Consider the following 115,343-nt stretch of genomic DNA (forward strand, 5'->3'; position numbering starts at 1 on the left):
CGCGCCTTCATCTGGAATTGCTCGAACGGCAAGGACGGATCAGGCAGGTAGGAAGGAAACTGCAGCAGCAGGTCCTGCGCGTCGATCTCGATCTGGCCACCCTGCTCGCTGGCGTCGATGCTGCCGCTGAGGTTATCGAAGCCGGGAATCGCTGGCGCGGCCGCCTGCGCCGGGCTACTGGCGGTTTTTTCCACGGCCAGGCGCGCCGGCTGGGCGTTCAGTCCCAGGCCCAGCAGGCGCCCGCGCAGCCGATAGCTGCTGGCGCTGGCGACGTCGCCCTGCCACTCGGCCGAAAAATCCTGCAGGCGCCCGCGTGGCGCCAGGGCCGCCAGCTGGGCCCGCTGCGCTGCGCTCAAGGGCAATTTTTCGGCCAGCGCGGCCAGGGTCTGCAAGTCCAGGGACTTGGCCGTGATCTGTGTCTGCGCCGGCTCGCGTCTGGTGGCGGCCACATGGCGTTCGGACAAGGTGGTCGGTGGCAAGCTCAGGCCATCGCGCGTTTCCAGCGCAAAATTGGCCAGCTCCACCTGGTGGCCATGGGCACCAAAAGTGGGCTTGCCGTCCGGCGCCGAGGCCGACAGGGTTTCCCTGGCCGACACGCGCCCGCTGACGCTCAGCAAGTCGAGCGCGGGAAGTTCCTTGCCCAGCCGGGCTTGTACATCGCTCAAACTGGCGTCAGCCGTAAAGCCGGCTAGGCGCGCATGATCGAGGCTCAGCCAGGCACGCAGGGCACCCTTGCCCTGGCTCAGTTCGAACGGATAATCAAGATAGGCGCGCCAGGCGGCCAGGTCGGCATTTTTCAGGTCGACGTACAGCTCGCCCTTCCACATCGACACATCGGAAATGCGCGTGCTGAAGGCCGGATGGGTAAAGTGGGCGCGCACATCGATGGGCGCGGCCAGGCTGGCCGGCGGCGTGGCCTGCAATCCCAGGCGGTGGCTGCGCCAGCGGTTGCGCAGCAACAGGTTGACCTGCTCCAGCGCCAGTTCAGGCGTGCCGCGCAGCTCGTCCGTCCAGCGCACGCGGCCGTCACGGATGATGATGTCGTGCTGCGACAGCAGCCAGTCGGCGCCCTTGCCATCGCCTTGCTCTTTATTATCGACCAGCACGCCCGCCACATACAGGGCGCCATCCTTGCTGCGCCGCACGGCAAGGTCCGGGCGCGTGATTTCCAGCCGTTCGAAACGCACCGAACCGAACACGCTCCACCACGACACGGTGGCCGAAATGCTGGGCACGCTCAAGGCTGGCCGGCCGGCCTGGTCGCGCAGGGTGACGTCGCCAAGGAACAGGTTGGGCCGCAAGCCATGCCAGGAGGCATACACGCGCGCGATGCTGACGGGGTTGCCCAGCGCGCGGCTGGCGGCCTTTTCGATGTCGCCCTTGTAATAATCGATATTTGGCAGGATGGCGTAGCGCAGGAACAGGAACAGCACGGCAAACGCGAAATACCCCAGCACCAACGCCTTGACGGCAAAACCGAGCACATGGTGAGTCGCCAGGTTGGCCATGCGCCAGGCGGCACGCAGCCGCCGCCAGCGCAGGGCCAGCGGCATATGTTCTGTCGGGCTTGCTTCTGGCGGTTTTTGCATCAATAAGCTAATAACTGGCCTGGCGTCAAATAATGGCAAAATCGCCTGGTTTCCTGTGGCTTGCCGTGGTTCTGGCGTCATCCTTGCACTTGCATCCGGACTGAGCCTCCCTTACCATCGTCCGGGAGCTGCCGGGCAAACTGTGCAGGCGGCCCAATTTTACCGCATCCCCTGCCCTGCGCAGGCAAGCCCGGCGACAAAGTGCGCAGTTTAGACACGATAACCGATCAACACCATAGAAACCGCCCCATGAGCCAACCGTCCCTGACCTCCGCCTCGCGTTTTTACCAGCGCTGGAAAAATGCCTCCCCGGAACGCGCGGGGCAGGCCGCGCAGTTGGTGCGCATGCCGCTTGACGGTCTCGATTTTGCCGCTGAACTGACCCGCCTGGCCAATGCCGCCACGCCGCCCTTGCCGCTCGAACGGGCCATGCGCCAGTTGCGCAACCTGCTGGTGTGCAGCCTGATCGCGCGCGACCTGGACGGCCAGGCCGATCTGCACGAGGTCGTCACCGCCATGACGGCTTTTGCCGACTTCGCCATTGCCCGCCACGTTGAAGCCATCATGGCCGAGATGGTGGCCACGCACGGCATGCCGGTGGGCGAGGAGTCGGGCCAGCAGCAGGAACTGATGGTGCTGGCAATGGGCAAGCAGGGCGGCGGCGAACTGAATGTCTCGTCCGACATCGACCTGATCTTTGTCTACCCCGAAGATGGCGATACGCAAGCGACACAGCCGGGCCAGCGCAGCCTGTCGAACCACGAGTTTTTCATTCGCATGGGCAAGAAACTGATCGCCGCCCTGGCCGAAATCACGCAAGACGGCTTTACCTTCCGCGTCGACATGGCGCTGCGCCCGAACGGCAACTCGGGCCCGCTGGCCGCCAGCCTGGGCATGGTGGAACAATACCTGATCGTGCAGGGCCGCGAATGGGAGCGCTATGCCTGGGTCAAGGCGCGCGCCGTCACCGGCAAGCCCGAGGACATCGCCGCGCTCGACGCCATCGTGCGCCCGTTCGTGTTCCGCCGCTACCTGGACTTCGGCGTGATCGATGCGATCCGCAACATGCATGGCCAGATCCGTGCCGAGGTCAACCGCCAGGAGCGGCTGCACCCGGACCGCAGCAACAACGTCAAGCTGGGCCGTGGCGGCATCCGCGAAATCGAATTCCTGGCGCAGGTGTTTCAGTTGATACGCGGCGGGCGCGACGCCGAACTGCGCGAACGCTCCACGCGCGCCACCTTGCGCACGGTGGCCGACAAGGGCTACCTGGAGCCGGCCATCGTCGAACAACTGCTGGCCTCGTACACTTTTTTGCGCAACCTGGAGCACCGGCTGCAATACCTCGATGATGCGCAAACCCACACCCTGCCCGCCAGCGAGGCCGACCGCTTGACGGTGGCGCAGATGATGGGCTTGCCCGATACCGCCACCCTGCTGGCCCGGCTCGAGGCGCACCGCGTGTTCGTCGCCGGCCAGTTCGATGAAATGTTCAGCGACAAGACCAGCGGCGCGCCGCCAGCCGACACCGGCCTCGACCCGCAGACATCGAACGACTGCGCCGCCTCGGACCAGCAGGAAGCCATCGAGGCGCGCTTTGCTGCCCTGGGCTTTCACGAGCCGACCGCCTGCGCGCGCCGGTTGCTGGCAACCTGGCAGGCGCCACGGCTGCAATCGTTGCCCGAAGCGAGCCGCACGCGCCTGGTTGCGCTGGTCAATGCCGCCCTGCCGTTGATCACCGACTGCTCGATGTCGAACGGCAACGCCAGCCAGCTGGCCACCCTGGGCCGGCTGCTCGATTTTTTAGAGGCGATTGCGCGCCGCTCGGCCTATCTGTCGTTGCTGACCGAATACCCGCATACCCTGGAGCGGGTGGTACGCATGGTGTGCGCCAGCGGCTGGGCCGCCACCTTTCTCACGCAACACCCGATTTTGCTCGACGAACTGCTGGACGAGCGCATCCGCCACAGCGTGCCCGATCCCGCCGCACTGGCGCTGGACCTGCAGCGCCAGCTCGACGACGCTCCCGGTGATACCGAGCGGCAGATGGATATTTTGCGCGAAGCCCACCATGCGCAGCTGTTCCAGTGCCTGGCGCAGGACCTGGCAGGCGACCTGAGCGTGGAAAAGCTGGCCGATTATCTGTCGCAGCTGGCCGACATCATCGTCGCCGCCACAGTGCAGGCGGTCTGGCAAACCCTGCCCACGCGCCACCGCGAGGTGCCGAAGTTCGCCGTCATCGCGTATGGCAAGCTGGGCGGCAAGGAGCTTGGCTATGTATCCGACCTCGACGTGATCTTTCTGTTTGACGACGACGACCAGGAAGCGCCCGGCATGTACGCCAAGCTGGCGCAGCGCTTCATTACCTGGATGACCTCGCATACCTCGGCCGGCATCCTGTTCGATATCGATATCGCGCTGCGTCCGGACGGCGCTTCGGGCATGCTGGTCTCCAGCGTACAGGCGTTCGAGCGCTACCAGGGCAGCGCGGCCTGGGTGTGGGAGCACCAGGCGCTGACGCGGGCACGCTTTTGCGCCGGGGATGTGACCATCGGCAAGCATTTCGAGCGCATCCGCGACGCCATCCTGCGCAAGGAGCGTCCGGAAAACGGCCCGCTGAAAGGCGAGGTGGTGGCGATGCGCAAGCGCATGATCGACGCCCATCCGCCACGCCCCGGCAGTTTCGACCTGAAGCAGGACCCGGGCGGCATGATCGATATCGAGTTCATGGTGCAATACCTGGTGTTGCAGCATGCGGCGCAGTATCCGCAACTGACGGCCAATACAGGCAATATCGCCCTGCTGCGCCTGTGCGGCGAGCTTGGCCTGATCGAGCCGCAGCTGGCAGCCGGCGTGGCCGACGCCTACCGCGCGCTGCGCAAGCTGCAGCACCAGTTGCGCCTGCAAGGGCAGGACCTGGCGCGCGTGGCGCCCGAGCGGGTGCAAGTGCACGCCGACCATGTGATGCGTTTATGGCACACCATCTTCGCCAGCGTGATTGCGTAAATGATACAGCGGCGTATGATACATACAGGCAACTCCTCTTCCCAGTAGTGCCGTACAGGCCGCGCCGGAGTTGCCCTTCATCCCAGGAGACTGCAATGAACACATGTGTAAAAGCGGGCGTGCACGCCCTTCTCGCCGGCCTCATGGTGTGCGCCAGCGCGGCGACATGGGCGGCGCCCAAGGGCACGGCCGATGAAGCCATCGCCATGACCAAGCGCGCCGTGGCCATGATCAAGGCCGACGGCAAGGACAAGGCTTTTGCGGCGATAAGCGACCCGGCCAACACCAGCTTCCATGACCGCGACTTGTATATTTATGTGTATGACATGAATGGCTTGACCCTGGCGCACGGCAACAATCCCAAGATGGTCGGCAAGAACCTGATCGACATGAAGGACAACGAAGGCAAGGCCGTGATCCGCGCGCTGATCGCCACCGCCGGCAGCAAGGAAGGACGCGGCTGGGTCGACTTCAAGTGGCCCAACCCCACCACCAAGGTGGTCGAGCAAAAATCGGGCTATATCGAACGGGTCGACAATATGATCGTCGGCTCCGGCATCTACAAATAATAACAAGCATAACGACACCGCGCCGCATGGCCCTCGCTTACCTGACACGGCTGAGTGGCGCCACGCGCGATGCGCAAGCGAACCTGCAACTGGGCTGCGTGCTGGCGCTGGTGGCTGGCGCCGTCAACGCCGGCGGTTTCCTGGCCATCGGCGGCTATACCTCGCACATGACGGGCATCGTCTCGGGCATGGCCGACGACCTGGCGCTGGGCAATGTGACGGTGGCGCTGGCGGCCTTGGGTGCCTGGCTGGCATTCGTCAGCGGCGCGGCCGTGACGGCCATCATGGTGAACTGGGGCCGGCGGCGCCGGCTGCACAGCCAGTTCGCCTTGAGCTTGCTGCTCGAAGCCGTGCTGTTGCTGGTATTCGGCCTGACCGGCAACTACCTGGCGGCCATGCCGAACGTGCTCGGTCCCGTCACCATCTTGCTGCTGTGCTTTGTGATGGGGCTGCAAAACGCCATCATCACGAAAATCTCGGGCGCCGCCATCCGTACCACCCATGTGACAGGCATCTCGACCGATATCGGCATCGAGGTGGGAAAGATGCTGTATTACAACCGACGCCAGTTGCCTGGCGAAATGGTGCGCGTCAACCGCACCAGGCTGGTCACGCACGGCGCCCTGATCGCCTGCTTTTTTATCGGCGGCGTGAGTGGCGCGCTGGCCTTCAAGCATATCGGCTTTCCCGCCGCCACCATTATCCTCGCTGGCGTGCTGGCCACCCTGGCCGGCATGCCGGTCTGGCATGACTTGCGCATATTGTGGCGCCAATACCGCGGCACGGCTGGCGCCGGGAAATGAACCCCGGCGCCAGCGATGTCGCTACTTCTGCGCCGTCGCCGTAACAGCCGCCGGGCCGATATAACGGTTGATGAAGCGGTACACGGTTTCGCCCCACAGGATATTGTTGCTTTCCTTGGACCAGCCATGTCCCTCGCCGGTCATCACCATCCATTCGACGGTATTGCCCTGCTTGCGCAACTGGTCGCGCATTTTTTCACCGTGGATCAGCGGCACGCGGCGGTCTTCGCTGCCGTAGGCCATCAGCACCGGCGCCTTGATCCTGTCGGCATGGTCGATCGCCGAGACCTGGCGAAAGTAGGCTTCATCAGTTTTCGGATCGCCGTGCATTTTAGTGCCGATATTGTCCATCACCGGACCCGATACGTCGGACCAATTGACGGTAAATAGCATCTTGACGTCCGTCACGCCGACCCAGTTGATGCCGCACTTGTACAGATCGGGATTCTTGATCAGGCCATACATGGTGGCATAGCCGCCATAGCTGGCGCCGATGATGCACACGCGGTTGCGGTCGACCACGCCCTGCTTGACCAGGTCCTCGATGCCGTCGGTGATATCGTCCTGCATCGCCAGGCCCCATTGTTTCCATCCGGCCGTGTGGTGTTTCCAGCCGAAGCCGGTCGACATGCGGAACTGCGGTTGCAACACTGCAAAGCCGCGCGAGGCGAGCATCTGGGTGATCGGATCGAAGCTGTAGGCGTCGCGCGCATGCGGGCCGCCGTGGATATACGCCACCAGCGGCAGCGCCTTCGGCGTGCGTCCCTCCGGCAAGGTCAGGTAGGCAGGAATAGTGAGGCCGTCGCGCGCCTTGTAATGGATCACGCTCTGTTCGGACAGTTTCTTGCCGTCGAGTTCGGGCTTGACGCTGTACAGGGATTCGAGTGTCTTTTTCACCGTATCGAAGTAATACAGCTTGCCGACATTGTTGACGCCGGTGGTGGTGACCACGGCACGGTTGCCGCGCCACTGAAAGTTGACTCTTTCATTCGGCAAGCTGGCGTCGAGCGAGGCCTGCAGGCGCGCATAGTCCTCATCGAAATAATACATTTCCGGCTTCATGCCGTTGACGGCCACGCCCACCACTTTCTTGCGCGCCTCGTCGAACACCAGGCCATCGCTGATATCGGCTTCGGCATGCTCGGCGATCAGTTCGCCGGCCGTATTGTTGGCGCTGTTCCAGATATGCACGCCAGCCTTGTCGCGCCCGTTGAAGCGGCCGGCGACAAACAGGGTCTGGTTGTCGAAATCAAAGCCCAGCGGTGTCATTTCCTTGCCTTCATCGAGATAGGCCTGGTAAATGGTTTTCCACGGCGCCTTTTCATCGTCGCGCAGATACACTTTTTGAATGATGCGTTTGCTGCCCGCTTCCACCGTCATCGAGGAGGCCACGCGGATCACATTATTATGGTCCAGCACCCAGCCGCTGACGGCGCCGGGATTGTTAAACGTCAGCAAGGCCATGCGGCCATTGGTGGTATCGAGGCGAAACACATCGCTGGCGCCCAGGTCGGCATCGCGGCCGCGCTCGTTATTCACCACGATCAGGTCGTTGCTGTCGCCGCCCACCCGTTGCAGCACCGACACCGGCTTGTACGGCATGTTCGTGCTCATCGCCTCCTTGACGCTGATGACCAGCTTGCGAAACGCGCTGCCGTCGCTATTGACGGCAAACAGGCCGCCACCGGTCTGTTTCTCCATCACTTCTTCGCTGCCCTTGCTGATGCTGAACACCAGGCGGCGGTTGTTGACCCACATCGGATTGGCCACGTTCCAGTCCGGATCGGAGGCCACCACGGTCGAGGCGCGCGTGTCGAGATTGATGACGGCCAGCACGAAGCGGCCATTGCGCGGCGTCAGCACCGCCATGCTCTGGCCGTCGGGTGACAAAATCGGGCGGCCGCTGAATTCCGCTTTCTTGAAGAAATCGGCAATCGGAATGGATTCGTCGGCGCGGGCGCTGGCGCCCCACAGGCCGGTACTGAGCAAGATGGTGCTGAGCACGAGAGGAATAATGCGTCGATTCAAGACAGTCTCCTTCGGTATGAACATCGATGAAAAAAGGCGCCGTCACCTCGATGGTCACGGCGCCTTTTCGTCATGCACGATTACTTGAAGCTGTATTCGGCGGTGACCTGGAAGTAGCGGCCCATTGCGCTATGCAGCGGCGCGTAGTAGTTGGCCGTGCCGTTCGGATGGAAAGGCGGTTTGCGGTCGAAGGCATTCTGGATCGCAAAGCTCAGCTTGGTGTTCTTGATGCCGCTGTAGCTGCCGCCCAGGTTGACCACGGTGAACGAAGGAATGCCCGTGCACAGCTCGGGGAAGCCTTCGGTGGCCAGCACGCATTCCTGCGTACGGTCGCCAACAGACGCCATCTTGCTGACAAATACAGTGTCTGCCGACAGGGTGTACGCCGCTTTTTTCCATGCCAGGCCCAGGTTGGCCTGTACCGACGGCGTGCCGCGGGTGCCGGCGTACTCAATCAGGTCGTCGGTCGGCGACGGCGCATTCTTGTACGACTGCATGTGGCTGACGTTCAGGGTCGGCGTCAGGGTGCCATATTCGCCCAGGTTGATGCGGCCCGTCAGTTTCAGGTCGACGCCGCGGATCTTGGTGACGGCCACGTTGGTCAGCAACATCTTGATGTTGGTGATCTCGCCCGCCGTCGCACCGGCGGCCTGGTCGGCAGCGGTCAGCGCGGCGCGGGTGATGGCCACGGCAGGATCGCCGGCATAGCGCGACGGGTCCTGCAATACCTTGTCCAGGTCGTAGGTGCTGATCTCGTTGACGCGCTTGATCTGCCAAAAGTCGAGCGTTGCCAGGAACGACGAGCTAGGCTCCCAGGCCAGGCCCAGGGTGTAGCTTTTCGCCGTTTCCGGTTTCAGTTCCGGATTGGCGCCACTTTCATATGGCGACGACGTCGAGCAGCCGAGCGTGTAGCGCGCGTTGCAACGGAACGGATCGCGGATCGACACGAAGGCGTTGCGCACGTCGGTCGAGTTCTCGACCAGGGTTGGTGCACGGAAACCTTCAGCATAGGTACCACGCACCATGAATGCCGGCGTGGCGCTCCACTTCAGGCCCACTTTCGGGGTGGTCGAATTGCCGTAGTCCGAATAGTGATCATGACGCACGGCAACGTTCGCTTCCAGCGATTTCAACAGCGGAATCGTCGATTCGGCGTAGATCGAGGAAATATTGCGGTCGTTCGAAAAGCCTGGCGGCAATTGCGCCTGGTGATAGAACTCGCCTTCCACCGCGATCGGGTCCGGCATGGTGCTGAGGCTCTCGCGGCGGAACTCGGTACCGACCGCCAGACCGACTGCGCCCGCTGGCAGGTTGAACAATTCACCCGAAACCTTGCCATCGATTTGCGTCAGTGCCGACTTGAACACGTTTTTCGAGTTGGCCGTGATCGAATCGTACAGCGCCTGGTTGGCGGCACCGCCACCGAAGATGAAGGTGCCGTTGGTGTAGGCGTTGACGAACGGTGTCAGCAGGATCGCGCTGGTATTGCGTGACGTCACTTTACTATCGGTGCGCAACAGGGCGGTTTCCCAGTCCCAGTTCTTGTAGTCACCCTTGACACCGACCAGATAACGGCCGAAGTCGGTGGTGTTGTCCTGGCCCTGGCCGGGGAAGTCACGCAGCGAGGCACGCACGCGCACGGTACCATTGCCGCCAGCCAAAGTCTTGCCGTCAGGTCCGATCAGGTCTTTCGGATATTGCGGATGAGTGATCGGCAAGGCCGGCGTCGGCTGGCCGGTCTGGCCCGCCACCCAGTGCAGCAGCCCGGTCACGGTGGCCTTGTTGCGGTTGAACATCAGTTCGCTGAACACGGTGGTGTTGGCGGTCGGCTGCCACGTCAGGCGGCTGGTCAGGCCGAAGCGGTCGGTCTTGCCGGCGGAATTGATCGAGCTGTCCTGGAAATCGTCGAACACGCAGGCATTGCCTTGCGCGCCAGCGGCCAATACGCCGGAAGCGGGCACCAGACGGTCCGCCGGACAGTTGTTGTCCAGAGTGCGCGATACCAGCGTGTTGGTGGCCTTGTCGGTCCAGTAGATGTTGCCCGGATAGGTGTACAGCGAACGGCGGTCCTTGTAGCCGTAGGCGCGCAGATCCTGCGTGCTGAGGTAGCCGTCGCGCTTGCGGATGTACATCGGGTCGCGCTGGCGCACGTCCAGGGTGACGTAGGCGTTGAAGTGGTCTTGTACCAGGCTGCCTTTGCCGAAACTGACGGTAGCGCGCTTCTGTTCGCCATCGCTGCGGCTGGACTGGCCCAGCGAGCCGCCCAGTTCCAGGCCTTCGAAGCTGTCGCGCAAGATGATGTTGACTACGCCGGCCATTGCTTCCGAACCGTAGATCGCCGACGCGCCATCTTTCAGGATTTCAATCCGTTCGACCGCGCCAACCGGAATCGAGTTCAGGTCGACAAAGGTGGTCTGGAATTCAGGCTGGGCATACGGCGCCAGGCGGCGGCCGTTGATCAGGGTCAGGGTTGCCTGGCTGCCGAAGCCGCGCAAGTTCAGGCCGGCGGCGCCAGCACTGAAACCGTTGGTACGGTTTTCATCGATGCCGCCCACGTTGGAAGAAATCGTGCGCAACACTTCGTTGAGCGAGGTTGCGCCGCCACGCGTGAGCTCGTCACGAGTGATGATTTGCACTGGCGAGGCCGATTCAAGGGTAATGCGGCGTACGTTCGAACCCGTGACATATACTTTCTGGACTTTGTCCGAGCCGTCGACGCCAGGCGTGGCTTCGGCCTGCGCTTGCGGCGCCAGGCTGGTTTCCTGCGCGTGCGCAAATTGTGCCAGCAAGCCAGTACCAGCGAGGGTACCAATGGCCAGACGAACTAGGATGACACTGGTTTTTTCTTGTAAAAACATCACTCTTCCCTTTGTGCTTTTATACAACCGGTTTTTATATTCAACCCCTTCCAGCGACCGCTTCCATGACACTGGCCTGTCGGACGACACGGGCAGTGCGACACGGCAATGATGGCGCGACAGCAAGAAAGTCGATTATGCATGGAAGATGTTTCAGTTTGTTACAAATGTTATTAAATGTTGCAACTAAACGACTTTACGGAATTAAAATATATTAATTTCTTTTTATTTGAAATTTTATTTATAAAAAACTGTTTTAACCAAATAAAAATTAACGATATAAATAGTTTTTAAAATTGTGTTTACCTGAAAGAAATAATAGGATAGAAAATGTTAAAATTATTTTACTTATAAACCTTTATTGATATAAAAAAACAAATTAAATTGCCAATAATATGCACCTCTACAGTGCATATAAAACATGTCAAGCCTGTCTCCTTGATTGTTGTAACAAGATGCAACAGCGACGGCAGCGCCCATGTGGAACATATGGGCAAAAAAAACCGCCCTGCATGACAGGGCGGCATCACGCCCCGCAGGGCGTGTAAACAGCAGGGAAAGACTTACTTGGCCGACATCAGCGCCACAGTGGTGTCGAGCATGCGGTTCGAGAAACCCCACTCGTTGTCATACCACGACGTCACTTTGACCAAGCGGCCACCCGACACTTTGGTCAGGGTCGAATCGAAGTTCGACGAGGCCGGGTTGTGGTTGAAGTCGATCGATACCAGCGGTTCGGTCTGGTAGGTCAGGATGCCTTTGAGCGGGCCTTCCGAGGCGGCTTTTTCCATCAGGGCATTGACTTCTTCCACGGTAGTGTCGCGCTTGGCGATGAAGGTCAGGTCGACCAGCGATACATTGATGACTGGCACGCGGATCGCGAAGCCGTCCAGCTTGCCGTTCAGTTCAGGAAGCACCAGGCCCACCGCGGCGGCGGCGCCGGTCTTGGTCGGGATCATGCTCATGGTGGCCGAACGGGCGCGGCGCAGGTCTTCATGCATCACGTCGCTCAGTACCTGGTCGTTGGTGTAGGCGTGCACGGTGGTCATCAGGCCGCTTTCGATGCCGATGGCGTCGTTCAGTGGCTTGACCAGCGGGGCCAGGCAGTTGGTGGTGCACGAGGCGTTCGAAATGACGGTATCGGTCGACTTCAGCACGTCCTGGTTCACGCCGAACACGATGGTGGCGTCGACGTCCTTGCCGCCTGGTGCCGAGATGATGACTTTCTTGGCGCCGCCCTTCAGGTGGGCCGAGGCTTTCTCTTTGGTGGTGAAGAAGCCGGTGCACTCAAGCACCACGTCCACGCCCAGCTCGCCCCATGGAATTTCAGCAGGGTTGCGCTGTGCGAACACGCGGATCGGATCGCCGTTGACGATCATGTTGTCGCCTTCAACGGTCACGGTGCCCGGGAACTTGCCGTGCGCGGTGTCGTAGCGGGTCAGGTGGGCGTTCGATTTGGCATCGCCCAGGTCGTTGATGGCAACGATCTGGATGTCCTGTTTCTTGCCGCCTTCGTAGAAAGCGCGCAACACATTACGGCCGATGCGGCCGTAGCCATTGATTGCAACTTTGATCGTCATACTCTGCTCCTGATTGAATTAAAAGGACTTAGCACATTAAAAAAATCTGCTCGCCGCCGCGCCCATCTGCGGGACGCTGGCGGCGTAAAACGATTTAACCGGCGATCACGGCTTTTACTTTCGCCACGACGTTCTCGACGGTAAAACCGAAATGCTTGAACAGCACGCCGGCCGGAGCCGACTCGCCGAAGGTATCGATACCGACCACGTCGCCTTCCAGGCCCACGTATTTGTACCAGAAGCTGGTCACGCCCGCCTCGATGGCCACGCGTGGCACGCCTTTGGTCAGGACGCTGGCTTTGTAAGCTGCGTCCTGGCGGTCATACACGTCGGTCGACGGCATCGACACCACGCGTACCTGGATGCCTTCCGACGCCAGCGCGCTGGCGGCGGCAACTGCCAGTTCCACTTCGGAACCGGTGGCGATCAGGATCGCTTTTGCATCAGCCACGTCGTTCAGCACATAGCCGCCGCGGAAAATATTGGCGATCGTCTCGTTCGACCGTTCCTGGTATGGCAAGTTCTGGCGCGAGAAGATCAGGGTCGACGGGCCATCCTTGCGGCGTACGGCAGCGCCCCATGCCACGGCCGATTCCACCGTGTCGCACGGACGCCAGTTGTCCAGGTTCGGGATCAAACGCATCGACGAGACGTGCTCGACCGACTGGTGGGTCGGGCCGTCTTCGCCGAGGCCGATCGAATCGTGGGTAAACACGAAGATCGAACGCAGTTTCATCAGTGCGGCCATGCGCAGCGCATTGCGGCTGTAGTCGGAGAACGTCAGGAACGTGGCGCCGAACGGGATGTAGCCGCCGTGCAGGGTGATGCCGTTCATGATCGCGCTCATGCCGAATTCGCGCACGCCATAGTTGACGTGGTTGCCAGGTTTGCCCGAACGCACGGGGATCGATTCTTTCCAGTTGGTCAGGTTCGAGCTGGTCAGGTCGGCCGAGCCGCCCAAAAATTCCGGCAGCGACGAGGCCAGCGCCTGGATTGCGTTCTGGCTGGCCTTGCGGGTAGCGATGTTTTCTTTTTTCTCGACGCAGGAAGCGATCGCCGCGGTCAGCGCGGTTTCAAACGCTTCCGGCAGGTCGCCTTTCATGCGGCGGCTCAATTCGGCCGCTTTCTGCGGAAACTCTTTGCTGTAGGCGGCGAAACGCTCATTCCAGTCGGTTTCCAGCAAGGCACCTTGTTCTTTCGCGTCCCAGGCCGTGTATTGCTCGGCAGGAATCTCGAACGGCGCCGAATCCCATTGAATGTATTCGCGCACGGCGGCGATTTCCTTGTCGCCCAGTGCGGCGCCATGGACCTTGTCGCCACCTTGCAGGTTCGGCGAACCCTTGCCGATGATGGTCTTGCAGCAGATCAGAGTCGGCTTCGAGGCGGACTTGGCGGCGGTGATGGCGGCATCGACGGCGGCGACGTCATGGCCGTCAACGGCGCGGATCACGTTCCAGCCGTAGGCTTCGAAGCGGGCCGGGGTGTCGTCGGTGAACCAGCCTTCGACCTTGCCGTCGATCGAGATGCCATTGTCGTCATACAGCGCGATCAGCTTGTTCAGGCCCAGGGTGCCGGCCAGCGCGCATACTTCGTGCGAAATGCCTTCCATCAGGCAGCCGTCGCCCACAAAAGCGTAAGTGTAGTGGTTGACAATGTCGTGGCCGGGCTGGTTGAATTCAGCGGCCAGCAACTGCTCGGACAGCGCCATGCCGACGGCATTGGCCAGGCCCTGGCCCAGCGGGCCGGTGGTCGTTTCAATGCCTGGCGTGATGTCGACTTCCGGGTGGCCCGGGGTTTTCGAATGCATCTGGCGAAACGCCTTGATGTCGTCCATCGACAGATCGTAGCCGGTCAGGTGCAGCAGCGAATAATGCAGCATCGAGCCGTGGCCGTTGGACAGCAGGAAGCGGTCGCGGTTCGGCCATTTCGGATTGCTTGGATTGTGGCGGTAATGCCCACTCCACAGGGCAACTGCGATCTCGGCCATGCCCATCGGCATGCCAGGATGGCCGGAGTTAGCCTTTTGTACAGCGTCCATTGCCAGTGCGCGGATCGCATTGGCCATTTTGGTAGTCGGGAGCGTAGTTGTCATGGTGGTGTGGGTCAGTCGCGAGTTTGGGATTCGTTTGCAGCAGCGCGGAGAGGCGGCCGGCCGCTTTCTGTAGTCAACTATTTTACCAGACTGGGGGGACGCAACTTAGAATTGCAGCGTACTGCCACGCCAACTCGCTATACTTTGCCGTCTTATTTTCAATTATCTTGCCCGTTCAGGAACTGCATGCCACGTTTTTACTGTCCCCAGCCGCTCGTCCCCGGCACCACCATCGCCCTGCCCGAGGCCGTCGCCCACCATATCTCGGTGGTGCGCCTGGCGCCGGGCGAAATGATCACCCTGTTCAATGGCGAGGGCGGCGAAGTGCAGGCCAGCATCGTCTCGGTCGCCAAGCGCAGCGTGACCGCTGCCGTGGAGTCGCATATTGCGCGCGAGGTCGAGCTGCCGTACGCCGTGACCCTGGCGCAAGCCCTGCCGGAAGCATCAAAAATGGACTGGATCATTGAAAAGGCGATCGAACTCGGCGTGGCCGGCATCGTGCCGCTGGCGGCCCAGCGCTGCGTGGTGCGCTTGTCGGCCGAGCGGGCGGAAAAGAAACTGGCGCACTGGCAGGGCATCATCGTCTCGGCCTCCGAACAAAGCGGCCGCAACCGCCTGGCGCAACTGGCGCCGTTGCAGGAATTCAACCACTGGACCCGCCAGCAGGACCTGCACCCGCGCATCATCCTGACGCCACGCGCCGGGCAGTCGCTGGCCGACTGGGCGCGCCAACAGCCACCGCAGGCAGTGACCCTGATGGTCGGGCCGGAAGGCGGGTTTACCGACGCCGAAGAAACAGCGGCCATCGCCGCCGGCGCCATCGGCCTGGCAATGGGGCCACGCATCTTGCGCACGGAAACGGCAGGATTGACGGCGCTGGCGACCCTAGGCGCCTTGTGGGGCGGCATGTAAAAGCACCATCGCCGGCATGAAGACAAACGCCCCGCCAGCTTTGCAGCTGGCGGGGCGTTGTTTTTCAGGCTGCCGCCGGCAGGTGCCGGCGGTTTGACTACATCAGAACTTGTGGCTGTACTGGGCCGACAGACGCACGCTGCGCGGTGTCGAGTAGGCCGTTTCCATCAAGGCGGTCGGGCTGATGGCGGCACCGGCGGCGCTGGTGTTATAGCCTTCGTCGATCGCTTGCGCCACCTGGCGGTTGGTCACGTTGAGCACGTCAACCTTGAACACCAGGCCGTTCAGTTGCTGTGGCTTGTACATGAAGTTCAAGTCCAGCCGCGCTTCGGTCGGCAGGGTACCCAGGGCACCACGGCCATTGGCGCCATCCGGGCACAGGAAGAAGATCGAACCGTACTGGGACAGGCCCAGGCCATCCTGGTCGAGCGCCGACGGAATATTGCAGGTGCGCGATTTCGGACGGCCGCTGGCGACCAACAGGTTGCCGCCGACGCCGAACTGGCTGGTGAACTCGTAATAACCGTAGGCCTTGAACTGGTGAGTACGGTTATTCGGCAGCAGGCCGCTGGCGTTCAGCATGGTCTCGGGGAAGTCCCAGCCGGAGCTGAAGCCCACGTCAGCCTGGCCATTGTCCGACTTGGTCTGGCCTTCCTGGTTGCCTTCGCTGCGCGACCAGGTGTAGTTCGCCTTGCCGTACCAGCCGTCACGCATCGGATGCTCGAGCATGAATTCCAGCGAGGTATAGGTCCGTTTGGCTTTTTCCGGGAAACCGGCATCGGCGGCGGTGATGGTCACCGCACGCTGGGCGCCGTTCGGGCCGACCGGGATCATGAAGGTGTTGTCCTTGCCCGGATTGAACAGCGCGCCGTTCCAGCCATGGTCGTCGAAGTATTCTTTCTCGGCGCCGGTCAGCTTGGCGGAGATGGCGCGTGGGTCCGAATAATCGTCGATGGTGTTTTTCAGCTTGCGGTAGGTCAGTTTGATACCGCCGTTGAACTTGGCCGACAGCACTTTTTCAAAACCCAGGTTGATCTCATCCTGGTAGTGGGCTTTCAGGTTGGTGGACGCCAATTCATTGGCGCGTTTTTCCTGACCAAACTCATTGTTCGCCGACAGGACATTACTGATCGGGTTCAGGCCGATCGGCGCACCGGTGACAGGATCGACGCCGGTATAGGTGTAGAAACGGTCGGTATTGAGCGACGCACCGGCGAAACGCACGGCCATGTTGGCTGGCAGTTGCATGAAGTAGCGGCCGGCCGTACCGAACACTTTCAGCGAACCGTCACCATACACATTCCAGGCCGCGTTCAAGCGTGGCGCCACCATGTTTTTCTGTTCGACAAAGGTCTCGCCGCTACCGTTCAGGTTGTCGAACGATTCATTGCGCACGCCCAGGGTCACGACCAGGTCATCGGTCACCTGATAGCGGTCTTCCAGATATTGCGCCGACTGTTTGACAGTTGGGGTCGAGCCGCCGCGCTGGATGTTTTCACGCACATAGTAACCTTGCGTACCATAGCCACCGCCAGCTGCCGGTGAAATATTATGCCCTGACAAAACGGTGTTCGGCGTCGTTCTCAGATAGGTCCAGGTACCGCCGCCGGCCGATTCGGTGCCGTTCAAGGCCGTGATCTTGTTGTGATCGAGACCGCCACGGATGGTGTGCTGTTTGTTCAGCTTGTACTCGAGATCAAGACGGTAGCCCTTGTTGACGTCGTTGGCGCCGTCGCGCAGCAGAGCCGAGCTGAAACCTTGCACTTGGGAAGGGTTGTAATTCACGCCAGGCACCTGGTTGCCAGGAGAGGCAACGATCGGGCGCTGGCCGGCGATATAACCGAACGGATCTTGCAGGCGCTCGGTCTTGGCCTGGCCAATCAGCGCCTGTACCGTGAAGTCGTCGGTAATGTAGCCGGTGTACTTGAGGATATCGACGTTCGAACCCTGTGCGGCAGCCAGTGCGGCGCCGGTAGCGCTCAGGCCCAGGATGCCGGCCGAGTAGTTCTTGAACTTGGCGCCGCCGTTCTGGACATATTGACGCTGCTTGGTCGCATAGTCGAAACCATAGTAGGCGTCATCGACATTCGATTCGTCCGAAATATGCGTGTATTCCAGGCGGTTGTTGTCGGTGATGTTCCAGTCCAGCTTGCCGATATAGCGTGGCACTTCGGATTTCTGCACCAGCCAGCCGGTCTGAGCATTGACGGTGCTGGACGACGCCAGGCGGGCCGTTTCACGGTCCATCTTGGTAAATTCGCCACCCAGGTAGATGAACAGCTTGTCCTTGATCAGCGGGCCGCTGATAAACGCGTTATAGACGCGCTCGGTTTGCTTGTCGCCTTCCTTGTAGTTGTAGATCTTGCCGTCGGTCGCAGGATTGGCGCCCGTATTCTGGTACATGATGTTCTTGGCCTTGCCGCGCAGGGAGTCGGGGGCATACGTGAAGCCCGCGCCGAATTCCCAGTTGTTGGTGCCGCTCTTGGTGGTGATATTGACCACGCCGCCCGTCGAACGGCCGAATTCCGCGCCATAGCCGCCGGTGATGATCTGCGCTTCGGCGATCGAACCGAATGGCAGCGAGGAGTAACCGACCTGGTACAGGCTGCTGGTAACAGGGAAACCGTTGATGTAGGCCGCGTTTTCGGAGGCGCTCGAGCCGCCGAAGCTGGCGGCGTTGTTGCCGTAGCGCGAGTCGGCACGGGTGGTGCCGCCGGCCAGCTGGACGATGTTGGCAACCGATGGCGCCAGTGGCAGGGTGGCCAGCTCGCGCGAATTGAACGAGGAACCGGAATTGGAACTGGTGACATCGATGGCGCGTCGTCGACTGGTCACGTTCACCGTCTGCACCTGTTGCGCCAAAGGCTGCAGGGACACTTCGCTTTCCTGGCCGATGCGCACTTCCACGTCTTGCGTGCCGACCACGGAAGTGCCTTTCATCAAGGTCACTTTGTAGTTACCAACAGGCAAAGAAGTGATGCGGAAGCTGCCGCTCGCATCGGGTGAAATTGCCCGTTTCAGGCCATTGTCGGTACCGACAATCGAGATGGACGCGCTGGCGTCCGGTGCGACTTTACCGATGATGTTACCGGTGGCATTCGACTGCGCCATAACGACAGGCACGATTGCCGTGCTCAGCACCGAAGCGCTGAATGCGATCGACAAAGCACGTACCAAAACAGTTTTTCTTAACATGTGGTTCCCTATATATATTTATGAGCACGGCATTACTGCTTTGATAAAGCAGTCTTGTTTGCGCCTCGTGCGTTTTTACGCGTTCATGTTACAGCCACTTGTTGCCAATACCATTCCATCCTGTCCTGCTTTGCAAGCAAAACATTCAACGGTTATATCTGCACTTAAATATAACCAAGGTCACATCGGAACATATTGAAACGAACTGGTCAATAACGCACGAACGGCTGTTCCATTTACGCAACATTAAAATAAACAAGGGGAGCGCGCAGAGAGAAACAGATGCGTGCGGCAGGAAAAGCGGCACGTATCAATCGAGGTAATACTGTAATAATGCGGCATTGCACACGCATTGCATCATGTGGCGACATCAAGCAAAGGCCATAAGATCGAACCGGCGATTTAATATCAACAGGCCGTTCGAGAAAATAAATCCCTTATATGGATATGCATTTTTTAAAACGTCATTTCACCAATTCATGAAACCCGCTGGCGATAACAATACCCCATCAAATCACGGAGAGGGATTGCATGTCAACGAAACAAATTGATACAGATGTAAAAACAACAGTTGTTGCAATGCAAAAAATTGGGTGCATTATGGCGGTGCGCTATTTACTATTAAAGCACTGTAATGGATAGTATTTTCACCGACTTGGTGCATTCCCTCTGGGCGAGGCGCAACAGGAATTTGCAACATGTTCCAGTGGTAATGGCAACGGCGCGCTTCTTGGGACCGGGCGTTGCGGTTAAAATAGCGGCTCTGGACCATGTTGCGGCGCGGCAGGCACCGCCCGGCAAGCGCAGGTCCGCAGATTCTCCGCTAACTACGGAGCCCGGCAATTTTTCAGATATCCATCATGTTGCGACTCAACGAAGTAAAACTCCCCCTCGAACACGACGAAGCGGCCTTGAGCGCCGCGATCCTGGCGCGCCTCGGCATTGCCAGCGCCGAGCTGCTCGGCTTTACCGTCTTCAAGCGCAGCTATGACGCGCGCAAGCGCAGCGCCGTGGTGCTGATCTACTCGCTGCACGTCGAGGTGCGCAATGAAGCAGCCGTGCTGGCGCGCCTGCAACACGACATCCACCTGATGCCGGCGCCCGACACCGAGTACAAATTCGTCGCCGGCGGCGAGCAACTGGCCGGCCACAGCAATGAAACACGGCCCATCGTCATCGGTACCGGCCCCTGCGGCCTGTTCGTGGCGCTGATCCTGGCGCAGATGGGCTTGCGCCCGCTGATCCTGGAACGCGGCAAGCAAGTGCGCGAACGCACGGTCGACACCTTCGGTTTCTGGCGCAAGCGCGAACTCAATCCCGAATCGAACGTGCAGTTCGGCGAAGGCGGCGCTGGCACCTTTTCGGACGGCAAGCTGTACAGCCAGATCAAGGACCCGAAACATTATGGCCGCAAGGTGCTGACGGAATTCGTCAAGGCCGGTGCGCCCGAAGAGATCATGTATGTGAGCAAGCCGCATATCGGCACCTTCCGCCTGGTCAAGATGGTGGAAGAGATGCGCGCCGAAATCGAGCGTCTGGGCGGTGAATACCGTTTTGAAAGCAAGGTGGTCGATATCGATATCGTGGCAGGTCCCGACGGCGGCCAGGTACGTGGCGTGGTGCTGGCCAGCGGCGAGACCATCGCCAGCAACCATGTGGCGCTGGCGATCGGCCACAGCGCGCGCGACACGTTTGAAATGTTGCACAAGCGCGGTGTGTATATCGAGGCAAAACCGTTTTCGATCGGTTTCCGCGTCGAACACCCACAATCCTTGATCGACAGCTGCCGCTTCGGCCCCAGCGCAGGCCACCCTATCCTCGGCGCGGCCGATTACAAGCTGGTGCACCACGCCAGCAATGGCCGCTCGGTCTACAGCTTCTGCATGTGCCCTGGCGGCACGGTGGTGGCGGCCGCCTCCGAACCGGGCCGCCTGGTGACGAACGGCATGAGCCAGTATTCGCGCAACGAGCGCAATGCCAACAGCGCCATCGTGGTCGGCATCACGCCCGCCGACTATCCAGGCGATCCGCTGGCCGGCATCGCGCTGCAGCGCGAGCTCGAAGAACGCGCGTTTGCCTTGGGCGGCGGCAACTACGATGCGCCGGGCCAGCTGGTAGGCGACTTCGTCGCTGGCCGCGCCTCGACCGAATTTGGCAGCGTGGTGCCGTCCTACAAGCCGGCCGTGCACCTGACCGATCTGGCTTCCGCCCTGCCCGAATATGCGATCACGGCCTTGCGCGAAGCGTTTCCTGCATTTAACAAGCAGATCAAGGGTTACTACAAGGCCGACGCCGTGCTGACGGGGGTGGAAACACGTACCTCGTCACCGATCCGCATCAAGCGCCGCGACGACGACCTGCAAAGCCTGAACACGCGTGGCCTGTTCCCGGCCGGCGAAGGCGCCGGCTACGCAGGCGGCATCCTGTCGGCAGCGGTCGATGGCATCAAGGTGGCGGAAGCGGTGGCGCTGGCGATCGCCGCTGGCAAGTAAGCACTGTTCAAGCTGAGCTTCAGGCGGCCAGCGGCAGCCTGATGTGAATATGGCAGCCGGGTACGCCTTCGATGGCGTGCACCTGGCCGCCCAGCTGCTGCACGATGGTATGCACGATATGCATGCCCAGGCCCGAGCCGCCCTTGCCGCGCTTGGTGGTAAAAAACGGTTCGAACATATGCTCGCGCACGGCGGGCGCGAGGCCAATGCCGTCGTCGCAAAACTCGAGCAGCAGCCACTGCTTGCCGTCCGCAGGCGGCTCAACGCCAGCGCGGATGGTTATCTGGCCCGGTCCGCCGTGCGGATAGCCGTGGCGGGCGCTGTTCATCAAGAGGTTCGACAGGATCTGCGACAGCTTGCCGGACGCCAGCCGTACCCGGCAGGCCGGGTCGATCTCAAGCCGCACTTGCAAGGCGCACTTGCGCAGCTCGGGGCTGTGCGCCGACACCAGCCCATGCACGTGGTCATGCAGCAGCAGGTCGGCCACGTATTCGCTGGCCTGGTCCACCGCCAGCTGCTTGAAATTGCCGATCAGTTCGGCCGCCCGCGTCAGGTTGCGCTCGACCAGTGCGGCGGCGCCCGTCAGGGCCCGGGCGATGTCGATCAGCTCGGCACGGCTGACTTTTGGTGCCCCCAGCATCTGCACCAACTGGTCGGCATAGCTGCCCATGCTCGACGCCGCCGTCAGCGCCACGCCGATCGGCGTGTTCACTTCATGCGAGACGCCGGCCACCAGCGAGCCGAGTGCCGCCATCTGTTCCTGTTCCACCAAACTGGCCTGGGCCGCCAGCAGGGAGTCCGTGCGCTGGCGTACCATGTCCTCGAGCTGGCGCGTGCGTTCCTGGTGCTGCAGCTCGGCCGCGCCGCGCGCCGAAAAAATCGACAGCAGCAGCAAGGCCAGCAAGCGCTTGTCTTCATCGATGGGGCGCGTGTCGATGGCCGACAGGATGCCCAGGGTGCGGCCTTCCGTATCGATCAGCGGCATGCCGACATAGCTTTCGGCGTGCATGTCGACCAGCAAGGTGTCGAGCGGAAAGCGGCGCTGGATGCCGCTGCCGTGGAAACACATGTCCTGGCAGGTCACGTCCTGGCAAGGCGTGTGCCGCAGGCTGTATTCGATATTGTCCTGGTAGCCGTCGCCGCCCCACAGCGCCAGCGTGCGGATGGCTTCGCCGCCGTCCAGCTGGCGCACCAGGCGCCCGGCGATCACATAGCGCACGTCGAGCGCTTCGGCCAGCTCGCGCACCAGAATGCGCAGAAAATCGTCACCGCGCGCATGCGCCGTCGAGGCGGTGATCGAGCGCAGGGCCGCTTCGGCCAGGGTGCGCCGCTGCGCCTGGTCGAACAGGGGTTCTTGCGAATTGACATCAAACAGCGGAATACTCATGCATGCTCCTGCACAGCCCGGCAAACGCTTCCTCCTCGCGGGCCAGCGAAGGCGGACCCCGCTGATTGTACCCCCGTATATTATTGAATAATACAGACGTGCGGAAATTTTTACAGCCAGCCGGAGCGCTTGAACAGGTAATACATATAGCCGCAGGCGCCGCACATCACGGCCACGGCAGCCGGATAACCGTAGTGCCACTCCAGTTCGGGCATGAATTTGAAATTCATGCCCCAGATGCCGGCAAAGGCAGTAAACACCGCAAAGATGGCGGCCCAGGCCGCCAGTTGCTTGTTCACTTCGCTCTCATCGATGGCCACCATCGACAAATTGACCTGGATCGCCGTGCTGATGGTGTCGCGGATCGAATCGAGCGTGGCGTTGATGCGCGCCAGATGGTCGTGAACGTCGCGGAAATACTCCTGCGTGTCGTGCGCCAGCGGCGGTACCCTGCCACCGTGCAGTTTGCCGACCGCTTCCATCAGCGGCCCCACCACATGGCGCAGCACCATCACCTTGCGCTTCAACTGGTACAGCCGTTCGATATTGACGCGCTCGGTGCCGGAATCGAACATGCGGTCTTCGATCGCCTCCAGTTCCGATTCGAGCGCGTCGAGCACGGGAAAATAGCGGTCGACCACCGCGTCCATCAGCGCATACAGCACGAAGGCCGAGCCCTGGCGCAGCAGATGCGGTTCGCGTTCGGCGCGCGCGCGCACGCCAAGAAAACCTTGCGAGCAGTTGGTGCGCGACGACAGCACATAATTGGCGCCGACAAAAACATCGACTTCCCCCAGCACCAGCTCGTCGCCGACCATTTCCACGGTTTTCACCACCGCAAACAGCGAATCGCCATATTCTTCGATCTTCGGGCGCTGGTGGCCGCGCTGCGCGTCTTCCACCGCCAGTTCATGCAGCGAAAATTCGTGCTGCATCTGCTTCAGTTCATCAGGCGTGGCGTCGAGCAGGGCGACCCACACGAAGCAGTCGGGACGCTCGACGTAATCGCTGATATCGTCGATCGGCAAGTCGGCCAGTTTCTTGCCATCCTGGTAGGCCACACAGTTAATCAGCATACAATTCCACAGTCAGGTTGATGCCGGACGAGACAGTCCGGCAGGCGCCCAGCTTACCCTATTGTTCGCACTGTGTTGTGGCGTGTAAAGAAACACGCAAGCAGGAAAGCGGGCGGAGCAGAACGCCCCGCCCGCAAGGACCAGTTGCCACCGCGATCAATCTTCCTTGGCGCCGTCGATGCCCAGTTCCGAGATCTTGCGCGTGATGGTGTTGCGGCCGATGCCCAGGCGCACGGCGGCGTCATTCTTGCGCCCGTGCGTGTGCTTGAGCGCCGTCTTGATCAGGGCCGACTCGAACTGGCGTCCCAGCACGGCCATCACTTCCTGCTGCCCTGCCCCCAGCATGCCGGCCGCCTGCAGTTCCAGCAAACCGATCCAGCCCGGCGGCGCGCCATTGACCGGCGCGGCGGCGTCGAACACCTGGCCACCATGCGGCGCGCTGGCGGAGGCATCGCCTTGCGCTTGCGGCGGTGCTGGCGGATTGATCATGCCGGTCGACTCGCCCTGCCCTTGGCCCTGGGTCAGTTCCAGCGGCAAGTCCTTGATTTCCACCGTCTGCCCCGGCGCCATGACGGTAATCCAGTTGCACAGGTTTTCCAGCTGGCGCACATTGCCGGGCAAGTCGAGGCTGCTGAGGAACTGCATCGTCGGCTCGCTCATGCGCTTGGCCTCCACGCCGAGCTGGCGCGCGCTCTGCACCAGGAAGTGGCGCACCAGAATGGGGATATCCTCGCGCCGTTCCCTCAAACTGGGCAGGCGCAGGCGAATCACGTTCAGGCGGTGATACAAGTCTTCGCGGAACAGACCGTCGCGCACGCGCTGCTCGAGGTTCTGGTGCGTGGCGGTAATCACGCGCACATTGGCCTTCATCGGCTGGTGCCCGCCGACGCGGTAGAAATGGCCGTCCGACAACACCCGCAGCAGGCGCGTCTGCAGGTCGAACGGCATGTCGCCGATCTCATCGAGAAAGAGCGTGCCATTCTCGGCCTGCTCGAAGCGCCCGCGGCGGGTGGTCTGCGCACCGGTAAATGCGCCGCGTTCGTGGCCGAACAGTTCCGACTCCAGCAAGTCTTTCGGGATCGCCGCCGTATTGAGGGCAATGAAAGGCTGGGCCGCGCGCGGGCTGTGCTTGTGCAGCGCGCGCGCCACCAGTTCCTTGCCGGAACCGGACTCGCCGGTAATCAGCACCGTGACGTTCGACTGCGACAGGCGGCCGATGGCGCGGAAGACTTCCTGCATGGCAGGCGCCTGGCCCAGGATTTCCGGCGTTTCCGACGGTCCCGACTCGACGCTGGTTTCACGCAGGCTTTCTTCGAGCGCGCGGCGTATCAGTTCGACTGCCTTGTCGATGTCGAACGGCTTGGCCAGGTATTCGAAGGCGCCGCCCTGGAAGGCCGCGACGGCCGAATCGAGGTCGGAAAAGGCGGTAATGATTATGACGGGCAAGCCGGGAAAGCGCGTCTTGACCATTTGCAGCAGGTCGAGTCCCGATGCGCCCGGCATGCGGATGTCGGACACCAGCACCTGCGGCGTGTCGAACTCAAGCGCGGCAATGGCGTCGCGCGCATTGGCAAAGCTCTTGGTGGCCAGGTTTTCACGGGCCAGGGCTTTTTCCAGCACCCAGCGGATTGATTCGTCGTCGTCAACTATCCAGATTGGCTTCATTAGTGTGTGCGTCCCGCAATGGATTTCATGAGTGGGATACGACGGCAGGCGCTTCCCACGCTTATGGCAAAGGTAAAACGATCCTGAAATCGGTATATCCAGGCCGGCTTTCGCATTCGATCACGCCCAGGTGCTGTTGCACGAAGGTCTGTGCCAAGGTCAGCCCCAGGCCGCTGCCGCCTTCCCGTCCCGACACCAGCGGGTAGAAAATACGGTCACGGATCTGGGGCGCGATGCCCGGTCCATTGTCAATGATATGCAAGTCTAATGCCAGGCCATAGCGGACCTTGGCCAAGGTCACCTGGCGCGCCACGCGGGTCTTGAAAATGAGCTCCGCATCGCCCGCTTCGATACGCTCGGACAACGCTTGCGCGGCATTGTGGGCAATGTTCAGCACGGTCTGTATCAGCTGCTCCTTGTCGCCGCGAAACTCGGGGATCGAGGCGTCGTAGTCGCGCGAGATGGTCAGGCCGCTGGGAAACTCCGCCAGGATCAGGCTGCGCACGCGCTCGCACACTTCGTGGATATTCACGTCGCCGACGATATGCGGCCGGCGGTGCGGCGCCAGCAGCCGGTCGACCAGGGTCTGCAGCCGATCGGCCTCCTTGATGATGACCTGCGTGTATTCGCGCAATTCACTGAGGTGCAGCGCCGGCAATTCCAGTTCCAGCAGCTGCGCCGCGCCGCGGATGCCGCCCAGCGGGTTCTTGATTTCATGCGCCAGGTTGCGGATCAGTTCCTTGTTGACCTGGCTCTGGTCGAGGATGCGCTCTTCGCGGTCCAGTTTGAGCTGCTGCACGTTTTCACGCAACTCGATCAGGATGCTGTCTTCGGGGCCATCGAGCGCGCTGATGATGCTGTGCACGCGCAAGGGGTCGCGCCCGATGCGCTCCAGGCTCAGGTCCTGGCGCAGGTCGGAAAATTTGTGCTCGCGCGCCTGGGCGCAGATGCCGGCCAGCTCCTCGGGATTGACGAACAGCGCCGTCAGCTTTTGCCGCGACAGCGCTTTCAATGAACTTTCGAGCAGGTTTTCCGCTGCCGCATTGGCGTAGCTGATGCGCCCGTCCATGTCGAGCACGATCACGGCCGAGGCCAGCAGGTCGAGGCCGGCCAGGTGCGGCGGGCGGCGCGTGGGGAGTTGGGGTTCTGTCATCGGATATTCGCAATCTCGCGTTTGAGGGCCTCGACGTTTTGCTGCGTCCTGCCGAGGTTGTCTTTCAATTGGGCCACCCGCTCCTGGTACTTGGCATAGTTGCGCTCGTTGCCCTGGCGTTCAGGCTGGCCCTGGTTGAATTCCTGGCGCTGCGCGGCCAGCTTCTGCTCTTCGCTGCGCAGTTCGTCCTGCAATATCTGGCGCCGGTCCAGGTCGCGCGCGCGTTGTTCGGCACCATCGACGCGGGGGAAGTTGCCCGTGCCACTGGCCGGTGGCAACGCTGCCCTGGCGGCGGGCGCGGCCACCGGTGCGTTCCTGCGCGGCGGCTCAGTCATGGCGCCGGGCAAATCGAGCAGCTTGCAGGCCGCGTTTTCACGCTTGTCGGTATAGGTCTTATGACCCTGGGCGTCGCTGCATACATATAACTGGGCATGCGCCTGGCTGGCGGCGCCCAGCAGGGCCGCCGCCAGCGCCATCGTGTAATGCTTGTTCACTTTCCACTCCTGTCAGCTCTCACGGTACCGGGCCGACTATACAACATCGCAGTGGCGCGATTCATGAAAAAACGCGGGGAAGACCAAAAGCCTCACCCGCGTTTTTATTGATGCCGGCAGTGGCGCCGGCATGGCGCCAACTTACAGCGAGTAGTACATGTCGAACTCGGCAGGATGCGTGGTCATGCGCATGCGCTGCACGTCCTGCATTTTCAGTTCCAGGTAAGCATCGATCATCGAATCGCTGAACACGCCGCCACGGGTCAGGAACTCGCGGTCCTTGTCCAGTGCGTCCAGGGCTTCTTCCAGCGAAGCGCAGACGGTAGGGATCAGTGCATCTTCCTCGGGCGGCAGATGGTACAGATCTTTCGAGGCGGCTTCACCCGGGTGGATCTTGTTGGCAACACCGTCCAGGCCGGCCATCAGCAGCGCGGCGAAGCACAGGTATGGGTTGGCCAGTGGATCCGGGAAGCGCGCTTCGACGCGGCGGCCTTTTGGATTGGCGACGTGCGGAATACGGATCGAAGCGGAACGGTTTTTCGCCGAGTACGCCAGTTTCACCGGTGCTTCGTAGCCTGGTACCAGGCGTTTGTACGAGTTGGTGCCCGGGTTGGTGATCGCGTTCAGTGCCTTGGCGTGCTTGATGATGCCGCCGATGTAGTACAGGGCGAAATCGGACAGGCCGGCATAGCCGTCGCCGGCGAACAGGTTCTTGCCATCTTTCCATACGGACTGGTGCACGTGCATGCCCGAACCGTTGTCGCCAACGATCGGTTTTGGCATGAAGGTGGCAGTCTTGCCATAGCTGTGGGCCACGTTCCAGACCACGTATTTCAGGTTTTGCGTCCAGTCGGCGCGCTCGACCAGGGTCGAGAACTTGGTGCCGATTTCGTTCTGGCCAGCGCCAGCGACTTCATGGTGGTGCACTTCGACCGGGATGCCCAAGGACTCCAGAATCAGGCACATTTCCGAACGCATGTCCTGGAAGCTGTCCACTGGTGGCACCGGGAAATAGCCGCCCTTGACGGTAGGACGGTGGCCGCTGTTGCCGCCTTCGATGTCCTTGCCGGTCGACCACGAACCTTCGTCCGAACCGATCTTGACGAAGCAGCCCGACATGTCGATCTTCCAGCGTACGCTGTCGAAAATGAAGAATTCTGGTTCAGGGCCGAAGTAGGCGGTGTCGCCCATGCCCGACGATTTCAGGTAGGCTTCGGCGCGTTTCGCGATCGAGCGCGGGTCGCGGTCATAGCCCTTGCCGTCCGACGGTTCGATCACGTCGCACTGCATGAACAGGGTGGTTTCTTCCATGAACGGGTCGATATTGGCGGTGCTTGGGTCCGGCAGCAAAATCATGTCGGACGCTTCAATGCCCTTCCAGCCAGCGATCGAGGAGCCATCAAAGGCGTGGCCCGATTCGAATTTGTCCATGTCGAAGTGCGACACGGGCACCGTTACGTGCTGCTCTTTACCACGGGTGTCGGCAAAGCGGAAATCAACGAATTTGACTTCGTTCTCTTCTACCATCTTCAAGACTTCTGCGGCTGTCATTGCCATGCGTATCTCCTAAATGAATGTGGGGTGAGCCGACCTGAATGCGTCCGGGCTGATGATGCTAGCAAAGATTGCGTGCCACCAAAACTCACAGGAATCATAGCAGATTCCATGCCAGCTTTTAAGTCCTCAGGGCTGGCACGGGCAAACCGTGACTATCCCTGTGGAAGTGTCGCGGACCTTATTTTTCAAGCATGTGTTGCGCTAAATCAGAAATGCACTATGTAAGTGCGAAAAACAAATAACGCACCATTTTGCAGCGTTTATTCGAAAAACTTCAAAAACGCACGCTCGTGGTGCGCCGCCTGCTCTCGTTTGCGGTGCGTGGCAGGCGCACTATAATTGGTCACATCGTTGTCCCACCGATTCCCCTACAGGAGCACATCATGAGCACTGCCGCCGACATCCTGAACCTTGCCCGCAGCCGCGCCAACGAAGGCACGCCGTATGCTGGCGCCGTCACGCCACAGGAAGCCTACGAACTGTTGCAGCTGGACCCGGCCGTCAAGCTGATCGACGTACGCACCAATGCCGAGCGCGACTGGGTCGGCCGGGTTGATATCGCCGACACCCAGCATGGCGCAGTGCAATGGGCCACCTATCCGGGCGGCGTGCCCAATCCCGACTTCATGCAGCAGTTGGCCGGCCAGGCCGGCCAGGACGAGGTGCTGCTGTTCCTGTGCCGCTCCGGCGTGCGCTCACGCCATGCCGCCAAGCTGGCCACCGAACACGGCTACGCCAACAGCTACGACATCCTGGAAGGCTTTGAAGGCGACAAGGACGCCGACGGCCACCGCAAGGCAATCGGCGGCTGGTGCAAGGCAGGCCTGCCCTGGCTGGGTGCGTAGCGAGCAGAAGGTTTGACATGACAGGCCACGTGCTGGCCGCAGACCGGTTACAACCATCCATGGCCGCAGTTAAACGCGGCGCAGATTCTCCTTGCGAGATAGTACCTTTTATAGTACAACGTAGAGGTGCGTCATGGATGCTTCCGGCTTGCGGCAGATTACCCTGCTGTTCTATGCGAACGGCAATGGCGGCGAACCGGTGCGTGACTGGCTCAAGAGCCTGCCCGCTTTTGATCGCCAGATGATCGGCCAGGACCTGATGCACGCGCAATGGCGCTGGCCGGTCGGCATGCCGCTGTGCCGGCATCTCGGGCAGGGTTTGTGTGAAATTCGCAGCAGCCTGCCCGGCAACCGCATCGCCCGTGTATTGCTCTGCCAGCATGGCGACTGCCTGGTGGCACTGCACGGCTTTATCAAGAAAACCCGCAGCACGCCCGACGACGACCTGGCGCTGGCGCGCAAACGACTGAAGGAACTGTGATGAACCATGCCAACCCTCATCTCGGCAGCAGCCTCGACGATTTCCTCAAAGAGGAAGGCATTTTCGAGCAGACGCAAACCCGGGCCATCAAGGAAGTGATCGCCTGGCAATTGACGCAAGCGATGCAGGAACAGTCGCTGTCGAAAACCCGCATGGCGGCCATGCTGCAAACGAGCCGCTCGCAGCTCGACCGCCTGTTGGATCCCAGCAGCGACGTCACCCTGTCCACCCTGGAACGAGCCGCCGCGCTGGTCGGGCGCAAGCTGTCGGTTACTCTGGTATAGCCTCTGGTGCTTGCTCGCCCATCAGGCTCAGGATGCGCTTGCGCACGAAATTGATATGGCTGCGCAAGCCATATAATCCATCGGCAAACGACAGCGGAATCGAGATCTGGTTGACCATCTCTTCGATTTCGTCCAGGCGCCGCAATTGTTCCGCATACACTTGCGCGCGGCGTGCCAAGGGCACGTCTTCCAGCGCCTGTTCCACCGTGCGCAACTGGCCGTACCAGCGGTACACGCGCGAGCGGATGCGCCATACATACAGCGGCGGCACCACGCGTGACAGCGGCAAGATCAGCGCCCCCAGCGCCACCACCAGCACCCACATGCGGTCGAAGAAATTGGCCAGCCAGAAGCTCATGTAGCGCTGCAGCACCGGTGCGCCATCCTTGTAGAATTTCAGCGCTTCGGGCGCCACCGGGATTTCCGTATAGCGCGCCGACGGGAACTGGCCCTGCTGCTGGAACCAGCCAGTGCCGCCATGGATCGCGGCCGCCGCCTGCACGAACAGGTCGACCAGTGCCGGATGCAGATCGTCGCGCGCCACCAGAGTGGCGGTCGGCGCGATCAGATGATAATCCTGCGCCGGGATATTGCGCCCGAGGTCAACGATGCCGCGCGGCAGCACCACGTGGGTCAGGAACGGCAGGCGCCGCGTGTACGCTTCGGCCTGCGAAAAATCGAACAGCCGGATGCCCGGCGTTTGCAGCAGCATCTGGATCAGCGGCGCTTCCGGCGCCGAGCTGAACACCAAGCCATCGATGCGCCCTTCCAGCAATTCCACCGTGGCCGGCGTGTTTTGCAATGCGCCGACCGTCAGTTCATTCGGCTCGACGCCATTGACGGCCAGCAGTTGCCGGAACAATCCCGGCACGCCCGTGCCTTCGGGCCCCAGGTTGATCTTCAGGCCGCGCAATTGCGTCAGTTCGGTGACCGCCTTGTCTTCGCGCAAAAACAGCCAGACCGGTTCCGTAAACAGGCTGCCCAGGGAAATCAGGCCATGGCGTTCGGCATCGGCATGCTCGGTCGAGCCGCTTTGCACGAAAGCGATATCGGTCGTGCCGGCGTTCAGGCGCTGCAGGTTTTCCTGCGAACCGAGCGAGCTCTGCAAGCTGACCTTGACGCCATGCCTGGCCAGGGTGGCCGCGTACTTCTTGCCAAACTCTTCGTAGGCGCTGTTGTCCTGCCCGGTCGACAGCCGGACCTGGCGCGGCGGCGCCGGGTCGACCAGCCAGTAGGCCAGCGCGCAGACGGCCGCGATCAGCAGCAAGGTGGGGCCGGCGGTGGCGAGAAAGTCGCGTACGGAAAAACGGCTGAACGCGAGGATTTTGGACATATGGTGGCGCATGGGTTTCATGGGGGGCTACCATGCCAAGAAATGGACAACTATGCAAGCGCCGCCTGCGCTAGAGTAGCAGTTCGATCACTCACACGGAGCCATGCATGTTGAAAATCCTGGGGAAAGCTGCATCGATCAATGTCCGCAAGGTGCTGTGGACCTGCGAAGAACTGAACCTGCCGTATGAACGCGAGGACTGGGGCAGCGGCTTCAAGGCGACCAGCGAGCCGGCCTTCCTGGCGCTCAATCCGAACGCCATGGTGCCGGTGCTGCTCGACGGCGACCTGGTGCTGTGGGAATCGAACACCATTTGCCGCTACCTGTGTGCGCGCGAAAGCCGCGACGACCTGCTGCCAGCGTCGCCGCGCGAGCGCGCCGGGGTGGAAAAATGGATGGACTGGCAGATGGGCGAATTGAACAACTCCTGGCGCTACGCCTTCATGTCGCTGGTGCGCCAGAGTCCGGCGCACCAGGATGCGGCGCTGCTGGCGGCCGGCATTGCCGGCTGGAACGCCATGATGGGCGTGCTGGAACAGCAGCTGCAGCGCACTGGCGCTTACGTTTGTGGCGAGCGCTTCACCCTGGCCGACGTGGTGCTGGGCCTGTCCGTCAAGCGCTGGCTGATGGCGCCGATGGCGCGCCCCGATTATCCGGCGATCGCCGCCTATCATGCGCGCCTGGCGCACGGAACGGCGGCGTTCGCAGGCTAATTGAGCGACTGTTTGACCGGCAGTTTGTCCGCCTGTTTGGCTGGCTGTTTCTCCGCTGGTTTGGCTGGCGGCTTGGCCGGCTGTTTCTCCGCCTGTTTGGCTGCCGGCTTGGCCGACTGCTTGTCCGCTGGCTTGGCTGGCTGCTTGACCGGCGGCTTAACTGCTTGCTTGTCCGCCTGCTTGACCGCAGGTTTGACCGGCTGCTTGACTGGCAGTTTGGCAGCCGGCGTGACCGGCGCTGCAACTGGCGGTTTGACGGCAGCACGGATGGGTGCGTCCGGATCAATCAGCGGCATCAGGCTGGGCGCCAGCGAGACCAGCAACTGCACCGGCAAGGCGCTGGTGAAGTCGTAGTTTTTCGACTCCGGCCCGCGCACATAGGCTGTCATGCTGCCATAGAAACGCTCGCCGATATTGAACACGAACGTCGCCGAGCGGTTCACATAGCGCGACTCGATCAGGCGGCCGCCGGCGCCATATACATCGAAGCGCTGGTCACCGGTACCGGTCTTGCCGCCAACCGGGATCGGCTCGCCGTCGGCGCCAATAAAGGCGGTTTTTGCGCGCTTGGCGGTACCGTCCGAGACCACTGCGCGGATCGCCTTGGCCACCGCGCGCGCCACGTCCGGCGACAGCACCTGCTCGGCCTTGGCATCGGCGGCGCGCTTGATCATGGTGTCATACGGCGTGTTGGCGGCAAAATGCATGGAGTCGATGCGCACGCTCGGCTTGCGCACGCCATCATTGATGATAATGCCCATCAATTCGGCCAGCGAAGCGGGACGGTCGGCCGAGGCGCCCAGGGTGGTGGCAAACGACGGCACCAGGGAATCGAACGGATAACCCATCTTTTTCCACTGGCGATGGATTTCCAGGAAGCCTTCGACTTCCAGCAAGTCGGCGATGCGGCGGTCCTGGGCATGCTTGCGGTGCGTGCTGAACAGCCATTTGTACACTTCCTGGCGCTGCTTCTCGCTGGCCGCCACCATCTGCGACAGGGTCGCCCCCGGGTTCTGGCGCAAAAAGGCGACCATCCATAATTCGAGCGGATGCACATTGGCCAGGTAGCCGCGGTCGGCCAGCGACCAGTTTTCCATCGCGTACTGATCGTACATTTTCGCCACGCGCTCGGGCGGCACTTCGTTTTGCGACGTCAGGTTGACGTTCAGGAAGTCGGCGAACTCGGCGCGCGTACCCTTCGGATTGACGGTGCGGTAGATATTGGCCAGGCGCACCGGTGTTGGGCGTATGCTGGCCAGCAAGACTTTTTCCTGCTCGTCGACGCTCTTGCCGCGGTACTTCTGGTAAAAACGATGCAGGAATTCGCGCCCTTCCTTGTCGGCAAAGCGGCTCAGGTACTGGGCCCGGCGCGGATCGTCGGCGTCGGCCAGCAAGGACGCCGAGGAGTCGGGGCGCGAGAACATGTAGTAGCGCGCCACGTCGCGCATCAGGCGCACGAACACCAGGTTGGTCGACTGTTGCAAGGCGTGCTGCACCGTCATGATGCGGCTGTCGTCGAGCCTGGAGAAGTTGCCGAAGTGATGCAGGCCGCCACCGGTGAAAAAGCCTTCGCCCGGGTTGCCCGAATATTTGCGCTCCATCGCCGCTTCCAGCATGGCCGGCAGGTTGCGCGCCTCGCCCACCGGTTTCGAGGCCAGGTAAGCGATACCCCATTGCGTCAGCATGTCCTTCGGATCGACAGCCACCTTGGATAATTGAGCAGCTGGCATGTCCTTGTAGCGCTGCTGCAGCTGGTCGACGATGTCGAGGTAGCTGACCAGGGTGCGCAGCTTGGCCGTGGAACCGAGGTCGAGCTTGGCGCCCTCGTTGATGTCGAGCGGCTGGTCGAAGTTATCGGTCTGCACGCGCAGCAGGTTGGCCTTGTCGCCCTTTTGCAGCAAGGTGAAGCTGTACACCACATTGGCCGGGTCGCCATTGCCCAGCATGCCCTTGCCGGTCAGGCCAGCCGCTTTCGCCACTTCCGGGTCGCGCAATTCGCGCAGCACTTTGGTGACCGCGTTTTGCGCCTGCGCGTCAAGCGTGCTGACCACGCTCAGGTCCAGGCGGTCGAGGTTGTACAGGCGCGGGTCGCCCAGCATGCCGGCCAGGTGGTTGCGCACCGCGTTGGACGCCTTGCGCGTGACGAACGACGTTGCCGCCTCCGACTGCACGCCGGACGCCGTCGACGGCCGCAAAGGCTGGGCCAGCGCGGCGTCGCGCAGCTGCGGCGTGATCACGCCAGCTTGCGCCAGCAGGCGCAAATGGCTGTTGGTCAGCGCTTCGAGGTCGGCGCCGCCGGCCACCAGGTAATGCGAGGGACGGCGCTGCGCGATCAACAGGCTCAGCGCTTGCTTGTAGGCCAGCGCGCTGCCCGGCTGATCCAGCTTCGGTGTCAGCTGGGCCTTGACCTCATCGAAGTTGCGGCCATACCAGACCCACATGCCGTCGCCGATGCCGTTCACTTCTCCAAAGCCGCTTTTCGCCGACAGCGGCACCGTATTGAGGTAACTGACGACAATCTTGCGCCGCATGGCCATGGTATTTTCGCCGTCCTGGTACGAGCGCAGGCTGGCCGACAGCATCTGGAACAGCTTGTCTTTCATGGAGCTGGTGCGGCCATCTTCCGAATGACGGTATTTTTCGATCTGTGTGGCCAGGGTGCTGCCGCCGCCACCGCGGTGGCCGCCGACCATGTTCAGGCCCTTGTCCAGCACGGCCTTGCTCAAACGGTCCCACTCGACGGCAGGATTGCGCTCGGGCGTACCCGGGTCGAGCAGTTCGCGGTTCTCGATGAACAGCAGGCTTTGCACCAGCGCCGGCGGCGCCTCGGCAAAACCGTTGAAGGCGCGTTCAGGGTAGACGGCCGAGAACAAGGGTGCGGCGCGCCAGTCGAGTATGGTCAGGCCGGCGCGGTTTTTCTCCTGGTAGGTGGCGAACACGCCCATGTCGGCCAGCTCCACCATCTTCGGCGACATGCGTGCCTGCGCCGTGACGGTATAGTCGCGTGCGTTGAGCTTGCCGATGAAGTCGGGCAGGCTGGCGTAGCCGAGCCGCTCGTCATACGGGCCGTGCTGTGGGTAACGGATGGCGCCGGCTGGGCTGGCGCCCGGCTCGACCTTGTACGTCAGTTGCCGGCTCAGGCGATTGAAAAATTCCGCCTGCAAGGCCGAGGTGCGCACTTCACGCATGACAAACCAGGCCGCGCCGGCGATCACGGCCAGCAGGATCAGGACAAAAATCGGCCAGACGCGCGAGCGGCGCTGCTTGCGCGGGCCGGCCGGCGGCGGTGCCTCGGGTGCGGCTGCGGGTTCCTCGGGTGGCCGTACTTGCGCATGGGCCAGGTTGTCGCCTGTGTCTTTCATGGGATGCTGGGGGTAGTTTGAACAAGATCGGGGTTGGCGCGAACCAGGCGGCTACGACAAATGCAGCCGGCGTGCTCTGCGCAAGAAAAGACGGTGGCCAGGCGAGGCCGGTAACGATGCAGCTTGCTTGACATGATATCCAGACCGGTGAATCAACAAAACGCCACAAAACGCCGCTTGCTTGGGTACGGTGGCAATGACGCGTAGTCCTGATCACCATTGCACCACATCGGCATGACAAGGACGGACGAGCGCGCACAAAAATCTTTCTACATTGAAGATTTTCGCAAAAAAACAACGACCGGACTGTACGCTCGCATACATAGCTGCAAGGCGGGCCGGGCGCCGGGCGATCAAACGCCGGCGCCGCTCTGGCAGGCTTCAGATGACGTGGTATTCAGCCTGCATGCTGTCGAGCACCGCGCACATCTCGGCAAAGGCGGCCACCGCCTGCGCCGGCTCGCCTTTGACGCCGAGTTCGATATGGCGGCGCGTCTGCGCGTCGCCCACGCTGGGCAGACTGAATACCTTGATCAGAGGGAATTGCGCTTCGAGCCGCACCATCAGCGGCGTCAGCAACGACTCGGCCGTTTCATACACAAGCAGCGCGTGTTCCGCATGCGGCACCTGGTTGAACAGGTGCGCATAATGCGTGTCGAGCACCCATTCGATCATCGGCCATGACATGACGGGAAAACCGGGCACGAAATAATGTTCGCGCACGGCAAAGCCGGCAATCTTGTTGTACGGATTCGGAATCAGCTCGGCGCCTTCGGCAAATTCGGCCATTTTCAGGCGGTGCAGGTTCTCCGGTGAGTCCAGGTCGACCGCCACGCCCGCTTCCTGGCCCATTTCCGTGATGCGCTGCTGGATGTTCTGCTTGCCTTGCGGATGCAATACCAGTGGCAAGCCCAGCGCGTCGGCGGCCGCCTGGCGCGTATGGTCGTCCGGCGTGGCGCCGATGCCGCCAAAGCACAGCACGATGTCGCCGCTGGCAAAGGTGCGCTTGAGCAAGGCGACGATGCGCTCGGGTTCGTCGCCGACATATTCGGCCCAGCTAAGCTGCAAGCCGCGCGCCTTGAGCATTTGCACCACTTTCGGGAAATGCTGGTCCGTGCGCTTGCCCGACAGGATTTCGTCGCCAATGATGATCAGTCCGATAGCCATGTCACTCCCTTGTTCGATTCAATATGATAAAAATGCGCTTTACGTATCGGCCGCCGGCACATCCTTCATGCCGCGCACGCCGCGCAGTGCCGCCAGCGCTTCCAGGCAGTAGTATTGGAACCACAGGCCGGTGAAAATAAAGATCAGCACATACAGCCAGATGGCGAACCCCGCCAGGAAGGGGAAGAACACCACCGACATCACGCCGCCCATCCACAGCATGCCGGGCACGGCGCCGGCCACGCCGGACACCAGGCCGATCACGAACAGCTGCGTGCGGCGCGTGCGCATGATGGCCTGGCGTTCTTCCATGCTGGCGTAGTCGGCCATCGCGTCATACGCCATCACGCGGTAGGTCAGCCAGCCCCACAGCAGGGCCTGCCCGACCAGGGCCGCTGGCGGAAATGCATACAGCGGCAGCATCACCATCCAGGCGATAATGAACAGCAAAAACGTGGCCAGCGAGGTGCCGACGCTGCCCAGCACGCTGCCGCCATGCTTTTGTTCCAGCTGCGGAAAATGCCGTCCGCCCACGTGACGGGCAATCGCCGGCATGGCGAACAGGCCCATGAAGATCAGCGCCGTCAGTATCATCAGCGGCAGCAGCATGAACATGGCGATCAGCGGCACGATCACCGCTTTCAGCATGCCCAGGCCAAAGGTGGTCAGCACGGCGCCGCTGGTGCGGAAGAAATCGTATTCGGTAAACCAGGCGTGCAGGCTGTCGATCAGCGGCTGCAGGCCGAACCACAGCAAGGCTCCCCACAGCAGCAGCGACAGCAAAAAAGGTAGCGCGCTCAGCAGCAGCATCTTGCCGTGCAACTGGGACAGCAGCGCGCGGCCATAGGAATTGATTACATTGCGCATCAGGGCGTCCCTTCATGTACGTCGTCAAACAAAACGGTGCGAGGCGCGATGATAGCAATAATCGACGACACACTGATGACAAAATGGTCGGGGACGGCGCCGACACGCATGCCAGCGCGCGCCGTGGCGCATTCGCGGCCCATGCTCTACAATCTGTAGCTTTCATCGTCTTCATAAGGAATCTCATGTCCATCATCACCACCGCCTCCGGCCTGCAATACACCGACACCGTGATCGGCGACGGCGCCGAAGCCAAGGCAGGCAACAATGTTGTCGTGCATTACACGGGCTGGCTGCAAAACGACGACGGCAGCGCCGGTTCGAAATTTGACTCCAGCAAGGACCGCAACGATCCATTCGAATTCCCGCTGGGCGCAGGCCGCGTCATCCAGGGCTGGGACGAAGGCGTGCAAGGCATGAAGATCGGCGGCAAGCGCCAGCTGATCATTCCTGCGGCACTCGGCTACGGCGCGCGCGGCGCCGGCGGTGCGATTCCACCGAACGCCACCCTGATTTTCGACGTCGAACTGCTGGGCGTGTAATTCGCCCTTCTGCCGCACCATGCGCCGCCTCTTCAGGCGGCGTTTTTTTTGAGGTTACCCTCTAATGCGCCGCGCGGTTTTTTCACTATGATGTCAGCCACTGCGGCATGCACGGTGGCCACTCCGCCAGGCCTGCCGCCTTCCCGTTACGATGATCCATCCAGCATTGAGGAGCCCCAATGAACTTACAAGAGCAATTCGATCAAGCCCAGCTCGATTCCAAGACCCTGTCCGAACGTCCGGACAATATGACCTTGCTGAAAATCTATGCCCTGTTCAAGCAAGCGTCCAGTGGCGACGCTACCGGTGAGCGCCCTGGCATGACCGATTTCGTCGGCCGCGCCAAGTTCGACGCCTGGGCCGCACTGGCCGGCACTTCGAAAGAAGAGGCGCAGCAGCAATATATCGACCTGATCGACGATTTGAAGGACTGATCAGCTCGTTTTGGCACGAAAACGGCCAAAACTGCAGAAAAACTCACGAATAACCACTGAAACTGGCGGTTAACGCAAAAGTGGCTACCAAATCGGTAGCCACTTTTTATTGCTCAAACACTTACTTTTTGGTCGCAGCCGGCGAGGCTGCCGCCAGCGCCTCTGCGATCCAGCCGTCGAATTCCTTCTGGTGGAAGGTGATCCAGCCCGCCGTATGGCGGGCGATATCGGCTTGCGTATTCTGGCCGGTACGCATGCGCTCGTTTTGCGCATTGATATCGGCAATCGGCAGCCGCATGACTTCAAACAATTTGACGGCCGCCGGGTTTTTCTCGGCCCAGGCGCGGTTGACGACGATGCGCGTGGTGTTGACGGCAAAGCCATAATCGCTGCCATCGTCGAGGCGGGTGTTGGTCTTGTCGGGATTGGACGAGAACGGCACTTTCAGCCATACCACATCCTTGCCCGGCACCAATACACCACTGACCCAGTACGGCGTCCAGGTGTAGTACAGGATCGGCTCGCCGCGCTTGTAGCGGCCGATGGTGTCGGCGATCAGCGCCGAATAGCTGCCCTGTACATGCTGCACGGTCTCGCGCAGCTTGTAGGCGTCCATGTGATTTTCAATCATCGCCTCGCAGCCCCAGCCCGGGTTGCAACCGGTCAGGTCGGCCTTGCCGTCGCCATCGTGGTCGAACAGCTTGGCCAGGGTCGGGTCGCGCAATTGATCGATATTGGTGATGTTGTACTTCTCGGCAGTTGCCTTGTCGATCAGATAACCCTGCGCGGCCGGGCCCGCATACTGGCCGGTGCGCAGCAGCTTGGCGTCGCCGCCGGCGTTCTCGTAGTAGTCCTTGTGCAGCGGGTCCCAGTGCACCGCCAGGAAAGTCGCGTCGCCATTGGCAATCGCGATATGCGCGGTCGGGTATTCCACTTCCTTGACCGGCTGCATTTCGTAGCCGAGCTTTTCCAGGGCGCGCTCAACCAGCATGGTCTGGAAGGTTTCTTCGGCGATCGAGCTTTGCAGCGCCTGCACCTTGATGCCCTTGCCGGGCAAGGATGCTACAGGCATTTGCGCCATGGCCAGGCTGGTGCTCAGGGCCAGCGCGGCAATACCGAGGAACGACAACCACTGGAACTTGCGTTGCGATTTTTGTGTCACTTTGAAATGTTCAACTTGATGCATAGAAATCCTTTCTTGTTGTTATTGTGCGGTGGCCAAGGTGGCTGGCGCGGCGTCTTCCTTGCGCGCCGGATTGCCGCGCACCAGGCGCATCACGAAACCGGCCGGGCCGGTCTGGTACCAGTGACGCACGCCGCGGCGGGGCTGGCCCATCGCTTGCGTCAGGCGGTCCAGCGTGATGGCCAGCAGCACGATGCCGAGGCCGCCGACGGTCGCCAGGCCCATGTCCAGGCGGCCAATGCCGCGCAATACCATCTGGCCCAGGCCGCCGACGGCGATCATTGAGGCGATCACCACCATCGACAGCGACAGCATCAACGACTGGTTGATGCCGGCCATGATGTTCGGCATGGCCAGCGGAAACTGCACGCGTGTCAGCAACTGCCATGGCGAAGCGCCATACGCGCGGGCCGCTTCGATCAGATCGGGACGCACCTGGCGGATACCGAGGTTGGTCAGGCGCACCAGCGGCGGCAAGGCGAAGATGATGGTGACGATCACGCCAGGCGCATTGCCGATACCAAACAGCATCACCACCGGCACCAGGTACACAAAGGCCGGCGTGGTCTGCATCGCGTCCAGCAACGGACGCAGGATGTTTTGCGCGCGGTCGCTGCTGGCCAGGAAGATCCCCAGCGGCAAACCGATGATCATGCAGAACACCAGCGAGGTCAGCACCAGCGACAGGGTAATCATCGCTTCCGGCCAGATGCCCAGCATCGATACCACCAGCAAGGCCAGCACGGTGCCGATTGCCAGGGTACGGCTGGTAAATTGCCATGCCAAGAGGCCGATGATGGCGATCACCGTCAGCGAGGGCGCAGCCAGCAGCACGTCGCTGACACCGGTAAGGGTGGCGTCGATCGGCGCGCGCACGGCCTGGAAGAAAGGACGGAAATTGGCCACCACCCAGCCCAGGCCCTGGTTGATCCAGGCTTCCAGCGGCAGCGAGCCGTCAAACATCTGTGTCAGGTGAAAGCCGCTCGCATGTTCGGGCGTGACGGCGGGCGCGGCAGCGTCCAGCCACGAGGTGTCGCCGGGCGCGGACGGCAGCCATGGATTGATCTGGGCCGCCTGTTCGACGACCGGTTCTACTGCGGTAACGGTAGTTGGGTTCATGCTTGTGCTTTCTGTAATTGTGGCTCGGCAATGGCTGGCGTATCGCGGTCGAGGAATTTCAGCAAGGTGGTCTTGCTGATGGCGCCGCGGAAGCTACCGTCGTTGGCCACCACAGGGACGGCGTAAGGCAGTTGCGCCACCTGGCCGAACAGGCCTGCAACGGGCTCATCTGCATCAATGGTCTGCACTTCGGGCAAATAGGCGTGGGCCAGGCCCAGCGGGCCGACATGGCCGTCGAGCGCCGTGCGCAACGAATCGGCCGAGACCACGCCGAGGAATTTGCGCTGCGGGCTGACAACATAGGCGTAGGCGCGATCCTGCTCCTCGAGCATCGACAGCGCGGCGCGCGAACCGCGGGTGGGCGACTCGGACACCACAATCTGGCTCTTGCGGGCGATATCGCTGGCCTTGAACACGGCCGCCGCATCGACGCCGCGCACGAAGTTGCGCACATAGTCATCGGCTGGTTTGCGCAGGATTTCTTCGGGCGTGCCCACTTGCACCACGTGGCCATCCTTCATGATGGCGATGCGGTCGCCGATGCGCATGGCTTCATCGAGGTCGTGCGAAATGAAGACGATGGTGCGGCGCTTGATCTGTTGCAGACGCAGCAGTTCCGATTGCATTTCCGTGCGCATGATCGGATCCAGCGCGGAAAATGCCTCATCCATCAGCAGGATCGACGGATCGCAGGCCAGCGCCCGGGCCAGGCCCACGCGCTGCTGCATGCCGCCCGACAATTCGTCGGGGTAGCTGGCGCCATAGCCATCGAGTCCTACTTGCTCCAGTGCTTGCTGGGCCAGCACATGGCGCTCGGCCTTGGGCATGCCGGCCAGTTCCATGCCGAAGGCGGTATTGTCGAGTACGGTAATTTGCGGCAGCAGCGCGAACGACTGGAACACCATGCTGATGTCCTTGCGGCGCAGCGCGCGCAGCTCCTTGTCTGGCAGGCTATTGATGTCATTGCCGTCGATCATGATGCGGCCGTCGGTCGGTTCGATAAGGCGGTTGAGCATGCGCACCAGGGTGGACTTGCCGGAACCGGACAGGCCCATGATGACGAAAATCTCGCCCGCTTCGATCGTGAAGGTGGCGTCGAACACGCCGATGGTGCAGTCAGTCTGGGCCAGGATCTCCTGCTTGCTGGCGCCTTGACGGACCAGTGCCAGTGCTTCTTTCGGCTGGTCGCCGAACACTTTGAATACATGGTCGATAATGATTTGTTTTGCCACGTTGTGGTTCTCCCTCGATTGGACGAATGGATTGAAACCCGGCAGGCATTCAGGCCTGCGGCAGGAATCAGCAAACCTTTTTCCGTCGACGACGCACAGGCGCTGAAAAGCGCACGGGAGCGACAGGAAAAAGGGGTGACACGCGTGTTGTCGGCAAGACGCTAGCCATGCCGGGGTGTCTGTGTGCGCACTAAAAGAGGCTGGGGTTCAGGACTTTTAGCGACGCGCGGCACCATGCAAATACATGGAACCAAATGTATTTGACCAAAAAAAGCGGGTCAAAATGCTTGCTGGATGCGGGCGCAAGGCCCTGAGATTATTTTCCACTGCATCAGTGAAAAATGCCTGCGGAGCAGAGTGTTGCAAAGGTGTAGCTGTTGTAAATATGCGTCAAGTATAGCGCAAAAAGACGCAAAAGTCCAATAGCTTTCCAAATTGAAATATGCTAGCAATGTTCGCCAGCACACATAAGGCAGCAAAATCCAGGGGAAAACTGGCGGCGAAAACACTAGCCGCCAGGAAACGACGATGCTGTCTTTGTCATCAAAAACAGGTAGTCAAAGCGTCAGGCTGCCTCGGTAAACACCTTGCGCATCTTCTCGGTAATCTTGCTTTCAATCATGGGGGCAAAGGCGCTCAGCATGAAACCGAGCTTCAGGTTGAGCTGGGCCTGGTCTTTCTCCAGGGTCAGCTCGCCATCGACGCCGCTGCGCTCGAAGCGCAATACATCGCCATCCCAGGCGCACGACAAATCATATTCCTGGGCCAGCTTGTCGGCCACCTGCTGCGCCGCCGCGCGGGCTTTTTCCGCTGTCAGCTTATGTTGCTGAACTATATTTATATCCGCCATCAAACCTTCCTTTTCGTCAAAACGGGTGGTGCCAAGGCTGCCATGATACCAGTCGCCCCCTTCTCTCACATCGTTTGCGCAGGGTCAAACTCCGCAGCGCCGCCTGGGCCGACTATTCCACTTCCTGCCGCCCCGTCGTGGAGATCCATCATGGACCAGAAAGTCATCGTGCCGATCGAAGCCGTGCTGACCAAATGCGTCTCGCTGCCGGTCGGCTATGTGCCGACGCCGTCGGCCCCCTACCGCCAGCACCGCAAGCAGGCCCAGCTGACGCTTCAGCCGGGTCCGCCACGCCTGAACCAGGCAACCGTGCGCAAGAGCGCCGCCATGTCCACCGGCGCGCGCGTGCTGGTCTGGAAGCAGGATCCGTCGGTCAGCGAACTGGGCACGCGCAAGGCCTTCCTGCCCGGCCTGATCCTGCAGGGCCCGCGCGACGCACGCATCACGTTTGGCGAACCCGGCATCGCCCAGGTCAGCCCGAACACCTTTGGCGACTTCATCGTCTCGCCCAATACCGACCAGTTCGACGCCGTGCATACCTTTGCCATCGTGCGCATGACCCTGACCATGTTCCAGCGCGCGCTGGCATTTGACGGCAGTGCCGCGCCACTGCCCTGGCAATGGAACAGCGCCAGCAATACCGACCCGCTGCGCGTGTTTCCGCACGGCTTGCCCAATGTCATGAACGCCTATTACAGCCGCCGCGAGCGGGCCCTGAAATTCGGCGACTTCATTCCCAGCGGCGCCACCGAACGCGTGTATACCTGCCGCTCGCTTGACATCGTGTCGCATGAAACCGGCCACGCCGTGCTCGATGGCCTGAAACCGAACTGGCTGCTCAACAGCAACCCGCCGCAAACAGGGGGCCTGCACGAGTCGTTCGGCGACCTGACAGCCATCTTCCTGGCCTTGTCGCAGCTGGATCAGGTCGAAGCGGTGATTGCGCAAACCAAGGCCGACCTGCACGACAAGACCTTCCTGGCCGACCTGGCCGAACAGTTCGGCCTGGCGCTGGGCCGCCCCAATGGCTTGCGCAACGCCGACAACGACATCAAGCTGTCGCAGGCAGGCACCGAGGTGCACGCCATCTCGCAGGTATTTACCGGCGCCATCTACGACATCCTGGCCGACATCTTCGACCATGAGCGCCGGCCACAGCTGAAAGACGACGCCGCGGTGCTGCTGGCGTGCGCCGACTACCTGTGCAGCCTGGTACTGCGCGCCCTGCTGGCCGCTCCCGGCCGCGCAGCCACCTATGCCGACGTGGCCAACCAGATGCTTTCGCTGGCAAAGGCCGATGGCAAGGATGCCTATCTGGACTTTATCCGCAACAGCTTTACGGTGCGCGAAGTATTCGGTGCGCAACTCGCTGACAACGGCGACGATGGCGGCACGCCGGGGTTTGCAGCCGGTGCCGAGGATCACGACGGCGCCGTGCAGGATCGCCGCGCCTGCTGCGGTACCATGAACAACGCCCAGTACAGCGCGGACGACCAGGCCTTCGATGCCGAACGCGAGGCGCTGGCAGCCTGGTGCCGCGACTACGGCCCGCGCCATGATTGAGATAATTGCGATAATCGAGATAAGCCCCACCACCAACGACAGGAAACGCCATGAAAATTTCAGCCACCAGCAGCGGCGGCTTTGCAGGCCTGCGCGAACATTACGAGATCGATACACGCGCCCATCCCGCCGGCCAGGCGCTGGAGGCGGCACTGGCCGGCAGCGGCTTTTTCACGGCCGCGCCCACCAGCGCGATGGCGCAGGACAGCGAACCGCTAGGCGCCGATATTGCCCAATGGCGCATTACCGTCGAGGCGCCAGAGGCGCGTCATACCGTCACCTTTGCCGAGGATGGCAGTGTGGACACGGCGCGCTGGCAAAACCTGGTGGCAAAGATCCGCGCCAGCACTTGAATTCTGGCAAATCGTTGACTTCAATAAACACGCGGCACGATGGCTGTGGTTTTTTTGCCCATCGTTGCCAGCGAAATCCTTGATCATTGCAACACTTCCCCTGCAGAGCGTGGCGCGGCCAAAAAAATGAATTTGCTTATACATATTGTATATAAGCGGGATTTGTGAGAAATAGCGAATTGCCTTAAAATACGGTGCTTTGCTTTAGTATGCGCCGTTGAAGTTCCTGCAGGCGCTACAGCACCTCCCCATTTGATAGGACTGTTATGACCCACGTTGTCACCGAATCCTGCGTCGCCTGTCGTTACACCGATTGCGTCGATGTCTGCCCGGTAGATTGTTTCCGGGAAGGCCCGAATTTCCTGGCGATCGATCCGGACGAATGTATAGACTGCGCAGTATGCGTGGCAGAATGCCCGGTGAACGCGATTTTCGCGGAAGAAGACGTGCCGGGCGACCAGCAGGCTTTCATCAAGATTAACGTCGACCTGGCGCGTAACTGGCCGTCGATCACCAAGACCAAGGCAGCCTTGCCGGAAGCCGAGCAAATGAAGGACGTCAAGGACAAGCTGCACCTGCTGGTCAAGTAAAACACAGCAAGCAACATGATAAAAAGCAGCGGAAACGTTGCTTTTTTTGTTTTAAAAACATGGTTGACCGACTGCCATCCAAGTGTGGCGCGGATGGACACAGAAAGCCGCAAAGTGTGGCCCTGTGCGCGGTAAAGCACATTTTGCCCTCAACAAATGTCATAGAATTGGATTATGATCTTTGAGCCGCATTGGCGCTTGGAATTAAACAAGGACTCTATATGCTTTACCAACTGCACGAACTGCAACGCTCCTTCCTCACTCCGGTGATGCAATGGGCAGACATGTCCTCCAAGTTATTTACCAACCCGGTTTCCCCTCTGGCCCATACCCCGTTTTCGCAACGCATCGCAGCAGGCTACGAGCTGATGTACCGCCTTGGCAAAGACTACGAAAAACCCCAATTTGATATCAAATCCGTGCTCGTCAAAGGCGAGAGCGTCGACATCCGCGAACACGTTGTCGTGACAAAACCATTTTGCCGCCTGATTCACTTCAAAAAAGAAACTCCTGGTTTGCAACAGCCCAAAGTCTTGCTGGTTGCCCCCCTTTCCGGTCACCACTCGACCCTGCTGCGCGACACCGTGCGCGGCTTGCTGGCCGAGCATGATGTCTACATCACCGACTGGACTGACGCGCGCATGGTACCGCTGGCAGAAGGCCCGTTCCACCTGGACGACTACATTTACTATGTGCAGGAATTCATCCGCCTGTTGGCGCCCGACCTGCACGTAATTTCCGTCTGTCAGCCTACCGTGCCGGTGCTGGCCGCCATTTCGCTGATGGCGACGGCAAAAGATCCGCACATGCCGAAAACCATGACCATGATGGGCGGCCCGATCGATCCACGCCGCTCGCCCACGCAAGTGAACAACCTGGCGACGGAAAAGAAATTTTCGTGGTTTGAAAACACCGTCATCTACGCCGTGCCGCCGAACTACCCGGGCTTTGGCCGCAAGGTCTATCCGGGCTTCCTGCAGCACGCCGGCTTTATCGCCATGAACCCGGGCCGCCACGCGCAAAGCCACCGCGAGTTCTACATGCACCTGGTGACGGGCGACGACGAGCCGGCAGAAGGCCACCGCCAGTTCTACAACGAGTACAACGCGGTGCTGGACATGCCGGCCGAGTACTACCTGGAAACGATCAAAACGGTATTCCAGGAATTCAGCCTGCCGACGGGCACATGGGAAGTGGGCGGCCAGCTGGTGCGTCCGCAAGACATCACCAACGTGGCGCTGTTTACCGTCGAAGGCGAACTGGACGACATTTCCGGCGCCGGCCAGACGCAGGCCGCGCATGACCTTTGCAGCAGCATTCCGGCCGACATGCAGCAAGATTTCGTGGCGCCGAAATGCGGCCACTATGGCATCTTCTCGGGCCGCCGCTGGCGCGAGATCATCTGCCCGAAAATCGGCGAATTCATCCAGAAGCACGGCTGACGCAGGTCGGTCCTGCTGCTTCAAAAACGGCACGCCGGCATCCTGCTGGCGTGCCGTTTTTTCATCTTCAAGGCAAAACTGGCACGCCGGCCAGCAACTGGTCCAGGCGTTTCCAGTAATCACGCTCCAGCCGGGCCAGGTCGACCTCGCGCGCCGCTTCGTTGAAGCGCTTTTGCTGCAGCGCGCCGTCAGCGTCGCGCTTGAAGCAGACATGCACGGAGCGTTCCCTGAAAGCAGTATCGACAAAGGCAATGCGCTCGCGCTCGGCCTTGCTGAACTCCGGGCCCATCAGCAAGTGCTGCAGCACATGGCGCTCGATGACGATCACGCGGTAGCGCTTGATCAGCAGTTTCTTCAGATTGGTCGCATCGTTCAGTCCCTCTTCGGTGCTCAGTTCGCCGCGCGCCACCATCGCATCGAACTGCTCGCCATTGGCATAGCCGGCCACCGTGCCGACGCGCAGCTTGCCCAGCTCGTGCAAACTGGCGCCGGGCGAACCGTCTTCCTTGAGATAGGCCAGCACGGCGAGAGTATTTCCAATAGGAACAGAGAAATGACAGAGTTTCTCCCGCTCGGGCGTACGCCACACGGCCATGAAACCGGCGTAGCGGGGATCGCCGAGGCCAAACTGCATGGTGCGCTTCCAGGGGAAATATTCATATTTCACCGCGTAACCGATGCGTTCGAACACCGCGCTGACCATGGTGGCCGACATGCCATCGGCCGGCAGCTTGGGCGACACGAAAGGCGGCCAGTCATCGGCGGCCAAGCGCACGATGCGCGTAGCCGGCGCCACCTGCGCATGGACGGCAGACAGAGCACAACAGGTGAGCAAACAGAAGGGCAAACCAACTGTCCGGAGGAAACGCATGTATTGCTCCTGGCACCCGGCGTATCAGTACAAGCGTGATGGCGCAGAGAAATTCGGTCGGTTTTCAGCGATATGACATTGGCTGTATCGTCCCATACAATAGCAATTTTTTAAAGTTGTTTATTGGAAGTCATTAATTCCTGTTGGAAATAAAATACACGTTCATGGACTGCTATTCCCTACGCCTGGCAGGTTTTTCACTTGTGCGCAGGCGAGATGGCCGATAATAACGTTTTTGAGCATTAAAGATTACCGTGCCGCTCCCAGCTCCCCCATCCCTTGCCGACCAGATAGAAGACCTGCTGCCGCAAACGCAATGCACCAAGTGTGGCTACAACGGCTGCCGTCCATACGCGCAAGCGATTGCCGCAGGCGAGGCCGAGATCAACCAGTGCCCGCCCGGCGGCGCGCAAGGCATCGCGCTGCTGGCCAATTTGCTGGGCAAAAAAGTCATTCCACTCAATCCCGTCAACGGCCTGGAGCGCCCCCGCTCCCTCGCCTATATCGATGAGTCGTTGTGCATCGGCTGTACCCTGTGCATCCAGGCCTGCCCGGTCGACGCCATCACCGGCGCGGCCAAGCAGATGCACACGGTGGTGGCCAGCCTGTGCACCGGCTGCGACCTGTGCGTGGCACCCTGTCCGGTCGACTGCATCGTCATGTATCCGGTCAGCGGCGAGGCCACCGGCTGGGACGCCTGGAGCCAGGGCGAGGCCGATGACGCACGTGCGCGCCACGATTTCCGCACGCAGCGGCTGCGCCGCGAGGCCGAGGAAAACGACGCACGCCTCGCTGCCAAGGCCGTCTCCAAGATGCAGGAACTCAAGCAGGAAGTGCCCGCCACCACCGCCGAAGCGGCCGAAAAAGAACGCAAGCGCGCCATTATCGCCGCTGCCATGGCGCGCGCATCGGCCAAGGCGGCCGCCGCCAGCACCCCGCCTACCCAAGACACGCCGGAAAAAGACGCATGAACACCGCCAAACGCCTGGAAATTTTCAAGCGCTTTCGCGCCGCCAACCCTTCCCCGAAAACCGAACTCGAATACACCACGCCGTTCGAGCTGCTGATCGCCGTGCTGCTGTCGGCGCAGGCGACCGATGTGTCGGTCAACAAGGCCACGCGATTGTTGTATCCGGTCGCCAATACGCCAGCGACGATCCTGGCGCTGGGGGTCGACGAACTGGCCAGTTATATCCGCACCATCGGCCTGTTTCGCACCAAGGCGAAAAACGTTATCGCCACCTGCCAGATGCTGCTCGAGCACCACGGCGGCGAAGTGCCGCGCGACCGCGCCTCGCTCGAAGCCTTGCCCGGCGTGGGCCGCAAGACGGCCAATGTGGTGATGAACACGGCGTTTGGCGAACTGACGATGGCGGTCGACACGCATATCTTCCGCGTCTCGAACCGCACCGGCATTGCGCCGGGCAAGAATGTCGAGATCGTCGAGCAAAAATTGCTCAAATTCGTGCCAAAAGAATTCTTGCTCGATGCTCATCATTGGCTGATACTGCATGGTCGCTACACCTGCATCGCGCGCAAGCCGCGATGCTGGAACTGCATGATTGCCGACCTGTGCGACTACAAGGACAAGTCGCCGATGCCGGCGCTGACCTGAAAAAAGCGGCCCATCGGGGCCGCCTTACGCATTACAGCAACACCATATTGTCGCGATGGATCAGCTCATGGCCTTCCATGAAGCCAAGAATCGCCTCGATCTCGGTCGACGGCTTGCGCATGATGCGGCGCGCTTCGCCGCTGGTGTAGTTCGATAGCCCCCGCGCCACCGCCACGCCGCCGCCATCGAGGCAGGTAATCACGGCGCCGCGGCCAAATTCGCCCTGTACGGCCGTCACGCCGATCGGCAGCAATGATTTGCCTTCCAGTGTCAGCTTTTGCACCGCGCCAGCGTCCAGCACCACCGCGCCGGCCGTTTGCAGATGGTCGGCCATCCATTGCTTGCGCGCCGTTAATTGTCCTGTCTGCGCGCGCAGTTCGGTGCCGATCGCTTCGCCTTGCGCCAGGCGGCTCAGCACGTCGCTGTCGCGGCCCCAGGCGATGATGGTGTGGGCGCCCGACTTGGCGGCGCGCTTGGCAGCGAGGATCTTGGTCAGCATGCCGCCACGACCGAGGCTGCTGCCGGCACCGCCGGCCATCGCTTCCAGGGCCGGGTCGCCCGCCACGCCGTGCGTGATCAGGCGCGCGTTCGGGTCCTTGCGCGGATCGGCCGAGAACAGGCCATGCTGGTCGGTCAGAATCACCAGCGCATCGGCCTCGATCAGGTTGGCCACCAGCGCACCAAGGGTGTCGTTGTCGCCGAACTTGATTTCATCGGTGACGACCGTGTCGTTTTCATTGATGATCGGCACCACGCCCAGACGCAGCAAAGTCGTCAGTGTCGAGCGGGCGTTCAGGTAGCGTTCGCGGTCGGCCAGGTCGGCATGCGTCAGCAGCACTTGCGCCGTGCCCAGGCTGTGCGCTCGGAAACTGCTTTCGTAGATTTGCGCCAGGCCCATCTGGCCGACGGCGGCGCAGGCCTGCAGTTCGTGGATGTCGGTCGGGCGGCGCTCGAAACCGAGGCGCAGCATGCCTTCGGCGATGGCGCCGGAGCTGACCAGCACCACTTGCTTGCCCAGCGCGCGCAAGCCTGCGATCTGCGCGGCCCAGCGCGCGATGGCGGCGTGGTCGAGGCCACGGCCGTCGTTGGTCACCAGCGAGGAGCCGACTTTGATGATGATGCGGGTAGCTTTTTGAATCACGGAATCCATGGAGGCTCTTATCTGTCAGCGCGCAGGTCGCAGCAGCAGCAAAGCCAACCCTGCCGCCAGTTCCGTCGCGCACATGTACAACACCAAACCCTGGGGCAAGCCGAAGCTGATGGCCGCGAACAGGCGGCCGGCGGGCTGCGCCAGGACCAACATTGCAGTGACATCGCTGAAGACGGGCGTTTCGCCCTGCCGTGCCGCGAACAGCGCCAGGAGTGCGGTAGCACCCCACAGGCCGACATGCGTGGCGTAAAACTGGCTGTAGCCGTTCACGCCATTGAGAAAGATGCCCATGCCGGCCGCCATCTCATCGGCGAACAGCAGGCAGGCGAATGCGCCCAGCCCGTAGGCGGCGGTAATCAGCTGCAATACACGACGCTGCCAGCCCAGTTTGCGCAAGGAAGCGGCAGCGCCGGCCTGTACCGGCGTCAAATGCTCAGTCCAGGATCTTGAAACGCGGATCGTCCGGATCGATCGACGAGATGCCGCGTGCTTCTTCGGTCATCTGCGTTTCCTCGGCACGGCTTTCGCTGTGTTTCTTCTCTTCCAGGTGCTGGTAGATGGCATTGACCAGTTCCGGGCAACCCTGGTGGTTCAGCGCGGAGATCTCGAACACGGGACCTTTCCAGCCAAAACGCTTGAGGAAGTCCTTGACCAGCTTTTTACGGTCGTCTTCCGGCACCATGTCGAGCTTGTTCAGCACCAGCCAGCGCGGCTTGTCGACCAGCGACTCGTCGTACTTCTTCAGTTCTTTGACCAGCGCCTTGGCTTCCTTGACCGGATCGACGTTGGTTTCAAACGGCGCCAGGTCGACGATGTGCAGCAGCAGGCCGGTGCGCTGCAGATGGCGCAGGAATTGATGACCCAGGCCCGCGCCTTCGGAAGCGCCTTCGATCAAGCCGGGAATATCGGCGATCACAAAGCTTTTCTCGTGCGACACGCGCACCACGCCCAAGTTCGGGTGCAGGGTGGTAAATGGGTAATCGGCAATTTTCGGGCGCGCGTTCGAGACGGCCGAAATGAACGTCGACTTGCCGGCGTTCGGCATGCCCAACAGGCCCACGTCGGCCAGCACTTTCAGTTCCAGGCGCAGTTCGCGGCGTTCGCCTTCCTTGCCTTCGCCCTTCTGGCGCGGGGCGCGGTTGGTCGAGGACTTGAAGTGGATATTGCCCCAGCCGCCTTCGCCGCCCTTGGCCAGCATTTCGATCTGGCCGTGTTCGGTCAGGTCGGCCAGGATTTCACCGCTGGCATGGTCGACGATCAGGGTGCCGACCGGCATGCGCAGGTGAATATCGTCAGCGCCCTTGCCGTAGCAATCGGCGCCGCGGCCAGGTTCGCCATTCTTGGCCTTGTGCATTTTAGAAAAACGGAAATCGACGAGCGTATTGATATTGCGGTCGGCGACTGCCCAGATGGTGCCGCCCTTTCCGCCATCGCCGCCATCGGGACCGCCAAAAGGTCGGAATTTTTCACGGCAGAAAGAGGCACAGCCGTTGCCGCCATCGCCCGCGATGACTTCGATTTTTGCTTCGTCGATAAACTTCATAATTTTGTGCCGCCATAAAACTAAAAAGGCTCTACCTTGGGCAGAGCCTTTCGATTGAAGGCTTGCGCCTTACATCATGCGATTCCAGCAGAGCGACTGGCGCTCCGGGCTGAAATTACGCTGGTACTGCTTCGTTTGCTACAACGGTGACGAACTGCTTCGAGCCAGCACCTTTGACAACGAACTTCACTTTGCCAGCGATCAACGCGAACAAGGTGTGATCCTTGCCCATGCCTACGCCTTCACCAGCGCGCACAGGGGTGCCGCGTTGACGAATGATGATGCCGCCAGCATTGATGGTTTGACCGCCGTAGACTTTGACGCCCAGACGTTTTGATTCTGAATCACGGCCATTTCGCGTTGTGCCGCCGCCTTTTTTGTGTGCCATTTAAGACTCCTTGATAGCTGATTAATTCAAACAGCGGCGATTAGCCGTTGATCGAAACGATTTGGATTTCGGTAAAATTCTGGCGATGGCCCTGATGCTTCTGGTAGTGCTTACGACGACGCATCTTGAAAATTTTGACCTTATCATGGCGACCATGCGCCACAACCGTAACCAGTACCGTTGCACCTTCGACCAATGGCGCACCAAACTTAATGGTGTCGCCCGCGCCTACTGCGAGAACTTGATCGATGGTGAGTTCGGAACCAATGTCTGCCGGTATCTGTTCTACTTTAAGTTTTTCGCCAGCGACAACTTTATATTGTTTGCCACCGGTTTTTATGACCGCGTACATGATTTGAAACCTCATCAAATGTTGAAAGAATTTGTCCCACTGCCGTGAAAAGCAAGCCGTGCACAACAGGGAGAACCAGCGATTATACACGGACTGAGAAATCGCGTCAAAAACTATTCACAAAGCCCGGTGATCGTGGTATGTCGACAACCTGGACACGATGTCAGGCCGGCGCTTCGGTGGTCGGAAAGTCAATCATTGTTCTGTAGCCATAGTCAAACGGCACGCGGCAGCATGCCATGTCGTATAATCGCCGCACCACAATCTATTGCAGGTTCGCCTTGTCTGACGCTCACAAACACGTTAACCAAAACACCATCGTGGAAACGATTGCCGCCGACATGGACGCAGTCAACACGGTGATCCGCCAAAAACTGCATTCCGATGTCATTCTGATCAACCAGATCGCCGAATACATCATCAGCGCTGGCGGCAAACGCATCCGCCCCGTGTTGATCCTGCTGGTCGCCAATGCCCATGCTTATCGCGGCACGGCGCATCATGAACTGGCGGCGGTGGTCGAATTCATCCATACCGCCACCCTGCTGCACGACGACGTGGTCGATGAGTCATCGATGCGGCGTGGACGCCAGACGGCCAACGCCCTGTTCGGCAATGCCGCATCGGTGCTGGTGGGCGACTTCCTGCACTCGCGCTCGTTCCAGTTGATGGTTGCGCTGGACAATATGCGCGTGATGCAGATTTTGTCGGACGCCACCAACGTGATCGCCGAAGGCGAAGTGCTGCAGTTGCTGAACATGCACGATCCGGATGTCACACAGGAAAGCTACCTGACGGTGATCCGCTCGAAGACAGCCAAGCTGTTCGAAGCGTCGGCGCAACTGGGCGCCCTGATCGCCGGCGCCAGCGAAGCCGATATCGAAGCGGCTGCCGAATATGGCCGTTCGCTCGGCACCGCCTTCCAGCTGATTGACGACGTGCTCGACTATGCAGGCGACGCCGCCGAAATCGGCAAGAACGTGGGCGACGACTTGCGCGAAGGCAAACCGACCCTGCCGTTGATCTATCTGATGGAAAACGGCACGCCGGAACAGCGTGAACTGGTGCGCAGCTGTATCGAGCAAGGCGACGAACAGCATTTCGACGCCATCCTGGCGGCAGTCACCAGCAGTGGTGCACTCGACTACACGCGCCAGCAGGCGGAAATCGCCGGCAAACGCGCGGCCGATGCGATTGCCGGCTGGCCCGACAGCATCTATAAACAATCGATGCTGCAACTGTGCTCGTTTGCGGTGGCTCGCAATCACTGATCACGGTGTCATCAGGACGAATGGAAACGGCGCCAATGGCGCCGTTTTTCATGCCACTTCGGCTGGCGGCTTGGTCACTTAAGTATGCTACCGAACCGACGCGCATGAACATTTTCCCTACATTGATTTAAACATCATGATGAACGGGATCTGTTATGGCACGCGTAAAACCTTTGAAAGTTGTTGGCTGGACGCTGGGCACTCTGCTGGTATTGATTCTTCTGGTCATTATTTTCATCATGACCTTCGACTGGAACCGCGCGCGCCCTTATATCAACCGCAAGGTATCGGAAAGCACGGGCCGCGAATTCGTCATCGGCGGCGACCTGCAAGTCAAATTCCACCAGGGACTCAAGACCGAAGCCGGCTGGCGCCGCTATGTGCCGCGCCCAACCATTACCGCCAATGATGTGCGGATGAGCAATCCGGACTGGGCCACGGCCGGCAAGCAGATGGCCAGCGCGCAGCGCATCGTGGTGTCGACGCATCTGCTGCCCTTGCTCAGCCACCGCGTGGTGCTGACCGACCTGGCGCTGGAAGCGCCACAAATCGCCCTGCAGCGCCGCGCCGACGGCAGCAACAGCTGGACCCTGAAAGACAATGGCCCGTCGGAATGGGACGTGGAAATCCAGCGCATGGCCTTTGCCGCCGGCACCATTCGCTACCTCGACCAGGCCATCGACCTGGACCTGAACGCCAAGGTCAGCTCGACCGCGCCGGACGCCACGCCAAATGATGCTCCGGCAGCTGAAAAGGTCGAAAAATACGGCATCGCCTTTACCCTGGGCGGCACCTACCGCAAGGCGCCAGTGACCGGCGGCGGCAAGGCCGGCGCCGTGCTGTCGCTGACCGGCGACCATACTGTGTACCCGATCCAGGCCAATGCCGTGCTGGGCAAGAACAAGGCCAGCGTCGACGGCACCCTGACCGATCCGCGCTCGCTGTCCGGCATCGATTTGCAGCTGAGCCTGGCAGGCGCCAGCATGGCCGACCTGTATCCGCTGACGGGCGTGCTGCTGCCGGAAACGCCGGAATACGCCACCAAAGGCCGCTTGTTGGGCAAGAAGGAAGGCCAGACCTGGAACTGGACCTATGAAAAATTCAAGGGCAAGGTGGGCCAGAGCGATCTGGCCGGCACCCTGCAATACCTGCCGCGCAAGCCGCGCCCATTGCTGCGCGGCGAACTGACCTCGCAGCAACTGCGCCTGGAAGACCTGGGCCCGACCATCGGCGCCGAAAGCAACGCCAAGAAACAGGCACGCGGCAAGGCCGCCAACCAGCCGGCCGGCAAGGCCCTGCCGGTGGAACAGTTCAACACCGCCAAGTGGGATGCATTGGATGCCGACGTAAAATTCACCGGCAAGAAACTGGTGCGTACGCACGACATTCCGTTCAACGATATCGTCGCGGAAATCCACATGAAGGATAAAGTGCTGAGCCTGACGCCGCTGAACTTCGGCATGGCCGGTGGCGACATCACCTCCAACATCACGCTCGATGGCCGCCAGAAAAACATCGCTGCGCAAGCCAAGGTGGCGGCGCGCCATCTGAAGATCCGTGAGCTGTTCCCGAAACTGCAATCGATGCAGGCCAGCTTCGGCGAAGTCTATGCCGACGCGGCCCTGACCGGCCACGGCAATTCGGTCTCGGCCATGCTGGCCAGCGCCAACGGCGAGCTGGCGGCCACCGTCAGCGAAGGCTCGGTCAGCCAGTTCATCCTGGAACTGGCCGGCCTGAACCTGGCCAACGCTGTGTTCGTGAAAGTGTTTGGCGACAAACAGGTGCAGCTGAACTGCCTGGCCAGCGATTTCAACGTCAAGAACGGCGTGGCCGACGTGCGCCGCTTCGTGCTCGATACCGACAACGCTGTTGTCAACGTGACCGGCAACGTCAGCCTGGCCAGCGAAACGCTCGATCTCGATATCCGCCCGAAAACCAAGGGCGCCCGCATCTTCTCGCTGCGCACTCCGCTGTACGCCAAAGGCACCTTCAAGGAGCCGAAAGTCGGCCCGCAAAAAGGCCCGCTGGCCCTGAAAGCAGGCGCCGCCGTGGCGCTGGCCACCGTGGTCGCCCCAGTCGCCGCCCTGCTGCCCCTGATCAATGTCGACCGCGCACCCGATACCGACTGCGCCGCCGTGATGGCAGAAGCGAAAGCCGTGCGCAAGTCGGCAAAGTCGCCAGCGACCAATGCGCCGGCAAAAAAAGTCACGGAAGCGGAAATCAAGAAGGCGCAGCAGGAGAAAAAATAAACCACGCGCCGATTTGATCGCGCCGCTTGAAACAGCGCCCGTCACCTGCTGTAATGAGCAAAGCAGGTGACGGGGTGTGGCTCAGCCTGGTAGAGCGCTGCGTTCGGGACGCAGAGGCCGGAGGTTCGAATCCTCTCACCCCGACCAGATTTCTTTTTTTCAAATCAAGAACTTAGAAAAGCCACAGCTACCGGGCTTTGTCATTTTTGGCCCGTTAGTGGCAAATGAGCATAGCTGTTCGGTGTTTCCACTTCTAGTATCTGCTCACCCGCGTGGCAGACACCCGCGACGCCATCAACCACTGCGCCAGGAATAAAAATCCGGCTGATAGCGCAGAGGCAAATATTGCCAGTCAATAAGATCGCATCAGCCTGCGCGAACCAAAATACAGCCGTGAGGACAGGTGTGCCATGACTCACCGTGGCCCGCCGTTCGCCAGCATGACGGCAGTAAGCTGATCCCATAAATGCCCCGGGGAAAACTAATGGTGATATTGTCCAAAAACAAGATGGGTTCGGAATTGGCAAAGCAAAATAGCATCTCGGCATAGACAATCCGTACGCCTGCAGCTTGGCCTGGTTAGCAGCCTCATCAGGGTAGAGTTGAGGGGCTGGCCGCGCAAAGGTACGCCGATTTGACCAACTAACGGCCCTCGTCTTGTTTGGGCAATGGAAATCAATATGCCGCATGAATACGTCGCCGCGCGTACCGCTCTGGTATTGGAAACGAATAACCTGCGCGGCGGCGCCGGCCTGGATGCGGCCGGCGCCAGCCTGCTGCATGTGATCGGCCTGCTGGCGCAACAGAGCGTAACATTGAGCGCACTCGCACAAGTGGTCGTCACGCACGACGGTTTGTGCGAGCGCATTCGCACAAGCGCGGAGCGCCTGGCAGGCCGCAGCATCGACTTCGTGCGGATCAATGCCAGCACCGGCTACTACCAGGCCAAGAACGACGGTTTCGACGCCGTCCATGCCGACCACTGCGACTACGTCTGCTTCGCAGATGCCGACTGCAAGCCTGAACAAGACTGGCTTGAACAGCTGATAGCGCCGCTGACGGACGCAGCGCCACCGGCAGTGGTGGCCGGCCGCACCAGCTACGCCGCCACTGTGGCAGGCACCGCCCTGACCACGATTGACTTCATGTACTTCCCCAGCCGGCTGCAAGCTCGCGCGACCCGCAACTTCTATGCCAACAACGTGGTGTTCTTGCGCGAGGTGTTCGCGCAGCACCGCTATCAACCACTCGACGGCGTATTCCGCGCGCACTGTCAGGTGCTGGGCCTGCGCCTCCAAGCCGCGGGCGTGGCTCTGCACTACGCGGCGCGGGCGCACACCGAGCACAAACTACCAGATACCCGCTTCGAGCTGCTCAAATTACGCTGGCTACGCGGACAGGACACGGTCGGCCTGACGCCCCACCTGGTGCGCACCTATCTGCCAAGGTCCATGCAATGGCTGGGTCATAGCGGCCCTGTCGGACCGCTCTGCGTGCTGACGGCGCGGCTATGGTACAGCCTGCACGCACTCAACCATCAGGATGCAGCGCCGGTGCGCGGCGTGCGCTGGGTGTCGGCCGTCGCCCTGATCGGGATTTTTTCCGGGCTGGACATGCTTGGCGCACTGTGCCGGGGCCTGGGTATCCGCAGCGCTGCCGCCGAGGGCGCCGACGCACAATCGCTGTCCTACCATGAACGCTAACCGCGGGAAACCCTACCATGACCCTGTACCGTACCTACACCACTTTGCAATGGGTAGCCCTGAGCGCGCTGGCACTGAGCGGTAGCGCCCGCGCCACTAACCTGGAGGGGCGTGGCGTTCACTATTTTGCATCAACCAGCGGCTGCCCACTACCCGAGGTGAGCATGCGCGTCGAGATGTGCAACCGCATCGGCCTCGACGACCAGGACACCACGGCAGCAGTCGACACCAACTTGCACCAGATCCACTTCAACAACGCCCGCAGCTATGACAAAAAGACCATCGTCGGCGACGTTCTGTTGCAGGGATCGGCACTGGACGGAACGGGCCGCCGAGTACCGGTCAGCGTCCATCTGATACTGAGCAAATCCGGAGACGGCTGGTCAGTCAGCAGCCATGTGCATGCACCGGTCAAGGGAGCGTTCAGCGCGGTACGCATCGACCCCTATCTGGTGGACGTGCCGGCAGCAAGTGGACGACATGTGCTGGTATCGTTCGAGCAAGCCACAAAGCTGGTGTCAGATCCCGCCCTGGCCGCGCGTCTGTCCAGCCACCTGGTGCAGGTACGTGACAACCGCGGCGCGAACACAGGCGATCCTGACATCACCATCGCGCTCGGTGCAGGCAAGGTAGCCAAGCCGGTGATGCGCGCACGGCTGCACAGCGATCCGCCAAGCGCCGGCAACGCCGGCGGCCTGCTGGCACACGGCACTTGGTCATTCGAGCTGGAAGCGCTGACCGGCAAAATCCCCGACCACGTGGTCCAGCGCGAACTGTTCCTGTACGGCTTGAGCGACCAGCCGCTGCTCAAGCCGCTGATGAAGCGTGGCTTCGCTGCGCGCGACAAGCTGACCATCGGCGCCGTGCACGGCCAGGGCTACCTGCGTTACGGCGACCGGCAACAGGCTTTTGCCGGGGCCGGCGATGCGGCGGCGGCTTTCCTGCAGCAAAGCTTTATCGGGCTCGTGCTGGGCAATCAGCTGGCGGCGGGCGATGCGCTTGCACGCTAATGGATGGCCGCTGCCGGCTCGCTTGACAGCGCCGCCGCTACGCGGCTTGCCGGCCATTCAGGCGCGCTGCGTCGACGGCATCAAGCGCGCTGCCCTGCGCCAACTGCATGCCAGCGTGGCCGGTGAACGGCTGCTGTTGCGTATCTACCTGATCGGCGAGGAGGCCAGCGAAATAGCGCTGCAGTCTGACCTGCTGGGCCAGCCTCCGGCCTGGCTGGCGCGACAAATGGAAAAGCACTTGGCGGACGAACGGCGTCATGCTTCGCTGTTTGCGGCTGCGCTAACGGCGCGGGGCGGGATAGCGCCGAGGCCTTTGTCCGCGCGGCCCGATGCGCTCACCCTGCGCAAGATCGCGCAATGGCGCACACTCGCGCATCGCTACGGCACCAGCTTTTCCGCAGGCAACCTCATCCCGGCGTTCGCTATCGGCTTGTGCGCAGAACAGACGTTCACCCGCGTTCTGCGGCGACATTGCGCGCTGATTGGGGCGGTTCATCCGCTATATCCCCTGTTGGTTGGCGTGCTGAGCGATGAAGACCGCCACGTTCGCTTGTGCCAGCATACGCTGGCGCGTCTGGTGCTGCCGTCCGAACACAGGAGCCTGGCATCGCTGCTCGATGAGATTCGCGCCATCGACCGTGCCTGGGGTGTATCCGGCGCACTCATCATGTATCTGGCCGGCGCCGCGTTGCGGCTGTGGCCCGCACGTCCATGAACACCATCAAGGTGACCTATCTGGCAACGGCCGACGCCCGCGGCCACCTGATGCGCGCACAACTGCTCACGCATGCGTTGCGCGAATACGGCGCCGATGTCGATGTACTGACCACATCGGACGAAGGGGTCGCTTTCCTGGCCGGCTTCGGCATCACTGCCCACGTGCTGTCGCACCACTACGCAGTCCAGTTCGATACCCGGCAAAATATGCTGCCCGCAGAAACCGACACAAATATCGCCAACTATCTGTTCCGACCATCGCGGATGTACCGTGACATCATGCAACTACGCGTCGCTCTGCGCAGCGCGGACTTGATCATCAACGACTCCTTTCATCCGGCATTGCTGTTCATGGGCTGCATGCCGGCATGGCGGGGCAAGGTGGTACACGTCTATGGCGCCAGCTTGCGGCAGGCGGTCCAAAACAATTTTTCCGGGCGACTGCCAGCTATCCTGTCACGCCTGTTCCATCGCATCGTCGGATGGCAAATCAACGCCAGCTTGGCGCGCATTGAGCACGACTTCAGCTACGAGGCGACTTGCGACGGCGCCACATTCCGCCTGCCGACTCCGGTCGTTGTGGCCGCACTGTTTGACGCCGCAGTGCCGCGCGCGCAGGCGCGCGCAGCTGTCTACCTCAATCCCCATTTCCGCGACCCCTGCCTGGCCGATGGCGTCGAAACCGGCTTGGGCCTCGCCGGCATGCACGCAACGCTGGTCGGCGAGGGCTATGCCGGACGCGCGCGATGGAAAGCGCAGGACACCGACTGGGTGTGGCAAGCTGCCGCCAGCAACCTGATCGTCTCGGCACCCGGCATGGCGGCGTTGTCGGTGGCGCTGGTCTACGGTCGACCCATCGTGCTAGTGCTAACCGAGCAGCCGGAGCAGAAAATCAACGCAGCACGCGCGGCGGCGCTGGGGCTGGCACATCGCATCGTCGTCTGGCGCGGCGACGCGGCAACGTTCGCCCAAGATCTGTGCAGCGCGTGCGCCGATCTGCTACAAAGCGCCCCTGCCTTGCCTGCGCCCGACGGCCGCGCAGTAGCCAGCGCACGCCTGCAGAGCTGGGTAGCAGTGCTGTACGAGCTGGCCGCGCGGTCTGTCCAAAGATGAGGTATCTATCATGAGGCCCCCTTTACCGGCGCATCTCACAACGATCAGCAATCCGCGCGCACTACTCGCCGTCGCACTTGACTGGGCGCTGATTGCTGCCTGCTTCGTCGCGGCTATGCGCTTTCCCTATCCGCTGGTGTTCCTGCTGAGCGCGATCCTGATCGCCCGCACCCAGCTCGCGCTAGCCGTGCTGATGCATGAAAGCGCTCACGGCACCCTGCTGTCGCATCGGAGACTGAACGACATAGCAGGCCAACTGTTCGCGGCAGCGCCACTGCTGCTGATGATGGACTTCTATTGCAACGGGCACTTGCAGCATCACCGCGCGCCGATGGCGGCAGACGATCCGGTCGCCACCATATTCGGCATCGGCGACTACCCTGTGACGCGCAGGGAATTGGTGTGGCGTTTGTTCAAAGATGCCACCGGCATTGGTTACTTCCTCAGCGTGCGCAATCTGTTGCGCACCAGGCAGCGTGGCCGCAATCCGCACAAGGCTGCCGGCCACAGCAAGGGGTTCTACGCCATCGCCAGCATCATTGCGGTCCAGGGCGTGATGATCGGCCTGCTCGCGGCGGCGGGACATGCAGCGCTGTATTTCGGGCTTTGGATATTGCCAGCGCTGACCTTGCTACCGCTGTTCGGTCGCATACGCGCGATCACCGAGCATGCCGGCTACAGGGCGTCGGAAGATCAGCGATTCAGTGCGCGTACCGTCGTACGGCGCAGTTGGCAAACTTTTTTTGTCGGACCACATCGAATCCATTACCATATCGAACATCATGAATATCCACGCGTCCCCTTCTATCGCCTGCAGCAGGTGCATGCACTAATGGCGCAACAAGGCCGCCTGCCGGCGGCCAACTTGTATCGATCGTACGGACAGGTGCTGAGAGACGTCAGCCAACTCAAGAAAACGGCTGAACACTGACCGCATGCTTTGCGTTCGTACACGATCAATTGCTGAGCTAACTGTTGATTCAATCAGGGATATCCTGACGATGGAGGCGCGCCACGTGAGATTGCCGCGACCCGACCATGTCGGCGCATCTGACGTCTTTGCTTTTCAACTTATAAGCCGTACTCATTATTCGGGACGCAGAAGCCGGAGGTTCAAATCCTCTCACCCAGACCAGAATTATCCTTAAATTCAAGTGGTTAGGCCGGTATTTCTAGCCAGAAATTACTACCTTATTCTGTGTCTTATTTTAATTAGGCTCCCATGTCTGATTCCTTTGATATCGGCGCAATGCTCACAAAAAGATTCGGCTCCGACATTTCAACGAAACATAACCGTATATTCAAAGCGAGCTAACTCATGGAAGCAGCCGAAATTGCAATTTGTTTCGTAGCGTCGCTAGGAATGAAGCCATCTTCTGACGATTGGGCCCTTGAGTTCACTATTAGTACTGTTCCGATGAGCTACTGGTTCTATCAGCGGAAAAGACTTCAGCCAAGTGACGTAAAGCTATCGCTCAGGATCCCGTCCTGGGGGCTATGGGTCGTCAACTTGTTTCGCCACGATAGCGAGTATCACGTGCAATGGCGAGCGGAGATTGACGTGCAAATTGAAGCACAACAGATCAAATTTCATAGGTTGTTGAAATGGCCCGAACTGGCAAATGTGGAAGGCTTCCCAAGTCTGGTCAAGGAGATCGAGGCGGTATTAGGTATTCAGTTCATTCCAGATGTTGACGTAGGTGCCCGGTACATCAACCTGAGCGCAGGAAAATTTGACGACGAAAAACTAACCGGATGGTTAGCTCCATGTGCAGATAGCTGGGGTCGATATATGAAGGACTCGGAAAATGCATTAACAACAATGCACAAGCGTAATATACACGATATAAAATGACCTTGACCGATGAAATGGCAGGCGCATTCCCAGCGCAGAACCCGCTGCCACAACTGTTGCTGCAGCCCCTACAATCATGGAAAATCATGGCTGCGTCCAGACCCGCCACGACGGGGGCCGATATATGGCCATGCTGAGTCTTTTACTCGGACGAATTAGAAATAACAAGACGACATACTTGCTCGGGCTATTCGTCGGTTTTCTGCCGATTTTAACGATTTCCCTGCTCGCCTTTGATACGCCAGAAACAGTTGTGCAGGTATTTTCTGACATCTCCATAGCCGCGTTAGATGACAGATTCATGAAGGCCCCGCTTGCATCCCTCACTCTAGCTGTATTTCTTTGGGCAACGTTCAAACTGCACAAATCGAACAGAATCACACCAGGTGATCAGTGCTTACTGGTCGTGATCGCAACACTTATTGCTGTGATACGGTTTTCGATATTCATGCATCAGCTAGGTGAAGCACTTAAAAAAATAGGCTGGTGATGGCCTAAGCCGAGACGGTGACAGCTTGCTCGTGGCGGTCATGAACAATTCTCCTTTCCTTCGTCGACGATAATGCAGTAATCAGCCTTTTTTTGATCTGTAGCGGTATCATTATTGCTTGAGGCTGGCCCCAGCATTATATAAATGTGCTGCGCGACATTACGTTGACCGCCCGCATACCATTCTTATACATTGCAGTTAAGCAAGGTTCATCAAATCACTTTGCTCGCTACTAAATCCCCGCTAACATGAGCCCAGCCCTTACTGGAACCCTGTCATGACCATCCGCCTGACGCTGTCGAAGCTGCTGTTTTTCAGTCTGTTTTGCTCGGCAGCCAATGCCGCCGACTGCCTGAAATATGAACCCGAGGTCGTCGCTTTGAACGGCACCCTGCATCGGGCAACGTTTCCCGGCCGCCCGAACTTCGAAAGCATCGCCGACGGCGACGAAGCTGAAACCGGCTTTTACCTTACGCTCAAGCAGACTATCTGCACTCAGGGCGATGGCGGCCCGGAGCGTGAGCCGCACAAGGGCGTGCGTGAAATTCAACTAGTGCTGACGCCGGTACAGTACGCCACATTAAGACCGCAACTGGGCCAGCAAGTCCAGTTGCGCGGCCAGATGTTTTCAAGTTTTACCGGCCATCATCACGCCGACGTATTGCTGCGGGTAGCGCAGTAGTGGCCTCAGACCCGCTGCAATCGCGGCGCGACCTTGCCAGTTTGCGAAGCGGCAAACAGGGCCACGCGCGCCTGCTCATGGCGTTCAATCAACGCTGCATCAGCCACCGATGGCAAGGTCAGGCTTTCACCCTTGTCGAGGCCGAACAGGGCTGCGTCGACCATGGCATCGGCCGCCATCACGGTCTCGGGCGCCAGCGCCGCCAGTGGCACGCCGGACCCATCCCACAGCTCGGTGGCGGTAGCAGCTGGCAATACCGCCTGGACCTTCACGCCGGTGCCTTCCAGTTCCTGCTCCAGGCCGCGCGTAAAGGCCACCACGAAGGACTTGGTGCCGCTGTAGACGGCGCTGATCGGCAAGGTATGCAGTCCCAGCACCGAAGCGATATTGATGATGGTGCCCTGCTTGCGCTCTTTAAAGCCAGGCAAGACCGCGTGCGTGAGGCGGCTCAAGGCCGTGATGTTCAGCGCCAGCTGCGACGCCAGGTCCTGCCCGGTGCTGGCGGCAAACGGCATCAGGCGTGCAGTTCCAGCGTTATTGACCAGCACGCTGATTGCCGGGTCGCTGGCCAGCAATTGCACCACGCTGTCCTGCCCGGCTTCGGTGGCCAGGTCGGCGACCAGCGTACGCACTTGCACGCCATGTGCGGCGGCAATGGTGTCTGCCAGCGCTTGCAGGCGGTCGGCGCGGCGGGCAACCAGTACCAGGTCATGGCCGCGCTGGGCAAGTCGGTCGGCGTAAATGGCGCCGATGCCAGACGAGGCGCCGGTAATGACAGCGATATTGCGTGTAGTGTGGGACATGGTTGCTTCCTTGGTGGTTGAACGGCGCGAAGGCGCCGCCGGGTTATTGAATATGATGATCGTCATATTCCTGTGCAAAAAAAAAGCGCCGGCATGCATCACTCGGCACTTGGCGAAAATTGTTTCATGGTCGCGGCGCACAAGGCGGCTGACAGTTTTGGGTCATCCACCGCCCGCGCCAGCATGGTGGTGCCGATCAGCGCACACAGCAGGGCCATTGCCTCTTCGTGGGCGCGTGCATCGCCCCAGTCGGGCATCTGGCGCGCCAGCAGGTCGATCATTTCCTTGATATGCAAGGTCGCAGCTTGGCGTACTTCGGGCGCCTGGCGCGGCATCTCGCAGGCCAGCGCCGATACCGGGCAACCCGTTTCAATCGCGGCGATATGCTGGGGCGACAGATACGCTTCCATAATGGCGCGCACCGACTGCCCCGGCGGCGCGGCAGCAGCCACGCGCGAGGCGAGCGCTACCGACTCGGCACCGGCGCGGTCGCCCGCCTCGGTCAGCAAGGCGTCACGCGAGGCAAAGTGCGCGTAGAAGCCGCCGTGTGTCAGGCCCGCTTCTTTCATGATGTCGGCCACGCCGGTGCCATCGTAGCCGCTGCGGCGAATCGCGCGCGAAGCCACTTCGACGATGCGTTCGTGAGTGGCTTCCTTGCGGCTGGCAGCGGGACGTTTTGATGATTTATTCTGCATGACAACCATCATATATCATTTTTATGATGGCTGCACGCGACGCCAGCATCCGCAGCGAGCTATGCAGGGTGAGCGTGCGCCTGCCATTCGATGACCGGGCTCGCATAGTCGTCATCGCTGACTTTCTCCAGCCACACCACGTTGACACCATCGAGCGCTTCCTGGATCGCCATATGCGTCATGGCTGTGGTAGCCGTGGCGCCGTGCCAGTGCTTGTGGCCGGGCGGGCACCAGATCACGTCGCCGGCGCGGATTTCCACCTTGGCTTCGCCTTCGCACTGGGTCCAGCCGCAGCCCGACGTGACGATCAGGGTCTGGCCCAGCGGATGCGTATGCCAGGCCGAGCGCGCGCCCGGCTCGAAGGTGACGCTGGCCACAGAAACGCGCGACGGCGCGGGGGCGGCGTTGAGCATGTCGATGCGCACGGTGCCGGTGAAAAACTGCTCGGGTCCTTTGCTTGACGGTTGCGAGCCGACTCGTTTGAGTTGCATGGCGATTCCTTGAACGTGGTGAGTGATGCAGGCACTATAGGCGCGCCGCGCTCATGAGCATACCCGTGCATGAATCAATAACGACATGAGCTGCCGTCATGAATGCTGGCCTTACACGCGCAGCGCGTCCAGCACCACCGTGAACGCCAACGACGGTTGCCGGCGGCTTGAATAGTACAGATGGTAGCCGGGAAAGGTCGGGCTCCAGTCCTGCAAGACCGGCAGCAAACGCCCTGCTTCGACATGCGCGGCCACCAGGTCTTCCGGCACGTAGGCCAGGCCATGGCCTTCCAGCGCAGCCTGCACTTTTTGCGGCGTGGTATTGAAAATGCACTGGCCATCGACGCGCACGTCCAGCCGCTGGCCCTCCTTGATGAATTCCCAGGACGACAGATTGTCATAGGTCGGCAGGCGCAGATTGATGCAGCGGTGCGCAGCCAGGTCGTGCGGCACGCGTGGCGCCGTGCACTGCGCCAGGTAAGCCGGCGAGCCGACCACCACCATGCGCAAGTCTTCCGAGATGCGCACGGCAATCATGTCCTGCGCCACCTGGTCGCCCAGGCGCACGCCGGCGTCATAGCGCTGCGCCACGATATCGATCAGGCCGTACTCGATATTGAGCTCCAGCTTGAGGTCGGGATAGCGCGCCAGCAGCGGCGAAATCTTCGGCCACACGACCGTGCTGGCGGCATGGTCGTGGGTCGTGATGCGTATCGTGCCGGCCGGCTTTTCACGCGTTTCCGTCAGGCGCGTGACGCTGGCCGCAATGCCCTCGTAGTGCGACTCGATCGACGCAAACAGGCGCTCGCCCGCCTCGGTCGGCGACACGCCGCGCGTGCTGCGCGACAGCAGCCGTACTTTCAACTGCGTTTTGAGCCGGCGGATGGTGTGGCTGAGCGCCGATTGCGACACCCCCAGCTGCAGCGCGGCGCGCGTAAAACTGCGCTCGCGCGCGACCATCACAAACGCCTGCAGGTAGTTGAAATCGATTTTATCCATGACGGTGACGGCCCCTTGATTGCGTTGCGACGCTGCCCTGCATCGGATCGATAAAGACACGCGACTTCGGCGTGACGGAATATAGCGCGCAACGAGCGAGCGTGGCAATTGACACGCTCACTGCGGTGAACATCAAGACGGCGCAACAGGAAATGAATCGAACCTTGACGCGGCGGCTTGAAACGATACCCTTCGCCGGTTGTAATGGGTTCAGCCTGCAAGAAGGCCACAATCGACATCACGCACCGCTCTTTTCGACGGGCTACGTCGATCACATGATTGGGCAAACAATCCTCCGGGAAGGCATCAGGACCATGTTCAATCACCCAGCAGGTCACGGCATCAAATTCTATTTTCTGGGGCTACTCATCGGGTTTCTGCCCGTAATGGCTTTTTTCGTGCTTTTTATTGATCGACCGACTGATATGTTGGTGATATTCACAGGTATTTCTTTGCCCAAGTTCAATGACAGGCCGCTGAAACTTCCGCTTGCGCTCCTCGCACTTAGTTTCTTTTTCTGGGCATCGTTCAAGCTGTACAAATCGCGCAGGCTTACGGTCGGCGAGCAATGCGGGCTTGTGTTCATCGCGACACTCATTATGGGGGTCTTATTCTGGATTTTCTTGATACGGTTGCAAAAAGCGATGAGAGGCCTGGGATGGTAAGCAGTGCTACCAAATCCATCCTTGCCGTTCACTCATTCCCCACTTACACCAGCCCGGTCAGATAATACGTCGCAATCACCACAAACACGATCGCCGTCTTGATGACGGTAATGCCAAAAATATCGCGATACGACTGCCGGTGCGTCAGCCCCGTCACGGCCAGCAGGGTGATCACGGCGCCGTTGTGCGGCAGGGTGTCCATGCCGCCGCTGGCCATCGCCACCACGCGGTGCATCACTTCGAGCGGGATATGGGCCTGCTGGGCGGCGGCGATAAAGCTGTCGGACATGGCGGCCAGGGCGATGCTCATGCCGCCCGAGGCGGAACCGGTAATGCCGGCCAGGGTGGTGACCGAGACGGCCGCGTTGACCAGCGGGTCGGGTACGCTGCGCAGGGCGTCGCGCACCACGATAAAGCCGGGCAGCGCGGCGATCACGCCGCCGAAGCCATATTCGGAAGCGGTATTCATGGCCGCCAGCAACGCGCCGCCGACCGCGCCCTTGGTGCCTTCGGCAAAGCCGTCCTTGGTGCGTTTGAAGGCGGTGGCGCAGACCAGCAAGATACCCAGCAGCAAGGCGCCCTCCACTGCCCAGATGCCGACCACCGCATTGATCGAGGTGGTCACCGGCGCATGCAGGCCCGGCAGTTCGCTGCTGGTGATGACGTGGCTGCTGCCATACCAGAGCGGGATCCAGTGGCTCAGCAAGAAGTTCGCCACGCCGACCAGCACCAGTGGCGCGACCGACAGCAGCGGCGACGGCAGGCTGGCCGGGTCGGCCGAGACCACCGGCTGGGTATCGGTGCCATAGCCTTCGCCACTGGCCATCACCGAGCGGCGCCGCCATTCCAGGTAGGCCAGGCCGGCGGCTACCGTGAGCACGGCGCCGATGGTGCCCAGCCACGGTGCGGCCCAGCCGGTGGTGTGGAAGAAGGTGGTGGGGATGATGTTCTGGATCTGCGGCGTGCCGGGCAAGGTATCCATGGTGAAGCTAAATGCGCCCAGCGCGATGGCGCCCGGCATCAGGCGCTTGGGGATATTGCTCTGGCGGTACAGCTCTGCGGCGAACGGGTACACCGCAAACACCACCACGAACAGCGACACGCCGCCATAGGTCAGCGCGCCACAGACAGCCACGATCACGGCATTGGCGCGCGAGCGGCCGATATAGCGGATCGCCGCCACCACGATGGACTGCGAAAAGCCGGACATTTCGATCAGCTTGCCGAACACCGCCCCCAGCAGAAAGACGGGAAAATACAGCTTGATGAAACCCACCATCTTTTCCATGAAGATGCCGCTGAACACGGGCGCCACCGCCGACGCATCGGTCAGCAACACGGCGCCCAGGGCAGCCACGGGGGCAAACAGGATCACGCTGTAGCCGCGATAGGCGGCCAGCATCAGGAAGGCCAGGGCGGCAAGTACGATCAGAAAAGACATGTCGGTCGGACCTTTGGAGGAAGTGATTGATGCATAAGCATGCCAAAAATATCACGATATGAATCAATTTCCTATCGGCAATGTCAATTTATGCGCGCTTGCCACTTTTTTTCACGCTGGACGCCAGGTTTTGCGCGCCTGATGCGTCTTGCCTGCGTGCGTGAACGCCGGAACTGCGCGTTACGGCCGCACTTCCTTGTACGTTGACGGCTTGAACAGATGACTGATGCCCATCGTCAGTAGCGGGCCGGCCAGCGCCAGGTAGGAACTGTCGACGCCATACGGATTGCCGGCCAGGAACCAGCCTATGGTAGCGAGCACCGACAGGATCACGCCGTACAGGGCGCCGCGCGCGGTGCCAAACTTCGGTGCATAAAACGCCATCAGCACCAGCACGGCCAGGGTGGCGCGCAGGGCCTTGCCGAGGAAGGCGATCATCAGCAGTTTTTCCGCATACAGCGCCAGCACCAGCGGCAGCAGGCCCGCCACCACGATGGCGATGCGCAGGAACATCAGCGACTTCGCATCGGTTTTTGCCTTGTTGAACCATGGGTCATAAAAATCCTTCATCGCCAGCGTGGCAGACGCCAGCGTGGTGGCCGAGATGCCGCCGAACAGCGCGCCGGCCAGGCCGACGATCATCACACTTGCCGAAAAGGCCGGCATGTGGGCGATCAGGGTCGGGAAAGCGTCGATCGACTTCATGCCCGGATACAGCACCGAGCTGCACATGCCGATCAGCGCGGCCATCAGGCCGAACGGAATCATCAGCGACGACACGTAATAGCAGGCGCGCTTGGCGACGGCCGGATTGTCGGTGCTGACCAGCGCCTGGATCACATATTGCGTGGCGAAGATGGAGCCGATGCCACCGATCATCCATGCGACGATCTGGCCCCAGCCGATCGCGGTCCAGTTGAACATGGCCGCCGGCAACTGCGCCTGCAGCTGGCCGATGCCGCCGGTCGCTTCCAGTGCATACGCCAGCGCCAGGATCACGCCCAGGTATTTGACGATGGAGTGAGCGAAGTTGGTGTACACGACGGAACGCATGCCGCCCAGGCTGACATAGATGACGGTGATGGCACCGACCAGCAGGATCGCCACGGTCTTGTTGATGTGCAGCACTGCCGCCAGCACGGCGCCGCCGCTGGCATACAGCGCGACGGCAACGATGCCCAGCGCCACGATGGTCAGTATCGACGCGGCGTAGCGCACCGGCTCGCCATAAGTCTGCGCCAAAATGCCGGAAATCGTCGATTGCCCGCTTTCCTTGTATTTTTTGACCAGCACGATCGCCAGCAGCAGGAATCCCAGCGCCAGCGCCACCAGATTCCACGCTGCCGAAATACCCAGCTCGTAGCCCTTCTGGGCGGTGCCGATGCTGACCGAGCTGCCGATAAATTCCGACAGCAGCAGTGCGCCGATCAGGTAGGCGGGATAATTGCGCCCGCCGGCGGTCATGCCTTCGCTGCTGTTGGCATGCTTGCGCACGCTGTAAGTGATGTAGCTCATGAGGGCGAAATACGCCACCACGACCGCACCGATGATGATCAGTCTGTTTTCCATGTTTCTGCTCCAGTGTGCTGCTTTATTATTATTTTAAGAACGTTAAAAAAAGCCTCCCCCGCCGATGGCGGACCAGTCGCCTTCGGTGCTCGGGGGCAATGCGATTTACTGCGACAAAAATGCGTGCAGCAGCGCGGTAAACTGCTGCGGCTGCTCGACGTTCGAGATATGCGACGCGGCAACGGTCGCCAGGCTGGCGCCGGCGATCTGCTGCTGCAGCCAGCGGGCGTCGTCGAGCGTGGTGACGGGGTCGTGCTCGCCGGCGATGACCAATGTCGGCACCGTGATGGCCGCTACCGCGCTGCGCAGGTCGGCCTGCGCCAGTGCTTCGCAGCAGGCCGCGTAGCCTTGCGCATGCTGGGCCCGCAAGGTAGCGACCATGGCTGCCACGGTGGACGTTTCACGTTCGATGAACGCTGGCGTAAACCAGCGCGCGGCCGCGCCGTCGGCCACCGCGTCCGTGCCATCGCGGCGTACCAGCGCCGCCCTCGCCTGCCATGCTTCGCCGCTGCCGATGCGCGCCGCCGTATTGGCCAGCACCAGCTTTGTCAGGCGCTGCGGATGATGAATGGCCAGCCATTGCCCCACCAGCCCACCCATCGAGATGCCGCAGAAGGCCGCGCGTTCGATCTGCAGATGTTCCAGCAGTGCGATCACGTCACGCCCCAGCCGGTCGATACCGAACGGCGCCTCGCCGCTGCCGGACTGCCCATGGCCGCGCGTATCGTGGCGCACCACAAAAAAGTCCTTGGCCAGCGCCTCGGCCTGCGCGTCCCACATTGAAAGGTCCGTGCCCAGCGAATTGCACAGCACCAGGCAAGGCCGTGTACGGTTTCCATCCGTGCGGTAATACAGGGAAGTTCCGCCGATGATCAAAGGCTGCTGCATGGATTCTCCTTAGGCCGTCGCGCGTGGGCGCTCGACCAGCGCCGTCGGCAGCGTGGCGCTGTCGCGGCTCAGGTGGAAATCGAAGTCGATCGAGGCGTACGGCTGATCGAGCTGCAGCGCATCGAGTCTGGCTGGATCGTTGACGCGGGTGATCGGTGGCACCAGGCCATCGCGGGTGGCAAACGCAAAGTCGTCCCACAGATAATCGTCGCCATCGATATTGATCTGCGTGGTCAGCTTGCGGTGGCCATCGGCGCTGATAAAGAAATGGATATGCGCCGGGCGCTGGCCATGGCGGCCCAGCAAGTTGAGCAAGTGCTGCGTGGTGCCGTCCGGTGGGCAGCCGTAGCCGACCGGCAGGATGCTGCGGAACTGGTAGCGGCCGTTTTCATCGGCGATGATGGTACGGCGCAGATTGAAGTGCGACTGGCTCTGGTCGAAGAACGAGTAATTGCCCATCAGGTTCGCATGCCACACTTCCACCTGCGCGCCAGGCGCGGGTTTTCCGTCGGCGTCAAACACGGTGCCTTGCATGAGCAGCACTTCGGCACGCTCGCTTTCGCTGCCGTCGTCGAGGCGCGCAAAGCCGGTGCTTTCCGGCGCGCCGGCCACATACAGCGGGCCTTCGATGGTACGCGGCGTGGCGCCCGAAAGACCGGCTTTGGCTTCGGCTTCATCGGCGCGCAGGTCGAGGAAATGTTCGAGCCCCAGCCCGGCTGCCAGCAATCCCAGTTCGCTCGATGCGCCAGCCGCCGCCATATAGGAAATGCCGCTCCATACTTCATTCGGCGTCAGGTCCAGGTCTTCGATGGTCTTGCACAGGTCACCCAGCAGGCGCACCACCACTTGCTGCACGCGCGGGTTGGCCGGCTTGTCGGCCGCATCCACGATCCACTTCTTGACGAGGGTATCGATTTCGGTATGGTTCATTGCATGTCTCCTTCTGTTGTGAACAGCAGTTGCGGGGGTATCAGGAATCGTCGTCGCGGATCGACGATGGATGGCGGCACAGCGGCATCACCTCGATCTGCATATACGGGAACAGCGGCAGGGAAGTCAGCAGATTGTGCAGTTCGTCGACGCTGGCCACGTCAAAAATGCTGACGTTGGCGTACTGGCCGGCGATGCGCCACAGGTGGCGCCATTTGCCCTCCTGCTGCAGGCGCTGCGCCAGTTCTCTTTCGGTCTGTTTGAGTTGCGCGGCCTGCTCGGCCGGCATGCTGACAGGCAGGTTCACGTTCATGCGTACATGGAATAACATCGGTTTCTCCTTATTTGCGCCGCATTGCCTGCAGCTTGTCGGTATCGATCTCTACCCCCAGCCCTGGGCCGGTCGGCACCTGCAGCATGAAGTCGCGGTACACCAGCGGTTCGCGCAGCAGTTCCTGCGTCAGCAGCAAGGGGCCGAACAGTTCGGTGCCCCAGGCCAGTTCGGCAAAGGTGGAACAGACATGGGCGGTGGCGGCGGTGCCGATGCCGCCCTCTAACATGGTGCCGCCATACAGGCCGACCCCGGCCAGGCGCGCCACGGTGGCCACTTCCAGCGCCGGCAGCAGGCCGCCGGACTGGGTGATTTTCACGGCATACACATCCGCCGCGTCGAGGCGCGCCAGCGCCAGTGCATCGTCTGGTCCGTGCAGGGCTTCGTCGGCCATGATGGCCACGTCGAAGCGCTGCTTCAGGCGCGCCAGCGCGCCATGGTTGCCGGCCTTGACGGGCTGTTCGATCAGGTCGACGCCGCCCGCTTCGAGCGCGGCGATGCCACGCACGGCGTCCATCTCGCTCCAGGCCTGGTTGACGTCGACGCGCACGCTGCCCCGCTCGCCCAGCGCCCGCTTGATTTCCAGTACATGGGCCACGTCGTCCATTACGTCGCGCAGGCCGATCTTCAATTTGAAGATGCGGTGACGGCGCAGTTCCAGCATCTGCTCGGCTTCGGCGATGTCCTTGGCGGTATCGCCGCTGGCCAGGGTCCAGGCCACCGGCAGTTCATCGCGCACCCGCCCACCCAGCAATTCGGACAGCGGCACGTTCAGACGCCGCGCCTGGGCGTCCAGCAGCGCGGTCTCGATCGCGCATTTGGCGAAGCGGTTGCCCTGGATCGCCTTGCGGATTTTTGCCATCGCACGCGCCACCTGGTTCGCCTGCATGCCAAGCAGCAGCGGCGCGATATGCGTGTCGATATTGGTCTTGATGCTCTCCGGGCTTTCCTCGCCATAGGCCAGGCCACCGATCGTGGTTGCCTCGCCCCAGCCCTCGACGCCGTCGGCGCAGCGCACGCGCACCAGCACCAGCGTCTGCGTGTTCATGGTGGCCACCGACAGCTTGTGCGGGCGGATGGTCGGCACATCGACCAGGAAGGTCTCGATATTTTGAATCATATTTATTCCGTATAATTCTGTGAAGTCAGCATACGATATGCCCGTGCGGGCGCCCTGTCCAACACCGAGTTGGTATTGAATTCATACCTGAAAGGTATCGATAATGGAATTACGGCATTTGCGTTACTTTGTCGCCGTGGCAGAAGAGCGCAACTTCACGCGCGCCGCCGCGCGCTTGCACATGGCCCAGCCGCCGCTGTCGCGGCAGATGCAGCAGCTGGAAGAAATGCTGGGCGTGGCACTATTCGAAAAAGGTTCGCGCCCGCTGGCGCTGACCGAGGCCGGTACATTTTTCCTGGTCCATGCGCGCCATCTGCTCGACCAGGTGCGCGACCTGACAGCGATGACGCAGCGTATCGGCAAGCTCGAACGCACGCTGGCGATCGGCTTTGTAGCGTCCACCCTGTACGGCCAGCTGCCCGATATCGTGCACCGCTACAGCGAACTGCATCCGCAGGTGGACGTGAGCCTGCATGAGATGACCACCATGGAACAGCTGGCGGCGCTGAAGGATGGCCGCATCGACGTGGGCTTTGGCCGCCTGACGGGCGAAGACGCCAGCATCCGCCGCATCCTGCTGCGTAAAGAACGGCTGGTGGTGGCGCTGCCGCCCGGCCACCGCCTGGCCGGCAGTGGCGCCGGCTTGCGCCTGACGGATTTGCTGCACGACACGCTGCTGGTGTATCCGAAAGCGCCCCGGCCCAGCTTTGCCGACCAGGTGCTGGCCATGTTCAGCGCCGGCAATCTGACGCCGGGCCGCGTCAGCGAGGTGCGCGAACTGCAGATTGCCATGGGACTGGTGGCGGCCGGCCAGGGCATCGCCATCGTTCCCGAAAGCGTGCAGGCCATGCACCACCGCAGCGTGGTCTACCGCCCGCTGGAGGACACGCATGCGTATTCGCCGATCCTGTTCAGCGTGCGCCAGATGGACCACTCACCGGAACTGGAAAACATGCTGGCGGCCGTGTATGCGATCTACGACGAGCAGGGCATCGCGCATGTGAAGGAAAGCCTACGCGGCGTCGACCAGTAAGCCCGGCTGCAATGCGCGGATGCGCAGCTCGGTGAAGTAGCCGCCGGCCTCGTTGTAGCGCAGGTAGTAGCGGCCGCAATTGAGGCAGCGCGCCACCTGGCTGCGGTTGGCCGGATAGTAGCGCGGCGCGATCGGCGCGTCGACGCTGTCGTCGCGCGTACCGTGCGGATGGTATTCGGCAAACGAGGGCTCGTCGTACGGGTCTTCCACCAGCGTGCCGACTTCCTCGAAACGGTCCAGCTCCAGCGAGGTGGGCAAACGCTGCCAGGCGTCCAGCGGCACGCTGCAGCAACTGCAGGACTGGGTAATGCTGGCCGACGCAGCGGCAAATGCGGACAAGGTGGCAAAATCGATCAGTGGCATGATTTCTTTCAAATGGCGGGGCAAGCGGCATTGCCCGTTCCGAAACCGCGCACCACGGCCGCCATCTGCAACGAGATCGCCTGCACGGCGCGGCGGTGGCCCAGCACCAGTTCATCGTAGCCTGCCGCCGTCTTTTCATTGGCCACCGTGCGGCAGGTCACCACCTTGTTGCTGGCCAGTTCGCGCACGCTCCAGACGGCGTCGATCAGCGCATACTGGTTCATCACCGATTCGAAGCGCTGCACATTGGTGCTGATGCGGTACACCGGCAGCTTGTCCGGATACGGTGTGCGGAACACGTCGATGGCCCCCAGCTCACCGGTGACGGCGGTCGACAGCGCCTGGCCGATCTCGCCGGCCAGCGGCCCGGCCCAGCGCTGCTGCTCGAGCAGTTCGATGCGGCCCGACGGCGCCGTCACCACGAACTGGTTGCGGCTGACCTGCTGCGGCACGCTGACGGCCAGCATCTCGACGTAGTACTGCACCGGCTTGGCTGCTTGTGTGTCAGCGCCGCCGGACAGGGTATAGAAATGCTCGGGCTGCGGCGTCGAGCAGGCGCCCAGCAACATGGCCGCGCCCAGCGCTGCGAGTATGGTCTTCATTTCTGTTCATCTCCTTTTTTGCCGCGGATCAGCGACTCCGGGTGGCGTTCCAGATAGTCGGTCAGGGCGTTCAGCGACTGCAGGGTTTGCGTCAGCTGCTGCAAGGCCTGGCGCACGTCGGACTGCAGCGGCGAATCCTTTTGCAATACCTGTTCGGCGGTGCCAAACGTATTTTTTGCCGCCGTCAGGGTGCCGCGCATTTCCGGCACCACCTCGCCGTCAAGCTGCTTGAACAGGGCGTTGGCTTGCTTGATCGTCGCGTTCAGGTTATTGCCGATGTCGGCAAACGGAACCTGGTCGAGCTTCCTGGCGATGCTGGCCACCTGCGTCTGCAATTCATCGAGCGTGTTCGGCACGGTCGGCACTTCTAGCGGATACTTGCTGGTGTCGAGCGCCACAGCGGGCGCTTTCGGGAAGAAGTCGAGCGCGATATACAGCTGGCTGGTGAGCAGGTTGCCGGTGCGCAGCTGGGCGCGCAGGCCGCGACTGACCATGCGCTCGAGCATCTGGTTACTCCTGGACTCTTCCGCATCGGCCACCGCCGTCTGGAAACGCATGCCCAGGCGCGCCGGATACAGGTTCACGGTGACGGGCATGCGGAAGTTCTTTTTGACGGGATCGAACTCGATGCCCACCGAGCGCACTTCACCCAGCACAATGCCGCGAAAATCGACCGTGGCGCCCGGCTGCAAGCCGCGCAGCGACTGGTCGAAATAGAACACCGTGGTGATCGCCTCGCCATCGGGTTCGCGCATGGCGCTGGCCTCGTCGGGGGCCAGGCGGAAACCGGTATTGGCGGGCGCCGGCTCGGACGGCTTGCGGCCGTTTTCCGCCTCGAAGGCGATGCCGCCGATCAGCAGCGCCGCCAGCGATTGCGTGTTCAGTTTGAAACCGTTCGAATCGAGGCGCACGTCGACGCCGCTGGCATGCCACCAGCGCGCATTCTTGCCGACGAATTGATCATACGGCGCATTGACAAACACCGTCATGGAAATGCCGTTGCCATCCTTGTCCAGGCTGAAGCTGACCACCTTGCCCACGCGCAGGCGGTGGAAGAACACGGGCGAACCGACGTCGACGGAACCCAGGCTTTCCGCATGCAGGGTAAACAATTTTCCCTTCTGGTCGCCATCGACGGCGGGCTGGCTTTCCAGGCCCGTGAAGCTCTCTTTCTTCGCAACTGACTTGCCCGTGTCGACACCAATGTAGGCGCCCGACAGCAAGGTGCCCAGGCCCGTCACGCCGCTGGCGCCAATTTGCGGGCGCACCACCCAGAAGCGCGAATCGGCGGTGGCGAAGCGGCGCGCATCCTTGCTCATCTCGATCGTCACCAGCACGCGGCTCAGGTCTTCGCCCAAGTTGATCGCTCGCACCTGGCCGATCTCGACATCCTTGTACTTGACCTTGGTCTTGCCGGGCTCCAGACCTTCGGCGCTCTTGAAGCTGACGGTCACCGTCGGCCCCCGGTCGAGGATGGACCTGGCGGCCAGGCCGGCGCCGATCAGCGCGGCCAGCAGCGGGATCAGCCACACCAGCGACGGCAGCCAGCGGCTGGCCTTGTCCACGTCCGGTTCCGGCAATTGCCGCGTATCGGGCGCGCGGACGCCCTCTTCCTTGTCAGACATGTTGCTCTCCAATTGCCAGGTTTTTTACTGCGGGTTCATGTGGTTTGGCGGCGTCGACCGGATCCCAGATCAGGCGCGGGTCGAACTGCATCGAAGCGAGCATGGTCAGCACCACCACGGCGCCAAAGGCCAGCGCACCGGGGCCGGCCGTGATCACGGCCAGCGCATCGAAGCGCACCAGCGCCACCGTCAGGGTCACCACGAAAATATCGAGCATGGACCAGCGGCCGATGAATTCAACCATGCGGTACAGCTTTGTGCGTTGCTCCGGGCGCCAGCGCGAACGGCGCTGGGCAGTGAACGCCAGCAGCGCCAGGGTCGCCAGTTTCAGCATCGGCACCACCACGCTGGCAATAAAGATAATGATGGCCAGGCCTTTCGAGCCGCTGGTCCAGAAGAACACCACGCCGCTCATGATGGTGTCGTCTTCGACGCCGAACAGCGAGTGCGTATACATCACGGGCAGCAAGTTGGCGGGAATGTACAGGATTGCCGCGGCGATCAGCAGCGCCCAGGTGCGGTTGATGCTGTCCGGGTGGCGCCCGTGCAAAGTTGACCCGCAGCGCACGCACTGCGGATGCCTGGCCGTGCCGCCCGGTGGCGCCACCAGGCCGCAGCTGTGACAGGGCAGCAGCGCGTCGCCGGGCGCAAATGTCTTGTAGCGGATGCCGGGCAAGGCTTGCCGCGTCAGGTCGTCGCCGGCGTTCCACAGCGCCTTCGGATCGAACGAGACAACGATCGCCAGCATGATCGTCAGCGCGCCAAAGGCGAACAGGCCGGGGCGCGGCACCACCGTGGCCAGGCTGGTCATCTTGATGACGGTGATCAGGATGCCGATCATCAGCACCTCCGTCATGCCCCAGGCGCGCGCCGTCTGCACCGCGCGCAACACCAGGCTGAAGCCCGGCACTTTCACGCCCAGCCGCAAGCCAAGCGACACGTACAGCAGGGAACCCAGTTCGATCGCGGGAAACAGCATGGTAAACAAAAACACCATGGTGGCCACCACATGCATCTGCTCGTGCCACAGCACGCGGATGGCGCCCAGCAAGGTGGCGCTGGAGGTCAGGCCATTGACCTCAAGTTCGACGATGGGAAAGAACTGGGCGATCAGGAAAACCAAGGCCGCGCCCAGGGTCAGCGCCACCACCCGGTTCAGGTCGGCGGAAGTGCCGCGATACAGGACCGAGCGGCAACGCACGCAGCGCGCCTTTTCACGCGGGCGCAACGGGCGCTTGCGGTACAGCACGCCGCATTCATGACAGCTGATCAGGTCGTATCGGAGCACAGTGTGTAGTTTGCCGGCACGCGGTGCGCGACTTTCCCATATCAATGCCAGCTATCATATTACAAAACAGGCATATTTCTGCGCGCCGTCTTTTCTACCGTTCGCGCAACAGCGCCTCCACCGCGCGACCGATGGCCAGGATGCGCGCATCGGTGCCGTTCAGGCCGCAGATACCGAGACCGACGGGCAGTTCGCCTTGTCGCTGGCACGGCAGCGACAAGGCGCAGCCATCGAGGAAATTGATCACGCTGGCGTTGCGCAGCACCAGGCCATTGGTGGCAAAGAATGTTGCATCGTCCGAGGCCAAAGGCGCGACTTCTGGCGCGACGACGGCCACGCTGGGCATCAGCCAGGCGTCGTAGGGCGCCAGCCTTTGCTGCGCGATGGCGCGCAAATGGGCACGTGCGTCGAGCAGGTCGAGATACTCGGCCGCTTCCTGCTGCTGGCCACGCCGGATGCGGGCCGCCACGCGCTGGTCGTACTGCGCGCCCCGCTCTTGCAGCAAACCCCTGTGCCAGTGCCACGCCTCGGCCGCCACCAGGCCGCCACCGCTATTGATGGCCGGCAGTTGCAGCAGTTCGGGAAAATCAAACTTTTCCACCAGGGCGCCGGCTGCGCGCAACTGCGCCAGCGCAGCATCGAACGCCTGCTGCACCTGCGCGTCGATACCGGCGCCGACAAAGTCCGGCGTGTAGCCGAAGCGCAGCCCCCTCAGCGATGGCGCCTGCAAGGCATGCTCCTGGCCGGACAGCGCCGCGTGCAGAATCGCGCAGCAATCGACGCTGTTGGCGATCGGGCCGGCCGAATCGAGCGAACGTGACAGCGGCACCGTGCCGGCCAGCGACACCGTCGCCGCCGTCGGCTTGAAGCCGGTCAAACCGCAGAACGCCGACGGAATGCGGATCGAGCCACCGGTATCGGTGCCCAGCGCGCCGGCCGCCATGGCCAAAGCCACCGTCACCGCGCCACCGGAAGTGGAGCCGCCGGCCACGCGGCTGGCGTCGTGCGGGTTGCGCGGCGTGCCATGGTGGGGATTCAGGCCCAGCCCGGAAAATGCGAACTCGCTCATATTGGTGCGGCCCAGCAGCACGGCGCCGGCCGCGCGCAGGCGCGCCACCGCCACCGCGTCGCTGGCGGCCGGCGGCGCACCGGCCAGCGCCAGGGACGCCGCGCTGCTGACCTGGCCGCGCACGTCGAACAGGTCCTTGATCGAGATCGGGATGCCGGCCAGCGGCGAGGCCACCACCCCGGCGGCGCGCAGCGCATCGCTGGCGCGCGCTTCTGCCAAGGCCTGCTCGCCGTCCAGGCTGACATAGGCGTGGCCGCCCTGCGCACGGTGTTCTTCGGCGCGCGCCAGCATCTGCTGCGTCAATGCCACGCTGGTGAGGCGGCCGGCGGCAAGCTCAAGCGACAGTTCACGGATGGTCCTGCCCATTATTTCGCCGCCAAAAAATCCAGCAAGGTCAGGGCGATAATTTTGCTGGCCTTGCGCAAATCGTCCAGCGCCAGCCTTTCATCAGTCTTTTTCGCATTCGACTCGGGCACCGTGCGCGGGCCGGCGCCATACAGCACGGCGGGAATGCCATGCTCGCCGTAAAGGCGCGCGTCCGCATACAGGGGGGTGCCTTGGGCGGGGATGGTCTCGCCAAGAATCGCCAGCGCGTTTTTCTGCAGGTTGGCCACCAGCTGTTCCGAGCCGGGGAGCGGCCGCAGCGCATGCGACAGCAGCAGGCGGCGGATCTCGATGCGGATACCCGGTTCGCCCTGCACGGCGTCTTCGATCAGCGCGCGCACCTGCGCTTCGACCGCCACCGGATCTTCTTCGGGAATCATGCGGCGGTCCATCTTCATGGTGACTTTGCCAGGCACCACATTGGTATTGGTGCCGCCGTCGATGCGCCCCACCAGCATGGTCGGCGAGTCGATGCCGGGCACCTTGGACTTGATCTTTTTCAGCTCCGGCAACTGGCCGTAGATCGCGTTCAATATCTTGCTGGCCGCCTGCAGCGCATCGACGCCGGTCTCCGGCATGGCGCCGTGACCGGATTTGCCATGCACCGTGATCTCCAGCTGCAAACAGGCGTTATGCGCGGTGACGATGTTGTAGCTGAAACCGGCCGCGATGACGAAATCGGGTTTGGTCAACTTTTGTTCGAGCAGCCACCCCGGCCCCAGCAGGCCACCGAATTCCTCGTCGTAGGTAAAATGCAGCTCCAGCTGGCCCTTCAAGGGAATGCCGAGCGCTTCGAGTGCGCGCGTGGCGAAAACATAGGTGGCGAAATCGCTTTTCGACACGGCCGCCGCGCGCCCGTACAGGTAGCCATCGACGACCTGCGCGCCATACGGCGGATAAGTCCAGTTGTCGCCGGGCGGCACCACGTCGCCGTGGGCGTTCAGGGCGATGGTCGGCCCGCCGGCTGCGTACGGCCGGCGCACGATCAGGTTGGTGATGCTCTGCATGCCGTAGGCTTCTACCTGATCGGCAGGCACCGCATGCTGCTCGGCTTGCCAGCCATAGGCCTCCAGCAGCTGCGCCACTCTGGCCGCGTGCGGCGCGTTATTGCCCGGTGGCGTATCGGTGGGCACTTGCACTACCTGTTGCAGAAAAGCGACTTCCTCGTCGAAGTGGGCGTCGATCCAGTCGGTGATTCGTTGTTCTTGCGTGCTCATTTTGCTCCTTGCAGTGTCTGTTGCAGCCAGGTGCCCAGTTCCGTGCGCTCGGCGTCCGTCATATTGGTCAAGTTACCGATCGGCATGGCTTTCAGCTCGATGGCCTGCTTGTAGATTTGCGCCGCGTGCTGGCGGATTTCCGTTTCATTATCGAGCATCATGCCGGCCGGCGCGGTGGCAAAGCCGGGCTGCGTGGGTTTCGCGGAATGGCAGGTGGCGCAGCGCTGGACAATGATCGCCTGCACGGACTTGAACTGCGCGGCCTGGTCGACCACCGGCGCGGCGGCAACGGCCACCGGCGCCTTGGGGGCGATCGCCACCGCCACGCCCACCAGCAACGCCACGCCGATGGCCGGATAGCGCCACTCCACGCGGCCTTTGTGGCGCAGATTGAAGAAGTGGCGGATGAACACGCCGGCCGCCATGATCAGCGCCAGCACCAGCCAGGCGTGATCGTTACGGTAGGTCATCGCGTAGTGGTTGCTGATCATGATGAACAGCACCGGCAAGGTGAAGTAATTATTGTGCACGCTGCGCTGCTTGGCCTTCAGGCCATGTTTCGGGTCCGGCAGCTTGCCGGCCGCCATCGCTTCGACCATCTTGCGCTGGCCGGGAATGATCAGCATCAGCACATTGGCCACCATGATGGTGCCGATCATGGCGCCCACATGGATGTAGGCGGCGCGCCCGCTGAGCAAGTGCGTCAGCGCATAGGCGACCCCCACGATCAGCGCGAACACCACCACGCCGAACCACAATTCATGTTTGGCCAGCTTCGATCTGCACAGCAGGTCGTACACGGTCCAGCCGATCACCAGGGTGGCAATGCCAATGCCGATCGCCTGGCCGCTCGACAGGTCGGCCACCGACTTGTCGATCATCATGGCCTGGGCGTTGAAATAGTATGCAATGGTGAGCAGCGCAAAGCCGGACAGCCAGGTCGAATACGCTTCCCATTTGAACCAGTGCAGTTCCTTCGGCAGTTCGGCGGGCGCCACCAGGTATTTTTGCGGGTTGTAGAAACCGCCGCCATGCACCGCCCACAGTTCGCCCGACACGCCTTTTTTGGCCAGCTCGGAGCCGGGCGCGGGCGGCCGGATGGAGTTGTCAAGCCAGACGAAATAGAAGGAAGCGCCGATCCAGGCGATGCCGGTAATCACGTGCAACCAGCGGACGATCAGGTTCAGCCATTCAAGGCCGTAAGGGATCAGGTAGGCAAACACTTCCATATTATTCCTTGAGTTTATTCCTGGAGCTATAGCCGAACCCATATTCGTGCCAATTTACACAAGATAGCCGGATTCATCGCCCATCACATGAAATATATCGTATATTTGACATATCCAAATCGATATAAAGCCAGCCGCCGCCCATGTCCAGCCTGCCGCAACACCTCGACCTGCACCTGATTCGCATCCTTTATCTGCTGCTGGTGGAAAAAAATGTCTCGCGCGTGGCGCTCAAACTGAACCAGCCGCAGCCGTCTATTTCCGCTTCGCTGCGCAAGCTGCGCGAGCTGACGGGCGACCCGCTGCTGGTGCGCGGCGCGCGCGGCATGGTGCCGACCCAGCATGGCGAAAGCCTGCTCAACCCGGCCAAGCGCATCCTGGACCAGACGGAAAGCCTGTTCGTGCGCAAGACGCCGTTCGTGGCGCAGGAAGAAGCGCGCACCTTTCATATCGCCGCGCCCGATTACCTGGACAGCCAGTTCCTGCCGAACGTGGTGGCGCTGCTGCGGCGCGGGTCGCCGAAAAGCCGCGTGGTGCTGCACAGCCTGGGGCCCGGCATCGACCATATCCGGCAGTTGTCCGACGGCGGCCTGGACCTGGTGATCGCCAACTGGGACGAACCGCCGGCCCACCTGCATATTTCAAAGCTCTTCGAAGACCCGATCATCTGCGCCATGCATGCGGAAAACGCCTATGCGCGCCGCACCGCCAGCGACGCCATGACGCTCGACGATTATCTGAGCCTGCCCCATGTGGCGCCTTCGCCCATGATGCCCGGCTACCACGGCGTGATCGACTCCTTCCTGGAACGGCAAAACCTGCAGCGCAATGTGGTGGTGGAGTCGGCCTATTTCGGCCTGATCCCCTACATGCTGACGCAGACCGACCTGGTGCTGACCACCGGCCGCCAGTTCATGCGCTTCTATGAAAAGACCTTGCCGCTGAAAACCTATACGGTGCCGCTGAAATTTCCGCCTATGCGTTTTTACCAACTGTGGCACCAGCGCGTGCACCAGGCGCCCGAACACAAATGGCTGCGCGACCAGGTCAGCGCGGCGGCCAAAGCGCTGGTAAAGAGATAAACCAGAGATAAGCCTTATCAGCGACCGCATATAGCGCACGCCCTGCCCTGGCGCTATCATCACCGCTTGCATGATTGGATAACCATGACCTCCCTTTCCGACCTGAACGCCAGCAGCGCCGAGCAGTTTGTAGAACAACTGCATGGCATCTACGAACACTCGCCATGGATCGCCTTGCGCGCAGCTGGCGCGCGGCCATTTGCCAGCCTGACGGCCCTCAAGCGAGAACTGCAGCGGGTGCTGGGGCAGGCCTCTCCCGATGAACAGCTGGGCCTGATACGCGCCCACCCGGAATTGGCCGGCAAGGCGGCGATTGCCGGCCAGCTGACGGCCGAATCGACGCGCGAGCAGGCAAAATCGGGCCTGCACCTGTGCAGCGCCGAAGAATTTTCCACCTTGCAGCGGCTGAACGCCGACTACAACGCCAAATTCGGTTTCCCCTTCATCCTGGCCGTGAAAGGCCCGACCGGCGAAGGCCTGACGCGCCAGGACATCATCGCCACTTTCGCAAGGCGGCTGAAAAACCGCAGGCCCGACGAGTTGACGGAGTCGCTGCGCCAGATCAAGCGCATCGCCGAGCTGCGCCTGAACGACCTGCTCGGCGTGCGGCTGCCATTCGGCCCGGCCATCATGTGCCATTGCGAAACCCTGGCGGTGCACAGCGACAGCAGCTACAACCTGACCTGCGCCTACATGACGCCAGCACACCAGCAGACTGCCGCGCAACTGGCCGCCTGGATGCAGGAGGCCGGCATGCAGGTCACCATCGATGCGGTCGGCAATGTGGTGGGCCGTTACGAATCGAACCTGCCGGGCGCGAAAACCCTGATGACGGGTTCGCACTACGACACCGTGCGCAATGGCGGCAAATACGACGGCCGCCTCGGCATCGTGCTGCCGATCGCGGTGGTGCGCCATCTGCATGAATGGGGCGAACGGCTGCCGTTCCATTTCGAGATTGTCGGCTTTGCCGAAGAAGAAGGCGTGCGCTTCAAGAGCACCTTCCTGGGCAGCACGGCCGTGACGGGCAAGTTCGACCTGTCCTTGCTGGAACAGGTCGACGCCGATGGCGTCAGCATGCGCGACGCGCTCACGGCGGCCGGCCATGACGCCACCGCGATTGGCGCCATCGCGCGCGATCCCGCTGATTTGCTCGGCTATGTGGAAGTGCATATCGAGCAGGGACCGGTGCTGCTCGAACGCGACTTGCCACTGGGCGTGGTGACGGCGATTGCCGGCAGTTCGCGCTACCTGGTCAAATTGAACGGCCTGGCCAGCCATGCTGGCACCACGCCTATGACCATGCGCCGTGACGCGGCCAGCGCCGCCGCCGAAATCATTTTACTGGTCGAGCAGCGCTGCAACCAGGGCGAGGCATTGGTCGGCACAGTAGGACAGCTGAACGTGCCGAGCGGTTCCGTCAATGTGATTGCCGGCGCTTGCCAGCTGTCGCTCGATATCCGCGCCGCCAGCGACAGCGTGCGCCAGGCAGCCGTCGCCGACATCCTGGACGGCATCAACACCATCTGCGCGCGGCGCCAGATCGACGTCGAACTCGAACTGCTGCTGTCGGCCAGCGCGGCGCCGTGCGCGCCATGGCTGATGGAGCAGCTGGAATTGGCAGTGGGCGCCGTGGATGTCGTGCCTTATACCCTGCTATCCGGCGCCGGCCACGACGCCATGGCGATGGCTGCCATTACCGACGTGGCCATGCTGTTTACGCGCTGCGGCAACGGCGGCATCAGCCACAATCCGCTGGAAACCATGACGGCCGACGACGCCGATATCGCGGCGCAGGCGCTGCTGCATTTTTTGCGCAGCTTCCAGGCCAAAGGTTAGCTAACGACTGGAATACGCATGACGGGGATTTTTAAGTTATCGTGAGCGACAATCAACCGATATGGAGTTTGTCTTGAATAAATGTTTTATGCAGTATCTGGTAGCGCTGGCCGGCTTGCTGGCCGGCGACGCTGCCATCGCGGCAGATGGTTTCAGCCCGGTGGTCAGCGCGGGCGTCAGTTATAGCGGCGACGAGTGGCAGGCTGCCACTACGCCAGCCGGGCGCCCGGTCATGTTTCACGGCGGTGGCCGTTACAAGGTGGGTGGCGGCGTATCGTGGCAGTCCAGCCAGTATCCGGTGCAGGCCACGGCGCTGGTCAACTACCATTACGACCCACGCGCCGGATCGAATGGCAGCGCGAAGTTTTCGCGGATTCCGGTGGAAGGCATGGTGTATTACACGGGCCTGGAAACGGTGCGCTTCGGCGTGGGACTCAGTTACGTGGTGTCGCCGAAGGTCAAGACCGACCTTGATGGCGATCAACAGAGCATCCGCTACAAAAACGCCGTCGGCAGCGCATTCGAGATCGGCTATGCGTTAACGCCAAGATTGTGGAGCACCCTGCGCCTGAGCTCCGAAAAATACAAGCCGAAGCATGCAGGCGTGGCGCAGGACGCCGACGTCTCGGCGCTGTCGCTCAACCTGGCCTATCAGTTCTGACGGGTTTTTCGGCCACCTGCCGCGCCAGTTCATCGGCGACATGGCGGATCAGCGGTTCCCAGCCGACTATGGCCGGCTGACGGAACAGGCGCATGGCCGGGTACCACGGGCTATCGAGACGGCCACTTAACCAGCGCCAGTCCGGCAGGTAATCGGGCAGCAGCAGCCAGCACGGCTTGCCCAGCGCGCCGGCCAGGTGGGCCACGGCCGTGTCGACGCTGATCACCAGGTCGAGGTTGGCGATCAGCGCGGCCGTGTCGGCCATATCGGTCAGCGCCGCGCCGCCGGCGGCCAATGTGATTGCGTCCGATATTTCATCTTCGCCCGCGCCTTTCTGCAGGCTGACAAACTGCACGCCCTCCACCGCGCCCAAAGGCGCCAGCGCATCGAGCGAGGCCAGCGAACGCGCATCGTCGTTTTCAAATTGCGCATTGCCTTTCCAGGCCAGCCCCACGCGCAGCCTGGCTGGCGGCAGGCGTGCGGCCCAGTCCCGCACCGCTTGCGGCTGCGCACGCAAATAAAACGGGAAAGACGGGATCGTTTCCAGCGTGGTCGCGCACAGGCCGGGCAAGCTCAACACCGGTGCCCAATAGTCCCAGCCTCCGGCAGGTATCGCTTCGCCGATGGCGACTACCTCGTCGAGGCCATCGAGCGTTTGCAACAGCACCTTGAGCGGCGCATGGCACAACATGGAGACGTGCGCCGCGCCAAGCTCACGCAGCACCGCCACATAGCGGCACAGCATCAGCATGTCGCCCATGCCCGCTTCAGGACAGATCAGGATGGATTTACCGGAAAGTAGCTCGCCATGCCAGCGGGGAAAACGGAAATAGTCGCCAAAGGCGGTCGGCTGCGCACGCGCTTCGAGCATCTGCCAGCCTTCCGCCAGACGGCCCTGGCGCAGCAGCAGATAGGACAGGTTGTAGCGCGCGTTGGCATAGCTGCCATCGAGTGCGATCGCCTGGCGGTGGCAGCGTTCGGCCTGGGTTTCGCGGTGCACGGCGGCCAGCAGGGCACCGAGGTTGGACCAGGCCGAAGGCAGTTCCGGCGCCAGCGCCAGCACGCGGCGGTCGATGCGCTCGGCTTCCACCGGACGGCGCAGCCGCATCAATAGCGCCCCCAGGTTTTGCAGCAGATGGATATCGTCGGGTACGAGCGCGAGCGCGCGCAGGTAGCAACCTTCCGCGTCTTCCAGCAAACCTTGCTGCTCACGCATCCAGGCCAGGTTCGATAGCGCAAACACCTGATCAGGGTCAGCCTGCAAGGCCAACTGGAAGGCCGCCTCAGCCCCTGGCGTATCGCCGGCAGACAGCAGCTCGCCGCCACGCTGTGCATGCGTGGCGGCGAATTGCGAGATGGCGTCAGGGGAAATCATGGCGCCAGCATAGCACCGCCAGCACTACACGACGACGGCGCGCTCCAGCATCGCCAGCAGCAGCACATTGCAGCCCGCTTCCAGGTGGCCGGGTTTGGCGTCCTCGATTTCATTGTGGCTGATGCCGTCTTTGCAGGGTACGAAGATCATGCCGGCCGGCGCCAGGCGGGCCGCATAGATGGCGTCATGGCCGGCGCCCGAGACCACGTCCATTGCCGAGTAGCCGAGTTTTTCGGTGGCGTTGCGCACGGCGCCTACGCAGTCGGGGTGGAACGGCGTCGGTGCAAAATACGACACTTGTTCGAGCGTGATACCGAGGCCGGTCGCCGCCTGCGTGCGATCGATAAAGGCGCGGATATCGGCATCCATGGTATCGAGCAGTTCGTCGTTCACATTGCGCAGGTCGATGCTGAATTTCACTTCACCGGGGATCACGTTGCGGCTGTTCGGGAACACCTGCACCATGCCGACCGTGCCACGTCCATACGGTGGATAGCGGTGGGCAATCGCGACGACTTCCTGCATGATGCCGGTGGCGACCTGCAGCGCATCCTTGCGCAAACCCATCGGCGTGGGACCCGCATGCGCCTCCATGCCGTTCACCGTGCAGTCGTACCAGCGCAGGCCCATCACGGCCGGCACCACGCCGATGACGATGTCGGCGTCTTCCAGCACCGGGCCCTGCTCGATATGGGTTTCAAAGTAGGCGCCGATCGGATGCTCGCCCGGCACCTGCGGGCCTTTGTAGCCGATGCGTTCGAGTTCCTCGCCGACCGTCTTGCCTTCGGTGTCTTTCGCCGCATACGCGGTCTCCAGTGAAAACGCGCCGCAGAACACGCCCGAGCCCATCATCACCGGCACGAAGCGCGAGCCTTCCTCATTGGTCCAGAACGCGACCTCGATCGGCGCCTGGGTCCTGATCTTCAGGTCGTTCAGGGTGCGCACCACTTCCAGGCCGGCCAGCACGCCGTAGTTGCCGTCGAACTTGCCGCCGGTGGGCTGGGTGTCGATATGGCTGCCCGTCATCACCGGCGGCAAGGTGTTGTCGACACCATCGCGGCGCATGAAGACATTGCCGATCTGGTCGATGGTAATGCTCATGCCCGCTTCGCGGCCCCAGCGCACCACCAGGTCGCGCCCTTGTTTATCCAGGTCCGTCAGCGCCAGGCGCTTGACGCCGCCCTTGGCGGTGGCCCCGATCTGCGCCAGTTCCATCAGGGAGTCCCACAAGCGTTCGCCGTTGATACGTGGTTCAGTCATCAATAACTCCTTTGTTATACGGTGGTGGCGGAAAAAGCCGGGCGTTCGATATAGCGCCCCGCCCCTTCCACCGCCATCAGTTCACCCTTGTGGAACACCACCTTGCCGGCGGCAATCGTGGTGACGGGAATGCCGCGCACGGTGCGCCCTTCGAAGACATTGAAGCCGCCTTTCGCAAACTGGGTGGCGGCGGAAATCGTGCGCGAGGCCTGCGGGTCCCACAGCACGATATCGGCGTCGCTGCCGGCCGCGATCACGCCCTTGCGCGGATAGATATTGAAGATCTGCGCCGCATTGGTTGATGACACCTTGACGAATTCGGACGGCGTCAAGGTACCGGAATTGACGCCGGCATCCCACACCACGGCCATGCGTTCCTCGACGCCGCCGCAGCCGTTCGGGATGCGCGTGAAGTCGTCCTTGCCGGCCGCTTTCTGCTCGGCACAGAAGGTGCAGTGGTCGGTGGCGGTGGTGTGCAGGTTGCCGCTTTGCAGGCCGTGCCACAGCGCTGCCTGATGGTGCTTGCCGCGAAACGGCGGGCTCATGACGTGGCCGGCCACGTAGTCGAAATCATCGCTCTGGTACACGCTGTCGTCGATCACCAGATGGCCAGCCAGCGCCTCGCCATACACGCGCTGGCCATTGGCGCGCGCGCGGGTAATCGCGTCGAGCGATTCGGCGCAGGACACGTGCACGATATACACGGGGGTATTCAATACATTGGCGATCGCGATGGCGCGGTTGGCCGCTTCCGCTTCCACCGCCGGTGGGCGCGACAGCGGGTGCGCCTGCGGCCCGGTGATGCCTTTTTTCAGCAGGTCCTGCTGCAGCTGGTAGACCAGTTCACCGTTTTCCGCATGCACGGTAGGCAGCGCGCCCAACTCCAGCGATCGGGTAAAGCTCTTGATCAGGGTTTCGTCGTCGGCCATGATGGCGTTCTTGTATGCCATGAAATGCTTGAAGCTGTTGACGCCATGCTCGCGCACCAGCGTGCCCATCTCTTCATGCACCTGCTCGCTCCACCAGGTAATCGCCACGTGGAAGGTATAGTCGCCGGCCGCCTTGGCCGACCAGTCGCGCCACTGGTGATAGGCCTCGATCAGCGACTGCTTCGGTGCGGGGATGACGAAGTCCATAATGGTGGTGGTGCCACCGGCCAGGCCGGCCGCCGTGCCGGTGAAAAAGTCGTCCGACGTCACCGTGCCCATGAAGGGCAAATTCATGTGGGTGTGGGTGTCGATCCCGCCCGGCATCACGTACAGGCCGGCCGCGTCGATCACGGTGGCGCCGGCGGGGACAGTCAGATTGTCGCCAACGGCGGCGATCAGATCGCCTTCGATCAGCACATCGGCGCGAAAGGCGCGGTCGGCATTGACGACAGTGCCGCCACGTATCAGTGTAGTCATCCTTGTCTCCTCGTTTGGTAAAACACAAGCAAATCAGGCCAGCGGCGCCTGCTGCAACCGCGCCGGCGCCTTGCCCTTCATCATGACGCCATAGACCACGGCGGCAATCGCCACGCCGACAAACCAGGCGTAGGTGTAAATCGTCTTGAATGCTTCACCCACGCCAGGGAAAGCGGCAGGAAACGCAGCGTTCAGGAAGCCCGGGATATTCGGCAGCACGGCGATAATGAAGGCGACCAGCGCGGCCATGTTCCAGCCATTGCCATATGAGTAGACGCCGTCGTCGCGGTACAGCTGCTTCACATCGAGCTCGGTCTTGCGCACAAAATAATAGTCGACAATCAGGATGCCGGCGATGGGGCCCAGCAGCGCCGAGTAGCCGATCAGCCAGGTAAAGATATAGCCCTGGGTCGATTCGAGCACCTTCCACGGCATCATGACAATCGCGATGAAGGCCGTGATATAGCCGCCCATCTTGTACGACACCTGCTTCGGTGCCAGCGAGGAAAAGTCATACGCAGGGCCGACCAGGTTGGCCGCCAGGTTGACGCTGACGGTGTCGATCAGGAGGATAATCAGCGCGATCAGCACGGCGGCGCCCGTCATGCGGCTGGCCAGGTCGACCGGGTCCCAGATCGCCTTGCCGTACATGACAACCGAACCTGCGGTGACGATCACCGCCAGCATCGCCAGCAAACCCATAGGCACCGGCAGGCCTACCGACTGGCCGATAATCTGGTCGCGCTGGGTCTTGGCAAAGCGCGTGAAGTCGGGAATGTTCAGCGCCAGGGTGGCCCAGAAACCGACCATGGCGGTCAAGGATGGCCAGAACACGACCCAGAACTGGCCGGCTTTCTTCCCGCCTTCGATGAATTGCGACGGTTGATCCAGCAGGCTGCCCACGCCGCCGGCCTTGCCGTGCACCCAGTACAGCAGCACGAAGCAGATCAGGATTTTCAACGGCGCGGTATAGGTTTCCAGTTTGCGGATCGCCTCCATGCCGTGCAGAATGTAATAGAACTGGATCGCCCAGAACGCCAGGAAGCACAGCAGCTGGCTGCCATTGATGCCGAGGCCCGCGATCTTCTCGCCGCCCAGCTCATGGCCCAGCAACACGCCCATCAGGGTGTAGATCATCTGGCCGCCGAACCAGGTCTGGATGCCGTACCAGCCGCAGGCGACGATCGCCCGCATCAGCGCCGGCAGGCGCGCGCCGGTGGTGCCGAAAGAGGAACGCGCCAGCACCGCGTACGGAATACCATACTTGGTGCCGGCATGGCCGATCAGCAGCATCGGCAGCAGCACGATGGCGTTGGCCAGGAACACCGTCAGCACGGCCTGGTAGCCGGACATGCCACTGTCGATCAGGCTGGCCGACAGGGTGTAGGCCGGTATGCACATCACCATGCCGACCCACAGCGCGGCGAAGTGATACCAGCGCCAGGTACGCTGGGCCGCCGTGGTGGGCGCCAGGTCTTCATTCCATAGCTGCGTGTTGCCTGAATAGTCGTGGTTCACAGGTAGACTCCATCGGTAGCGGGATACGGGAAAGGGAAAGGGAGTTGCGGTAAAAATCGAGCTTACCGCAATTGCCAGTGAATGTTTATCAAATAAACATACGCAAAAAGCGTGCCCTACTGTTTATACCGTTTCCAGCACCGCTCTGGGATTCCTGGGGTCCTGCGTCCAGTTCATGTACGGCTTGCCCGTGGTCTGCGGCACCATCGTGATGCAGCCCTGCACCGGACAGGTGATTTCGCACAGATTGCAACCCACGCATTCTTCCTTGATCACCTCGTAGGTGCGCGTGCCGGCGGCGTCGATCAGCTGCGCGATCGACTGGTGCGAGGTGTCTTCGCAGGCCACGTAGCACTTGCCGCATTTGATACAGTCGTCCTGATTGATCTGCGCGATCACATGGTAGTTCATGTCCAGGTATTTCCAGTCGGTGGTGTTGGCGACGGCCTTGCCGGAAAAGTCGCTGATGCGCTCATAACCCTTTTCGTCCATCCAGCGCGACAGGCCGTCCTTCATTTCTTCGACGATGCGAAAACCATGCAGCATGGCGGCCGTGCACACTTGTACGCAGCCGGCGCCCAGCGCCAGGAATTCGGCCGCGTCGCGCCAGTTGCCGATGCCGCCGATGCCGGAAATCGGCAAACCGTGCGTCAATGGATCGCGGGCGATTTCAGCCACCATGTTCAGCGCGATCGGCTTGACGGCCGCACCACAGTAACCACCGTGGGTGCTGGCGCCGCCGACGATCGGCAAGGCCACCATGCGGTCCAGGTCGAGCGAGGTAATCGAGTTGATGGTGTTGATCAGCGATACCGCGTCGGCGCCGCCGGCCTTGGCCGCGCGCGCCGGCATGCGCACGTCGGTGATATTGGGAGTCAGCTTGACGATCACCGGCAGACGTGAATGTTTTTTGCACCAGGCGGTGACCATCTGCACGTACTCGGGCACCTGACCGACAGCCGCGCCCATGCCACGCTCCGGCATGCCGTGCGGGCAGCCGAAATTGAGCTCGATGCCGTCGGCGCCCGTCGCTTCCACTTTCGGCAGGATATCGGCCCAGTAGTGCTCTTCGCACGGCAGCATCAGGGAAACGATCATGGCGCGGTCGGGCCAGTCCTTTTTCACCTGGGTGATTTCGCGCAGATTGATTTCAAGCGAGCGGTCGGTAATCAGTTCAATATTGTTGAAGCCGACCACCTCCCGGTTCTTGCCATACAGGGCAGAATAGCGCGACGAAACATTGACGGCGGCCGGGTCCTCGCCGAGGGTTTTCCATACCACGCCGCCCCACCCCGCTTCAAACGCGCGCACCACGTTATAGGCCTTGTCGGTCGGTGGCGCGGAGGCCAGCCAGAAAGGGTTCGGCGCCTTGATGCCGCAAAATTCGATGCTGAGATCAGCCATTATGCAGCCTCCACTTTGTTCAAGATATCGGAATGGATGGCCATTGCGGCCAGCTTGCCATGCTGCACGGCTTGCACCGTCAGGTCCTGCCCCGGCGCCACGCAATCGCCGCCCGCATAGATGCCTGGCAGCACCGTGCGAAAACCGGCGTCAACAAAGATCTTGTCGCCATCGCGCTGCAACAGCGCCGCCATCGGATCAATCAATACGCCGGTGTCCAGGCTCTGGCCGATGGCCTTGAAGATGGCGTCGGCCGCCACGTCAAACGTTTCGCCGGTGCCGAACAAACGCGTGCCTTCCATGCGGGTTTTTTCAAAGCGCATGCCGGCCACTTTGCCCGTTGCGTCCAGCAGTACCTGCTGCGGCTGGGCCCAGGTCAGCATGCGCACCTGGTTGGCCTTGGCGATCTCCTGTTCGTGGTGGGTGGCGGTCATGGCGTCGAAACCACGGCGGTACACCAGGGTGACTTCCTCGGCACCCAGGCGCTGTATCTGCACCGCCATGTCGATGGCGGTATTGCCGGCGCCAATCACGATGGCGCGTTTCGGCACCGGCAGCGCGGCCAAGTCGTCGGCCTGGCGCAGCGCGCTGATATAGTCGACGGCAGCCAAGAGGCCCGGCGCCTCTTCGCCCGTCAGCCCCAGCTTGCGGCTGGCACCGAGGCCCAGGCCCAGGAACACGGCGTCGTACTGCGCATGCAGCTCGCGCAAGTGCAGGTTCTCGCCCAGCACCTGGCAACATCGAATCGTAATGCCGCCGATGCCGAGCAAAAATTCCACTTCCTTCTGCGCGAAGTTATCGGTCAGTTTGTATTTGGCGATGCCGTATTCATTCAGGCCGCCCGCCTTGCTTTCCTTTTCAAAGATCACCACGTCATGGCCCAGCATCGCCAGGCGGTGCGCGCACGACAGGCCGGCCGGCCCCGCGCCGACGATGGCGATGGTCTTGCCGGTGGCAGCCGCGCGTTTGAACGGATGGCTGGCAAACTGCATGTGGTCGACCGCGTAGCGCTGCAGCAGGCCGATTTTCACGGGCTGGCCTTCGGCGTCGTGGTTGCGCACGCAGACGTCTTCGCACAGGATCTCGGTGGGGCAGACGCGGGCGCAGCTGCCACCGAGGATATTGCTTTTCAAAATGCCGGCTGCCGCGCCGTTGATGTTCTTGTCGTGGATATTGCGGATAAAGCTGGCCACATCGATCTCGGACGGGCAGATGCGGCTGCAGGGCGCATCGTAGCAATACAGGCAGCGCGCGCTTTCGATGGCGGCCTGGCGTGCCGTCAGCGGCGGCGCCAGGTCGGTAAAGTGGCCCGCCAGCTCGGCACTGGGCAGGGCCGCATGCGGCAAGTAATTCAGGGATTCGATCATCACGCTTTCCTCTTGTTCGCTACGGTGAATGGTTTTTTGACGCCTTTACTTCTCCATTACTTCATCTGTGGAAAAGCAAATTCCACACCAGCGCTGGCGGTATTGGGCCAGCGCTGCATCACGGCCTTGTGGCGCGTGTAGAAGCGCACCCCCTCGGGGCCATATGCATGGTGGTCGCCAAACATGCTGCGCTTCCAGCCGCCGAAACTGTTGAAGGCCATCGGCACCGGCAGCGGCACGTTGACGCCCACCATGCCGACCTGGATCTGGCGCACGAATTCGCGCGCCACGCCGCCGTCGCGCGTGTAGATCGCCACGCCATTGCCATACTCGTTGGCGTTGATCAGGTCCACCGCATGTACCACGTCGGGCGCGCGCAGCATGCACAGCACGGGGCCGAAAATTTCTTCCTTGTAGATGCTCATGTCGGGCGTGACATGGTCGAACAAGGTACCGCCGACAAAGAAGCCGTTTTCGCGCCCGGCCACCACATGGTTACGACCATCGACCACCAGTGTGGCGCCCTGCTCCACGCCTTCTCCTATCAGTTTTTCGATGCGCTGCTTGGCGGCAGAAGACACTACAGGCCCCATTTCCGCACCATGCTCCATGCCGTCGCGCACTTTCAGTGCGGCCGTGCGCGTTGCCAGTGCAGTGACCAATTTGTCGCCGGCGTCGCCGACCGCCACCACCACCGAAATGGCCATGCAGCGCTCGCCGGCCGAGCCGTAGGCCGCGCCGATCAGGGCGTCGACCGTCATGTCCATGTCGGCGTCGGGCATCACAACCATATGATTTTTCGCGCCGCCCAGAGCCTGCACGCGCTTGCCGCTGGCGCTGCCGCGCGCATAGATATATTCGGCGATCGGAGTCGAGCCCACGAAGCTGATCGCCTGCACCACCGGGTGGTCCAACAAGGCGTCGACCGTGACTTTATCGCCCTGCACCACATTGAAGACGCCGTCGGGCAGGCCCGCGTCTTTCAGCAGTTTTGCATGCAGCAAGGACGCCGACGGATCGCGCTCGGACGGTTTCAGCACAAAGGTATTGCCGCAGGCAATCGCCACCGGAAACATCCACATCGGCACCATCACCGGGAAGTTGAACGGCGTGATGCCGGCCACCACGCCGAGCGCCTGGCGCATCGACCAGGCGTCGATGCCGCGCGAAATCTGGTCCGTGAATTCGCCTTTCAGCAGTTGCGGTATGCCGACGGCAAACTCCACCATCTCGATGCCGCGCGCGACTTCCCCCTGGGCGTCGGCAAAGGTCTTGCCGTGTTCGCGCGTGAGCATGGCTGCAAATTCATCGGTGTGCTGCTGGCACAGTTGCAGGTAGCGAAACAGCACGCGCGCCCGGCTCAAAGGCGGCGTGGCGGACCACGAAGGAAAGGCGGCGGCCGCGGCCTGCACTGCCGTGTCGACGTCTTCTGCGGTACCCAGAGCCACGCGCGCCACAGGCTCGCCCAGGGCGGGGTTGTAGACGTCGCCGTAGCGGCCGCTGGTGGTGTCGACTTTGGCGCCGTTGATAAAGTGGGTAATCGTATCGAGATCGTTCATGATGTTCCTTTTTTAAACCCAAAAGCAAGTGCCGGGGTCGGACGGGGACGCCGAGTCACTGAGGGTCCGACCCCAGGTTTTGCTTTGGGTCAGGGTTTAATCCAAGTTTTTCAACACCGTCGCCAGCTTGCCGAACAGTTCGTCGATATGCTGTTTCTCCAGCACCAGCGGCGGCGACAGGGCGATGATGTCGCCGGTGGTGCGTATCAGCACGCCATCGGCAAACGCCTGCTTGAAGGCGGTAAACGCCCGCGTGCCGGGCTTGCCGGCGATGGCTTCCAGTTCGATGCCGGCGATCAGGCCGATGCTGCGCAGGTCGATCACGTGCGGCAGGCCTTTCAATGAATGGACGGCATCCTGCCAGTAAGCCTGCATCGCTTTAGCGTGGCCCAGGATGTCCTGTTCCTCGAACACCTGCAAGGTTGCCAGCGCGGCGGCGCAGGCCAGCGGGTGGCCGGAATAGGTGTAGCCGTGGAACAGCTCGATGCCGGGCGGCGCGTCCATGAAGGCGTCGTGAATGTATTTTTTGCTGAATACGGCGCCCATCGGCACCATGCCGTTGGTCAGGCCCTTGGCGGTCGTCATCAGGTCCGGTTCGACCTCGAAATAGTCGGCAGCAAACGGCGTCGTCATGCGGCCAAAGCCGGTAATCACTTCGTCGAAAATCAGCAGGATGCCGTGCTTGGTGCACAGCTCGCGCAGGCGTTTCAGGTAGCCCTTGGGCGGGATCAGCACGCCGGTGGAGCCGGCCACCGGTTCGACGATGACGGCGGCAATCGTCGAGGCGTCGTGCAGGGCGACGATGCGTTCGAGTTCATCGGCCAGGTGGGTGCCGTATTCGGGTTCGCCCTGGGTGTAGGCGTTTTTTTCCAGGTTATGCGTGTGTGGCAAGTGATCGACGCCGGGCAGCATCGGGCCGAAGGTCTTGCGGTTGCCGGCGATGCCACCGACCGAAATGCCACCAAAGCCCACGCCGTGATAGCCGCGTTCGCGGCCGATCAGGCGCGTGCGCCCGCCCTCGCCGCGCGCCTTGTGGTAGGCCAGCGCGATTTTCAGGGCCGTGTCGACGGCTTCGGAACCGGAGTTGGTATAGAACACATGGCCGAATTTATGGCCCGTGTAGTCCATCAGTTTTTCGGCCAGCTCAAAAGCGGCCGGATGGCCCATCTGGAAGGTGGGCGCGAAGTCGAGCTGGCCCACCATCTCGCGGATGGCGCCGACGATCTTCGGCTGCGCATGGCCGCAAGGCACGCACCACAGGCCGGCCGTGCCGTCGAGAATGCGGTTGCCGTCGACATCCTTGTAGTACATGCCTTCGGCCGACACCAGCAGGCGCGGGTTGGCCTTGAAGTCGCGGTTATTGGTAAACGGCATCCAGAATGCCGACATCGATTCCGGCCTAGTTTCGTTCATATGGTTCCCCCAGAAATGCTGACATGCCGCCAAACATTGTTTTTGACGGTGCGTAAAATAATTTACCAGTTGGCAAAAAGCTGATGTAATAATAGGCAGGCCATCGCCGATAAGCACAGATACACAAACGGCAAAAAACCCCAACCGTACAGGTCGTAAAACCACTACAGTTTTGTGCAGGCAGCAGGCAGCATAAGGAGCCACCGTGAAGCACAACGAGGAGCAGGCACCGGAAACAGCTCCAGAAGCCGGCAGCGGCTGGCCGGTACTGGAAATCGGCCGCCACAAGAAAGGCGGCCTGGTCGAGCAGATCGTGATCGCCATCAGCGTCATGGTCGGCAGCCGCGCGCTGCGCATCGGCACGCGCATGCCGTCGGTGCGCCAGTTTGCCAAATGCAATGGTGTCTCGACCTTTACCGTGGTCGAATCGTATGACCGGCTGGTCAACCTGGGGTTGCTGTCGTCGCGGCGCGGCTCCGGCTATTTTGTCGCCCGCCACGACGTGGCCACGTCGCCGCAGGCGGCCGCCCACGCCAGCGCCAGCCCAGCCGCCATCGACGCCCTCGCGCCCGACCTGTATTCGGGCGTGTCCGAGGCGCTGCCGGTGGGCGCCGGCTGGCTGCCGCCGGAAATGTACGGCGAGGCAACCATCCTCGACGCCGTGCGCCAGGCCATGCGCATTCCGGCCAGCCGGCTGCGTGGCTATGGCCACCCGCTCGGTTTTCCCTCGCTGCGCCAGCACCTGGCTTCTACCCTGTCCGACGAACTGTTCCAGGTCGAGCCGGACCAGATACTGCTGACGCACGGCGCCACCCACGGCTTTGATTTGATCCTGCGCAGCCTGACCAAGCCCGGCGACACGGTGCTGGTGGAAGACCCCGGCTACAGCAATCTGCAGTCGCTGATACGCCACCACGGCTGCATCCCGGTCGGCATTGCGCGCGGCGAAGCGGGGCTCGATCTCGATGCGCTGGCGCTGGAGGCGGCGCGCAGCCAGCCGAAGATCATGTTCGTCAACACGGTGCTGCAAAATCCGCTCGGCACTTCGCTCAGCCAGGCGCAGGCGCACCGCTTGCTGGCGCTGGCCGAGCAGTTCGATTTCTGGCTGGTGGAAGACGATATCTACCGCGAGCTGGCCGCGCGCGGCGAAGCGTCGCTGGCGGCGATGGACGGCTTGCGGCGCGTGATCCGCGTCGGCAGCTTTTCCAAGACGCTGTCGCCGGTGCTGCGCGTGGGCTCGATCTGCGCCTCGCCCTCGCTGGTCGCCGAACTGGTGCGCGTGAAAATGCTGGCCGGCCTGACGACCTCGGAAATCAACGAGCGCGCCGTGCTGCACGCGGTCTCGGCGCGGCCCTACAAGCGCATGATCGAGCGCCTGGTGGCGCAGCTGGCCGCGGGGCGCGAGCGCAGCATCGACTGCCTGGCGCAGGCCGGCATGGCGCCCGTGGCGCGTCCGCGCGGCGGCATGTTCGTCAGCGCCGGCTGGCCCGACATTCAAACGCCGCAATGGAACGGCAAGCTGGTGGCCGACCTGGCCCTGAAGGCCGGCATCTTGCTGTCGCCAAATGAATTTTTCATGCTGCGCGCGCCCGAAACCGTGTGGTTCCGCTTCAACGTCGCCTATACCGATACGCCCGTGCTGCAGGCATTCCTGCAATCGATACGCCCACGCTAAAGGCACCACCATGGCCAGCGACAAATCCCCTGCCCCGCAGCTGAAAAGCGCCAGCGGACGGCGCCTGCAGAACCGCGACCGCCTGGAAAGCGACATTTTGCAGCAAGCCGTGCGCGTGTTTGCCGAAAGCGGCTACGAAGGCGCGTCGATCGCGGCCATCGCCGAACGGGCCGGCTTGTCGAAGCAGAACCTGATGTATTATTTTCCGACCAAGCAGCAGCTGTACCAGCGCGTGCTCGACGACGTGCTCGATGACTGGCTGGCGCGCATGGATCTGCTGGCAGATCCGCACGATGAACCGCGCGACGTGCTGCGCGCGTATATCAGCGCCAAGCTGCGCTTTTCACGCGAACAGCCCTGGGCCTCGCGCGTGTATGCCCTGGAAGTGATCAATGGCGCGCCGCTGTACGGCGAGCAGATACGCGAACGAGTGGTGCCGCTGCTGCGCAAGGATATCGCCGTGTTCGAGCAATGGATAGAGGCCGGCAAGATCGCGCCCGTCAACGCCACCCACCTGATGTTTGCCATCTGGGCCATGACGCAGTCATATGCCGATTTTTCGGCGCAGATGGCGCTGGTGCTGGAGCGCAAGCAGCTGCTGCGCCAGGACTTCGACGACGCCGAACAGCTGATAACACGGATGGTGCTGGCGGCCGTGGCCGTGCCTGGACACGTTTCTCCAGACCAAAAAAAACCGCCGTGACAGGCGGTTTGTGAAACAGGCGGCGCAGGCTTACGCCGCGGCCTTGTTCTTGCGGCGGCGCACGGCGAAACCGACCAGGCCCAGGCCGGCCAGCAGCATGGCGTAGGTGCCTGGCTCCGGTACCGGCGAGACGGCGGCCGCGAAGCCGGTCACGTCGGTGGCGGCAAACGCCTTGCTGTTGCCCAGGGTCAGGCTGGCGTTCCAGTCGCCGGCCACCACGGTGCCCAGGATATTGCCGTTGCTGCCGCCGATCACGGCATTGGGCGCCAGCACGCTGCCCAGCACGTCGATGCTGCTGAAATTCACGCTGGTGGCATCGACAAAGTTGAACAGCACATTGTAGCCATTCAAGGCACTCATGCCCATGTTGCTCCAGTTGGCGTTACCGGTCAGGTTGAAGATCACGGTCTTGGTGACGCTGCTGTCGAGCGTGGACTTGAGATTCGTGATCGCGCCAAAATCGCTGGCCTTCATGTTGAACACTTCCACCGATTTGGCGCCACCGGCGCCGCTCGACAAAGTCACTTCCGGCGTGTACCACGGGTTGGCCGTGGTCTTGCCGGTCGCGGCCAGGGCGCCGACGGCACCCGAGGTGGCGCTGACGTTGCTCGCGGTAGTGGCAAATGACATCGATGGCGCCGCCGAGGCCGGCGTATTGGACAGGTTGGTGTTGGCCGCGATATTGGTCGTGCTGGCGTAATAGCCGCCAGCCAGCTGACCATTGGAATACGAGAAATTGCCGCTGGCGATAACGGAATAATTGCCGTAGGCGCCGGTACCGATATTGTACGAGCTGCCGGAAATATTACCGTTTGCAACGATACCGCCGGCGACGCTGTTGTTGCCGAGCGAGATATTGCTGAGGGAATAAAGATTTGCCTTGCCGACCAGGCCGGACAGGTCAAGCACGTCAGCCTGGGCGGTACCCGCGGCCAAGGCGGTGGACAGGATCAACAGCGCTGGCAATTTCGACAAGGTTTTCATTTTATTTCCAAAATTAACATTAACTTACCTCAAGGATATCATATCTACGCCTTTTTACTTGTTTCAAAAATAGATTAGTTGTACTAAATAAACAACAAATATTTTCCAGAGGGCAACTTTGTCAGCATCCGCCAGCAGCAGGCCGGCCGCGCAAGCCTTCAATGAAATTCCCAAGGAACAATATTCCAGTGATAGCATGGCGCGCTCAATACTGACAGAGGACAGGCATGAAACAGTTACCATTGCTGCGCCAGGCGGCCTGCGCGGCGCTCATCACCCTGGCGTCGGCGGCGCAGGCGCAAACGGTGGGCATGATCGAGAACCAGCCCCTGAGCGAAACCTGGCTCAACGCGGGTTTTTATTCGTACCACTTCCAGCGCGACAAGAATTTGAACGATGGCAATCCGGGCCTGGGCGCCGAATACCGTTTTTCCACCGTGGCATCGGCCACCGCCGGCCGCTTCTACAATAGCGACCGCGCCTATTCGAACTACCTCGGCGTGTACTACCAGCCCTTCCATGTCGGCCCGCTGCGGGTGGGCGCCGTGATCGGCGGCTTCAACGGCTATCCGAAGATGCGCGATGGCGGCTGGTTCCCGGCCCTGATCCCCACCGTCAGCTATGAATACCAGCGCGTTGGCGTGAATATCGCCATCGTGCCGTCCTACAAGGACCGCCTGTACGGCGCACTGAGCTTCCAGCTGAAACTGAAGGTCTTCGAGTAAGCGTTTTATCCTGTCATGCCGTCGTTCATGCCGGCGATTCTGCAATTCGTCGCAGTCTTGATGCTGGCCAACAAGCTGCCCGCTATAGTGCAGTCATCGCCAGGCCATCAGATGGCCACGGGCACTCGACAACGACAGGAGAACGGCATGAAAGACATCAATTCGGCACCGGGCAATGCAAGCTTCGACAGTTTCTGGCAAGGCCTGTGCGGCCTGGCGCGCCAGGGCATCGATGCGCTGGGCGCCATGTCCTGGCCGATGCTGCTGGCCTGCGCCATCGGACTGGCCCTGTTCATCACCATCCTGCCGCTGGTGCTGACCCTGTTCCTGATCTTCCTGCTGGTCAAATGGGCCAGCAACAGCGACAGCTTCGGCTGGAATAAAAAAGCCGCAGCGCAACAACCGCCCCAATAAAAAGGGCAAGGGAATCATTCTTGCCGGGCTGGCAAGGGTGGCTTATAGTGGCATGCACCGCGCGGCATGGAACGCCGCGCGCCATCCATGATCGAAGCTACTCCATCCCCGTTACAGGAGTGTTCCCATGAGTATCACCGCAAAAGCCACCAAGGCCACCACCATCGCCTGCCTGCGCTACCACGATGCGCCGGCCGCCATTGCCTGGCTGTGCCAGGCGCTGGGCTTTGAAAAACAGCTGGTCGTGCCGGACAACGACGGCGGCATCGCCCACGCCCAGCTCAGCTTCGGCAACGGCATGATCATGCTCGGCTCCGTCACCGACAGCGAATACGGCCGGCTGATGCGCCAGCCGCGCGAACTGGACGGCGCCAATACGCAAAGCTGCTACCTGGTGGTCGACGACGCCGACAGCGTCTACCGGCGCGCGGTCGAAGCCGGCGCCGAGATCGTGCTCGACATCAAGGATGAAGAATACGGCGGGCGCGGCTTTACCTGCCGCGATCCCGAAGGCCACGTCTGGAGCCTGGGCACATACGACCCATGGTAAAACGGAGAACCATGATCATCAGCATTTCCGCCGCCGGCCTGATACTGACCGGTGGTTTCCTGGCCACCCCCGCGCTGGTCGACAAGAACATCAATCAGGTCTACCCGATCAGCTCGCCGGCGCCGTCAAAGCAGGCCCAGTCGCTGCACCGCAGCCTGTGGGTCGCCGACCTGCACGCGGACAGCCTGCTGTGGCAGCGCGATCTGAACCAGGTGGGCGGACGCGGCCACGTGGACTTTCCGCGCCTGGCGCAAGGCAATGTGGCGCTGCAGGCATTTTCGGTAGTGACCAAAACCCCGCGCAAGATGAATATCGACCGCAACGACGGCGACAGCGACAATATCACCGCGCTGGTGATGGCGCAGGGCTTGCCGCCGGCCACCTGGAACAGCCTGCTGGCACGCGCGCTGTACCAGGCCAAGGAGCTGCACCAGCTGGCCGATGCCAGCCAGGGCAGCATGCGCGTGATCGGCAGCAGCGCCCAGCTGCGCAACTTTATCGCCGCGCGCGACAAGGAGCCGCGCCTGATGGCCGGCTGGCTGACCCTGGAAGGCGCGCATGCGCTGGAAGGCAAGCTCGACAATCTCGATGTACTGTACCGCGCCGGCTACCGCATGGCCGCGCCCACGCATTTTTTCGACACCGAATTGTCGGGCTCGCAACACGGCATGCAAAAGGGCGGCCTGACCCCCTTGGGGCGCGACTGGCTGCGCGCCATGGAGCAGCGCAAGATGATCGTCGACCTGGCGCATGCGTCCGGCCCCACCATCGATGAAGTGTTAACGTTGGCGAAACGGCCCGTGATGGTCTCGCACACGGGCGTGCGCGGCACCTGCGCCAACGGCCGCAACCTCAGCGACGCGCAATTGAAGCGCATCGCCGCGCAAGGCGGGCTGGTGGGCATCGGCTTCTGGAACACCGCCGTCTGCGGCAAGAACGTGACAGCCATCGCGCGCGCCATCAAGCATGCGGTGTCGGTGATGGGCGTGGAACATGTGGCCTACGGCTCGGACTTCGACGGCGCCGTCACCACCGCCATCGATGCGGCCGGCTTGCCGCGCTTGACGCAGGCGCTGCTGGACGCGGGCCTGTCGCCGGCGCAGATACGCCGCATCGCCGGTGAAAACGTGCGCGATTTCCTGTTGAAAAATCTTCCCGACGACGACGCTTAAGCGAGCGCCGCGATCAAGGCCTGGTCCGCCACCTGGCGCGGCTGGATTCGGATCAGCTTGCTGTACAGCGGCGGCAGCGCCTTGCACAGCGCCAGCAAGTCGCTTTCCGCCATGCCAGGCCGCACATACTGGAGTTGCGCCGGATTGTTCTCGGGCAGTGCACCTTCCATGGTTGAGCCATAAGCGCCCAAGGTCATGAAACTGGCGGCGCTATCGTCAAACCCGCCGGACAGCACGAAAGTGCCGTGCTTGGGATGGCCCAGATAGCGTTTGATGTCTTCCTGCTGCGCGCTGTCTTTTCCCACCATCAATGCATGGCGCAGCTGCGCATACTGGCGCGTGCATTCCATGAAGGGTGTGCGGATGAGCGACAGGGCCTGCTGGCCCGGCAGGCACAGCAGCAAGTTGCCGAAGGAATCGAGCAAGGCGGCCGCCTCCCCGGCGCCGCCATTACGGCGATCCTGTTCCATCGCGGCGAGCAGGAACGGCGCCAGGCCGGCATCCGGCGCATGCGGCGCGCTGCGGTATGTCAACGCATCGGGATAGCGCTGGCGCAAGGCGCGCACCACCGCATGGTCGCCCGGCAAGGTGGCCGGATCGCAGGCCGGGTGCTCCTCACCGGCATGCAGTAGCTGCATCACCTGCGTGACCATCGATTCGAACACCAGTGTGCACAGCGCCTGCGTGGCTTCGTTGATGCTCTTGCCGATAAAAAAGGATTTCGGTGGCGCGCCCGATGCGGCGCGCGCATACGGCGTGGCGCCGCGCACGGCCGGATAGCAAAAGCTGTTGCCGGCCTGCGCCCGCAGTGGCGCCGGCAAGGCCGTAAAGGTGGCGGCGCCATCGTAATTGATGCCCGCATTGCCATCGGACGCCGCCACCACCACATTGAAGCCGGCCGCCAGGATGGCGCCGGTACACATGCAGCAGGGATCAAGCGAGGTGACAAGGGTCAGTTCCTGCGGCGGCGGCAAGGCGGCGCCTGCGGCCACTTGCGAAAAATACCAGTCGACCAGCTGGCGTTCGCCATGCGCGGTGGGGTCCAGCACCAGGCCGCCGCGCACCACATTGTTGTGCATCGACTGCAGCACATTGCCAAAGCCGTCGAGCAGCACGCCGCCGACACCGAAAGTGCCCTGGGACTTTGCCACCAGGGCCTGGGCCGCGGCGATCGCCACGGCGGCCTGGATATCGATGGTTTTATTCAACTGAGCTTATTTCATGTCCAGGTCGGAATTGCCGAAGCCATGCGGCAGCAGCCAGCCCGCCGTCACTTCCATGATATCGTTTTTCAGGTTGGTCAGTATCACCGGCAGGTCGGCGCCGCCCATTTCAAAGATTACCTGGCGGCAGGCGCCGCACGGCGAAATCGGTTCCGCCGTATCGCCGGTGACGGCCAGCCTGGCGAAGTCGCCCGGTTTGCAGCCATGCGCGATGGCGCTGAAAAACGCCGTACGCTCGGCGCAATTGCACAGGCCGTAAGCGGCGTTTTCCACATTACAGCCACGAAACACGCGGCCATCCTTGCACAGCAGCGCCGCGCCCACCTTGAAACGCGAGTATGGCGCGTAGGCCAGTTCGCGGCCAGCGTTCGCTTCGGCGATCAGTTCTTCGTTGTTCATTGTTTCCTTATGATTGTTACGGACGAATGGTACGATAAATCACCGGATTAGCCGTCAAGGCGACCGGGCTGATTTCATACGCTTGCTGGATTTCTTTGACGGCCTGCTGCGCCGCCGCTTCCGTGCGCGCGTGCACCATCGCCAGCGGCTGGCCAGCGGCGACCTGCTCGCCCAGCCCGACGAGCTCCGTCAGGCCGACGGCAAAGTCGATCGCATCGGTCGGACGGCGGCGGCCGCCGCCCAAAGACACCACGGCAAGACCGATGCTGCGGCAGTCGCGCACATTGGCAAAACCTGCCGATAGCGCTGGCGCCGGCACCACGAACGGCGCCCGCTCCAGGTGTTTGTCCGGATTCTCGACCAGATCCGCCGGGCCGCCCAGTGCCGACACCATGCGCGAGAAGCGCTCGGCCGCCTCGCCTGAAGCAAGCACCGCTTCAAGCTGGGCGCGCGCTTCTTCTTCGGTGGCGGCCAGGCCGCCCAGCACCAGCATTTCGGCGCACAGCGCCAACGTCACTTCATGCAGGCGCGCCGGGCGCGAACGGCCCGTCAGGTAATCCATTGCGCCGCGCACTTCCAGCGCATTGCCGGCGTACGGCGCCAGCGATTCGTTCATGTCGGTCAAGATGGCCGAGGTCTGCATGCCGGCGCCATTGCCGACGGCAACGATGCTCTCGGCCAGTTCCACCGATTTGTCGTAGGTCGGCATAAAGGCGCCCGTGCCAACTTTCACGTCCATCACCAGCGCATCGAGGCCTGCCGACAGCTTTTTCGACAGGATCGAGCCGGTGATCATGGCCACCGATTCCACCGTGGCGGTGACGTCGCGGATGCTGTAGAAACGCTTGTCGGCCGGCGCCAGCTGCGCCGTCTGGCCGATAATGGCCACGCCGACGTCCTGCACCACCTTGCGGAACAATTCATTGTCCGGCACGGTGCAGTAGCCGGGAATGGCGTCGAACTTGTCGAGCGTGCCGCCGGTATGCCCCAGGCCGCGGCCCGAGATCATCGGCACATAGCCGCCGCAAGCGGCGATCATCGGCCCCAGCAACAGCGACACCACGTCGCCCACGCCGCCCGTCGAATGCTTGTCGACCACCGGACCGGGCAGGTTCAGCGAGCGCCAGTCCAGCACATGGCCCGAGTCGCGCATGGCCAGGGTGAACGCCACGCGCTCGTCCATGTTCATGTCGTTGAAAAACACCGCCATGCCCAGCGCGGCCACCTGGCCTTCGCTGACGCTGCCATCGGTAATGCCGCGCACGAAAAACTCGATTTCCTCGGCACTCAGCACGCCCTTGTCGCGCTTCTTGCGGATGATTTCCTGGGTTAAGAACATAGCAATTCCAATCTGAGAATGAAGACGCGTTTACAGCACATTGACGCCATTGGCCAGCGGCGCCACGCCCAGGTGATGGGCCAGCGTCTGGCCGATATCGGAGAAGCTCTCGGCAATGCCAAGCGCGCGCGGCGCCACGCCAGGGCCGAAGAAGATCATCGGGATATGTTCGCGCGTGTGGTCGGAACCGTGCCAGGTCGGATCGCAGCCATGGTCGGCGGTGATCACCACCAGGTCGCCCGGTTTCAGCTTGGCCATGAATTCGGGCAGGCGTGCATCCATTTCGCGCAGTGCGTCGGCATAGCCGTCGGTATTGCGGCGGTGGCCGTAAGCCTGGTCGAAGTCAACGAAGTTCACGAACGTCAGCGACTTGTCCTGCACTTCATCGGCAGTTTTCAACAGCGCTTCGAACAGCGCCATATTGTCGACGCCTTTCACCACGCGCGAGATGCCTTGCGTGGCGAAAATATCGCTGATCTTGCCCAGGCCGACCACTTCGCCACCGGCGTTTTTCACATGGTCGAGCAAAGTCGGCGCAGGTGGCGCGACGGCGTAGTCGTGGCGGTTGCTGGTGCGCGTGTAGTTGCCGTTGCTGCCAGTGAAGGGGCGCGCGATCACGCGGCCGATATTGTACGGCTCGACCAGTTTGAAGGCCATTTCGCACACTTCATACAGGCGCTCAAGGCCGAACGATTCTTCGTGCGCGGCGATCTGCATCACCGAGTCGCCCGAGGTATAGATGATCAACTTGCCGGTGGCAACGTGTTCATCGCCATGCTGGTTGATGATGTCAGTGCCCGAAGCGTGGCAGTCGCCGAGAAAACCCGGCACGCCGGACTGGGCCTTGAGCTTTTCGGTCAGATCCGAAGGGAAGGACGGCGTGGTGCGCGGGAAATATCCCCAGTCGAATTCGACCGGCACGCCGGCGATTTCCCAGTGGCCGCTTTGCGTGTCCTTGCCGGTGGAACGCTCGCGCGCGGCGCCATACGCGCCGGTAAAACCGTCGCGCTGCTCGAAGCCGGTGGCCCACTCGCCGCTGGCCAGGTGGGCAGCGGCGCCCAGGCCCAGGCGTTCCATGTTCGGCAGTTTCAGGGGGTTGCCGCTTTTGGCGACCGTGCTGGCAATATGGCCAAAGGTATTGGCGCCTGCGTCGCCGTACTTGGCGGCGTCTGGCGTTGCGCCCAGGCCGAAGGAATCGAGCAGGAGGATAAATGCGCGTGACATGATAAGGCTCGCTTTAGGGATGATGCGGATAGTGTAGGCCGGATCGCCCGGCCTCGCCGCGCGCAAGCGTCATGCAAGCCTGGCGCGCGGCAATGGGAATGATGTTAGGCCTGCGGCTTGGCGGCAACATTGGCCAGGAAAGCGAGGATCAGCTTGACTAGGTCTTTCGCGCCGATGGCCGCGTATTTCAGGGTCTGCTCGTGCGACAGGGCAAATGGCGACATGCCTTCGGCCAGGTTGGTAATCACCGAGACGCCCACCACTTTCAGGTCGCAATGGCGGGCCGACACCACTTCCGGCACCACCGACATGCCGACTGTATCGGCGCCCAGGCGGGCCATCATGCGGATCTCGGCGGCGGTCTCGAAGTTCGGGCCAGGATAGGCCACGAACACGCCTTCGTGCAAGGTGATGCCGTTGGCGGCAGCCGTGTCTTTCACTTGCTGGCGCAGTTCGGCGTCATAGGCGTTGGCCATGCTGAAGAAGCGCGGGCCGAAACGGTCGTCGTTCGGGCCGACCATCGGCGTGCCCGGCAACAGGTTGATATGGTCGCTGATGGCCACCAGGCTGCCGGCGTCCACTTCAGGGCGCAAGGAACCGGCGGCATTGGTGACGAACAGCATTTCGCAGCCGAGCAGTTTCAAAGTGCGGATGGCGCTGGTCATCACGCCCATGCCATAGCCTTCGTAGAAATGGCCGCGGCCTTTCATGCACACCACCGCCACGCCCGACAGATTACCGACCACCAGCTCACCGGCATGGCCGTGCACGGTGCTGATCGGGAAGCCCGGCAGTTCGTCAAAGCTGATGCTGACGGCATCCGTCATCTGTTCGGCCAACACGCCCAGGCCGGAACCGAGAATCATCGCCACGCGCGGCTTGAAATTTTCAGGGGCGCGGGCGCGGATGATTTCGGCGGCGTGGAAAGGGGCGTTGTTCGACATGATGGTGTCCTCTGGTTGATGAGTTAGGTATGCGGATCGGTGTTGGATCTTTTGCTTGTATCCTGCAGCGAGCTGATGCGGCAGCTGCGCGCAGATATATCGACGTGCGTATGGGTGCTATCAGGCGCCACTATGCATCAAGCGCAATATGTATGGCAAATACCATTTTTCTTGCGCATTTATACAAAAGATATATAAATGGCCGGCATTATAAAGCAGCCGCACCGGCCCTGCCAGCAACAGCGATTGACAGCTGACGGACAAAAGTTTATTGTCACAAACAATTGTTAAAAAAAGGCCTGCCGTGAACGACCTTTCCAAAAAAGACCAGCTGTATGCGCTGATACGCAGCAATCCCTTTATTTCGCAGCAGGAGCTGGCGACCGAACTGGGCCTGTCGCGCTCGGCCGTGGCTGGCCATATCGCCGGCCTGATCCGCGAACGCCGCCTGCTGGGCCGCGCCTATGTGCTGCCCGACAGCCGCCCGGTGGTGTGCCTGGGTGCGGCCAACCTGGACCGCAAGATGCGTACCCTGGCGACCTTGCAGATGGGCACCTCGAATCCGGTACGCTCGACCGAAGTATTTGGCGGCGTGGGCCGCAATATCGCCGAAAACCTGACCCGCCTGGGCTTGCCGGTGGCGCTGTTGACGGCGCTGGGCGACGATGCGGCCGGCCATGCTCTGCAAACCCATGCCGAAGACGCCGGCATCGACATGCGCGGCAGCTTGCATCTCGCCAACACCGGCAGCGGCACCTATACGGCGGTGCTGGACGAACACGGCGAAATGCTGCTGGCAATGGCCAACATGCAGCTGTATGAACAGCTGACGCCAGCCTTTTTGCACAGCCGCCAGCCGCAGCGCGCACAAGCGGCGCTGACCGTATGCGACCTGAACCTGCCGCTGGACAGCGTGGCGGCGCTGCTGGATGAAGCACGACTGGCCGAGAACAACGCAGCGCCGCTGGTGATCGTGGCCGTGTCGCAACCGAAGATGGCGCATTTGCCGCAGGATTTGTCCGGACTACAACTGCTGATACTGAACCGTGGCGAACTCGAAACGCGCGTCGCGCGCGCCCTGCCGACGGACGAAGCGCTGCGCGCCGCCTGCACTGAAGTGCTGCGCCAGGGCGTGCACCAGTTGATTGTCACGGTCGGCGCAAACGGCGTATTTTTCACCGATGGCGCGGGGCAGGACGCAGCGATGGCCCATCTGCCCGCCCTGGGCGTCGAGGCGGTTGACGTGACCGGCGCCGGCGACGCTTTTTCCGCCGCCGTCTGCTGGTCGCTGTATCACGACAGCAATGATCTGAAACTGGCCTGCCGGCGCGGCCTGAAGCTGGCCGCCATGACCCTGGCGTCGAGCGCCACCGTTTCGCCTTTGATTTCCGCCAGCGTCCTCGACGACGTCGACGACAGCCTTAATTAACCCTTCCTGACAGGATAAAATCATGACCCAACTGCACCCTTCCCTTTTGTTCTCGCAAGAAGTGCTGGACGCGCGCGCGGCCGGCAAGGCCATCGTGGCGCTGGAGTCGACCATTATTTCGCACGGCATGCCGTATCCGCAAAACGTGGAAATGGCGCGCGAAGTGGAACAGATCATCCGTGATGGCGGCGCCGTGCCGGCCACCATCGCCATTATCGACGGCAGGATCTGCATCGGCCTGTCGCCCGAGCAACTCGAACTGCTGGGCACCTCGCCCGACGCCATGAAGGTCAGCCGCCGCGACCTGCCGTTCGTGCTGTCGCAAAAGAAACTTGGCGCCACCACTGTTGCCGCCACCATGATCTGCGCCGAACTGGCCGGCATCAGTGTCTTTGTCACCGGCGGCATCGGCGGCGTGCACCGCGGCGCGGAAACCAGCTTCGATATTTCGGCCGACCTGCAGGAACTGGCACAAACCTCGGTGGCCGTGGTGTGCGCGGGCGTGAAATCGATTCTCGATATCGGCCTGACCCTGGAATACCTGGAAACCCACGGCGTGCCGGTGATCAGCGTGGGCCAGGAAGGCTTCCCGGCATTCTTTACGCGCGAAAGCGGCTTCAAGGCCGATTTCCGCCTCGACAGCGCCGACCAGCAAGCGGCGTTCATCGCTACCAAATGGCAGCTGGGCTTGACCGGCGGCGTGGTGGTCAGCAATCCGGTGCCGGCCGCGCAGGCAATGCCCAAGGAAGAAATCGACGCGATCACGGCGCAGGCGCTGCAGGAAGCGGACGCCGGCGGCGTAAAAGGCAAGCAGGTCACGCCATTTTTGCTCTCGCGCATCAAGCAGCTGACGGACGGGCGCAGCCTGGCCACCAATATTGCGCTGGTCAAGCACAACGCCCAGGTCGGCACCAAGCTCGCCATTGCCATGCAGGCGGTGCTGCCCCGATAATAGGACTGCTGTAAAGAAACGCGCGGGTGCCGACCGGTCCGCGCGTTGTTCCCGCCAGGCACCACGCACGCCAAGGAAAGCATGTCCATCGATCTGAAACAGTTAAAGTATTTTCTCGCCGTTGCCGAGGAGAAAAGCTTCAGCCGTGCGGCCGAGCGCCTGCATATCTCGCAGCCGCCCCTGAGCCAGCAGATCATGAAACTGGAAAACGAGCTGGGCGTGCGCCTGTTTGCGCGCACCACGCGCACCTTCGAGCTGACCGTGGCGGGCAAGGCGCTGATGCACGAAGCGGCCGACCTGCTGGGCAAGATGCGCATGACCATCGACACTATCCGCCAGATCGACCGTGGCGAAGTGGGCCGCCTGCGGGTCGGCATCGTCGGCTCGGCCATGTGGGGTCCGATTCCCAGCCTGCTGGAACAATTCCAGTCAAAATTTCCCCGCGTCACCTGGACCATCCATGAACTGGGGCCCACGGTGCAATACGAAGCGCTGCGCAGCAAGCAGATCGACGTCGGTTTCTGGCGCGAGCCCAAGCTCAATGACGATGACCTGCGCCACGACAATCTGCGCCAGGAACTGTGCTTCCGTGAAAATGTCTGCGTGGCCGTCAATGAACACCACCGGTTGGCAAAAAACGCTACCATCGAACTGATTGACATCGCCGACGAGCCGATGCTGACCCTGGCGCTGGATAAATCGGCCTTTCCCCGCTACCTGGTGCAGTGCTGCGTCAATGCCGGCTTCGAGCCGATGATTTTCCAGGAAGCCAACGAACCGCAAACCCTGCTGGCGATGGTCGGCGTGGGCCTGGGCGTGACCCTGGTACCGGAAACCACCAGCCGCATCGGCTGGCCCGGCGTGGTGTTCCTGCCGATCAAGACCAATCCGCCGTCGGCCAATCTGTATATCAGCTACACCACGCTCGACGATGCGCCCGTAGTGCGCGCTTTCCTGAATATCCTCAATCCGCCGGCCACGTGATTTATATCCATTAGATATAAATCCATAAACAAAAACGTATTTGCCATACATATCGCCAGTGATGCATAGTGGGTCGAGCGCCCATGGCGAACTGTTGCATGCGCATCACACTGGTGGCATGAAAACGACGAGCAGCAGCAATATTCTTCTGCGATACGGTGCAATGTTGATAAGGAACCATCGATTCTTGCATGCGGGACAGGCTAAATCGGCCCCAAATTTTTTGTTTGCCCTATAAAAAATATACAATATCGATCTTCCAGGAGTCAATTCATGAAACTTACACAATTTAGTTTGACGATCGCAGCCGCATTATTGGCTGCTCAAGCGTCCGCGGCTAACCCAAAACTGGGTGTCGTGTATGACGCGGGCGGCAAGTTCGACAAGTCGTTCAACCAATCCGCTTTCGAAGGCGCCGAGCGCTTCAAAAAAGACACCGGCATCTCCTTTATCGAAGTGCAGGCCTCCAGCGACACGCAAGCCGAGCAAGTCATGCGCGGCCTGGCCCGCAAGAAACTCGACATGATCGCCGCGATCGGCTTTGCCCAGACGCAAGCCGTGCAAAAGGTCGCCAAGGAATTTCCCAATGTGAAATTCGTGCTGATCGACGGCCAGGCAGCTGGCGCCAATGTCAATTCGGTGGTGTTCAAGGAAGAAGAAGGCTCCTACCTGGTGGGCGTGGCTGCGGCCATGGCCAGCAAGAGCAAGAAAATCGGCTTTATCGGCGGCATCGACATCCCATTGATCCGCAACTTTGCCTGCGGCTACGCGCAAGGCATCAAGGCCGTCAATCCGAAAGCGGAACTGACGCAAAACATGGTCGGCACCACCTCGGGCGCCTGGAATGACCCGGCCAAAGGTGGCGAACTGGCCCGCTCGCAATTCGAGCGCGGCGTCGACGTGGTCTTCGCGGTCGCCGGCGGCAGCGGCATGGGTACCTTGCAGATGGCCAAGGAAAAAGGCAAGCTGGCGATCGGCGTCGATTCGAACCAGAATCATCTGTACCCGGGCACCATGCTGACCTCGATGGTCAAGCGCGTCGACAACACCGTGTATGACAGCTTCATGCAAGTAAAAAACGGCACCTGGAAAGGCGGCGTCAGCTACAAGGGCCTGAAAGAAGGCGGCGTGGATTGGGCGCTCGACGCGAACAACCGCAAGCTGATCACGCCGGAAATCGAAAAGCGTGTATTGGGTGTACGCAAGGACATTATCGATGGCAAGATCAAAGTGATCGATTACCGCGTCGGCAGCAGCTGCCCGGTTTAACTTTCGTCGTATCTCTGAACGCGCCGCCGGGGTTGACCTCCGCGCGGCGCGTTTCCATGAAACTATCCAGTTAATGAGCCTATGCAGCCAGCAGTAGAATTTCGCAGCATTTCCAAGCATTTTGGACATGTGAAGGCGAACACCGACGTCAGTTTCTCCATCGCCAAGGGCAGCATCCATGGCCTGGTGGGCGAAAATGGCGCCGGCAAATCGACCTTGATGAGCATCCTGTACGGGTATTACCGTGCCGACGGCGGAGAAATCCTGCTCGACGGAAAAGTACAGCCTATCCGCAACAGCCAGGAAGCAATCGAACTGGGCATCGGCATGGTGCACCAGCATTTCATGCTGGTCGAGAACTTTACCGTGCTCGACAACATCATGCTGGGTACGGAAGGCGGTTTCCGCCTGGCCAGCCACCGCGCCGAAGCCGAAGCGAAACTGCGCGAGATCTGTACGCGCTACCGCCTCGACGTCGACCCGCTGGCCAAAATCGAAGACCTGTCGGTCGGCGCCCAGCAGCGCGTGGAAATTCTCAAGCAGATTTACCGCAGCGCCAATATCCTGATCCTCGACGAGCCGACGGCCGTGCTGACGGCCCAGGAAACGGCCTCGCTGTTCGAGATCCTGCGCCTGTTCAAGGAACAGGGCAAGACCATCATCCTGATCACGCACAAGCTGCAAGAGATTTTGGAAATCACCGACAACGTCACCGTCATGCGCGGCGGCACGGTGGTCGGCGCGGTTGAAACGGCCGGTACCTCGAAGGAAGAGCTGGCCAACATGATGGTCGGCCGCCCGATCCAGAGCCATCTGCCGCGCGCGCCCTATAATCCGGGCGCCAAGGTGCTGGAAGTGGACGGCTTGCAACTGGCCGACGAGCAGCAGGTGAAATTGCTGGCCGACATAGGCTTCAATCTGCGCGCCGGCGAAATCGTCGCCATTGCCGGCGTGTCGGGCAACGGCCAGAGCGAGCTGCTGGAAATTTTGTCCGGCATGCGCCTGCCCACTTCGGGCAAGCTGCGCTTCAATGGCAAGGACCTGCCGTTCGGCAAGCGCCATGACGCCGACGGCTTGCCGCTGGTATTCCGCGATCTTGGCATTGCGCATATCCCGGAAGACCGCTTGCGCGATGGCGTGGTGAAAAATTTCTCGGTGATGCAGAACACCATCCTCGGCTACCAGGACCACCTGAAAAACCGCTGGGGCCTGTTCAACTTCAAGGCCATCGGCGCGCGCTGCGCCGAACTGCTGAAAACCTTTGACGTGCGCCCGGCCAATCCGGACCTGCGCATTGGTTTGCTGTCGGGCGGCAACCAGCAAAAAGTGGTGATCGCGCGCGAAGTGCTGGCCAAGCCGAAACTGATGCTGGTCGGGCAACCGACGCGCGGCGTCGATATCGGCACCATTGAAAGCATCCATACGCAATTGCTGGCCCTGCGCGACGCAGGCGTGGCGATCCTGCTGGTGTCGGTCGAACTGGAAGAAGTGCGGGCGCTGGCCGACCGCATTCTGGTCATGTGCGGCGGACGCATCACCGGCGAACTGAAAATTGAAGAATTCGATACCACCCGCATCGGCCTGCTGATGGGGGGAATGCACAAATCATGAATAACGACTTGCCACGCTGGGCGACAGCCTTTGTCATGCCCATGTTAAACCTGCTGTCGGCCTTGCTGGTCGCCGCCCTGGTCATCTATCTGCTCGGCGAAGACCCGGGCGAATCGCTGGGGATCCTCGTCAACAGCGCCATCCTCAATCCGGAAGGTCTGAGCTACACGCTGTTCTACGCCAGCACCTTCATTTTCACGGGTTTATCTGTGTCGGTGGCGATGCAGGCCGGGCTGTTCAATATCGGCAGCGAAGGCCAGATGTATATCGGCGGCCTGGGCCTTACCGTCGCCAT

Annotated in this window: 101 protein-coding genes and 1 tRNA gene (2 of these 102 running past the window's edge); 45 read left to right on the forward strand and 57 right to left on the reverse strand. The window is 61.7% G+C overall.

Features of this window, described 5'->3' with window-relative positions; all coding sequences use genetic code 11:
* On the reverse strand, positions 1 to 1,589 hold the 5' portion of the coding sequence (locus AC0Z42_RS11540) for a YhdP family protein (RefSeq protein ID WP_485468359.1). It extends 2,593 nt beyond the left edge of the window; the window shows 1,589 of its 4,182 coding nt (coding positions 1-1,589); the start codon lies at positions 1,587 to 1,589; the stop codon falls past the left edge of the window.
* 249 nt (positions 1,590 to 1,838) lie between these two features.
* Between AC0Z42_RS11540 and glnE the strand changes: the two genes are divergently transcribed.
* The 3 genes from glnE to AC0Z42_RS11555 all read left to right on the forward strand — a co-directional run bounded on the left by glnE (position 1,839) and on the right by AC0Z42_RS11555 (position 5,967).
* Positions 1,839 to 4,595 (forward strand): bifunctional [glutamate--ammonia ligase]-adenylyl-L-tyrosine phosphorylase/[glutamate--ammonia-ligase] adenylyltransferase, encoded by a 2,757-nt coding sequence (glnE, locus tag AC0Z42_RS11545; RefSeq protein ID WP_485468360.1) that lies wholly within the window; start codon positions 1,839 to 1,841, stop codon positions 4,593 to 4,595.
* Positions 4,596 to 4,690: 95 nt separating this feature from the next.
* Complete coding sequence (locus tag AC0Z42_RS11550; protein WP_485468361.1) at positions 4,691 to 5,164, forward strand: cache domain-containing protein; 474 nt, start codon at positions 4,691 to 4,693, stop codon at positions 5,162 to 5,164.
* Between the two features lie 26 nt (positions 5,165 to 5,190).
* Entirely contained in the window at positions 5,191 to 5,967 is a 777-nt protein-coding gene (locus AC0Z42_RS11555) for a YoaK family protein (protein ID WP_485468362.1), read from the forward strand.
* A 21-nt stretch (positions 5,968 to 5,988) separates the two neighbouring features.
* Here the strand turns inward: AC0Z42_RS11555 and AC0Z42_RS11560 are convergent, their stop codons facing one another.
* From AC0Z42_RS11560 to tkt, 4 genes are all read right to left on the reverse strand, one after another.
* Complete coding sequence (locus AC0Z42_RS11560; protein WP_485468363.1) at positions 5,989 to 7,995, reverse strand: S9 family peptidase; 2,007 nt, start codon at positions 7,993 to 7,995, stop codon at positions 5,989 to 5,991.
* An 80-nt stretch (positions 7,996 to 8,075) separates the two neighbouring features.
* Positions 8,076 to 10,784 (reverse strand): TonB-dependent receptor, encoded by a 2,709-nt coding sequence (locus tag AC0Z42_RS11565; RefSeq protein WP_485468364.1) that lies wholly within the window; start codon positions 10,782 to 10,784, stop codon positions 8,076 to 8,078.
* Positions 10,785 to 11,416: 632 nt separating this feature from the next.
* Positions 11,417 to 12,433, reverse strand: a complete 1,017-nt coding sequence (gene gap / locus AC0Z42_RS11570; protein WP_485468365.1) for a type I glyceraldehyde-3-phosphate dehydrogenase — start codon at positions 12,431 to 12,433, stop codon at positions 11,417 to 11,419.
* 94 nt (positions 12,434 to 12,527) lie between these two features.
* Positions 12,528 to 14,525, reverse strand: coding sequence for a transketolase (gene tkt, locus AC0Z42_RS11575; protein ID WP_485468366.1), 1,998 nt, complete (start codon positions 14,523 to 14,525; stop codon positions 12,528 to 12,530).
* A gap of 186 nt (positions 14,526 to 14,711) precedes the next feature.
* Here tkt and AC0Z42_RS11580 point away from each other — a divergent pair, with 186 nt between their 5' ends.
* A complete protein-coding gene (locus tag AC0Z42_RS11580) occupies positions 14,712 to 15,437 on the forward strand; it encodes a 16S rRNA (uracil(1498)-N(3))-methyltransferase (RefSeq protein WP_485468367.1) in 726 nt (241 codons plus the stop codon).
* A 102-nt stretch (positions 15,438 to 15,539) separates the two neighbouring features.
* Here AC0Z42_RS11580 and AC0Z42_RS11585 read toward each other — a convergent pair whose 3' ends face one another.
* Positions 15,540 to 18,602 (reverse strand): TonB-dependent receptor, encoded by a 3,063-nt coding sequence (locus AC0Z42_RS11585; protein ID WP_485468368.1) that lies wholly within the window; start codon positions 18,600 to 18,602, stop codon positions 15,540 to 15,542.
* Between the two features lie 890 nt (positions 18,603 to 19,492).
* Here AC0Z42_RS11585 and AC0Z42_RS11590 point away from each other — a divergent pair.
* Positions 19,493 to 21,124: an NAD(P)/FAD-dependent oxidoreductase gene (locus AC0Z42_RS11590; RefSeq protein WP_485468369.1), complete on the forward strand. Its 1,632-nt coding sequence runs from the start codon at positions 19,493 to 19,495 to the stop codon at positions 21,122 to 21,124.
* Between the two features lie 19 nt (positions 21,125 to 21,143).
* On the opposite strand, the gene AC0Z42_RS11595 is transcribed toward AC0Z42_RS11590, so the two are convergent.
* The 6 genes from AC0Z42_RS11595 to glnA form a co-directional block, all read right to left on the reverse strand.
* A complete protein-coding gene (locus AC0Z42_RS11595; protein WP_485468370.1) occupies positions 21,144 to 22,511 on the reverse strand; it encodes an ATP-binding protein in 1,368 nt (455 codons plus the stop codon).
* 110 nt (positions 22,512 to 22,621) lie between these two features.
* The gene (corA, locus tag AC0Z42_RS11600) at positions 22,622 to 23,587 is read right to left on the reverse strand and encodes a magnesium/cobalt transporter CorA (RefSeq protein WP_485468371.1); all 966 of its coding nucleotides are present in this window, start codon (positions 23,585 to 23,587) and stop codon (positions 22,622 to 22,624) included.
* A gap of 156 nt (positions 23,588 to 23,743) precedes the next feature.
* Positions 23,744 to 25,252 carry a nitrogen regulation protein NR(I) gene (gene ntrC, locus AC0Z42_RS11605; RefSeq protein ID WP_485468372.1) on the reverse strand — a complete coding sequence of 503 codons (1,509 nt, stop codon included), beginning with the start codon at positions 25,250 to 25,252 and terminating at the stop codon, positions 23,744 to 23,746.
* Between the two features lie 61 nt (positions 25,253 to 25,313).
* Positions 25,314 to 26,405, reverse strand: coding sequence for a nitrogen regulation protein NR(II) (glnL, locus tag AC0Z42_RS11610; RefSeq protein WP_485468373.1), 1,092 nt, complete (start codon positions 26,403 to 26,405; stop codon positions 25,314 to 25,316).
* The gene (locus AC0Z42_RS11615) at positions 26,402 to 26,899 is read right to left on the reverse strand and encodes a DUF4124 domain-containing protein (RefSeq protein ID WP_485468374.1); all 498 of its coding nucleotides are present in this window, start codon (positions 26,897 to 26,899) and stop codon (positions 26,402 to 26,404) included. The genes glnL and AC0Z42_RS11615 overlap by 4 nt, the downstream gene beginning before the upstream one ends.
* A gap of 141 nt (positions 26,900 to 27,040) precedes the next feature.
* Positions 27,041 to 28,456, reverse strand: a complete 1,416-nt coding sequence (gene glnA / locus AC0Z42_RS11620) for a type I glutamate--ammonia ligase (protein ID WP_065307351.1) — start codon at positions 28,454 to 28,456, stop codon at positions 27,041 to 27,043.
* Between the two features lie 383 nt (positions 28,457 to 28,839).
* On the opposite strand from glnA, the gene AC0Z42_RS11625 reads away from it, so the two are divergent.
* The 3 genes from AC0Z42_RS11625 to AC0Z42_RS11635 all read left to right on the forward strand — a co-directional run bounded on the left by AC0Z42_RS11625 (position 28,840) and on the right by AC0Z42_RS11635 (position 30,066).
* Entirely contained in the window at positions 28,840 to 29,301 is a 462-nt protein-coding gene (locus tag AC0Z42_RS11625; protein ID WP_485468375.1) for a rhodanese-like domain-containing protein, read from the forward strand.
* Positions 29,302 to 29,434: 133 nt separating this feature from the next.
* A complete protein-coding gene (locus AC0Z42_RS11630) occupies positions 29,435 to 29,782 on the forward strand; it encodes a type II toxin-antitoxin system RelE/ParE family toxin (protein ID WP_485468376.1) in 348 nt (115 codons plus the stop codon).
* Positions 29,782 to 30,066, forward strand: coding sequence for a Fis family transcriptional regulator (locus AC0Z42_RS11635; protein WP_485468377.1), 285 nt, complete (start codon positions 29,782 to 29,784; stop codon positions 30,064 to 30,066). The genes AC0Z42_RS11630 and AC0Z42_RS11635 overlap by 1 nt, the downstream gene beginning before the upstream one ends.
* Here AC0Z42_RS11635 and AC0Z42_RS11640 read toward each other — a convergent pair.
* Positions 30,053 to 31,399: a TAXI family TRAP transporter solute-binding subunit gene (locus AC0Z42_RS11640; RefSeq protein ID WP_485468378.1), complete on the reverse strand. Its 1,347-nt coding sequence runs from the start codon at positions 31,397 to 31,399 to the stop codon at positions 30,053 to 30,055. The genes AC0Z42_RS11635 and AC0Z42_RS11640 overlap by 14 nt on opposite strands.
* A 107-nt stretch (positions 31,400 to 31,506) precedes the next feature.
* Between AC0Z42_RS11640 and AC0Z42_RS11645 the strand changes: the two genes are divergently transcribed.
* The gene (locus AC0Z42_RS11645; RefSeq protein WP_485468379.1) at positions 31,507 to 32,112 is read left to right on the forward strand and encodes a glutathione S-transferase family protein; all 606 of its coding nucleotides are present in this window, start codon (positions 31,507 to 31,509) and stop codon (positions 32,110 to 32,112) included.
* Here AC0Z42_RS11645 and AC0Z42_RS11650 read toward each other — a convergent pair.
* From AC0Z42_RS11650 to AC0Z42_RS11660, 3 genes are all read right to left on the reverse strand, one after another.
* Positions 32,109 to 35,474 (reverse strand): transglycosylase domain-containing protein, encoded by a 3,366-nt coding sequence (locus AC0Z42_RS11650; protein WP_485468380.1) that lies wholly within the window; start codon positions 35,472 to 35,474, stop codon positions 32,109 to 32,111. The genes AC0Z42_RS11645 and AC0Z42_RS11650 overlap by 4 nt on opposite strands.
* Before the next feature lie 381 nt (positions 35,475 to 35,855).
* Complete coding sequence (locus AC0Z42_RS11655) at positions 35,856 to 36,641, reverse strand: competence/damage-inducible protein A (RefSeq protein ID WP_485468381.1); 786 nt, start codon at positions 36,639 to 36,641, stop codon at positions 35,856 to 35,858.
* 39 nt (positions 36,642 to 36,680) lie between these two features.
* Positions 36,681 to 37,508: an EI24 domain-containing protein gene (locus AC0Z42_RS11660; protein ID WP_485468382.1), complete on the reverse strand. Its 828-nt coding sequence runs from the start codon at positions 37,506 to 37,508 to the stop codon at positions 36,681 to 36,683.
* Between the two features lie 185 nt (positions 37,509 to 37,693).
* Between AC0Z42_RS11660 and AC0Z42_RS11665 the strand changes: the two genes are divergently transcribed.
* Both AC0Z42_RS11665 and AC0Z42_RS11670 read left to right on the forward strand, forming a co-directional pair.
* A complete protein-coding gene (locus AC0Z42_RS11665) occupies positions 37,694 to 38,050 on the forward strand; it encodes an FKBP-type peptidyl-prolyl cis-trans isomerase (protein WP_485468383.1) in 357 nt (118 codons plus the stop codon).
* Between the two features lie 179 nt (positions 38,051 to 38,229).
* Positions 38,230 to 38,484, forward strand: coding sequence for an acyl-CoA-binding protein (locus tag AC0Z42_RS11670; protein WP_485468384.1), 255 nt, complete (start codon positions 38,230 to 38,232; stop codon positions 38,482 to 38,484).
* Positions 38,485 to 38,605: 121 nt separating this feature from the next.
* Here AC0Z42_RS11670 and proX read toward each other — a convergent pair whose 3' ends face one another.
* From proX to AC0Z42_RS11690, 4 genes are all read right to left on the reverse strand, one after another.
* On the reverse strand, positions 38,606 to 39,670 hold the full coding sequence (gene proX / locus AC0Z42_RS11675) for a glycine betaine/L-proline ABC transporter substrate-binding protein ProX (protein ID WP_485468385.1): 1,065 nt from the start codon (positions 39,668 to 39,670) through the stop codon (positions 38,606 to 38,608).
* An 18-nt stretch (positions 39,671 to 39,688) separates the two neighbouring features.
* The gene (gene proW, locus AC0Z42_RS11680; RefSeq protein ID WP_485468386.1) at positions 39,689 to 40,786 is read right to left on the reverse strand and encodes a glycine betaine/L-proline ABC transporter permease ProW; all 1,098 of its coding nucleotides are present in this window, start codon (positions 40,784 to 40,786) and stop codon (positions 39,689 to 39,691) included.
* Positions 40,783 to 42,018 (reverse strand): glycine betaine/L-proline ABC transporter ATP-binding protein ProV, encoded by a 1,236-nt coding sequence (proV, locus tag AC0Z42_RS11685; protein ID WP_485468387.1) that lies wholly within the window; start codon positions 42,016 to 42,018, stop codon positions 40,783 to 40,785. Before proV ends, proW begins: the two co-directional genes overlap by 4 nt.
* A gap of 565 nt (positions 42,019 to 42,583) precedes the next feature.
* Positions 42,584 to 42,868 (reverse strand): polyhydroxyalkanoic acid system family protein, encoded by a 285-nt coding sequence (locus AC0Z42_RS11690; RefSeq protein ID WP_485468388.1) that lies wholly within the window; start codon positions 42,866 to 42,868, stop codon positions 42,584 to 42,586.
* A gap of 150 nt (positions 42,869 to 43,018) precedes the next feature.
* Here AC0Z42_RS11690 and AC0Z42_RS11695 point away from each other — a divergent pair, with 150 nt between their 5' ends.
* The 4 genes from AC0Z42_RS11695 to AC0Z42_RS11710 all read left to right on the forward strand — a co-directional run bounded on the left by AC0Z42_RS11695 (position 43,019) and on the right by AC0Z42_RS11710 (position 46,816).
* Positions 43,019 to 44,431 (forward strand): hypothetical protein, encoded by a 1,413-nt coding sequence (locus AC0Z42_RS11695; RefSeq protein WP_485468389.1) that lies wholly within the window; start codon positions 43,019 to 43,021, stop codon positions 44,429 to 44,431.
* Positions 44,432 to 44,481: 50 nt separating this feature from the next.
* Positions 44,482 to 44,784, forward strand: a complete 303-nt coding sequence (locus AC0Z42_RS11700) for a protealysin inhibitor emfourin (protein WP_485468390.1) — start codon at positions 44,482 to 44,484, stop codon at positions 44,782 to 44,784.
* Positions 44,785 to 45,050: 266 nt separating this feature from the next.
* The gene (gene fdxA, locus AC0Z42_RS11705) at positions 45,051 to 45,374 is read left to right on the forward strand and encodes a ferredoxin FdxA (protein ID WP_485468391.1); all 324 of its coding nucleotides are present in this window, start codon (positions 45,051 to 45,053) and stop codon (positions 45,372 to 45,374) included.
* Between the two features lie 221 nt (positions 45,375 to 45,595).
* Positions 45,596 to 46,816 carry a polyhydroxyalkanoate depolymerase gene (locus AC0Z42_RS11710; protein ID WP_485468392.1) on the forward strand — a complete coding sequence of 407 codons (1,221 nt, stop codon included), beginning with the start codon at positions 45,596 to 45,598 and terminating at the stop codon, positions 46,814 to 46,816.
* Between the two features lie 67 nt (positions 46,817 to 46,883).
* On the opposite strand, the gene AC0Z42_RS11715 is transcribed toward AC0Z42_RS11710, so the two are convergent.
* Positions 46,884 to 47,687, reverse strand: a complete 804-nt coding sequence (locus AC0Z42_RS11715) for a substrate-binding periplasmic protein (RefSeq protein ID WP_485468393.1) — start codon at positions 47,685 to 47,687, stop codon at positions 46,884 to 46,886.
* 248 nt (positions 47,688 to 47,935) lie between these two features.
* Here AC0Z42_RS11715 and rsxB point away from each other — a divergent pair, with 248 nt between their 5' ends.
* Positions 47,936 to 48,658 (forward strand): electron transport complex subunit RsxB, encoded by a 723-nt coding sequence (rsxB, locus tag AC0Z42_RS11720; RefSeq protein ID WP_485468470.1) that lies wholly within the window; start codon positions 47,936 to 47,938, stop codon positions 48,656 to 48,658.
* Positions 48,655 to 49,302, forward strand: a complete 648-nt coding sequence (nth, locus tag AC0Z42_RS11725) for an endonuclease III (protein ID WP_485468394.1) — start codon at positions 48,655 to 48,657, stop codon at positions 49,300 to 49,302. The genes rsxB and nth overlap by 4 nt, the downstream gene beginning before the upstream one ends.
* Before the next feature lie 31 nt (positions 49,303 to 49,333).
* Here nth and proB read toward each other — a convergent pair whose 3' ends face one another.
* The 5 genes from proB to rplU all read right to left on the reverse strand — a co-directional run bounded on the left by proB (position 49,334) and on the right by rplU (position 52,735).
* On the reverse strand, positions 49,334 to 50,452 hold the full coding sequence (proB, locus tag AC0Z42_RS11730; protein WP_485468395.1) for a glutamate 5-kinase: 1,119 nt from the start codon (positions 50,450 to 50,452) through the stop codon (positions 49,334 to 49,336).
* A 15-nt stretch (positions 50,453 to 50,467) separates the two neighbouring features.
* Positions 50,468 to 50,881: a hypothetical protein gene (locus tag AC0Z42_RS11735; protein WP_485468396.1), complete on the reverse strand. Its 414-nt coding sequence runs from the start codon at positions 50,879 to 50,881 to the stop codon at positions 50,468 to 50,470.
* Between the two features lie 4 nt (positions 50,882 to 50,885).
* Positions 50,886 to 51,995, reverse strand: a complete 1,110-nt coding sequence (gene obgE, locus AC0Z42_RS11740) for a GTPase ObgE (protein ID WP_485468397.1) — start codon at positions 51,993 to 51,995, stop codon at positions 50,886 to 50,888.
* Positions 51,996 to 52,110: 115 nt separating this feature from the next.
* Positions 52,111 to 52,383 carry a 50S ribosomal protein L27 gene (rpmA, locus tag AC0Z42_RS11745; protein WP_094445744.1) on the reverse strand — a complete coding sequence of 91 codons (273 nt, stop codon included), beginning with the start codon at positions 52,381 to 52,383 and terminating at the stop codon, positions 52,111 to 52,113.
* 40 nt (positions 52,384 to 52,423) lie between these two features.
* Positions 52,424 to 52,735 carry a 50S ribosomal protein L21 gene (gene rplU / locus AC0Z42_RS11750; RefSeq protein ID WP_054268134.1) on the reverse strand — a complete coding sequence of 104 codons (312 nt, stop codon included), beginning with the start codon at positions 52,733 to 52,735 and terminating at the stop codon, positions 52,424 to 52,426.
* A gap of 239 nt (positions 52,736 to 52,974) precedes the next feature.
* Here rplU and ispB point away from each other — a divergent pair, with 239 nt between their 5' ends.
* From ispB to AC0Z42_RS11805, 11 genes are all read left to right on the forward strand, one after another.
* Positions 52,975 to 54,006 (forward strand): octaprenyl diphosphate synthase, encoded by a 1,032-nt coding sequence (ispB, locus tag AC0Z42_RS11755; RefSeq protein ID WP_485468398.1) that lies wholly within the window; start codon positions 52,975 to 52,977, stop codon positions 54,004 to 54,006.
* A gap of 155 nt (positions 54,007 to 54,161) precedes the next feature.
* The gene (locus tag AC0Z42_RS11760; RefSeq protein WP_485468399.1) at positions 54,162 to 56,255 is read left to right on the forward strand and encodes an AsmA family protein; all 2,094 of its coding nucleotides are present in this window, start codon (positions 54,162 to 54,164) and stop codon (positions 56,253 to 56,255) included.
* A gap of 70 nt (positions 56,256 to 56,325) precedes the next feature.
* Positions 56,326 to 56,402, forward strand: a tRNA-Pro gene (locus tag AC0Z42_RS11765).
* Between the two features lie 521 nt (positions 56,403 to 56,923).
* A complete protein-coding gene (locus AC0Z42_RS11770; protein ID WP_485468400.1) occupies positions 56,924 to 57,958 on the forward strand; it encodes a glycosyltransferase family 2 protein in 1,035 nt (344 codons plus the stop codon).
* Between the two features lie 17 nt (positions 57,959 to 57,975).
* Positions 57,976 to 58,968 (forward strand): hypothetical protein, encoded by a 993-nt coding sequence (locus AC0Z42_RS11775; RefSeq protein ID WP_485468401.1) that lies wholly within the window; start codon positions 57,976 to 57,978, stop codon positions 58,966 to 58,968.
* Between the two features lie 46 nt (positions 58,969 to 59,014).
* Entirely contained in the window at positions 59,015 to 59,683 is a 669-nt protein-coding gene (locus AC0Z42_RS11780; RefSeq protein ID WP_485468402.1) for a hypothetical protein, read from the forward strand.
* Entirely contained in the window at positions 59,680 to 60,798 is a 1,119-nt protein-coding gene (locus tag AC0Z42_RS11785) for a glycosyltransferase family protein (protein ID WP_485468403.1), read from the forward strand. Before AC0Z42_RS11780 ends, AC0Z42_RS11785 begins: the two co-directional genes overlap by 4 nt.
* A 10-nt stretch (positions 60,799 to 60,808) precedes the next feature.
* Positions 60,809 to 61,729: a fatty acid desaturase family protein gene (locus AC0Z42_RS11790; protein ID WP_485468404.1), complete on the forward strand. Its 921-nt coding sequence runs from the start codon at positions 60,809 to 60,811 to the stop codon at positions 61,727 to 61,729.
* 387 nt (positions 61,730 to 62,116) lie between these two features.
* A complete protein-coding gene (locus AC0Z42_RS11795; RefSeq protein WP_485468405.1) occupies positions 62,117 to 62,653 on the forward strand; it encodes a hypothetical protein in 537 nt (178 codons plus the stop codon).
* A gap of 76 nt (positions 62,654 to 62,729) precedes the next feature.
* Positions 62,730 to 63,143, forward strand: a complete 414-nt coding sequence (locus AC0Z42_RS11800; RefSeq protein ID WP_485468406.1) for a hypothetical protein — start codon at positions 62,730 to 62,732, stop codon at positions 63,141 to 63,143.
* A 277-nt stretch (positions 63,144 to 63,420) separates the two neighbouring features.
* Complete coding sequence (locus AC0Z42_RS11805) at positions 63,421 to 63,825, forward strand: DUF4431 domain-containing protein (RefSeq protein WP_485468407.1); 405 nt, start codon at positions 63,421 to 63,423, stop codon at positions 63,823 to 63,825.
* A gap of 5 nt (positions 63,826 to 63,830) precedes the next feature.
* Here AC0Z42_RS11805 and AC0Z42_RS11810 read toward each other — a convergent pair whose 3' ends face one another.
* The 4 genes from AC0Z42_RS11810 to AC0Z42_RS11825 form a co-directional block, all read right to left on the reverse strand.
* Positions 63,831 to 64,628 (reverse strand): SDR family NAD(P)-dependent oxidoreductase, encoded by a 798-nt coding sequence (locus tag AC0Z42_RS11810; RefSeq protein WP_485468408.1) that lies wholly within the window; start codon positions 64,626 to 64,628, stop codon positions 63,831 to 63,833.
* A gap of 98 nt (positions 64,629 to 64,726) precedes the next feature.
* The gene (locus tag AC0Z42_RS11815) at positions 64,727 to 65,335 is read right to left on the reverse strand and encodes a TetR/AcrR family transcriptional regulator (protein WP_485468409.1); all 609 of its coding nucleotides are present in this window, start codon (positions 65,333 to 65,335) and stop codon (positions 64,727 to 64,729) included.
* Between the two features lie 47 nt (positions 65,336 to 65,382).
* Positions 65,383 to 65,814, reverse strand: coding sequence for a (R)-mandelonitrile lyase (locus tag AC0Z42_RS11820; protein ID WP_485468410.1), 432 nt, complete (start codon positions 65,812 to 65,814; stop codon positions 65,383 to 65,385).
* A 111-nt stretch (positions 65,815 to 65,925) separates the two neighbouring features.
* Positions 65,926 to 66,813, reverse strand: a complete 888-nt coding sequence (locus AC0Z42_RS11825) for a LysR family transcriptional regulator (RefSeq protein WP_485468411.1) — start codon at positions 66,811 to 66,813, stop codon at positions 65,926 to 65,928.
* Positions 66,814 to 66,914: 101 nt separating this feature from the next.
* Here AC0Z42_RS11825 and AC0Z42_RS11830 point away from each other — a divergent pair, with 101 nt between their 5' ends.
* The gene (locus AC0Z42_RS11830; RefSeq protein WP_485468412.1) at positions 66,915 to 67,478 is read left to right on the forward strand and encodes a hypothetical protein; all 564 of its coding nucleotides are present in this window, start codon (positions 66,915 to 66,917) and stop codon (positions 67,476 to 67,478) included.
* Positions 67,479 to 67,521: 43 nt separating this feature from the next.
* Here the strand turns inward: AC0Z42_RS11830 and AC0Z42_RS11835 are convergent, their stop codons facing one another.
* From AC0Z42_RS11835 to AC0Z42_RS11860, 6 genes are all read right to left on the reverse strand, one after another.
* A complete protein-coding gene (locus AC0Z42_RS11835; RefSeq protein ID WP_485468413.1) occupies positions 67,522 to 68,919 on the reverse strand; it encodes a GntP family permease in 1,398 nt (465 codons plus the stop codon).
* A 180-nt stretch (positions 68,920 to 69,099) separates the two neighbouring features.
* Entirely contained in the window at positions 69,100 to 70,488 is a 1,389-nt protein-coding gene (locus tag AC0Z42_RS11840) for a sodium:solute symporter family protein (RefSeq protein WP_485468414.1), read from the reverse strand.
* 105 nt (positions 70,489 to 70,593) lie between these two features.
* A complete protein-coding gene (gene pcaD / locus AC0Z42_RS11845; protein ID WP_485468415.1) occupies positions 70,594 to 71,376 on the reverse strand; it encodes a 3-oxoadipate enol-lactonase in 783 nt (260 codons plus the stop codon).
* 9 nt (positions 71,377 to 71,385) lie between these two features.
* Positions 71,386 to 72,306: a catechol 1,2-dioxygenase gene (gene catA, locus AC0Z42_RS11850; RefSeq protein ID WP_485468416.1), complete on the reverse strand. Its 921-nt coding sequence runs from the start codon at positions 72,304 to 72,306 to the stop codon at positions 71,386 to 71,388.
* Between the two features lie 40 nt (positions 72,307 to 72,346).
* Positions 72,347 to 72,637: a muconolactone Delta-isomerase gene (gene catC / locus AC0Z42_RS11855; protein ID WP_485468417.1), complete on the reverse strand. Its 291-nt coding sequence runs from the start codon at positions 72,635 to 72,637 to the stop codon at positions 72,347 to 72,349.
* 10 nt (positions 72,638 to 72,647) lie between these two features.
* Positions 72,648 to 73,757 carry a muconate/chloromuconate family cycloisomerase gene (locus AC0Z42_RS11860; RefSeq protein WP_485468418.1) on the reverse strand — a complete coding sequence of 370 codons (1,110 nt, stop codon included), beginning with the start codon at positions 73,755 to 73,757 and terminating at the stop codon, positions 72,648 to 72,650.
* A gap of 103 nt (positions 73,758 to 73,860) precedes the next feature.
* Here AC0Z42_RS11860 and AC0Z42_RS11865 point away from each other — a divergent pair, with 103 nt between their 5' ends.
* Positions 73,861 to 74,790, forward strand: a complete 930-nt coding sequence (locus AC0Z42_RS11865) for a LysR substrate-binding domain-containing protein (protein WP_485468419.1) — start codon at positions 73,861 to 73,863, stop codon at positions 74,788 to 74,790.
* Here the strand turns inward: AC0Z42_RS11865 and AC0Z42_RS11870 are convergent.
* From AC0Z42_RS11870 to AC0Z42_RS11900, 7 genes are all read right to left on the reverse strand, one after another.
* The gene (locus tag AC0Z42_RS11870; RefSeq protein WP_485468420.1) at positions 74,770 to 75,153 is read right to left on the reverse strand and encodes a hypothetical protein; all 384 of its coding nucleotides are present in this window, start codon (positions 75,151 to 75,153) and stop codon (positions 74,770 to 74,772) included. The two genes, AC0Z42_RS11865 and AC0Z42_RS11870, sit on opposite strands and share 21 nt — an antisense overlap.
* Positions 75,154 to 75,161: 8 nt before the next feature.
* Positions 75,162 to 75,755, reverse strand: a complete 594-nt coding sequence (locus AC0Z42_RS11875) for a PqiC family protein (protein ID WP_485468421.1) — start codon at positions 75,753 to 75,755, stop codon at positions 75,162 to 75,164.
* Positions 75,752 to 77,380, reverse strand: a complete 1,629-nt coding sequence (locus AC0Z42_RS11880; protein ID WP_485468422.1) for a PqiB family protein — start codon at positions 77,378 to 77,380, stop codon at positions 75,752 to 75,754. Before AC0Z42_RS11880 ends, AC0Z42_RS11875 begins: the two co-directional genes overlap by 4 nt.
* Positions 77,373 to 78,668, reverse strand: a complete 1,296-nt coding sequence (locus AC0Z42_RS11885; protein ID WP_485468423.1) for a paraquat-inducible protein A — start codon at positions 78,666 to 78,668, stop codon at positions 77,373 to 77,375. The genes AC0Z42_RS11880 and AC0Z42_RS11885 overlap by 8 nt, the downstream gene beginning before the upstream one ends.
* 94 nt (positions 78,669 to 78,762) lie before the next feature.
* Positions 78,763 to 80,103 (reverse strand): amidase, encoded by a 1,341-nt coding sequence (locus AC0Z42_RS11890; RefSeq protein WP_485468424.1) that lies wholly within the window; start codon positions 80,101 to 80,103, stop codon positions 78,763 to 78,765.
* A complete protein-coding gene (locus tag AC0Z42_RS11895) occupies positions 80,103 to 81,338 on the reverse strand; it encodes a M20/M25/M40 family metallo-hydrolase (RefSeq protein WP_485468425.1) in 1,236 nt (411 codons plus the stop codon). Before AC0Z42_RS11895 ends, AC0Z42_RS11890 begins: the two co-directional genes overlap by 1 nt.
* Positions 81,335 to 82,567 (reverse strand): urate hydroxylase PuuD, encoded by a 1,233-nt coding sequence (locus AC0Z42_RS11900; RefSeq protein WP_485468426.1) that lies wholly within the window; start codon positions 82,565 to 82,567, stop codon positions 81,335 to 81,337. The genes AC0Z42_RS11895 and AC0Z42_RS11900 overlap by 4 nt, the downstream gene beginning before the upstream one ends.
* A gap of 143 nt (positions 82,568 to 82,710) precedes the next feature.
* Here AC0Z42_RS11900 and AC0Z42_RS11905 point away from each other — a divergent pair, with 143 nt between their 5' ends.
* The 3 genes from AC0Z42_RS11905 (at position 82,711) to AC0Z42_RS11915 (ending at position 86,149) form a co-directional block, all read left to right on the forward strand.
* Entirely contained in the window at positions 82,711 to 83,649 is a 939-nt protein-coding gene (locus AC0Z42_RS11905) for a LysR substrate-binding domain-containing protein (protein ID WP_485468427.1), read from the forward strand.
* 84 nt (positions 83,650 to 83,733) lie between these two features.
* Positions 83,734 to 85,488, forward strand: a complete 1,755-nt coding sequence (locus AC0Z42_RS11910; protein ID WP_485468428.1) for an allantoate amidohydrolase — start codon at positions 83,734 to 83,736, stop codon at positions 85,486 to 85,488.
* 73 nt (positions 85,489 to 85,561) lie between these two features.
* On the forward strand, positions 85,562 to 86,149 hold the full coding sequence (locus AC0Z42_RS11915; protein ID WP_485468429.1) for a hypothetical protein: 588 nt from the start codon (positions 85,562 to 85,564) through the stop codon (positions 86,147 to 86,149).
* On the opposite strand, the gene AC0Z42_RS11920 is transcribed toward AC0Z42_RS11915, so the two are convergent.
* From AC0Z42_RS11920 to aptA, 8 genes are all read right to left on the reverse strand, one after another.
* Positions 86,127 to 87,524 (reverse strand): tetratricopeptide repeat protein, encoded by a 1,398-nt coding sequence (locus tag AC0Z42_RS11920; protein ID WP_485468430.1) that lies wholly within the window; start codon positions 87,522 to 87,524, stop codon positions 86,127 to 86,129. The two genes, AC0Z42_RS11915 and AC0Z42_RS11920, sit on opposite strands and share 23 nt — an antisense overlap.
* Positions 87,525 to 87,548: 24 nt before the next feature.
* Positions 87,549 to 88,784 (reverse strand): Zn-dependent hydrolase, encoded by a 1,236-nt coding sequence (locus tag AC0Z42_RS11925; RefSeq protein WP_485468431.1) that lies wholly within the window; start codon positions 88,782 to 88,784, stop codon positions 87,549 to 87,551.
* A gap of 14 nt (positions 88,785 to 88,798) precedes the next feature.
* Complete coding sequence (gene hydA / locus AC0Z42_RS11930) at positions 88,799 to 90,190, reverse strand: dihydropyrimidinase (protein WP_485468432.1); 1,392 nt, start codon at positions 90,188 to 90,190, stop codon at positions 88,799 to 88,801.
* A 33-nt stretch (positions 90,191 to 90,223) separates the two neighbouring features.
* Positions 90,224 to 91,708: an NCS1 family nucleobase:cation symporter-1 gene (locus tag AC0Z42_RS11935; RefSeq protein WP_485468433.1), complete on the reverse strand. Its 1,485-nt coding sequence runs from the start codon at positions 91,706 to 91,708 to the stop codon at positions 90,224 to 90,226.
* Between the two features lie 123 nt (positions 91,709 to 91,831).
* Positions 91,832 to 93,112 carry an NAD-dependent dihydropyrimidine dehydrogenase subunit PreA gene (gene preA / locus AC0Z42_RS11940; protein WP_485468434.1) on the reverse strand — a complete coding sequence of 427 codons (1,281 nt, stop codon included), beginning with the start codon at positions 93,110 to 93,112 and terminating at the stop codon, positions 91,832 to 91,834.
* Positions 93,112 to 94,479 (reverse strand): NAD(P)-dependent oxidoreductase, encoded by a 1,368-nt coding sequence (locus tag AC0Z42_RS11945; RefSeq protein ID WP_485468435.1) that lies wholly within the window; start codon positions 94,477 to 94,479, stop codon positions 93,112 to 93,114. The genes preA and AC0Z42_RS11945 overlap by 1 nt, the downstream gene beginning before the upstream one ends.
* 56 nt (positions 94,480 to 94,535) lie before the next feature.
* Positions 94,536 to 96,038, reverse strand: coding sequence for a CoA-acylating methylmalonate-semialdehyde dehydrogenase (locus tag AC0Z42_RS11950; protein ID WP_485468436.1), 1,503 nt, complete (start codon positions 96,036 to 96,038; stop codon positions 94,536 to 94,538).
* 96 nt (positions 96,039 to 96,134) lie between these two features.
* The gene (aptA, locus tag AC0Z42_RS11955; RefSeq protein WP_485468437.1) at positions 96,135 to 97,451 is read right to left on the reverse strand and encodes an omega-aminotransferase AptA; all 1,317 of its coding nucleotides are present in this window, start codon (positions 97,449 to 97,451) and stop codon (positions 96,135 to 96,137) included.
* 205 nt (positions 97,452 to 97,656) lie between these two features.
* Between aptA and AC0Z42_RS11960 the strand changes: the two genes are divergently transcribed.
* Together AC0Z42_RS11960 and AC0Z42_RS11965 are read left to right on the forward strand one after the other, a co-directional pair.
* Positions 97,657 to 99,126, forward strand: coding sequence for an aminotransferase-like domain-containing protein (locus AC0Z42_RS11960; RefSeq protein WP_485468438.1), 1,470 nt, complete (start codon positions 97,657 to 97,659; stop codon positions 99,124 to 99,126).
* A 10-nt stretch (positions 99,127 to 99,136) separates the two neighbouring features.
* On the forward strand, positions 99,137 to 99,829 hold the full coding sequence (locus tag AC0Z42_RS11965; protein ID WP_485468439.1) for a TetR family transcriptional regulator C-terminal domain-containing protein: 693 nt from the start codon (positions 99,137 to 99,139) through the stop codon (positions 99,827 to 99,829).
* Between the two features lie 30 nt (positions 99,830 to 99,859).
* Here AC0Z42_RS11965 and AC0Z42_RS11970 read toward each other — a convergent pair whose 3' ends face one another.
* Positions 99,860 to 100,813 carry a choice-of-anchor A family protein gene (locus AC0Z42_RS11970; protein ID WP_485468440.1) on the reverse strand — a complete coding sequence of 318 codons (954 nt, stop codon included), beginning with the start codon at positions 100,811 to 100,813 and terminating at the stop codon, positions 99,860 to 99,862.
* Positions 100,814 to 101,040: 227 nt separating this feature from the next.
* On the opposite strand from AC0Z42_RS11970, the gene AC0Z42_RS11975 reads away from it, so the two are divergent.
* From AC0Z42_RS11975 to AC0Z42_RS11990, 4 genes are all read left to right on the forward strand, one after another.
* A complete protein-coding gene (locus AC0Z42_RS11975) occupies positions 101,041 to 101,538 on the forward strand; it encodes a hypothetical protein (protein ID WP_308922922.1) in 498 nt (165 codons plus the stop codon).
* Positions 101,539 to 101,685: 147 nt separating this feature from the next.
* Positions 101,686 to 101,952, forward strand: coding sequence for a hypothetical protein (locus AC0Z42_RS11980; protein WP_485468441.1), 267 nt, complete (start codon positions 101,686 to 101,688; stop codon positions 101,950 to 101,952).
* Positions 101,953 to 102,079: 127 nt separating this feature from the next.
* Positions 102,080 to 102,502, forward strand: coding sequence for a VOC family protein (locus tag AC0Z42_RS11985; RefSeq protein ID WP_485468442.1), 423 nt, complete (start codon positions 102,080 to 102,082; stop codon positions 102,500 to 102,502).
* An 11-nt stretch (positions 102,503 to 102,513) separates the two neighbouring features.
* On the forward strand, positions 102,514 to 103,674 hold the full coding sequence (locus AC0Z42_RS11990; protein ID WP_485468443.1) for a dipeptidase: 1,161 nt from the start codon (positions 102,514 to 102,516) through the stop codon (positions 103,672 to 103,674).
* On the opposite strand, the gene AC0Z42_RS11995 is transcribed toward AC0Z42_RS11990, so the two are convergent.
* From AC0Z42_RS11995 to xapA, 5 genes are all read right to left on the reverse strand, one after another.
* A complete protein-coding gene (locus AC0Z42_RS11995; RefSeq protein ID WP_485468444.1) occupies positions 103,671 to 104,882 on the reverse strand; it encodes a nucleoside deaminase in 1,212 nt (403 codons plus the stop codon). The genes AC0Z42_RS11990 and AC0Z42_RS11995 overlap by 4 nt on opposite strands.
* Positions 104,883 to 104,888: 6 nt before the next feature.
* Entirely contained in the window at positions 104,889 to 105,332 is a 444-nt protein-coding gene (locus AC0Z42_RS12000) for a cytidine deaminase (RefSeq protein WP_485468471.1), read from the reverse strand.
* Positions 105,313 to 106,635 (reverse strand): thymidine phosphorylase, encoded by a 1,323-nt coding sequence (deoA, locus tag AC0Z42_RS12005; protein ID WP_485468445.1) that lies wholly within the window; start codon positions 106,633 to 106,635, stop codon positions 105,313 to 105,315. Before deoA ends, AC0Z42_RS12000 begins: the two co-directional genes overlap by 20 nt.
* A gap of 30 nt (positions 106,636 to 106,665) precedes the next feature.
* Positions 106,666 to 107,859: a phosphopentomutase gene (locus tag AC0Z42_RS12010; RefSeq protein ID WP_485468446.1), complete on the reverse strand. Its 1,194-nt coding sequence runs from the start codon at positions 107,857 to 107,859 to the stop codon at positions 106,666 to 106,668.
* Positions 107,860 to 107,963: 104 nt separating this feature from the next.
* Entirely contained in the window at positions 107,964 to 108,803 is an 840-nt protein-coding gene (xapA, locus tag AC0Z42_RS12015; protein WP_485468447.1) for a xanthosine phosphorylase, read from the reverse strand.
* Between the two features lie 304 nt (positions 108,804 to 109,107).
* On the opposite strand from xapA, the gene AC0Z42_RS12020 reads away from it, so the two are divergent.
* The 6 genes from AC0Z42_RS12020 to AC0Z42_RS12045 all read left to right on the forward strand — a co-directional run.
* A complete protein-coding gene (locus AC0Z42_RS12020) occupies positions 109,108 to 110,232 on the forward strand; it encodes a carbohydrate kinase (protein ID WP_485468448.1) in 1,125 nt (374 codons plus the stop codon).
* A gap of 31 nt (positions 110,233 to 110,263) precedes the next feature.
* The gene (locus AC0Z42_RS12025) at positions 110,264 to 111,184 is read left to right on the forward strand and encodes a pseudouridine-5'-phosphate glycosidase (protein WP_485468472.1); all 921 of its coding nucleotides are present in this window, start codon (positions 110,264 to 110,266) and stop codon (positions 111,182 to 111,184) included.
* 81 nt (positions 111,185 to 111,265) lie between these two features.
* Positions 111,266 to 112,168: a LysR family transcriptional regulator gene (locus AC0Z42_RS12030; RefSeq protein ID WP_485468449.1), complete on the forward strand. Its 903-nt coding sequence runs from the start codon at positions 111,266 to 111,268 to the stop codon at positions 112,166 to 112,168.
* Positions 112,169 to 112,441: 273 nt separating this feature from the next.
* Positions 112,442 to 113,437, forward strand: a complete 996-nt coding sequence (locus AC0Z42_RS12035) for a BMP family lipoprotein (protein WP_485468450.1) — start codon at positions 112,442 to 112,444, stop codon at positions 113,435 to 113,437.
* An 81-nt stretch (positions 113,438 to 113,518) separates the two neighbouring features.
* The gene (locus tag AC0Z42_RS12040) at positions 113,519 to 115,048 is read left to right on the forward strand and encodes an ABC transporter ATP-binding protein (RefSeq protein ID WP_485468451.1); all 1,530 of its coding nucleotides are present in this window, start codon (positions 113,519 to 113,521) and stop codon (positions 115,046 to 115,048) included.
* On the forward strand, positions 115,045 to 115,343 hold the beginning of the coding sequence (locus tag AC0Z42_RS12045; RefSeq protein WP_485468452.1) for an ABC transporter permease. The gene runs 781 nt beyond the window's last position; 299 of the gene's 1,080 nt are visible here — the first part of the coding sequence; it begins with the start codon at positions 115,045 to 115,047; the stop codon falls past the right edge of the window. The genes AC0Z42_RS12040 and AC0Z42_RS12045 overlap by 4 nt, the downstream gene beginning before the upstream one ends.

Source organism: Janthinobacterium sp. 1L-D-8-B-C4 (assembly GCF_057291295.1).

Bases quoted from the DNA above. Each gene is read 5' to 3' on its own strand.
- glnE (WP_485468360.1), top strand. From the start codon at position 1,839: ATGAGCCAACCGTCCCTGACCTCCGCCTCGCGTTTTTACCAGCGCTGG.
- AC0Z42_RS11550 (WP_485468361.1), top strand. From the start codon at position 4,691: ATGAACACATGTGTAAAAGCGGGCGTGCACGCCCTTCTCGCCGGCCTC.
- AC0Z42_RS11555 (WP_485468362.1), top strand. From the start codon at position 5,191: ATGGCCCTCGCTTACCTGACACGGCTGAGTGGCGCCACGCGCGATGCG.
- gap (WP_485468365.1), bottom strand. From the start codon at position 12,433: ATGACGATCAAAGTTGCAATCAATGGCTACGGCCGCATCGGCCGTAAT.
- tkt (WP_485468366.1), bottom strand. From the start codon at position 14,525: ATGACAACTACGCTCCCGACTACCAAAATGGCCAATGCGATCCGCGCA.
- AC0Z42_RS11580 (WP_485468367.1), top strand. From the start codon at position 14,712: ATGCCACGTTTTTACTGTCCCCAGCCGCTCGTCCCCGGCACCACCATC.
- AC0Z42_RS11590 (WP_485468369.1), top strand. From the start codon at position 19,493: ATGTTGCGACTCAACGAAGTAAAACTCCCCCTCGAACACGACGAAGCG.
- AC0Z42_RS11595 (WP_485468370.1), bottom strand. From the start codon at position 22,511: ATGAGTATTCCGCTGTTTGATGTCAATTCGCAAGAACCCCTGTTCGAC.
- corA (WP_485468371.1), bottom strand. From the start codon at position 23,587: ATGCTGATTAACTGTGTGGCCTACCAGGATGGCAAGAAACTGGCCGAC.
- ntrC (WP_485468372.1), bottom strand. From the start codon at position 25,252: ATGAAGCCAATCTGGATAGTTGACGACGACGAATCAATCCGCTGGGTG.
- glnL (WP_485468373.1), bottom strand. From the start codon at position 26,405: ATGACAGAACCCCAACTCCCCACGCGCCGCCCGCCGCACCTGGCCGGC.
- glnA (WP_065307351.1), bottom strand. From the start codon at position 28,456: ATGGCAATGACAGCCGCAGAAGTCTTGAAGATGGTAGAAGAGAACGAA.
- AC0Z42_RS11625 (WP_485468375.1), top strand. From the start codon at position 28,840: ATGAGCACTGCCGCCGACATCCTGAACCTTGCCCGCAGCCGCGCCAAC.
- AC0Z42_RS11630 (WP_485468376.1), top strand. From the start codon at position 29,435: ATGGATGCTTCCGGCTTGCGGCAGATTACCCTGCTGTTCTATGCGAAC.
- AC0Z42_RS11635 (WP_485468377.1), top strand. From the start codon at position 29,782: ATGAACCATGCCAACCCTCATCTCGGCAGCAGCCTCGACGATTTCCTC.
- AC0Z42_RS11640 (WP_485468378.1), bottom strand. From the start codon at position 31,399: ATGTCCAAAATCCTCGCGTTCAGCCGTTTTTCCGTACGCGACTTTCTC.
- AC0Z42_RS11645 (WP_485468379.1), top strand. From the start codon at position 31,507: ATGTTGAAAATCCTGGGGAAAGCTGCATCGATCAATGTCCGCAAGGTG.
- AC0Z42_RS11650 (WP_485468380.1), bottom strand. From the start codon at position 35,474: ATGAAAGACACAGGCGACAACCTGGCCCATGCGCAAGTACGGCCACCC.
- AC0Z42_RS11655 (WP_485468381.1), bottom strand. From the start codon at position 36,641: ATGGCTATCGGACTGATCATCATTGGCGACGAAATCCTGTCGGGCAAG.
- AC0Z42_RS11660 (WP_485468382.1), bottom strand. From the start codon at position 37,508: ATGCGCAATGTAATCAATTCCTATGGCCGCGCGCTGCTGTCCCAGTTG.
- AC0Z42_RS11665 (WP_485468383.1), top strand. From the start codon at position 37,694: ATGTCCATCATCACCACCGCCTCCGGCCTGCAATACACCGACACCGTG.
- AC0Z42_RS11670 (WP_485468384.1), top strand. From the start codon at position 38,230: ATGAACTTACAAGAGCAATTCGATCAAGCCCAGCTCGATTCCAAGACC.
- proX (WP_485468385.1), bottom strand. From the start codon at position 39,670: ATGCATCAAGTTGAACATTTCAAAGTGACACAAAAATCGCAACGCAAG.
- proW (WP_485468386.1), bottom strand. From the start codon at position 40,786: ATGAACCCAACTACCGTTACCGCAGTAGAACCGGTCGTCGAACAGGCG.
- AC0Z42_RS11690 (WP_485468388.1), bottom strand. From the start codon at position 42,868: ATGGCGGATATAAATATAGTTCAGCAACATAAGCTGACAGCGGAAAAA.
- AC0Z42_RS11695 (WP_485468389.1), top strand. From the start codon at position 43,019: ATGGACCAGAAAGTCATCGTGCCGATCGAAGCCGTGCTGACCAAATGC.
- AC0Z42_RS11700 (WP_485468390.1), top strand. From the start codon at position 44,482: ATGAAAATTTCAGCCACCAGCAGCGGCGGCTTTGCAGGCCTGCGCGAA.
- fdxA (WP_485468391.1), top strand. From the start codon at position 45,051: ATGACCCACGTTGTCACCGAATCCTGCGTCGCCTGTCGTTACACCGAT.
- AC0Z42_RS11710 (WP_485468392.1), top strand. From the start codon at position 45,596: ATGCTTTACCAACTGCACGAACTGCAACGCTCCTTCCTCACTCCGGTG.
- AC0Z42_RS11715 (WP_485468393.1), bottom strand. From the start codon at position 47,687: ATGCGTTTCCTCCGGACAGTTGGTTTGCCCTTCTGTTTGCTCACCTGT.
- nth (WP_485468394.1), top strand. From the start codon at position 48,655: ATGAACACCGCCAAACGCCTGGAAATTTTCAAGCGCTTTCGCGCCGCC.
- proB (WP_485468395.1), bottom strand. From the start codon at position 50,452: ATGGATTCCGTGATTCAAAAAGCTACCCGCATCATCATCAAAGTCGGC.
- obgE (WP_485468397.1), bottom strand. From the start codon at position 51,995: ATGAAGTTTATCGACGAAGCAAAAATCGAAGTCATCGCGGGCGATGGC.
- rpmA (WP_094445744.1), bottom strand. From the start codon at position 52,383: ATGGCACACAAAAAAGGCGGCGGCACAACGCGAAATGGCCGTGATTCA.
- rplU (WP_054268134.1), bottom strand. From the start codon at position 52,735: ATGTACGCGGTCATAAAAACCGGTGGCAAACAATATAAAGTTGTCGCT.
- ispB (WP_485468398.1), top strand. From the start codon at position 52,975: ATGTCGTATAATCGCCGCACCACAATCTATTGCAGGTTCGCCTTGTCT.
- AC0Z42_RS11760 (WP_485468399.1), top strand. From the start codon at position 54,162: ATGGCACGCGTAAAACCTTTGAAAGTTGTTGGCTGGACGCTGGGCACT.
- AC0Z42_RS11770 (WP_485468400.1), top strand. From the start codon at position 56,924: ATGGAAATCAATATGCCGCATGAATACGTCGCCGCGCGTACCGCTCTG.
- AC0Z42_RS11775 (WP_485468401.1), top strand. From the start codon at position 57,976: ATGACCCTGTACCGTACCTACACCACTTTGCAATGGGTAGCCCTGAGC.
- AC0Z42_RS11785 (WP_485468403.1), top strand. From the start codon at position 59,680: ATGAACACCATCAAGGTGACCTATCTGGCAACGGCCGACGCCCGCGGC.
- AC0Z42_RS11790 (WP_485468404.1), top strand. From the start codon at position 60,809: ATGAGGCCCCCTTTACCGGCGCATCTCACAACGATCAGCAATCCGCGC.
- AC0Z42_RS11795 (WP_485468405.1), top strand. From the start codon at position 62,117: ATGGAAGCAGCCGAAATTGCAATTTGTTTCGTAGCGTCGCTAGGAATG.
- AC0Z42_RS11800 (WP_485468406.1), top strand. From the start codon at position 62,730: ATGGAAAATCATGGCTGCGTCCAGACCCGCCACGACGGGGGCCGATAT.
- AC0Z42_RS11805 (WP_485468407.1), top strand. From the start codon at position 63,421: ATGACCATCCGCCTGACGCTGTCGAAGCTGCTGTTTTTCAGTCTGTTT.
- AC0Z42_RS11810 (WP_485468408.1), bottom strand. From the start codon at position 64,628: ATGTCCCACACTACACGCAATATCGCTGTCATTACCGGCGCCTCGTCT.
- AC0Z42_RS11815 (WP_485468409.1), bottom strand. From the start codon at position 65,335: ATGATGGTTGTCATGCAGAATAAATCATCAAAACGTCCCGCTGCCAGC.
- AC0Z42_RS11820 (WP_485468410.1), bottom strand. From the start codon at position 65,814: ATGCAACTCAAACGAGTCGGCTCGCAACCGTCAAGCAAAGGACCCGAG.
- AC0Z42_RS11825 (WP_485468411.1), bottom strand. From the start codon at position 66,813: ATGGATAAAATCGATTTCAACTACCTGCAGGCGTTTGTGATGGTCGCG.
- AC0Z42_RS11835 (WP_485468413.1), bottom strand. From the start codon at position 68,919: ATGTCTTTTCTGATCGTACTTGCCGCCCTGGCCTTCCTGATGCTGGCC.
- AC0Z42_RS11840 (WP_485468414.1), bottom strand. From the start codon at position 70,488: ATGGAAAACAGACTGATCATCATCGGTGCGGTCGTGGTGGCGTATTTC.
- pcaD (WP_485468415.1), bottom strand. From the start codon at position 71,376: ATGCAGCAGCCTTTGATCATCGGCGGAACTTCCCTGTATTACCGCACG.
- catA (WP_485468416.1), bottom strand. From the start codon at position 72,306: ATGAACCATACCGAAATCGATACCCTCGTCAAGAAGTGGATCGTGGAT.
- catC (WP_485468417.1), bottom strand. From the start codon at position 72,637: ATGTTATTCCATGTACGCATGAACGTGAACCTGCCTGTCAGCATGCCG.
- AC0Z42_RS11860 (WP_485468418.1), bottom strand. From the start codon at position 73,757: ATGATTCAAAATATCGAGACCTTCCTGGTCGATGTGCCGACCATCCGC.
- AC0Z42_RS11865 (WP_485468419.1), top strand. From the start codon at position 73,861: ATGGAATTACGGCATTTGCGTTACTTTGTCGCCGTGGCAGAAGAGCGC.
- AC0Z42_RS11870 (WP_485468420.1), bottom strand. From the start codon at position 75,153: ATGCCACTGATCGATTTTGCCACCTTGTCCGCATTTGCCGCTGCGTCG.
- AC0Z42_RS11875 (WP_485468421.1), bottom strand. From the start codon at position 75,755: ATGAAGACCATACTCGCAGCGCTGGGCGCGGCCATGTTGCTGGGCGCC.
- AC0Z42_RS11880 (WP_485468422.1), bottom strand. From the start codon at position 77,380: ATGTCTGACAAGGAAGAGGGCGTCCGCGCGCCCGATACGCGGCAATTG.
- AC0Z42_RS11890 (WP_485468424.1), bottom strand. From the start codon at position 80,103: ATGGGCAGGACCATCCGTGAACTGTCGCTTGAGCTTGCCGCCGGCCGC.
- AC0Z42_RS11895 (WP_485468425.1), bottom strand. From the start codon at position 81,338: ATGAGCACGCAAGAACAACGAATCACCGACTGGATCGACGCCCACTTC.
- AC0Z42_RS11900 (WP_485468426.1), bottom strand. From the start codon at position 82,567: ATGGAAGTGTTTGCCTACCTGATCCCTTACGGCCTTGAATGGCTGAAC.
- AC0Z42_RS11905 (WP_485468427.1), top strand. From the start codon at position 82,711: ATGTCCAGCCTGCCGCAACACCTCGACCTGCACCTGATTCGCATCCTT.
- AC0Z42_RS11910 (WP_485468428.1), top strand. From the start codon at position 83,734: ATGACCTCCCTTTCCGACCTGAACGCCAGCAGCGCCGAGCAGTTTGTA.
- AC0Z42_RS11920 (WP_485468430.1), bottom strand. From the start codon at position 87,524: ATGATTTCCCCTGACGCCATCTCGCAATTCGCCGCCACGCATGCACAG.
- AC0Z42_RS11925 (WP_485468431.1), bottom strand. From the start codon at position 88,784: ATGACTGAACCACGTATCAACGGCGAACGCTTGTGGGACTCCCTGATG.
- hydA (WP_485468432.1), bottom strand. From the start codon at position 90,190: ATGACTACACTGATACGTGGCGGCACTGTCGTCAATGCCGACCGCGCC.
- preA (WP_485468434.1), bottom strand. From the start codon at position 93,112: ATGGCTGATCTCAGCATCGAATTTTGCGGCATCAAGGCGCCGAACCCT.
- AC0Z42_RS11945 (WP_485468435.1), bottom strand. From the start codon at position 94,479: ATGATCGAATCCCTGAATTACTTGCCGCATGCGGCCCTGCCCAGTGCC.
- AC0Z42_RS11950 (WP_485468436.1), bottom strand. From the start codon at position 96,038: ATGAACGATCTCGATACGATTACCCACTTTATCAACGGCGCCAAAGTC.
- aptA (WP_485468437.1), bottom strand. From the start codon at position 97,451: ATGAACGAAACTAGGCCGGAATCGATGTCGGCATTCTGGATGCCGTTT.
- AC0Z42_RS11965 (WP_485468439.1), top strand. From the start codon at position 99,137: ATGGCCAGCGACAAATCCCCTGCCCCGCAGCTGAAAAGCGCCAGCGGA.
- AC0Z42_RS11970 (WP_485468440.1), bottom strand. From the start codon at position 100,813: ATGAAAACCTTGTCGAAATTGCCAGCGCTGTTGATCCTGTCCACCGCC.
- AC0Z42_RS11975 (WP_308922922.1), top strand. From the start codon at position 101,041: ATGAAACAGTTACCATTGCTGCGCCAGGCGGCCTGCGCGGCGCTCATC.
- AC0Z42_RS11980 (WP_485468441.1), top strand. From the start codon at position 101,686: ATGAAAGACATCAATTCGGCACCGGGCAATGCAAGCTTCGACAGTTTC.
- AC0Z42_RS11985 (WP_485468442.1), top strand. From the start codon at position 102,080: ATGAGTATCACCGCAAAAGCCACCAAGGCCACCACCATCGCCTGCCTG.
- AC0Z42_RS11990 (WP_485468443.1), top strand. From the start codon at position 102,514: ATGATCATCAGCATTTCCGCCGCCGGCCTGATACTGACCGGTGGTTTC.
- deoA (WP_485468445.1), bottom strand. From the start codon at position 106,635: ATGTTCTTAACCCAGGAAATCATCCGCAAGAAGCGCGACAAGGGCGTG.
- AC0Z42_RS12010 (WP_485468446.1), bottom strand. From the start codon at position 107,859: ATGTCACGCGCATTTATCCTCCTGCTCGATTCCTTCGGCCTGGGCGCA.
- xapA (WP_485468447.1), bottom strand. From the start codon at position 108,803: ATGTCGAACAACGCCCCTTTCCACGCCGCCGAAATCATCCGCGCCCGC.
- AC0Z42_RS12030 (WP_485468449.1), top strand. From the start codon at position 111,266: ATGTCCATCGATCTGAAACAGTTAAAGTATTTTCTCGCCGTTGCCGAG.
- AC0Z42_RS12035 (WP_485468450.1), top strand. From the start codon at position 112,442: ATGAAACTTACACAATTTAGTTTGACGATCGCAGCCGCATTATTGGCT.
- AC0Z42_RS12040 (WP_485468451.1), top strand. From the start codon at position 113,519: ATGCAGCCAGCAGTAGAATTTCGCAGCATTTCCAAGCATTTTGGACAT.